Source organism: Pseudomonas sp. Leaf15 (genome assembly GCF_001421425.1).
GTDB classification, from domain to species: domain Bacteria; phylum Pseudomonadota; class Gammaproteobacteria; order Pseudomonadales; family Pseudomonadaceae; genus Aquipseudomonas; species Aquipseudomonas salomonii.
The window spans coordinates 1-111274 of the sequence record NZ_LMKI01000002.1; the positions used below are offsets into that span (position 1 = coordinate 1).

The following is a 111274-nucleotide window of genomic DNA, read 5'->3' on the forward strand; positions in this document are numbered from 1 at the left end:
GTTCGGCAATTTCCCGCAAGCGCATTACAGCGGAGGGCTTTGGTGGGTCAGTGACAGATGAATTGACTGACCCACCGCATTCGCGAGCAAGCCCGCTCCCACAGTTGACCGCATGCGGTTTTGAACATGAGGTCGGCTGCGGATTTGCATGCGCTGAAGAGCTGTTTTTCTGTGGGAGCCAGCTCCCACACAAGCCTGTTTCCACATTACTTATTGCGTCAGGCTGGAGGTGCTCTGGCCGACCGCCAAGCCGGCGCGAATCGCGGCCAGCGCCGCCTTGTAATACGACCGACCTTCAGGCGACTCCGCAAACGTAGCGAATTCCTCCAGCTCCGGGTCGGATAAATCTCGGTAGACGTACAGCAGCGTGTTGTTCAGGTCATTGCCGATCTGCTGCATCAGCCGCTCACGTTGGCCGTTCAACATGCCTTGCGCCTGACCGCCGCCCAACAGGCCGGGAATCATCTGGCTCAAGCTGTCGGCCGCCACGCCGGCAATCGCCAGGCTGACTTCCGCACCGGCTTCACGGGCCGGCAGCGCCTGGGCCAGGTGGCCGATGATCAGGCTACGGGTGGCGTCGGCTTCAATGTGCGGCAGGCCCTTGGCATTTTTCGCCAGTTGGTCGCGGCGTGTGGCCAGCAGTTCGGCGGCGACGATTTTGCGGCCCAATGGCGACTGGAAAAACGCCAGGGCCGGTTTCGGGTCCATCAGGTTTTTGCGCAATTGCGCCTCGGCCCGCTGATCCATGGCCTGGGCGGCGAAGCGTTTATTGCTGTTGTCCACCAGCGCCTGGTACACCGCCGGCGGCAGGCTATTGCGGTAGCGTTGCTGGGCGGCACTGAGGGCGTCATTGAAATGCGCACGTTGTTCGGCCCAGCCGGCGACCTTGTACAACTGGTCGTGGCCGTCTGCCCAAGCGGGCAAAACGCAGAACATCAGCAAGGAAAAAAACAAACGACGCATAGGGACTCCTGTCAGTCGGCCACTATTGTCCGTGTCGGGCGTAGGATTTGTCGAGAAATCCTATCAGTCACCTGACTAAAGTGTGTTCAGACGCTCGGCGGCTCTGTCGGATTCATAGGCGTATGGATACTATGCGCGCCATGCAAATATCCCTCGAACACCCGCTGCTGCAACGCATCGTCGACGACCTGGCCGAAAAAGGTTGGTCGCAGCAGAACGGCTTCCTGCCCCAGGCTCTGACCCTGGAGTTGGCGGCTGAGTGCCGTAAACGTGCGGCTGAGGGTGAATTGGCTCCGGCGGCTGTAGGACGCGGACCCGCGCAGGAGATACGCGAGGGCATTCGGGGTGACCATATCCAGTGGCTGGAGGAGGGCGACGCTGCCGTATGCGAGACCTACATGAGCGTGATGGACAACCTGCGCCTGGCCATGAACCGCAGCCTGTTCCTGGGCCTGGAAGATTTCGAAAGCCACTTCGCGATGTACCCGCCAGGGGCGTTTTACCTCAAGCACCTGGACCGTTTTCGCGACGATGACCGGCGCATGGTCTCGGCGGTGGTCTATTTGAATGACGCCTGGTTGCCTGAGCATGGCGGCCAGTTGCGCATGTACCTCAAGGGCGGCGTGGAATACGATGTGGTGCCCACCGGCGGTAGCCTGGTGGTGTTCCTGTCGGGGGAGGTGCCCCACGAAGTCCTGCCCGCCACGCGTGAACGCCTGTCCCTGACCGGCTGGTTTCGCCGACGCGGTAACGAGCCGTTTTAAACATGGAAAAGATTCTGATCAGCCGCTGCCTGCTCGGGCACAAGGTGCGCTACGACGGTGGCGCCAGCGGCCCCTTCGATCAATTGGCGGCCTGGCAGGCCGAAGGCCGGGTGGTTGCGATCTGCCCGGAAGTGTCAGGCGGTTTACCGACCCCGCGGCCTCCCGCTGAGATCCCCGGCGGGCAGGGTATAGATGTGTGGGAAGGGCGTGCGCAAGTGCTGACGGCCGAGGGCGAAGACTTCAGCGCCGCTTTCCTCGACGGCGCCCGCCAGGCGCTGGCGTTGGCGCAGCGGCATAACATCCGCATCGCGATTCTCAAGGCCAATAGCCCGTCCTGCGGCAACCTGCTGACCTATGACGGCACCTTCAGCGGTGTAAAGGTCAGCGGCGAAGGCGTGACGGCGGCGCTGCTCAAGCGCCATGGCGTGCGGGTGTTCAGTGAGCTGGAGTTGCCTGAGGCGGCAATTGCCCTGGCACAACTTTGAGGTTCAACCCAGATCAAATGTGGGAGCTGGCTTGCCTGCGATAGCGGTGTCGACTGGCATGCCGCCATCGCAGGCAAGCCAGCTCCCACATCGACTGTGTTTCACTCAGGTGCAAACCACTTCTGCGTCAGCGCCTTCAAGCGGCCATCGGCCTTCACCCGCTGCAATGCATTGTCCAGGCTGCTTTTGAAGGCCGGGTTGCCCTTTTGGAATGGAATGGCCAGCTCAGGTGTTTGCTTATAGGCCTGACTGAAATCGAACCGATCCTGCAGCGCGGCAGTCATAGCGATATGGTTGATGGCCACGTCGAACTTGCCGCTTTCGACGCCCGGCAACAGGTCGGCGTCATCGACGGTGATGAACGAGGGGCGAACCTCCATTTCCTTGGCTAATTGTTCACCCAGCTCCACTTCAAAACCGGTTAGCTTGTCACCGTCCTTGAAGTTGTAAGGCGGGGTGTTGGCCTCCAGGGCAATGCGCAGTTCGCCGCGATCAAACACGTCATCGATCAGTTCGGCGTGAGCCAGTGGGCTCAACAGGGGCAGTAAAAGTACAAGGCCAGGCACAAAGCGCATGGTCGCTCCTAAAGAATTTGTGCGTGCGAGGCGCCATTGAGCATCGCTTGCTATGGTGTTGAGTGCCTTGGACAGCAATTTGTCGCGAAGTTGTCATAACCCTACAGATTTCACCGTAAAACTGGAGAAGCGAATGAAAGCCCTTTTGTCCCGTGCAACCCTGGCCAGCCTCTTGCTGGGTGCTTCGATGTTGGCTACAGCTGCCGACGGTATCCCGCGCAGCGCGCCACCGGAAGGCGCCAAAGTCTTTATCGTGTCGCCCAAAGACGGCGCCACTGTCGATAAAACCTTCACTGTGAAGTTCGGCATGGAAGGCCTGAAACTGGCGCCAGCGACCAGCCAGGACCCAGGCACCGGCCACCACCACCTGCTGATCGACCAGAAAGAGCTGCCGGACGCCAGCGTGCCGATCCCGGCCACCGACACCGTGATCCACTACGGCAAGGCCCAGACCGAAACCGAGCTGACCCTCACCCCAGGCAAGCACACCTTGCAACTGGTAGCCGGCGACAAACTGCACATGCAGTTCAACCCGACTGTAGCCTCCAAAGTCATCACGGTTAACGTCAAGTAAGATTTGTTCAGACAAAAAAAGGGAGCCCCGAAAGGCTCCCTTTTTTGTGCAGCGTTCAAAGCGTTAGAACAACACGCGGCTACGAATAGTGCCGTTGATGTGCTGCAGCTTCTCTTGCGCCAGGTCCGAGTACTCGGCGTCGACGTCGATCACCACGTAGCCAACCTTCTCGTTGGTCTGCAGGAACTGACCGGAGATGTTGATGCCGTTTTCCGCGAAGACCTTGTTGATCTCCATCATCACCCCAGGAATGTTCTGGTGGATGTGCAGCAGACGGTGCTTGCCAGGGTGAGCCGGCAGCGCCACTTCGGGGAAGTTGACCGAAGACACCGAGGTACCGTTGTCGCTGTACTTGACCAGCTTTTCCGATACTTCCAGGCCGATGTTGGCTTGGGCTTCAGCGGTGGAGCCGCCGATGTGCGGCGTCAGGATCACGTTGTCCAGGCCACGCAGCGGGCTTTCGAAGATGTCGTCGTTAGAGCGTGGCTCTACCGGGAACACGTCGATAGCGGCGCCGATCAGGTGCTTGTCCTTGATCGCGTCGGCCAGGGCGTCCAACTCAACCACAGTGCCGCGTGCCGCGTTGATCAGGATGCCGCCCTTTTTGATGGCGCGGATTTCCTTCTCGCCGATCATCCACTGGGTCTCAGCGGTTTCCGGTACGTGCAGGGTCACGATGTCGGACATGCCCAGCAGCTCGGTCAGGCTCGACACTTGCGTGGCGTTGCCCAATGGCAGCTTGGTCAGGGTGTCGTAGAAGAACACCTGCATCCCTAAGCCTTCAGCCAGCACCGACAGCTGCGTGCCGATCGAACCGTAACCGACGATACCCAGCTTTTTGCCACGGATTTCGAAGGAGTTCGCCGCGCTTTTGATCCAGCCGCCACGGTGGCAGGAAGCGTTTTTCTCAGGAATGCCGCGCAGCAACAGGATCGCCTCGGCCAATACCAGCTCCGCAACGGAACGGGTGTTGGAGTACGGTGCGTTGAACACCGCAATGCCGCGCTCGCGCGCAGCGTTTAGGTCGACCTGGTTGGTGCCGATGCAGAAACAGCCGACGGCCACGAGTTTCTTGGCGTGGTCGAAGATCTCTTCGGTCAGCTGAGTGCGGGAGCGAATGCCGATAAAGTGCGCGTCGGCGATCTTTTCCTTTAACTGGGCTTCCGGCAGAGAACTGGTGATGTACTCAATGCTGGAGTACCCAGCGGCTTTCAGTACGTCGACAGCCGATGGGTGGACGCCTTCCAGAAGAAGGAACTTGATCTTGCTCTTATCGAGAGAAGTCTTGCTCATCTGCGTAAACCTGTATCCCGGAGAAAAATGGCAGGGAATCGAGCAGTTAGTGCCTTGAATCAGTGCACAAGAGCTGACCCGGACGGCAGGAAAGCCGTCACCGCAGAAACGCCCTTGGGCTCTGTCCTGCGGGGGCGGTATGCTAGCATACGTGCCCCGCTAAACACCCATTCCTGCGACGTGAAGCGTTCTCAGGATGACCATGAATTGTTCGAGAGTTCCGTCGATGACCCATCCTGCCCTGATTGATGAGCTAAAGACCCTGGTTGAGCCCGGCAAAGTGCTGACCGATGCAGACTCCCTGGAGGCTTACGGCAAGGATTGGACCAAGCACTTCGCCCCTGCGCCGACCGCTATCGTGTTCCCCAAGACCATCGAGCAGGTGCAGGCCATCGTCCGTTGGGCCAATGAACACAAGGTGGCGCTGGTGCCATCGGGCGGGCGTACCGGCCTGTCGGCCGCTGCGGTGGCGGCCAATGGTGAAGTGGTCGTCTCGTTCGACTACATGAACCAGATCCTCGACGTGAACCTCACCGACCGCACCGCCGTGTGCCAGCCGGGCGTGGTCACCAAGCAACTGCAGAACGTCGCCGAAGAAAAAGGCCTGTACTACCCGGTGGACTTCGCTTCGTCGGGTTCGAGCCAGATTGGCGGCAACATCGGCACCAATGCCGGCGGGATCAAGGTGATTCGCTACGGCATGACCCGCAACTGGGTGGCCGGCATGAAAGTGGTCACCGGCAAGGGTGACGTGCTGGAACTGAACCGCGACCTGATCAAGAACGCCACCGGCTACGACATGCGCCAGCTGTTTATAGGCGCCGAAGGTACGTTGGGCTTTGTGGTCGAAGCCACCATGCGCCTTGACCGTGCGCCGAAAAACCTCACCGCCATGGTGCTCGGCACCACCGATTTCGACTCGATCATGCCGGTATTGCACGCGTTCCAGAGCAAACTGGACCTGACTGCCTTTGAATTCTTCTCCGACAAAGCCCTGGCCAAGGTCATGGGCCGTGGCGACGTGCCGGCGCCGTTTGAAACCGAGTGCCCGTTCTACGCGCTGCTGGAATTCGAAGCCACCACCGAAGAAGTCGCCAACCACGCCCTGGAAACCTTCGAGCACTGCGTAGAGCAGGGCTGGGTGCTGGACGGCGTGATGAGCCAGAGCGAAACCCAGCTGCACAACCTGTGGAAACTGCGCGAGTACATCTCCGAGACCATTTCCCACTGGACGCCGTACAAGAACGACATTTCGGTCACTGTCTCGAAAGTGCCAGCGTTCTTGAAAGAAATTGATGCGATCGTCGGCGAACACTATCCGGACTTCGAAATCGTCTGGTTCGGCCACATCGGTGACGGCAACCTGCACCTGAACATCCTCAAGCCGGAAAACCTGAGCAAGGACGAGTTCTTCGCCAAGTGCGCCACCGTCAACAAGTGGGTGTTCGAGACCGTCCAGAAGTACAACGGCTCGATCTCCGCCGAACACGGCGTGGGCATGACCAAGCGCGATTACCTGACTTACAGCCGTTCCCCGGTTGAAATCGAATACATGAAAGCAGTGAAAGCGGTGTTCGACCCGAACGGGATCATGAACCCTGGCAAGATCTTCGCTGTTTAACCGCCCTGAAGGAGTCGTTTCATGAGCTACCAGCACAAGTATGTCGACGGCACCAACATCCACTTTCCCCTGGGCAAAGTGGTGTGCATCGGGCGTAACTACGCCGAACACGCCAAGGAACTGGACAACCCGGTGCCGACCGAGCCGTTGCTGTTCATCAAGCCGGGCAGTTGCGTGGTTGCGCTGGAAGGCGGTTTCGCCATTCCGACCGAACGCGGTTCGGTGCACTACGAAGCGGAAATCGCGGTGCTGATCGGCAAACCGTTGTCGACCAAGCCCAGCCGTGAAGAAGTGCTGGACGCCATTTCCGGCTTTGCCCCGGCGCTGGATTTGACCCTGCGCGACAAGCAGGCGGAGCTGAAAGCCAAGGGTTTGCCGTGGGAAATTGCCAAGTCCTTCGATGGCGCCGCCGTGATTGCCCCCTTTGTGGTCAGCAGCACCTTTGCCGACGTGACCGATATCGGCATTCGCCTGACCATCAATGGCGAAGTGCGCCAGGACGGCAACAGCTCGCAGATGCTCAACCCGATTGTCCCGATGATCCAGCACATGGCCGGCTGCTTCTCGCTGCAGGCGGGTGATGTGATCCTCACTGGCACCCCGGCGGGTGTAGGTCCGTTGAATGTGGGCGATGAGTTGGTGCTGGAATTGGGTGGCGGTAGCCGCTTCGAAAGCGTCGTTCGCTAACAGATCGTTCCCACGCTCTGCGTGGGAATGCAGCCCTGGACGCTCTGCGTCTGCTCTTGAGGTCGTGACGCGGCGCGTCACGAGAGGCATTCCCACGCGGAGCGTGGGAACGATCATTTGACAGCTGTGGTTTTGCATTTTTTTCACACGCCATCCGGATAATCCCAGTCTCCTGCGCGCGGGCTTGTTGATCCTGTGCTATCACCTAAAGCTGACTCTGCGGAAAAGCGCTCAATGGCCGTGTCCCTGCCTACCCTCACTTCCAAGCCCCGTTCGCGTTTTGCCCTGCGTTGGTATTCCTGGCTGTTTCTGGTCGGGGCCATTGTTTACGGCATTGCCTGGGCGATGCACTGGGACGACCGTGGGGTGCTGTGGCTCGCTGAGCGCTTCGAAACCCCGGCCGAACGCCAGGCCAGCGTCTGGCTGCCGGATTACCATGCGGTGATCGATGGCAAATTGCTGCCGGGCATGGAAAAGGATGAGGCTTCGGACCTGTCCTACAACCCGCAGACCAAAACCCTGTTTTCCGTGATGGGCAAAAACCCTTTCCTGGTTGAGCTGAACCTGCAAGGCGACGTGCTGCGCAAGATGCCGCTCAACGGCTGGAGCAACCCGGAAGGCGTGACAGTGATGGAAAACGGCCTGATGGCCATTGTCGACGAGCGCATGCACACCCTGAGCGTGGTGAACGTCGACGCCAGCACTCAGCAACTGAACTATGCCGACTTCAAGCACTATGACCTGGGCCCCTCCAAGGACCAGAACAAGGCATTTGAAGGCGTGACCTGGGATAAGCGCAACCAGCAGATCGTGCTCGGCGAAGAGCGCCCACCGGCGCTGTTCACCTGGAAAAGCGATGGCGCCACGCTGACCGGCGATAAGCAGAAGATCGCCAGCACCGAGCTGGACATGCGCAACCTCTCGGCCCTGGCCGTCGACCCGCGCACCGGGCATTTGCTGGTGTTGTCGGCCGATTCCCACCTGCTGCTTGAGCTGGACGAGCACGGCGAGCAAGTCAGCTTCATGACCCTGCTCGGCGGCTTCAATGGCCTGAAAAACACCATCCCGCGTGCCGAAGGCGTGACCATGGACGAAGCCGGCACCTTGTACATGGTCAGTGAGCCGAACCTGTTCTATCGTTTCGAGAAGCAGAAATAGCCGACGATTACGTCGGATACTTCGCTATCAGCGGCATTCGCCAGACAGTCGACTGCGTTTAAGTTTAAATTCAGACGGGCGTGATACTTATTCGCCACTTTTTGACTTTGAGCTTGCCTGATGCGTCGACTCGCCCGCCCCAAACCCGCGTTTTTTATCCTGTTGCTGCTCGCCCTGGTGATTGCCGGGGCGGTCGCGCAGAACTTTCGCTTGTTCGAGCGGGCCTGGTTCAACCTTCAAAACTGGCGTCATCCTGCCGATGAGCGCTCCATTGGCTTGAATGATTACCGGGTCAGCCTGGAAGCCAAGGTCATCGAAGGGCTCGACGATGATGTCTCGGCCCTCACGTACGACCCGATACGCAAAAGCCTGTTTACGGTGACCAACAAAAACGCCGAGCTGATCGAGCTGTCGCTGGATGGCAGGATCCTGCGGCGGATCCCGTTGGTGGGCTTTGGCGATGCCGAGGCGGTTGAGTTCATCAGTGACAACATTTATGTGATCAGCGATGAAGCCCAGCAGCGGCTGATCAAGGTGCACGTGAATGACGACACCCAATTTCTCGACGCCGCCGATGCGGAGCAGATGACCCTGGGCGTACACCTTGGCGGCAATAAGGGTTTCGAGGGGCTGGCTTACGACTCGGTGGGCAAGCGCCTGTTCGTGGCCAAGGAGCGCGACCCGATGCTGATTTACGAGGTGCACGGGTTTCCCCATTTCAAACCGGAAAAAACCTACTCGGTGCATGTGATCAACAACCCCAAGCGCGATGCCGGGTTGTTTGTGCGTGATCTGTCGAGCCTGCAATACGACGAGCGCAGCGGGCATTTGCTGGCGCTGTCGGATGAGTCGTTCCTGGTGTTGGAGCTGGACATCGATGGTCGCCCGTTAAGCAGTCTTTCCCTGCTCAACGGGCGCCATGGCCTGAAAAAACGTGTGCCTCAGGCTGAGGGGATCGCCATGGATGACGAGGGCTCGCTGTACCTGGTCAGCGAGCCGAACCTGTTTTACGTGTTCAAAAAGCCCTGATCAAAACATCCATTGCACGCCCAGGGAGTAGCCGGTCTGGCTGCCCTCGGCATGCCCAAGGCGGCTGTTGACCTCGGCGTAAACACCCAACTGCGGGGTAATCGCCAACTGGCTGCCGACTTGTGCGCGGCCGAAGCTCTTGTCCACGGAACCCAGCTTGGCGGTGCGTGCCTGGCCATCGGCGCTGGCAGTCAATTGCAGGTCATCGAGGCGCCCGTCAGCCAGTTCCTTGACCCAGGCGACGTCGCCGTAAGGCAGCAGGCTCAAGCCATAGGGCAGCGCGACGGCACCGCGCACGCGCCAGCCGAGGCTGGCTTCCAGGGAATCGAAAGACTGTTCTTCGTACTCCAGTGCCGTGCGCAGGTTCTGTTTCTCGTGGAACTTGTCGATGCGCGAATGGCTGTAATCCAGCCCGGCGAACGGCCCGCTCTTGATCGCGCCGAAGTCGAAGTCATAACCGCCGAGTACGCGCGCGCCCAGGGACAGCGCGTCGGTATTGCCGCTCAGTTGCTGATTGAGCAGCACCGGACCGCCATTGGCCTGGATCAGCAGGTTGCGCTTGGCCTCAAAGCGCGTATGGCCGACGCTCAAGTCGCCCGCCAACCAGCTTGGCCCGCCATCGTTGAGCAAGGCATAGACCGCGGCCTGCCAGGTGTCGCTGTCGAGTTTGCCGCGTTGCTCGAGCTTGTCACGACCATTGAGGTAGCTGAGGCTGGCGCCGATGTTCAGGCTTGAGGTGAGCTGATAGTCGCCCAAGGCGTGCACGCCCAGGCGTCGGGCATCGCGGTTGAGCGGGCTGTCGAAGCCGCTGTCCGGGGTGTATTCGCCGTCCATGCCGATTTCGCCGTCGAAGCTTCCGACCTCACGGCTGGCCGCTTGCAAGGTCAACCAACGGCGATCATGCAGGCGCACCATGGCCTGATGCTGGCGTTGCAGGTTGTCCTGCATGTTGCGCGCAACGGCGCCACCCGAGGCGGTCGAGGCCAGCAGGTCGGCGTTGGTCAGCTCCAACACCAGGCGGCTAAGCAGGCGCGAATAGTCGCGCAGGCGCTGGTCGATGCGTGCCTGGCCGAAGGCATTGGTCAGCACGGTTTTGTTGTCTTCTGCCGGGTCGTGCCAGGTGGAGCCGCCGGGGATTTTCGGGTTGTTGGTCTGGGTGTAGCCGTCCAGATCGCCCAGCTCCCAGTTGGTGGCTTCGATGTACAAAATCGGGATCTTCAGCGGTTCGAACGGCTCGCCATCACTGCAGCAGCCCGTGCCCTTGGGGTATTGCGGGTCCAGGCCGGGGTTGGTGAACAACGGGATGTTCAATTCCCTGGCGATCTGGAAGGTGTGTTCGCGCAGCGATGCCAGCGCGGGGTTGGCGGTGCTGTTCTGGCCGGCGTGGGCGTACATCATGTCGCCGGTGATCAGGCTGTCGAGGTTGATCATCGCCAGCATGTTCGCGCGCTGGCTGGCGCTGAGTGAATCGACAAAGGCCTTGGAGCCGCGCAGGCCTTCTTCTTCGGCGCCGAAGGCGACCACTTGCAGGCCGTTTTCCAGCTGCAAACCGCCAAGGTTCTTCGCCACTTCGGTCAGCACGCTGGCGCCGGAGCCGTTGTCGTCCAGGCCTTGTAAGGTCGGGCGGCCGAAGTAGGTGTCAAAGTGCGCGCCGATCACCACGTATTGCGGTTTAGTGCCGGCAGCATAGGCCACCACGTTTTGCGAGGCCCGGGTGCCGTTGTTCCAGGTGAAGTTCTGGCGACTGAGGTTGTAGGCCGAACCCATCTGGCTTTGCATCCAATCCGCCGCGCCGGCGAAATTGGCCGTGCCGCGATACCGGCCGGGGTAATCGTTGATCAGCTTTTCCAGGGTGGTATTGGCGTGCTGGCCGTAATCATAGGCCTGGGTTTGCGCCGACAGCAGGCTGCCGACCACGCTGATCGCGAGGGCTAGGGGCTTTATCACAAGGTCTTCCTTGAGGTGATTGAGGTTTTCCAGCCCAGACCCTTTGCACAATGCGCGCCTCATTCCCTGGGCGAGCGCGAAGTGGCGCATTGTTAAACGCGTGGGTCGCCTGACTGTAATTTGTAACGGATTTGATACCAATAAAGGCGTGGGATGCCGTGACGTGGCGCACGGTTTTGGCGAGGGGTGCTGCGAAAAGTAGCGGTTTTGTTACATTGAGTCCGAGTCGAGCACAAATCAAAATGTGGGAGCGGGCTTGCTCGCGAATGCGGTGTGTCAGCCAACTGATCTGGCACTGATACACCGCATTCGCGAGCAAGCCCGCTCCCACACAAGCCCTGTCTTCACAGGAAATTAGCGCTGAGCTTTAGGCTTTAAGGGTTTTCACGCCTTCAGAAGTGCCCAACAGCAACACATCCGCCGGGCGCGCCGCGAACAGGCCATTGGTCACCACGCCAACGATCGCATTGATCTGCGTCTCCAGCTCCACCGGGTTGGTGATCTGCATGTTGAACACATCAATGATGATATTGCCGTTGTCGGTCAACACGCCTTCGCGGTACACCGGGTCGCCGCCCAGTTTCACCAGCTCGCGGGCCACGTGGCTGCGGGCCATCGGGATCACTTCCACCGGCAGCGGGAAGGCGCCGAGCACCGGCACCAGCTTGCTGGCGTCGGCGATGCAGATAAAGGTCTTGGCCACGGCCGCAACAATCTTCTCGCGGGTCAGGGCTGCGCCGCCGCCCTTGATCAGGTTCAGGTGCTCATCGCTTTCATCGGCGCCGTCGACGTAGAACTCCAGGTCGCTCACGGTATTGAGCTCGTACACTGGAATGCCATGGCCTTTGAGGCGCGCGGCGGTGGCTTCGGAGCTGGCCACGGCGCCGTCGAATGCGCCCTTGTGCTGGGCCAGCGCGTCGATAAAGCAGTTGGCGGTGGAGCCGGTGCCGACACCGACGATGCTTTTATCGTCGAGTTTAGGAAGGATTAAATCGACAGCGGCTTGGGCCACTGCCTGTTTGAGTTGATCCTGGGTCATGCGGGCTCCGGAACGGGCGGGGAGTTATCGAGGGCGGCGAGTATAACCCAACAAAACCTCGGGATTCGTGTGGTCGCCCGGCCAAAAGCCGGGTTAGACTCCTTGGCCCTGCCCAACTCGCCCAGTGATTCCCGCCGATGCTTGAACAGTACGTCAAAAAGATCCTTACCTCGCGCGTTTACGACGTTGCCGTAGAAACCCCCTTGCAGACCGCTCGCCAGCTCTCCGAGCGGCTGGGCAACAAGGTCTGGCTCAAGCGTGAAGACTTGCAGCCGGTGTTCTCGTTCAAGATTCGCGGTGCCTACAACAAACTCACGCAACTGAGTGCTGAAGAACGCGCGCGCGGTGTGGTCACCGCCTCGGCGGGCAACCACGCCCAGGGCCTGGCTCTGGCGGCCAAGGTGCTGGGGGTGAAAGCCACCATCGTGATGCCCAAGACCACCCCGGAAATCAAGGTTGAAGGCGTGCGCTCGCGTGGCGGCAAAGTGGTGCTGCACGGTGATTCCTTCCCGGAAGCCCTGGCCTACTCGCTCAAACTGGTCGACGAAAAAGGCTACGTCTACATTCACCCCTACGATGATCCGCACACCATTGCCGGGCAGGGCACCGTGGCGATGGAGATTCTGCGCCAGCACCCTGGGCCTCTGGACGCGATTTTTGTACCCGTGGGCGGCGGCGGCCTGATCGCCGGGATTGCGGCGTATGTGAAATACCTGCGCCCGGAAATCAAGATCATCGGCGTCGAGCCGGACGACTCCAACTGCCTGCAAGCCGCCATGGCCGCAGGCGAGCGCGTAGTGCTACCGACCGTCGGCATCTTTGCCGACGGTGTGGCGGTAGCGCAGATCGGCCAGCACACCTTTGATATCTGCAAAGACTATGTAGACGAAGTGATCACCGTCAGCACCGACGAAATCTGCGCGGCCATCAAGGACATCTACGACGACACCCGCTCCATCACCGAGCCTGCGGGCGCGCTGGGCGTAGCGGGTATCAAGAAATACGTGGAAACCCGTGGTGTGACCGGGCAGACCCTGGTGGCCATCGACTCCGGCGCCAACGTCAACTTCGACCGCCTGCGCCATGTGGCCGAGCGCGCCGAGTTGGGTGAAGGCCGCGAAGCCATCATCGCCGTGACCATCCCCGAGCAGCCGGGCAGCTTCAAGGCGTTCTGCGAGGCCGTGGGCAAGCGCCAGATCACCGAATTCAACTACCGCTACCACTCCGGCCGCGAGGCGCACATTTTCGTGGGTGTGCAGACTCATCCGGAAAACGACCCGCGCAGCGCGTTGATCGCCAGCCTCACCAGTCAGGGTTTCCCGGTGCTGGACCTGACCGAAAACGAGCTGGCCAAGTTGCACATTCGCCATATGGTGGGCGGGCATGCGGCCAAAGTCAGTGACGAGCTGGTGTTTCGCTTCGAATTCCCCGAGCGTCCCGGCGCACTGTTCAACTTTCTTAACAAATTAGGCGGGCGCTGGAACATCTCGATGTTCCACTATCGCAACCACGGCGCGGCTGACGGCCGTGTGGTTGCAGGCCTGCAAGTGCCGGCGGACGAGCGCCACCTGGTGCCGGCCGCGTTGGCTGAAATCGGCTACCCGTATTGGGATGAGAGCGAAAACCCGGCTTACCAGCTGTTCCTCGGTTGAGCGACTACGCTGACTGGGCGGCCTTTAAGGAATCAAGACCATGGAAACGCTGACCACCCTCAAGGTTATTCACATCACCGCCACCGTGTTGCTGTTGCTCAGCGGCCTCGGGCTGGCGGTACTGGCCTGGCGCAAACGCAGCGCCGGCCCGACGGTTACCGTGCAGCGCCCCTGGGCGTTCGTGTGGTTGCTGATGGGGGTTTGCGTGGTCAGCATGCCGTTCACTGGCTGGTGGCTGGTGCATCTGCTCGGCTGGCCGCTGGGGCAAACCTGGATTTTGGGTTCCAGCATTCTCTACACCGTGGCCGCACTGGCGTGGTTCTGGCTGGTGGCGCGGCTTAATCGCCTGCGTAAGGGCGAGGGCGGTAGTCTGAATTTCACCCTGGTGCTGGCGGTGGTCAGCCTGGTGGGGTTTGTGGCGATTGCCGGGTTGATGGGTGCCAAGCCGGTTTAACGGGATGAATATTCTGCTTGTCGGCGCCACCGGCTTTGTCGGTGGCCACTTGCTGCGCGCCCTGCAGCAGGCTGGGCACAGTGTGATCGCGACGTGTCGCAAGCCTGTCAGTCAGGGCTGGCCAGGGGTGCAATGGCAGGCGCTGGATTTGGGCCGGTTGGCTGCCGACCCAGGTTGCTGGGTGTTTCCTGAGTCGGTCGATTTAGTCATCAATGCGGCGGGGTTGCTGAGCGTGGATGCGGCCGAGCTGAGCCGCGTCCAGGATCAGGGCGCCCGCGCGCTGTTTGATCTGGCCGCCCGTCACGGTGTGCGAGTGTTGCAGATCTCTGCCCTCGGCGCCTCAGCGCAATCGGATGTGCCATTTCTGGCCAGCAAAGGCGCTGCTGACGACTATCTGCTGAGCCTTGGCGTACCCGCCGTGGTGCTGCGGCCTTCGCTGGTGGTGGGCGAGGGGGGCGCCAGCAGCGCCTGGTTGGCGGGGCTGTCGCCCTGGCCGCTGATTCCATTGCTGGACCTCAACGCTCAACTGCAGCCGGTGCATATCGACGACCTGGTCGGCGCGGTGCTGGCCGTGTTGCGCCAGTGGCCTGCCGAATCATTGGTACTGCCGGTGGTGGGGCCCGCGCCGATGCGGCTCGCTCAAGTCATTGATCACCTGCGCGTCGCTCAAGGCTGGCGCGCAGGCCGATACCTGCAAGCGCCATTGCTGGGTTTGGGCGGCTGGCTGGGTGATCGCCTGGGCTGGCGCGCCTTGAACTCACAAAGCATTGCCCTGGCTCAGCGGGATAACGTCGCCGACCCCGAGGTGCTGGCGTCGGTCTGCGGCTACACCGCCGCGCCGTTAGCCTCACGCCTGCAAGGCTGGCCCACGGCGGCCCAAAGCAGCCAGCGCACCATTCGCCCGCTGATGCTGGCGGTATTGGTGCTGATCTGGCTGGGTACGGCGGCGGTCTGCGTTGGGCCGGGTTACGCCTGGGGTCTACGCATCATGGCCGAGGCCGGTGTGCAGGGCACTTGGGCGACAGTGGCCGTGATCGCCGGGGCGGTGTGTGATGGCCTGCTGGGCCTGGGGTTGTTGGTTGCGCGCTGGCGCAGGTCGGCGCTGATCCTGCAATTACTGTTGATGGGCGGCTATACCGTGATTATCAGCATAGTCCTGCCCCATTACTGGTTTGATCCTTACGCGGCAGTCGCCAAAAATCTGGTACTCATGGTGGCGGCCCTTTGGCTCCTCTGGACTGAACCTTTTTCGACCGAGCCCCGCCGATGAACGCTTACCTGCTGTTGAAAACCCTGCATATCCTGTCCTCGACCATCCTGTTTGGCCTGGGTGCGGGCTCGGCGTATTACGCCTTGCGCGCCTGGCGCAGCGGCAAGGTGGAAGTGATCGCGGTCACCTTCAAACACTTGGTGTTCGCGGATTGGGCATTTACCACGACCACGGCGGTTTTTCAGCCGTTGAGTGGCATCGGCTTGATGTACTTGGCGGGCTGGTCGATGCAGCAGAGCTGGTTGCAGTGGACGTTCGCGTTGTATGTGCTGGCGGGTGTCTGCTGGCTGCCGGTGGTGTGGCTGCAGATTCGTGTGCACAAGATGGCGGAGCAGGCGCTGCGCGATGGCACGGCGATGCCGATCAAGGCCGCGACCTATATGCGCTGGTGGTTTGGCCTGGGCTGGCCGGCGTTTCTGGCGTTTCTGGTGATTTTCTATTTGATGGTGGCCAAGCCGATGTAGGGCTTGGTACCGAGGTGACTTCATCGCAGGCAAGCCAGCTCCCACATTTGACCGAGTTCCAACATGAGAATGTGGTCAACATGTGGGAGCTGGCTTGCCTGCGATGGCGTCATCAGCCGCGCAGGGTAATCACCGGCCAGCCACGCTTCTCGGCTTCAGCGCGCAAATTCGGGTCCGGATCCACCGCCACCGCATGCGTCACCTGTTCCAGCAACGGCAAATCATTCATCGAATCGCTATAGAAGTAGCTGTCTTCCAGGCTGTACCCGGTCTCTTCCAGCCAACGATTCAAGCGCGTCACTTTGCCTTCGCGGAAGCACGGGATATCCGTGCTGCGCCCGGTATACCGGCCATTTTCCATCTCGCACTCGGTGGCGATCAGGGTTTCAACCCCCAGCAACTCGGCAATCGGCGCGGTCACGAAGCGGTTGGTGGCGGTGATGATTACCAGTTTGTCACCGGCAGCGCGGTGCTTGGCCAGCAGCTCGGCGGCGAGCGGCAGCATCAGTGGGGTGATGCAGTCGCGCATGAAGTCGCGGTGCCATTCGTCCAGTTGGGCCATCTCGGTGCGGCCGAGGATTTCCAGGCTGAAGTTCAGGTAGGCGGCGTTGTCGAGTTTGCCGGCCAGGTAATCCTGGTAGAACTCGTCGTTGCGGGCTTTGTAGGCCACCGGGTCAAGAATCCCCCGCTCACACAGGTAATCGCCCCACGCGTGATCGCTGTCACCGCCGAGAAGCGTGTTGTCCAAGTCGAATAAAGCCAGGCGCATTGCAGTTACTCGCTGAAAAGTCTGTAAAAAGGCGTCCAGAATACGGTCTTTTCACAAGAGTGCACATAAGGTAAGAAGCCTCGTTGCCGCTGGAACAACCTTTGTGGAACAATGCGGCGACATGCGTTTGCGAGGTTGTTGCCGTGATCGACCCCGATGGTTTCCGTCCTAATGTCGGGATTATTCTTACGAATGATGCCGGACAGGTGCTATGGGCTCGCCGAATCAACCAAGATGCCTGGCAGTTTCCTCAAGGTGGAATCAACCCCGACGAAACCCCTGAAGACGCCTTGTACCGTGAGTTGAATGAAGAAGTCGGCCTTGAGCGCGAAGATGTGCAAATTCTGGCCTGTACCCGTGGCTGGTTGCGCTATCGTTTGCCGCAACGCCTGGTGCGTACCCACAGCCAACCGCTGTGCATCGGCCAGAAGCAGAAATGGTTTCTTTTGCGCCTGATCTCCAACGAGCAGCGGGTGCGGATGGATTTGACCGGTAAACCGGAGTTCGATGGCTGGCGTTGGGTCAGCTATTGGTACCCGTTGGGCCAGGTGGTGACATTCAAGCGCGAGGTTTATCGTCGCGCTCTCAAAGAGCTTGCCCCGCGCCTTTTAGCGCGCGACTGACGACGGAGTTCGACCCCGAGCCATGCTCAATACGCTGCGCAAGATCGTCCAGGAAGTTAACTCCGCCAAGGATCTCAAGGCGGCGTTGGGGATTATTGTGTTGCGCGTCAAGGAAGCCATGGGCAGCCAGGTCTGCTCGGTTTACCTGCTGGACCCAGAGACCAATCGTTTTGTGCTGATGGCCACCGAGGGCTTGAACAAGCGCTCCATCGGCAAGGTCAGCATGGCGCCCAATGAAGGTCTGGTTGGCCTGGTGGGGACGCGTGAAGAACCCCTGAACCTTGAAAACGCGGCCGATCACCCGCGTTATCGCTACTTTGCCGAAACCGGTGAAGAGCGCTACGCCTCGTTCCTCGGCGCGCCGATTATTCACCACCGCCGCGTTGTCGGCGTGTTGGTCATCCAGCAAAAAGAGCGTCGCCAGTTCGACGAAGGTGAAGAAGCCTTCCTCGTGACCATGAGCGCGCAGCTTGCCGGGGTTATTGCCCACGCCGAGGCGACCGGTTCGATCCGTGGCCTGGGCCGTCAGGGCAAGGGCATCCAGGAAGCCAAGTTTGTCGGCGTGCCAGGTTCGCCGGGCGCTGCGGTCGGTACGGCGGTGGTCATGCTGCCACCTGCCGACCTCGATGTGGTGCCGGACAAGACGGTCCACGACATCGACGCCGAAATCAAACTGTTCAAGACCGCCCTGGAAGGCGTGCGCGCCGACATGCGCAACCTGTCGACCAAGCTGGCCACGCAACTGCGCCCCGAAGAGCGCGCGCTGTTCGACGTGTACCAGATGATGCTCGACGACGCGTCCCTGGGCAACGAAGTCAAAACCGTGATCAAGACCGGCCAGTGGGCACAGGGCGCGCTGCGCCAGGTGGTCACCGATCACGTCAACCGTTTCGAACTGATGGACGACGCCTACCTGCGTGAGCGCGCCTCGGATGTGCGCGACCTCGGCCGCCGTCTGCTGGCCTACCTGCAGGAAGACCGCACCACCAACCTGGTCTACCCCGACAACACCATCCTGATCAGCGAAGAACTGACCGCCACCATGCTCGGTGAAGTGCCGGAAGGCAAACTGGTGGGTTTGGTGTCGGTACTGGGTTCGGGTAACTCCCACGTCGCGATCCTGGCTCGGGCCATGGGTATTCCGACGGTGATGGGCCTGGTGGACCTGCCGTATTCCAAGGTCGACGGCATCGACATGATCGTCGACGGCCATCGTGGTGAAGTCTTTACCAACCCCAGCGAGCTGCTGCGCAAGCAATACGCCGAGGTGGTGGAAGAAGAGAAACAACTGGCGCTGGGCCTCGACTCGCTGCGCGAGCTGCCGTGCGTAACCCTCGATGGCCACCGCGTGCCGCTGCTGGTCAACACCGGCTTGCTGGCCGATGTGGCCCGGGCGCAACAGCGCGGCGCTGAAGGCGTGGGGCTGTACCGCACCGAAGTGCCGTTCATGATCAACCAACGGTTCCCGAGCGAGAAGGAGCAGCTGGCGATTTATCGCGAGCAATTGTCCGCCTTCCACCCGTTGCCGGTGACGATGCGCAGCCTGGACATCGGCGGCGACAAGTCACTGTCGTATTTCCCGATCAAGGAAGACAACCCCTTCCTTGGCTGGCGCGGTATTCGTGTAACCCTCGACCATCCTGAAATTTTCCTCGTCCAGACCCGCGCCATGCTCAAGGCCAGCGAAGGTCTGAACAACCTGCGCATCCTGCTGCCGATGATCTCCGGCACGCACGAGCTGGAAGAGGCGCTGCATCTTATCCACCGCGCCTGGGGCGAAGTACGCGACGAAGGCGCCGACGTACCGATGCCGCCGATTGGCGTGATGATCGAAATTCCGGCGGCGGTGTACCAGGCCAAAGAACTGGCGCGGCAGGTGGACTTCCTGTCGGTCGGCTCCAATGACTTGACCCAGTACCTGCTGGCCGTGGACCGCAACAACCCACGGGTGGCCGACCTCTACGATTACCTGCACCCGGCGGTGCTGCAAGCCTTGCAACATGTGGTGCGTGACGCCCATGCCGAAGGCAAGCCGGTGAGTATCTGCGGCGAAATGGCCGGCGACCCGGCGGCAGCGGTGCTGTTGATGGCGATGGGCTTTGACAGCTTGTCGATGAACGCCACCAACTTGCCGAAGGTGAAGTGGATGCTGCGCCAGGTTGAACTGAGCATGGCCAAGGACTTGCTGGCGGAGTTGATGACCATCGACAACCCGCAAGTGATCCACAGCTCACTGCAGCTGGCGCTGAAGAACCTGGGGCTGACGCGGATGATCAATCCGGCATCTGCAAAAACCCTCTAGACCGCTATCGCAGGCAAGCCAGCTCCCACATTTGACTGTGTTCACAGTTCAAAATGTGGGAGCTGGCTTGCCTGCGATGACGGCAGCCCAAGCGCCATCAAATGTTCAGTTCGACCTCTCCCAGTCGTCCACCCAGTGGCCCAAAACTACGCTCCACCATCTGCCGCGACCCATCGGCATTCACAATCAGCGCCGTACTCGCCCGCGTCCCATAACTGGGGCTGGCGATAAACACGCTGGAGAGCAGGCTTTCGGTCGCCAAGCCCACGCCAGTGTCCGGCAAGTCGGCAAACGGCGCAGTCTGCGGGTCGCTCAAAATATCCAGCAAGGCCTGCGGCTGCGGGTTCTCCAGCAGCTCACTCAACGCCGCCCTGGCCTTGAGCAATTTGGGCCATGGCGTATTCAGCCCGGCATTCGACAGCCCATAAACCCCAGCCTCCAGCCGCGTAGGCTCGGTCTCATTGGCGTTGTAATGCCACAACTCATCCCGGGTGCCTACCAGCAGGTTAAAGCCGGAATATTCAATCGAACGGCCATTAACATCGGCCAGATATTCGTCAATTGGCAGCGATCCACTGAGAAAGCGCGCCACCAACTCCCCGCGGGACTTTCGCGCAGGTGGTTGGTGCGGGTCACGAATATTGGTCAGCGCAGCAAAACGACCGTCGGTGTTTACGCCAAGCCAGGTGCCACCGGCTTCCTGGTCGCGACCGGCGTAGACGTGCGGCGCATCCGGCCACTGAGCCAGCGGCAGGCTGGGGCGGGCGTAGAACTCATCGCGGTTGGCCGCGACGATCAGCGGCTGGGCGTGGCCCGGCCGCCAGGCGAAAACAATCAGGCACATAGGCGTTCCCTTTGTGTTTTGCTCACTCTACCCATACAACGGATGGCTATCCATCGTATCGAAGTTGGGCCGAGCGCCTTCCATCCGTTAACATGCCGGGCTATTGGGCGCGTGCTGACTTTTAATTTTGAAACGGCGGCTTAATTTGAAATTGCGGCTGTAACGCAGGCTTAATCCCACACCGGCATGGTCCGGTGCGCCATGACTAATGATTTAACGAGGAGTCGCAATGCTGCCTTACCCGCAGATCAACCCGGTGGCCGTGGCCATCGGTCCGCTGCAAATCCATTGGTACGGGTTGATGTACCTGATCGGCATCGGCGGTGCCTGGCTGCTGGCTTCCCGGCGCCTGAACCGTTTTGACCCGACCTGGACCAAGGAGAAGCTCTCCGACATGGTGTTCTGGATGTCGATGGGCGTCATCGTCGGCGGACGCCTCGGGTATGTGTTGTTCTACGATCTTCCGGCCTATATCGCCAACCCGACACTGATTTTCGAGGTGTGGAAAGGCGGCATGGCGTTCCACGGCGGCTTTGTCGGCGTGATGATCGCTGCGTGGTGGTTCGGCCGCCGCAACGGCAAGTCGTTCTTCCAACTGATGGACTTCGTCGCACCGTTCGTGCCGATCGGCCTGGGTGCCGGGCGCATCGGTAACTTCATCAATGCCGAGTTGTGGGGCAAGCCGACCGACGTGCCGTGGGCCATGGTGTTTCCACCCTTCAGCGACCCGGCCCAACTGCCGCGCCATCCGTCGCAGCTCTACCAGTTCGCCCTGGAAGGTGTGGCGCTGTTCCTGATTCTTTACATCTTCTCGCGCAAGCCACGCCCAACCATGGCGGTTTCCGGCATGTTTGCGTTGTTCTACGGGATCTTCCGCTTCATCGTCGAGTTCGTCCGCGTGCCGGATGCACAGCTGGGCTACCTGGCGTGGGGTTGGCTGACCATGGGTCAGATCCTCAGCATGCCGATGATCCTGGCGGGCCTTGGCCTGCTGTGGTGGGCGTACAATCGCCCGCAAGGCATCAAGAACGCCGCGCTTTAAATTCGAATGCCGAGGCTTTTGCGAGCCTCGGCTTCTTTGATACGGGTAAAAACATGAAGCAATATCTCGAACTACTGAACGACGTCGTGACCAATGGATTGACCAAGGGCGATCGCACCGGCACCGGCACCAAAGCCGTGTTTGCTCGTCAGTATCGGCATAACTTGGCCGACGGCTTCCCGCTGCTGACCACCAAGAAGCTTCATTTCAAAAGCATCGCCAACGAATTGATCTGGATGTTGAGTGGTAATACCAACATCAAGTGGCTGAACGAAAACGGCGTGAAAATCTGGGACGAATGGGCCACCGAAGACGGCGACCTTGGCCCGGTGTACGGCGAGCAGTGGACCGCCTGGCCCACCAAGGACGGCGGCACCATCAACCAGATCGACTACATGGTCGACACGTTGAAGAACAACCCCAACAGCCGTCGCATCCTGTTCCACGGCTGGAACGTCGAATACCTGCCGGACGAAACCAAGAGCCCGCAGGAAAACGCGCGCAACGGCAAGCAAGCCCTGCCGCCGTGCCACCTGCTGTACCAGGCGTTTGTGCATGACGGCCATCTGTCGATGCAGTTGTACATCCGCAGCTCCGATGTATTCCTCGGCCTGCCGTACAACACCGCCGCGCTGGCGTTGCTGACCCATATGCTGGCCCAGCAATGCGACCTGATCCCGCACGAGATCATCGTCACCACTGGCGACACCCACGCCTATAGCAACCATATGGAACAGATCCGCACCCAGTTGGCGCGCACGCCGAAGAAGCTGCCGGAACTGGTAATCAAGCGTAAGCCGGCGTCGATTTACGACTACAAGTTCGAAGATTTCGAGATTGTGGGCTACGACGCCGATCCGAGCATCAAGGCTGACGTCGCCATCTAAAGCCTGTCTCGGTTAAAAATGTGGCAACTGGCTTATGTGGGAGCTGGCTTGCCTGCGATAGCGGAGTGTCAGGCGATACAAATGCCTCTGATCCACCGCTATCGCAGGCAAGCCAGCTCCCACAGTTGTTCTGTGTGCACCTTAATGCCCGTGGCTTCTGCCCACATGTGAAGGCTCCGCCTCGCTGGCCGCCACACTGCCGCTGACTTCCAGCCGCTGCAAAATCCCGCACTGGTCCAGATCAGGCCCACCGCCGCAGCGTTGGCGCAGGTCGAGCAATTGCACCTGCAGCGCCAACAGCCCATCGATCCGCGCTTTTACATGGTGGATATGCTCGTCGATCAACGCATTCACACTCTCGCACTGGTCCTGAGGGCTGTCGCGCAGCCCCAGCAGGCTGCGGATTTCTTCAAGTGTCATGTCCAGGCTGCGGCAGTTGCGGATAAAGATCAGCCGCTCGGTGTGCGCCTGGGTGTACACACGATAATTGGCATCGGTGCGGGCCGGGGGCGGCAGCAGGCCTTCTTTCTCGTAATAACGGATGGTTTCTACCTGACAATCGGTCAGTTTGGCCAATTCGCCGATCTTCATCGCAGCAATCTCCAAATGGTTGCTTGACCCTATAGTGGCTACAGGGTCTTTACTTGGCAACAGGCACCTCTACGGACGCGACAGAATGAGCGATTCCATCCACACCCCGAAAAAACATGATCACCCGCACGACCATGCTCATGATCATAGCCATGACCACAGCCACGACCACGGCGCCAAGCTGACGCCGGTCAAACAGCATGAGCATGGCGGTCCTGGCGATTCCTGCTGTTCCAGCAAGGCAGCGCCTGCAGTGGTTACGCTGAGCGAAGCGCCGACAGCCGGCTCGCGCCTGAGCACTTTCCGCATCGAAGCCATGGATTGCCCCACCGAACAGACGCTGATCCAGAACAAACTGGGCAAGCTCGCCGGTGTGCAGCAGCTGGAATTCAACCTGATCAATCGCATCCTCGGCGTCACCCATGACCTGCCGAGCACTGCGCCGATCATCGCGGCGATCAAATCCATCGGCATGCAGGCCGACCCTATCGAAGAGGGCACACCTGCTGCCGCGCCGCCTGCCAAGAAGCATTGGTGGCCGTTGGCGGTGTCCGGCGTAGGCGCGTTGGGCGCCGAAGTGCTGCATTTCACCGGCGTGGCGCCGACCTGGGTGATTGCCCTGGTGGCACTGGTATCGATCCTCAGCGGCGGCCTCACCACCTATAAAAAGGGCTGGATCGCCCTGAAAAACCTCAACCTGAACATCAACGCGCTGATGAGCATCGCGGTGACTGGCGCGATCCTGATCGGCCAGTGGCCGGAAGCGGCCATGGTGATGTTCCTGTTCACGGTGGCCGAGCTGATCGAAGCCAAGTCCCTGGACCGTGCGCGTAATGCCATCAGCGGCTTGATGCAAATGACGCCGGAACAGGCCACGGTGCAGCAGGCCGACGGCTCATGGCTTGAACAGGAAGTAAAAAGCATTGAATTGGGCGCCATCGTGCGGGTAAAACCCGGCGAGCGCATCGGCCTGGACGGTGAAGTCACCGCCGGCCAATCCACCATTGATCAGGCGCCGATCACCGGCGAAAGCCTGCCGATTGAAAAAACCGTGGGCGATAAGGTCTTCGCCGGCACCATCAACCAGGCCGGTTCCCTTGAGTACAAGGTCACCGCAGCCGCCAACAACTCCACCCTGGCGCGAATCATCCACGCGGTGGAACAGGCCCAGGGCGCACGGGCGCCGACCCAGCGCTTTGTCGACAGCTTCTCGAAGGTCTACACCCCGGCAGTCTTCCTGTTTGCCCTGGGTGTGGCGATTATCCCGCCGCTGTTCATGGCCGGTGTGTGGTTCGACTGGATCTACCGTGCCCTCGTATTGCTGGTGGTCGCTTGCCCTTGTGCCTTGGTGATTTCCACCCCGGTGACCATCGTCAGCGGCCTGGCGGCAGCGGCACGCAAAGGCATCCTGATCAAGGGCGGCGTGTACCTGGAAGGTGGTTACAAGCTCGACTACCTGGCCCTCGACAAGACCGGCACTATCACCCACGGCAAACCGGTGCAAACCGATTACCTGGCACTGTTCCCCAACGTCGAAGACAGCGCGCCCGCCCTGGCGGCCAGCTTGGCCGGGCGCTCCGACCACCCGGTGTCGCTGGCTATCGCCAAGGCAGCTGTGGATAAAAACCTGCCAAGCCACGTTGTGGATAACTTCGAGGCGCTGCCAGGTCGCGGTGTGCGTGGCGACATCAACGGCGAAACCTACCACCTGGGCAACCACCGTCTGGTGGAGGACCTGGGCCTGTGCTCGCCGGCGCTGGAAGAAAAGCTGTTCGCCCTGGAAAAACAAGGCAAGTCCGTGGTGCTGCTGCTCGACAAGTCCGGCCCGTTGGCGCTGTTCGCCGTGGCCGACACGGTAAAAGACAGCAGCCGCGAAGCCATCCAGCAACTGCACGAACTGGGCATCAAGACCCTGATGCTCACCGGCGACAACACCCACACCGCCCAGGCGATTGCGGCGCAGGTTGGCATCGATCAGGCCCAGGGCGACCTGCTGCCCACCGACAAACTGCAAGCGATCGAAACCCTCTACGGCCAAGGCCGCCGGGTGGGCATGGTCGGCGACGGCATCAACGACGCTCCGGCCCTGGCCCGCGCCGAAATCGGCTTTGCCATGGCTGCAGCCGGCACCGACACGGCAATCGAGACCGCCGACGTGGCGTTGATGGACGATGACCTGCGCAAGATTCCGGCATTCATTCGTCTGTCGCGGCAAACGTCGAGTATCCTCAAGCAGAACATCGCCCTGGCATTGGTGATCAAGGCGATCTTCCTGGCAGTTACTTTCCTGGGCATGGCGACCATGTGGATGGCGGTGTTCGCGGACATGGGCGTGAGCCTGCTGGTGGTGTTCAATGGTCTGCGCCTGTTGCGCAAATAGACGATGAGAGGGCGGTGTGCTGAGTGCTGAGTTAAAGGCGTTTTTTATGGTCGCCCGCCTGGGCAGCATTACCCAGGCGGCGAAAAAACTCGGCTTGAGCCAGCCCACCGTCACCACCCAGATTCGCAACCTCGAAAGCCAATACGGTGTTGAGCTGTTCTACCGCGGCGGGCGCCGCCTCACCGTCAGCGACGACGGCGCGCGCTTGCTGCCGATGGTCAAGGTGCTGTTGCAGCAGGAAGCCGATATCGAGTTTTTCCTGCGCAATACTGGCCAGGTCCAGGGCGCCTTGAGGATTGCCGCCACGGCGCCGTATTACATCCTCGATCTGGTCAAAGCCTTTCGCGAACGCCTGCCCCATGTGGACGTCTCGGTGGAAATCGGCAATTCCCAACAGGTGCTCGAAGCACTGGACGATTACCGCGTCGATGTCGCGGCCTCCTCGCAGCTGCTCGAAGACCCACGCCTGATCCGCCGCGTGCTGGGCACCGACCCGCTGGTGCTGGCGGTGCATCGCAATCATCCCCTGGCCAAGCTAGAACATGTGCCGCTGAGCGCGCTGGCCGGGCATACCTTACTGATGCGCGAAGCCGGTTCCACCACGCGGCGGTTGACTGAAGAGATGTTGCAGGGCGCCGGCGTGAGTTACGGGCCGTTGCTGGAAATCGGCAGCCGTGAGTCGATTCGCGAGGCGGTGCTGCGCAATATCGGTATCAGCATCATTGCCCGCCAGGAAGTGCCCCATGATCCGCAATTGCGGGTGCTGACCATCGAGAATGCACCGCAGATTCCCGAGTATTTGTACTGCCTCAAAGAGCGCAAAGGCGCGCGGTTGCCGGCGGCGTTTCTGGGGTTGGCGCAAGAAATGTCGCCACTCTGATCGTTCCCACGCTCCGCGTGGGAATGCCGCCCTGGACGCTCCGCGTCTGCGCTTGATCGGGTTACACCAAAATCCACCAATACCACTATCACTGCCTTTTGCCTTTCTGCCACAAGAGGGACGCATTGCCCGCCTAGCATGGCCTTCATCAGTTTGATGAGGTGCCTTGCATGAACACAGCCCTGACCCAACCCGGCGCGCCAATGAAGGTGCGTGGTATCCAGAAACGCTTCGGCGCCTTCACCGCGCTGGACAACGTGTCCCTGGAAGTCGCTGCCGGCGAGCTGGTGTGCCTGCTAGGCCCGTCCGGTTGCGGCAAGACCACCTTGCTGCGCTGCATCGCCGGCCTGGAGCGCCAGGACAGCGGTGAGCTTTACCTGGGCAACCGTGATGTGTCCCTGCTGCCGCCGCAGGCGCGGGACTACGGCATTCTGTTCCAGTCCTACGCGCTGTTTCCCAACCTGACCGTCGAAGCGAACATCGGCTACGGCCTCACCGGCAGTGGCCGCGACGAAGTACGCAAGCGTGTCGGGCAGATGCTTGAACTGGTCGGCCTGGTCGGCAGCGAAAAAAAGTACCCCGGCCAACTCTCCGGCGGCCAGCAACAGCGCGTGGCCCTGGCCCGTGCCCTGGCGCCGGCGCCGTCATTGCTGCTGCTGGACGAACCCATGTCGGCCCTCGACGCCCGTGTGCGTGAGCATCTGTGCACCGAGCTGCGTCAACTGCAACGGCGCCTGGGCATCACCACGCTGATGGTCACCCACAACCAGGACGAGGCCATGCTGATGGCCGACCGCATCGCCGTGATGAACAACGGCAAGGTCGAGCAGTACGCCACGCCCCAGGAAATCTACGACCGCCCGGCCACGCCGTTTGTGGCGGAGTTTGTCGGCCAGGGCAACTGGCTGCCGTTCAGCCGCAGCAGCGACAGCCATGCCCAGGTCGGCGGCCTGCACATGCGCCTGGATGACAGCGCCAGCAAGGCCAAGTCCGGCCGCTTGTTCTGCCGCCCGGAAGCCATCAGCGTCAACCCGCTGGTGCATGAAGAAAACCTGTTTCCGGCCAAGGTCCGCGAGATCACCTTCCTCGGCAACCGTTGCCGCATGAGCTTTGAGCTGGAGCAATTGCCCGGCCACCCGCTGTTGGCCGAACTGGCCCCCGAAGCCATGCCGCGCCTGGGCGCGCAGGATATCTGGGTGGCTTTGCCGCCGCGCAGCCTGCAGGTGTTTGCCTGAGATGGCTGCCGATATGAGTCTGCCGATACCCGACCACGTGGCTCGCCAGGTTTCCCGCGCTGAGCTTGGCGACCGCATTTTTGTGGTCGGCGGCAAACTGCTTTGGTTACTCCTGCTGGGCATTGCGGTGTTGTTGCCGTTGCTGGCGATTTTCTGGCGCGGCTTCAGCAGCGAAGCTGGGCAGGGCGGCGGCCTGGTCGCGGCGCGGGAGCTGGTAACCAGCGAAAACTTCCATTGGCTGTTGGGCAATAGCCTGAAAGTGTCCCTCAGCGTGGCGGCTATTGTCGTACCGCTGGCCTACCTGTTTGCCTACGCACTGCAACGCACACTGATCCCCGGCAAGCCGATCTGGCGCGGCCTGTCACTGCTGCCATTGATGGCCCCGTCGATGTTGCCGGGTATTGCGCTGGTCTATCTGTTCGGCAACCAGGGGATGTTGCGTGGTTTGCTCTCGGACAATATCTACGGCTTTTGGGGCATTGTGCTGGGCGAAGTCATCTACACCTTCCCACATGCCCTGATGATTCTGCTGTCGGCGCTGTCCCTGGCGGATGCGCGCCTGTTTGATGCCGCATCGAGCATGGGCGCAAGCTCCGCCCGGGCGTTTCGCAGCATTACCTGGCCGGCCACGCGTCAGGCGGTATTCGCGGCGTTTTGCCTGGTGTTCACCCTGACCATCACCGACTTCGGCGTGCCCGTGGTGGTGGGTGGCGATTATCAGGTGTTGGCGCTGGAAGCCTATAAGGCGGTGGTTGGCCAGCAACAGTTCGGTCGCGGCGCCTTGATCGGCATGGTGTTGCTGTTGCCGGCGCTGTTCAGCTTTGCTGTGGATGCCTGGCTGCGCCGCCGGCATGGTGACGCCATGAGCGGCCGCGCCCAGGTGTTCCAGCCGGCGCCATCGCGCTTACGAGATGGCTGCTACCTGGCGATTGTGTTGTTGATCTGCGCCGTGTTACTGCTGGTGTTCGGCATGGCGGTGTACTCCTCGCTGGTGAAGTTCTGGCCGTACAACCTGTCTTTATCGCTTAATCACTACCAATTTGAAGACACGGCCGGCGGCGGCTGGCTGGCCTATCGCAACAGCCTGACCATGGCCCTGTGCACAGCGCTGATCGGCAGTGTGCTGATCTTCACCGGCGCCTATCTGATGGAAAAGACCAAGGGCCAGAAAGGCCTGAACCTGGCGCTGCGCATGCTCAGCTTTGTGCCGATGGCTGTGCCGGGCTTGGTGCTGGGCCTGGGTTACGTGTTCTTCTTCAACCTCAACGGCAACCCGCTGCATGTGTTCTACGGCACCATGACGTTGCTGGTGGTGTGCACCATTGCGCACTACCTTACCACCGCGCAAATGACCGCAACCACCGCGCTGCGCCAGTTGGATGCCGAGTTCGAAGCCGCTGCGCTGTCCCTCAAGGCGCCGCTGTACCGCCACTATCTGCGTGTCACCGTGCCGATCTGCCTGCCCGCGTTGCTGGACATTGTGCGCTACCTGTTTGTGTCGGCGATGACCACCGTGTCCGCCGCGATCTTCCTCTACAGCCCCGACACCATCCTCGCCGCCGTCGCCGTGCTGAACATGGACGACGCCGGCAATGTGGGCGGCGCTGCGGCCATGTCGACCCTGATCCTGTTCACGTCGGCCGGCGTCTCGCTGCTGCTGGCGTGGGCCTCACGTGGCGCCTTGCGCCGCTCCCAAGCCTGGCGCCAAACCGCGCCCGGCCAATAAAAATCCCTGAAGGAGGTGCTCCATGTTCAAGCCCTTGGCCCTGGCCGCTGCTCTGCTCAGCGCATTCAGCCTGAATGCCTTTGCCGCCAAAACCGAGTTGACGGTGTACACGGCCCTCGAAGCCGAGCAGTTGAAGACCTACAAACAGGCCTTCGAAAAAGCCAACCCGGATATCGACATCAAGTGGGTACGTGACTCCACCGGCATCATCACCGCCAAGCTGCTGGCCGAAAAAGCCCGCCCGCAGGCGGATGTGGTGTGGGGGCTGGCCGCGTCCAGCCTGGCGATCCTCGACCAGCAAGGCATGCTGGATAACTATGCGCCCAAGGACTTGGACAAGATCGGCAAAAACTACCGCGACGCCGCCAACCCGCCGGCCTGGGTCGGCATGGACGTGTGGGCTGCGACCATCTGCTTCAACACCGTCGAAGCCGAGAAACAGGGCCTGACCAAGCCGGTGAGCTGGCAAGACCTGACCAAGCCTGAGTACAAGGGCAAGATCGTGATGCCTAACCCGGCGTCGTCCGGCACCGGCTTCCTGGATGTGAGCGCCTGGCTGCAGACCTTCGGCGAGAAGCAGGGCTGGCAGTACATGGACGACCTGCACCAGAACATCGGCCAGTACGTTCACTCCGGTTCCAAGCCTTGCAAACTGGCGGCTTCCGGGGAGTTCCCGATCGGTATTTCGTTTGAATACCCGGCCGTGCAGCTCAAACGCCAAGGCGCGCCGCTGGACATTATCCTGCCCAAGGAAGGCCTGGGCTGGGACATCGAAGCGACTGCCGTGATCAAGGGCACCAGCCACGCCGATGCGGCGAAGAAACTGGCCGACTTCTCCGCCAGCCCCGCGGCGATGGAGCTGTACAAAGACAACTTCGCCGTTCTCGCCCAGCCGGGTATCGCCAAGCCGCAGACCGAATTGCCGGCTGACTACGAGCAGCGTCTGATCAAGAACGACTTCGCCTGGGCCTCGAAAAACCGCGACAGCATCCTGACCGAATGGCGCAAGCGTTATGACGGCAAGTCCGAGAAGCAGTAACTGATGATGATCGTTCCCACGCTCCGCGTGGGAATGCCGCCCTGGACGCTCCGCGTCCGCTCTTGGAAGTCGTGACGCAAAGCGTCACTGGATGCATTCCCACGCAGAGCGTGGGAACGAGAGGAATATCTTCATGACACAACACAGCGACCTGCTGATCATCGGCGCCGGCATCCTCGGCCTGTCCCACGCCTACGCCGCCGCCAAACGCGGCCTCAAGGTCAAGGTCTTCGAGCGCAGCGCCACACCGCTGGGCGCCTCCGTGCGCAACTTCGGCCAGGCACTGGTCACCGGCCAACCCCCTGGGCCGATGCTCGATCTGTCGCTGGAAAGCCGCGATATCTGGGCGCACTGGGCACAGGTGGCCGGTATCCAGCTCAAGCGCAACGGCTCGTACCTGTTCGCCCGCACCGAAGCCGAAGAGCATCTGCTGGAAGCCTTCTGCGCCGGCCGGGCGCAGGAGCACGGCTACAACGTCGAGCTGCTGCAAGGCGCGGCGCTGAAAGACCTGTATGGCGGCCAGTTCCGCCATCACCGCGCGGCGCTGCATGGCAAGGATGATCAGCAACTGTATTCGCGCGAGGCGATCCCGGCGCTGATCAATTATCTGGCCCAGGAACTGAACGTGCAGTTTTACTTCTCCACCCTGGTGCGTGATGTTGAGCCTGGCCAAGTGCACACCACCGCAGGCAGTTTTCGCGGCGAGCAGGTGGTCGTGTGCTCCGGCCATGACTACCAGACCTTGCTGGCGGAACCCATGGCCGAACTCAACCCGAGCATCTGCCGCCTGCAAATGCTGCGGGCCCGGCCTGCGCTCAACCTGAACCTTCAACACGCATTGCTCACGGGCCTTAGTTGCCTGCATTACGGCGCGTTTGCCGACTTGCCGGAAGCAGCGCCAGTGCAGGCGCAGATCCTGCGCGAAGCGCCGCATTTGCAAGCGCACGGCATTCACTTGTTGATCAGCCCGACGCCCCATGGCGAGCTGATCATCGGCGACTCCCATGACTACGGCAGCGATGCATCACCGTTCAATGCCGAGCAAGTCGATGACTGGCTGATCGAGCTGGCGGAGCAGACGCTGGGCTGCAAAATCCAGGTGGTCGAACGCTGGCAGGGTGTTTATGGCTCACGCGGCCCGGCACCGTTTTCCTTCCTGCGTGCGGCGCCGGGCGTGAGCGCGGCGTTGATGCACTCCGGCGTGGGCATGAGCGTGGGACCGGCGATGGCCGAGCGAAATATCACAGCATTGTGGGGAAGCGCATGAAGAACCCGGAACAGGCCATCGCCGACATCTTCGGCTTGTACGAACAGCACGGCGCGGCCGACTACATCGGCGAGCCGGTGTCGCAGATCGAGCACATGTCCCAGGCCGCGCAGTTGGCCATGGCCGAAGGCTTCGACGATGAGGTGGTACTGGCCGCGTTTTTCCACGACATCGGGCATCTCTGCGGGCAGGGCGGTGAGAACATGGGCGGCTATGGCGTGGTCAGCCACGAGCGCCTGGGTGCGGATTATCTGCGCCGCGCAGGCTTCAGTGAACGCATGGCCAAGCTGGTGGAGTATCACGTGCAAGCCAAGCGCTACCTGACGTTCAGCCAGCCGGTCTACTACGCACGCTTGAGTGAAGCCAGCCGCCGCACTCTGGGTTATCAGGGCGGCGTGATGACGGCAGAAGAGGCGCGGGCCTTTGAGCAAGACCCGTTGTGCCACGTCAGCCTGCGCATGCGCCACTGGGATGAGCAGGCCAAGCAAATACACGTGCCGGTGCTCGACCTTGAAGTGCTCAAGGTCAAGGCGCGGCAGTTGCTGGCGGCTTAGGTTTCGTCCAGGCGCTGGGCAAGGGCTTCAACCTGTTCCTGGCGCTCGGCCTGGCTGAGTTTGGCATGAGGGTTGAGCGACGACCATTGCGGGTGGGCACGGGCTTTGTGCAGCGCCTCCGGCAACTTGCCTTCGCGCCAGGTTTTGTCCTGCGGCGTGTCGACTTTGATGCTGTGCATCGCCGCATGGCCGCGCAGGTTCAGAGCCTTGAGCAGTTGGCGTTGGCGCAGGGCAAGCAGGCGTAAAACGCTGTCGTCGACGGTCAGTTCGCGCTGGCCTTTGATCTTGCCCAGCAGGCGGCTGCCGTAGCTGCGTGCAGTTTGCAGCGCACCACCGGCAATCGCACCGGCGAGAGCCGCCGCGCCCAGGGTCAGGCCGCCGACCAATAGGTCCACACCCGCCCCGGCGGCGGCACCTGCGGCGATCCCGCCGCCGACGCGCACGCCAAGTTGCTTGAGGGTTTCCGGGTTGAACAAATCATCGCCCCAGCGCCCGTCCAGCAGCGGCAAGTCGCTGGCGGCGGCGTCCTGCGGGCGGAAGCCGAACAGGTTGAGCAACGCCTCCACACACTTTTGCTCGCGCTGGCGCACAGCCTTGCGCAAGTCGCTGATGGCTTGCTGCTCATCTTCGGTGATCACACTGCGCCGGCACGCGGCGCAGTCGATCAACAACTCGGCGATCAAGCGTGCGGCGCTTTGCTGACGGGCCTGGCGTTGGGCTTGCTGATCGAGGATCAGGCGTTCCAATTGCGGCCGTGAGTTTTCCAGCAGCAGGGCCAGGCTTTCATACAAGCGGCGCTCGCCGTCTTCCGGCGGCGCCACGCTGTCGAAGCGCACCAGCGCATGCAGGCCGAGGCGGGCCAGGGCTTCGCGCCAGTCCGGCTCGCGGTGGTCGCTGCTGCTGACGAAGTTGAGCACCGGCAGCAATGGTTTACCGCAACTGGCCAGCACTTGCAGTTCGTCGCGGTACTTGGCCAGCACCGGTTCGCGGGCGTCGATCACGTACAAACCGGCGTCCGAGGCCAGCAGTTGGCGCAGTACTTTGGCTTCCTGTTCGAAACGCTGGCGGGCTTCGCTGCCTTCCAGGAACCGCGCCAGGCGAGCCGGGCCATCGAGGCGCTCGCCGGGGCGGTCCAGGCGTTCGAGGTAATCGAGCAACGCGATGGCATCTTCCAGGCCGGGCGTGTCGTACAGCTCCAGCAAGGCTTCGCCGTCTACCGACAAGCGCGCGCCTTCGACATGCCGCGTGGTGCTGGGGCGATGGGAGACTTCGCCAAAGCCCACATCACGGGTCAGCGTGCGCAGCAGCGAGGTTTTGCCGACATTGGTGTGGCCGACCACGGCGAGCTTCAGTGGTTTAGTCATGACCGGTCTCCAGCCAGTTCAGCGGCGCACAGTCGGCGAAAGGCAGCTCCAGCTGTTGCAACGCGGCGTGCCAGTCGCCCAGGCGCTCGGCGTCCAGCGCCTGCCCGGGTGGCGCTTGCAACAGCCATACGCGGCTGGCGGTGGCGCTGCGGGCCAGCTCGGCGATCAGCGCCAGGCTGCCACGATCCGGCGAGCGACGCGGGTCACAGGCGATGGCCAGGCGGGCGGGCGGGAAGCGCGTGAGTTGTTCCAGCAGTTTGTTGCGCGATTCACGACTGTCGAGGATGCCGGCGTTTTTGATGCTGCTCGGCAGCTTGGGCGGCCAGGGGTGCTGATCGTCGAGTTCGATGGCCACCAGCAGGGCGCCGTCGCTTTCCAGTTCGCTGATGCCGCCGGTGACGTGATGCAGCTGTTCAGGCGCGGCGTCATTCACGCCGAGTCGCTCGCTGCTCGGCATCAGGCGTTCGCGCAGTTGGCTGTAGCCAGGCAGGTTGAGGTCCAGGCGCAACGCAGCGCGCCCGCGTTTCCAGCGCCACAGGCACAGCAACGCGAGGAGCAATCGGGGCAGCAGGCCGTACACCAGCAGCACGCCGACCAGCCACGCGGCCCAGGCCTGGCGGGCGCTTTCGATATTCAAGGCGGAGTCGCCGCTGGCGCGGATCATCTCCACCGTCGGCACATTAAAGCCCAGCAAGGCGGGCAAGCTGCCGAGGGCTTGGGTCACGGCAACAAAGGTATCGGCGCCGAGGATGGTGGTTTCCCACACAAAACCGTAGCGCCGCGTGGCCAGCAGTGTCAGCAGAATCACCAGGGCGCTGAGCAATGCCAGCAGCCACAGGCTGTTGACCAGCACTCCCACTGCCCAACGGTTGAGTTTCTGGCGCTGCAACAACAACAGCAGCGCGGGGGCTAATTGTGCGGCCTTGGCATCGCGGGCAAGTTTTTCGCTGAGCCACAACCACAGCCGCCCGAGGCTGGCGCTGTGTTCACCGGCAAACAGCAAGCCCAAGGCCCAACTGATTAACAGGATCAGGTTCAAGCCGAGCAGGCTGCCCAGGGCCCAGAACACATTCACCGGCGTCAGGCCATTACCCAAGGCGGCAAAGGCCAGACCGGCACCACTGATCACGGCGACTACCGCCAGCAGCACCAACGCCAAACGCGCGCCTTGCAGCCAGCGGGTGAGGGCGGCAGTCAGCCCATCGCGCTCGGCCAGGTGCAGGGCGCGCTGTTGGATGCGCGTGGGCAAATCGCCACCGGCCGTGCGGGCCAAGCGGTTGGCTTCCAGGTCTTCCAAGGGGCCTGCGTGTTCTTCGCGCAGGCGCACGGTTTCGGTCAGCCAAAGTGTATGCAGCGGGTTCAGAGCAGTCACGCGCCGTCCTGTTGAGCAAGTGAGCTTGGAGCATAACCGCAGAGTCGCGGCTCTGGTATTCTCGTCGGCATGAAAAAAACTCTCCCTTTAAGCCTGATCGCAGCCCTCGGTGAAAACCGCGTGATCGGCGTCGACAACAGCATGCCCTGGCATTTGCCGGGGGATTTCAAATATTTCAAGGCCACCACGCTCGGCAAGCCGATCATCATGGGGCGCAAGACCTGGGATTCCCTGGGCCGACCGTTGCCGGGGCGCCTGAACATTGTGGTCAGCCGTCAGACCGGCTTGGCGCTGGAAGGTGCGGAAGTTTTTCCGTCACTGGACGCGGCGGTTGAGCGCGCTGAAGCCTGGGCGCTGGAACGGGGCGTGGATGAGCTGATGCTGATCGGCGGTGCGCAGTTGTATGCGCAAGGGCTGGAGCAGGCGGATCGCCTGTATTTGACGCGGGTGGCGTTGAGCCCGGAAGGCGATGCGTGGTTTCCGGAGTTTGACTTGAACCAGTGGAAGCTGGTTTCAAACCTGGAGAATCCAGCTGAAGGTGATAAGCCGGCGTACAGCTTCGAAGTCTGGGAAAAAGCTTAAAAGCATCGCAGGCAAGCCAGCTCCCACACTTGAATCGGTTTCCTCAGGAGAACTCGGTCAACTGTGGGAGCTGGCTTGCCTGCGATAGCGGTCTATCAGACCTGCGCTAATTCCGCATGCTCATCAGCATCCAGCAGCGCTTTATCCGTCTGCCCCATGATCTGGCTGGTAATCGCTCCGGCGGTCATCGAACCATTCACGTTCAACGCCGTGCGGCCCATGTCGATCAGCGGCTCCACGGAAATCAGCAGCGCCACCAGTGACACCGGCAAGCCCATCGCCGGCAGCACGATCAGCGCGGCGAAGGTTGCACCGCCGCCCACGCCTGCCACGCCGGCCGAACTCAAGGTCACAATCGCCACCAATGTTGCGATCCACAGTGGGTCCAGCGGGTTGATGCCGACGGTCGGTGCAACCATCACCGCCAGCATGGCCGGATAGAGACCGGCGCAACCGTTCTGGCCGATGGTGGCGCCAAACGAGGCGGCAAACCCGGCGATGGATTGCGGAATGCCCAGGCGACGGGTCTGCGCTTCAATGCTCAGCGGAATGGCGGCTGCGCTGGAGCGGCTGGTGAACGCAAATGTCAGCACCGGCCACACCTTGCGGAAGAACCGCAGCGGGTTGATCCCGGCCAGCGACAGCAGCAGGCCGTGCACCACAAACATCAGGCCCAGTGCCAGGTACGAGACCACCACAAAGCTGCCGAGCTTGATGATGTCTTGCAGGTTGGAGCCGGCGACTACCTTGGTCATCAGCGCCAATACGCCGTAGGGCGTCAGCTTCATCACCAGGCGCACCAGGCGCATGACCCAGGCTTGCAGGGTGTCGATGGCGTTGAGCACTTTCTGGCCCTTTTCCACGTCATCCTTGAGCAGTTGCAGCGCGGCAACCCCCAGGAATGCAGCGAAAATCACCACGCTGATGATCGACGTCGGCTTGGCGCGCGCCAGGTCGGCAAACGGGTTGGCCGGCACGAACGACAGCAGCAACTGCGGGATATTCAGGTCGGCCACCTTGCCCGCGTAATCACTCTGGATCACTTGCAGGCGTGCCATTTCCTGGGTGCCGGCCACCAAGCCTTCGGCGGTGAGGCCGAACAGGTTGGTCAGGCCGATACCGATCAGCGCCGCAATCGCGGTGGTGAACAGCAGCGTGCCGATGGTCAGGAAGCTGATCTTGCCCAGGGACGAAGCGTTGTGCAGGCGCGCCACGGCACTGAGGATCGAGGCGAATACCAGCGGGATCACGATCATTTGCAGCAGTTGCACGTAGCCATTGCCGACCAGATCAAACCAACTGATCGAGGCTTTGAGCACGGGGTTGCCGTCGCCGTAAATGGTGTGCAACACCGTGCCGAACACCACGCCCAATACGAGGGCAAACAGCACCTTCTTGGCGAGGCTCCAGTTAGTGCGACGGGTTTGTGCCAGGCCCAGCAACAGGGCCACGAACACCAGTAAGTTGAGAATCAGGGGCAGATTCATTGAAGCTCCGTTGAGAAGGCAGCCAATCGCGCGAGCCTGCGATTGCGAACCGGGAAGCCTAACAGTTTGAAATATATTGATTTAATACCAATATGGAATGGTCACTGTCGTTTTTGGAATAAGCATTTGGCGCTCAGGCACATGCCCTTGGCGTTATCACGACGCAAGCGGTCGTGCTCGGGCGATAACTGTCATACAGATTTGTTAGCGTCGATGTCTTTCACTCAGGGATAAAACGCTTATGAAGCTCGCGCCAAAACTACTTGCCGCTGCCTTCTGCCTCGGCCTCGTCGGCCAGGCATTTGCCGCCACCGAGTTGAAACACTGGCCGGCGCCCGCCGCCGAGCAACTGAACAAGATGATCGCCGCGAATGCCAACAAGGGTAACTTCGCGGTGTTCGACATGGACAACACCAGTTACCGCTACGACCTCGAAGAGTCCTTGCTGCCCTACATGGAAAACAAGGGCCTGATCACCCGCGAGAGCATGGACCCGTCCCTGAAGCTGATGCCATTCAAGGACACCGCCGACCACAAGGAAAGCCTGTTCAGCTACTACTATCGCCTCTGCGAAGTCGACGACATGGTTTGCTACCCGTGGGTTGCGCAGATTTTCTCGGGCTTCACCCTCAAGGAACTCAAGGTCCAGGTGGACGAGCTGATGGCTTCCGGCAAGCCGGTGCCGGTCACCTACTTTGAAGGTGACGTGGTGAAGAAATCCGAGGTGCAGCCGCCGAAAGTCTTCACCGGCCAGGCCGAGCTGTACAACAAGCTGATGGAAAACGGCATCGAAGTGTATGTGATGACCGCCGCGTCCGAGGAATTGGTGCGGATGGTCGCCGTCGATCCGAAGTACGGCTACAACGTCAAACCCGAGAACGTGATTGGCGTGAGCACCTTGCTCAAAGACCGCAAGACTGGCGAGCTGACCACGGCGCGTAAGCAGATCACTGCGGGCAAATATGACGAGAAAGCCAACCTTGGCCTCGAACTCACCCCGTACCTGTGGACGCCGGCAACCTGGATGGCCGGTAAACACGCGGCAATCCTGACCTACATCGACGAGTGGAAAAAGCCGGTGATCGTCGGCGGTGACACACCGACCAGCGACGGCTACATGCTGTTCCACGATGTGGACGTGGCCAAGGGCGGTGTTCACTTGTGGATCAACCGCAAGGACAAATACATGACCCAGCTCAACGGCATGATGGCCAAGCATGCAGCGGCCCAGGCCAAGGAAGGGCTGCCGGTGACGGCGGATAAAAACTGGGTGATCGTGAAACCTGACGAGATTCAGTAATACCGAGGCGCCTGCTTCGCGAGCAAGCCCGCTCCCACATTCGACCGCATGCTCATGTTGGAACTCGGTCAAGTGTGGGAGCGGGCTTGCTCGCGAAAGCAGTGTGCCAGGCCATACATGAGTCGGCTGGCCCACCGCCATCGCAGGCAAGCCAGCCCCCACAGTAGATCTCTGTTGTCTGGGGGACTTTCTTCAGGCAAAAAAATGCCCCGCACGTGGCGGGGCATATTTTATGGGCGGGGCTTACAGGCCGTCGAGCATCGCCTTGTTACGTACAGCACCCTTGTCGGCACTGGTGGCCAGCAGGGCATAGGCTTTCAGCGCGGTGGTGACTTTGCGCGGACGCTTCTCCACCGGCTTCCAGCCTTTCTTGTCCTGCTCGACGCGGCGTGCAGCCAGCTCTTCGTCGCTGATCAACAGGTTGATCGAGCGGTTCGGAATGTCGATCAGCACCTTGTCGCCATCCTGTACCAGGCCAATCGCACCACCGGCAGCAGCTTCCGGCGAGGCGTGGCCGATGGACAGCCCCGAAGTACCCCCGGAGAAACGGCCGTCGGTGAGCAGGGCGCAGGCTTTGCCCAGGCCCTTGGACTTCAGGTAGGACGTCGGGTAGAGCATCTCCTGCATACCCGGGCCGCCTTTCGGGCCTTCATAGCGGATGATCACGATGTCGCCTTCTTTCACTTCGTCGGCGAGGATGCCGCGCACCGAGCTGTCCTGGCTTTCGTAGATCTTGGCGCGGCCTTCGAACACGTGGATGGATTCATCCACACCGGCGGTTTTCACCACGCAGCCGTCGAGGGCGATGTTGCCGTACAGCACGGCCAGGCCGCCTTCTTGCGAGTAGGCGTGCTCGACACTGCGGATGCAGCCGTTTTCACGGTCGTCGTCCAGAGTTTCCCAGCGGGTCGACTGGCTGAACGCGGTTTGCGTTGGGATGCCCGCCGGGCCGGCCTTGAAGAAGTGATGCACCGCTTCGTCGTCAGTCTGGGTGATGTCCCACTTGGCGATGCCTTCGGCCAGGGATTTGCTGTGCACGGTCGGCAGGTCGGTGTGCAACAGACCGCCACGGGCGAGCGAGCCGAGGATCGAAAAGATCCCGCCGGCGCGGTGCACGTCTTCCATGTGGTACTTCTGGATGTTCGGCGCGACTTTGCACAGTTGCGGCACGTGGCGGGACAGGCGGTCGATGTCGCGCAGGTCGAAATCGATCTCGGCTTCTTGCGCCGCGGCCAGCAAGTGCAGGATGGTGTTGGTGGAACCGCCCATGGCGATGTCCAGGGTCATGGCGTTTTCGAACGCCTTGAAGTTGGCGATATTGCGCGGCAGCACCGACTCATCGTTCTCGGTGTAGTAACGCTTGCACAGCTCGACGATGGTGCGGCCAGCCTGCAGGAACAGCTGTTCGCGGTCACTGTGGGTGGCGAGCGTGGAGCCGTTGCCCGGCAAGGCCAGGCCCAGGGCTTCCACCAGGCAGTTCATCGAGTTGGCGGTGAACATGCCGGAGCACGAACCGCAGGTCGGGCAGGCGCTGCGCTCGTATTCCGCGACCTTCTCGTCAGAAGCGCTGGAATCGGCGGCGATGACCATGGCGTCGACCAGGTCGAGGCCGTGGGACGCGAGCTTGGTCTTGCCGGCTTCCATCGGGCCGCCGGAGACGAAGATCACCGGGATGTTCAGGCGCAGGGCGGCCATCAACATGCCAGGGGTGATCTTGTCGCAGTTGGAAATGCACACGATGGCGTCGGCGCAGTGGGCGTTGACCATGTATTCCACGGAGTCGGCGATGATCTCGCGGCTCGGCAGGGAATACAGCATGCCGTCATGGCCCATGGCGATGCCGTCATCCACGGCGATGGTGTTGAATTCTTTGGCGACGCCACCGGCGCGTTCGATTTCGCGGGCGACCAGCTGGCCCAGGTCCTTGAGGTGGACGTGGCCCGGTACGAACTGGGTAAACGAGTTGGCAATCGCGATGATCGGCTTCTTGAAGTCGTCATCTTTCATCCCCGTGGCACGCCACAGTGCGCGCGCGCCGGCCATGTTGCGGCCGTGGGTGGATGTTTTCGAGCGGTAATCTGGCATGGAGCACTCCGGGCGGCTAATCAGGTAACTACTAATCAGGTACTACTGGGGAGTGAGCTTCTATTGACGTCTGGAACACTCAGAAATAGCCGTGTGTCCGGAAGTTGCCGCTCACGTCGCGGGATCGCCGCACGTGTGGGCCTTGAGCTCATAAACCCGCCGGGGGATGACTGGCGATGAATAGGCCGATTCTACACCGCTGGCGGCTGGAGGGAATGACCGAAACCGTGAAGATAGCGGCTACAGGACGTGTGGGCGGTGTTTGGCCCAGCCGTTCAACCCCAGGCCGAGCGTGCTCAACAGCAAAAAGCAGAGCCCGAGGGTGGTGCTCAGGTTGTGCGTCAAGGTACTGACCAAGGCACTGATCAGGCCGCCGGCAATGAAGATCACCACCGTCGTGGCCGAAGCGGCTGCACCGGCCGATTGGGGGAAGAGGTTCATGGCCCTGGAGTTTGAGATCGGCCGGGTGATGGTGGTGCCGGCCGTACAGATCAGCATGGGAATCAAAATGGTCCAGACGGATGTACCGTTGCCATTGTCCAGAAACAACATGACCACGCCGGATATCGCAATTAACCCCAAGCCCATCGCGATTTGGGTGTTGGCCAGCATCCGTCTGTTCAACCAGCCTGCAGCCAGCCCGCCGAATACATAAGCCGCGCCATACAGCAGCAAGACCAGCGAATACTGATAAGGCGACAGCCCTAGCTGATCCATGAAAATGATGGGAGAGATTACGATAAATGAAAAATGGCACGCGAAGGTGATGCCGGAAATCGTGGCGTAACTGACGAAATGGCGGTCTGAAAATATCTTCGCGTAACCTCTGAGAATGTTGTGATTCGTTGCGCGAGCCACAGGCTGGGTGTCGCTGAGCAGCCGATAGGTCATAAACATGAGCAATAAGGCGAAGGCGGTAAATACATAAAAACTGGTCTGCCAGCCCCCGTGCAATTGCAGCCATGCGCCCACCAACGGCGAGATCGAAATGAAAATGCCGCCAGCGGTCACAATGGCGATCCGCAGCCGTTCCTGCTCCTTGCCGACAAACAAATCCTGAACCAGCGCCTGGGACAGTACAAAGCCGCCGCACCCAATGGCTTGAATGACGCGAAAGAGCAGGAACTGCGAATAGTCATTGGCGGCTATGCAGCCGACGGCGCCGCCAATTGCCACGGTCATGCTGCCCAGTAGCAGTTTCTTGCGGCCTATCCTGTCGGATAACGGCCCTATCCACAGTAATGAGCAAGAAAAGCCAATCGCGAACAGGCTGACGGATCGAGCGATATCCACCGTTGTGGTTTGAAAGTGCTCGGCAAGTGCGGGAAAGGAAGGGAGAACGACATCGAGGGGAAATACGCCCAGCAGCGTCATGATCATCAGCAAAGCGACGAGAAACGGCTTTTGTACAGGCTTGGCGGCAGTGGGCATGTGCGTGGACTCTATTCCTTGAGAGGGTCGAGGATCGAGTCTGCAGCGAGTAAAGTCAAAGCAAGAGAGGGGATGAAAGTTCCTGAATTCCTGTAGGAGCCTGCTGGCTCCTACAGTCATCTTCAGCATCAGCTATTGGGCAACAACCGGCACGTAATGCTCTTGATATAACGCGTCTCGGCAATCGCCGGGTGCACCGGATGGTCCGGGCCCTGGCCGCCGCGTTCGAGCATCTGGATATTGCGGTCCAGGTGGCGGGCGCTGGTCAGCAGGATGTTTTGCAGGTCGTCTTCCGGCAGGTGCATCGAGCAAGAGGCGCTGACCAGGATGCCGTCCTTGCTGAGCAGGCGCATGGCTTGCTCGTTCAGGCGGCGGTAGGCGCCTTCGCCGTTTTTCATGTCTTTTTTGCGTTTGATGAAGGCCGGTGGGTCGGCGACGATCACGTCGAAGCGTTCTTCGCTGGCTTTCAGTTCTTTGAGGGCTTCGAACACGTCGCCTTCGATGCAGGTCATCTTCTCGGCAACACCGTTCAGCGCAGCGTTGCGCTCTACGCCGTCGAGGGCGAAGGCCGAGGCGTCGACGCAGAACACTTCACTGGCACCAAAGGCCGCAGCTTGCACGCCCCAGCCGCCGATGTAGCTGTAAAGGTCGAGTACGCGTTTGCCTTTGGCATACGGGGCCAGGCGGGCGCGGTTCATGCGGTGGTCGTAGAACCAGCCGGTTTTCTGGCCCTGGATCACCGGGGCTTCGAATTTCACGCCGTTTTCTTCCAGCGCGACCCACTCCGGCACCAGGCCGAACACGGTCTCGACGTAGCGGTTGAGGCCTTCGGCGTCGCGCGCGGCGGAGTCGTTTTTGAACAGGATGCCGCTTGGCTTGAGCACTTGGGTCAACGCGGCGATCACGTCTTCCTTATGGGCTTCCATGGTCGCCGAGGCGATCTGCACCACCAGGATGTCGCCGAAACGGTCGACCACCAGGCCCGGCAACAGGTCGGAATCACCGTAGACCAGACGGTAGAACGGCTTGTCGAACAGGCGGTCACGCAGGGACAGCGCGACGTTGATGCGGTGCACCAGCAGCGACTTGTCCAGCGGCAACTTGATGTCGCGCGACAGCAGACGGGCGCAGATCAGGTTGTTCGGGCTCATGGCCACGATGCCCAACGTCTTGCCGCCGGCCGCTTCCAGGATAGCCTGGTCGCCTGCCTGGAAGCCGTGAAGTGGGGTGGCGGCCACGTCGATTTCGTTGCTGTAGACCCACAGGTGGCCGTTGCGCAAACGACGATCGGCGTTGGCTTTGAGACGCAGGCTTGGCAGGGACATGACGTCGCTCCGGAAAAAAGAGCGGGAGTATACCCTGTTGTGCGGCTGTTCTGTGGGAGCTGGCTTGCCTGCGATGCGGACGGCGCGGTGTATCTGACGTACGGCGGTGATGCTATCGCAGCGGTGCGGCGACCCGACAAGCCAGCTCCCACATTTGATCTCATTTCAAACCGGTTTTTGAGGTGTCGGTGAGCTTCCCATAGAGGTTAGAATTCACGCCTAGTCCAGAGTGTGTATTTATGTCCCCAGAGCTTTCCGCCGAGCAGATCCAACAGGCCCTGCAAGGCATCAGCGTGCCGCCTCAACCGCAAATCATGGTGGATTTGCAGATGGAGCAGTACATGCCCGACCCGGACCTGGAAGTGATCGCGCGGTTGATCTCCCAGGACCCGGGCCTGTCCGGCGCGCTGCTGAAGATCGTCAACTCGCCGTATTACGGCCTGAGCAACAAGATCGCCTCGATCCAGCGGGCGGTGAACCTGCTGGGCAGTCGCTCGGTCATCAACCTGATCAACGCGCAGTCGATCAAAGGCGAGATGAGTGACGACACCATCGTTACGCTCAACCGCTTCTGGGACACCGCCCAGGACGTGGCCATGACCTGCCTGACCCTGGCCAAGCGCACCGGCTCGCAAACGGTCGACGAGGCCTACGCCTTGGGCTTGTTCCACGATTGCGGCGTGCCGCTGATGCTCAAGCGCTTCCCCAATTACATGACGGTGCTGGAGCAGGCCTACGCCAATGCCGGCCCGGATTGCCGGGTGGTCGACACCGAGAACCACGCGTTCAACACCAACCATGCCGTGGTGGGTTACTACACCGCCAAATCCTGGCGCCTGCCGGAGCATGTGACCGACGCGATCGCCAACCACCACAATGCCCTGGCGATTTTCAGCGATGAGTCATCGCGCAACCCGCAACTTAAGAACCTGCTGGCGATCCTCAAGATGGCCGAGCACATCTGCTCGTCCTGCCGCGTGCTGGGTAACCAGTCGGCGGACCATGAGTGGGATGCCATCGGCCATCTGGTGCTGGATTATGTGGGCCTGTCGGACTACGACTTTGAAAGCCTGAAGCTGTCCATTCGCGAACTGGGCGCCCACTGATCCTTTAATCAAGAGGTACACATGCCCGAGTTACCCGAAGTCGAAACTACCCGTCGCGGGATTGCGCCGCATTTGGAAGGCCAACGCGTCAGCCGTGTGGTGGTGCGCGAACGGCGCTTGCGCTGGCCGATCCCGGAAGACCTGGATGTGCGCCTCTCGGGGCAGCGCATCGTGCTGGTGGAGCGGCGGGCCAAGTACCTGTTGATCAACGCCGAAGTGGGCACGTTGATCAGCCATTTGGGGATGTCGGGCAATTTGCGTTTGGTGGAAGTCGGCTTGCCGGCGCTCAAGCATGAGCATGTGGACATCGAGCTCGAATCTGGCCTGGCGCTGCGCTATACCGACCCTCGGCGTTTCGGTGCGATGCTCTGGAGCCAGGACCCGCACAACCACGAACTGCTGCTGCGGCTGGGGCCGGAGCCGCTGACCGACCTGTTCGATGGCGAGCGTCTGTTTCAGCTGTCGCGTGGCAAGTCGATGGCGGTGAAGCCGTTCATCATGGACAACGCGGTGGTGGTGGGCGTGGGCAATATCTATGCGACGGAAGCGTTGTTTGCGGCGGGGATCGATCCGCGTCGGGCTGCGGGCGGTATCTCACGCGGGCGCTACTTGAAGCTGGCGATCGAGATCAAGCGCGTGCTGGCGGCGGCCATCGAGCGGGGCGGCACTACGTTGCGGGACTTTATCGGCGGCGACGGGCAACCGGGGTATTTCCAGCAGGAACTGTACGTCTACGGCCGGGGCGGCGAGGCGTGCAAGGTCTGCGGGAGCGAGTTGCGCAATGTGGTGCTGGGGCAACGGGCGAGTGTGTTTTGCCCCAAGTGCCAGAGCTGAGTGCCGGGTGATGGCTGATGTCGCCATCGCAGGCAAGCCAGCTCCCACATTTGAATGTATTCACCACTCTAAATGTGGGAGCTGGATTGCCTGCGATGAGGCCTTTACTGGCAATAAATAACTTCAGGCCTTGCCGGTAATCAACCGGTACTTCTCCATCAACTGCTCTTCCGTTTCCGGATGGGCTTCATCCAGCGGAATGCAATCCACCGGGCACACTTGCTGGCACTGAGGTTCGTCGTAGTGGCCGACGCACTGGGTGCACAGGTTGGGGTCGATCACGTAGATCTCTTCGCCCTGGGAAATCGCAGCGTTCGGGCACTCGGGTTCGCAGACGTCGCAGTTGATGCAATCGTCGGTGATGATCAGGGACATGGAAACTCCTGCCAGGGCTGTCAGCCAGGGCATCTGAAAACTAATGCGCGCAATTGTGCCGCATTGGCGCCCGCAGTGCGAGCCGGTCTGACTTGCGGCCTTTGATTTTGTGGCGAGCGGGCTTGCCCCGCGTTGGGGCGCGTAGCGGCCCCAAAACCAGGCGCCATGGTTCTTGCTGAAACTACGTGGTGTCTTTATATCAGGGCTGCTTCGCAGCCCAACGCGGGGCAAGCCCGCTCGCCACAACAAGCCCGCTCGGCGCAAAACACGCTACTTTTACTTCTTGAAGCGCAGGGTCAGCGCATCGGCCACGGCGGGGTGCACAAACTTGGTGATATCTCCGCCCAAAGCGGCAATTTCACGCACCAACGTCGAGGAAATGAACGAGTAGCGCTCCGATGGCGTGAGGAACAGGCTTTCCACGTCCGGCGCCAGTTGGCGGTTCATGTTGGCCAGCTGGAATTCGTATTCGAAATCCGACACCGCGCGCAGGCCACGCAGGAACACATTGGCGTTCTGCTCTTTGGCGAAGTGCGCGAGCAACGTGGAAAAGCCCACCACTTCCACGTTGGGCAGGTGCTTGGTGACCTCCTGCGCCAGCTCCACGCGCTGTTCCAGGGGAAACAGCGGGTTTTTCTTGGGGCTGGCCGCGACCGCGATGATCACATGGTCGAACAAGCGAGACGCACGTTCGACCAGATCGCCATGGCCTTTGGTAATCGGGTCGAAGGTTCCTGGGTACAACACTCGGTTCATCGCGTCGTCCTGGCGGAGTCCGTTGGGGAACCGGATGGTATCGCAGCATGCCCGGTGGGCCAAGTCGACTTATGTAGATAGATACCGTGAATACCCGGTTTTTTCATGCCGTTTTCAGACGTTCGGCCAATGCCGTCGCCAGTTGCGCAGTCAGCCCGTACACCGATAATTGCGGGTTGGCGCCAATGCTGGTGGGGAACAGCGAGCCGTCGTGGATCGACAGGTTACGCAATTGATGATGGCGACCGAGGCTGTCGGCCACCGCGTTTTTCGGGTCTTCGCCCATGGCGCAACCGCCCATCACATGGGCGCTGCCCAGCGTGGTGCGGTGCAGTTCCAGGCTCAACCCGTCGATCAGGCTGCGTGCCTCGGCCAGGGTATTTACGTAGCGTGCATCGTGATGCAACGGCTTGACCGACTTGGCGCCCGCCGCGAACTGAATCTCGGCCATGGTATGAAACGCACGGCGCAGGCCATCCCAGGCGTAATCGGAGACCTGATAGTCGAGCACCGGCGTGCCGTCGCCACGTAATTCCACCGTGCCGCCGGGGCTGTCGGGGTGGAAACCGTCGCGCAGCAGGGCGAGCATGGCGTGGGTGTGGGGCAACTGGCTCATGTCCAGCGCGTTTGCGGTGCCATAGCCACCGAACAGGGTGCTGGCCAGGCCGGGATGCAGCGGCGGCGCCTCCAGCTTGTAGGACATTTTGCCGGTGGTGCCGTCCTGCCACTGGAAGTGGTCGGAATAGATCGACTGCGGCGCGCCATAGAACGGATTGATCACCTCGTCGAACTGCCCGGCGGAGAAATTCACCAGGTGCAGGAAGGTACGCTTGCCCAGCCGCGAATGCGGGTCGGGCGCGCTCGAGCGCATCAACAGCGCCGGGCTGTTGATGCCGCCGCCCGCCAGCACGTAATGCTTGGCCTTGACCGTGATTTTGCGCCCGGTAGGCGCCACGCAACGCTCATCCATGGCCACACATTCAAGGCTGCTGATGGTGTCGCCGCTGTATTTCAGGTGCTCGGCGCGGGCCAGGTAGAGCAGTTCGCCGCCGTTTTCCAGGGTGGAGGGAATGGTGGTTACCAGCATCGATTGCTTGGCGTTGACCGGGCACCCCATGCCGCAATAGCCCAGGTTGAAGCAGCCGCGCACGTTGCGTGGGATCACGTGCCAGCTATAGCCGAGCTTTTCGCAGCCTTTGCGGATCACATCATTGTTGGCATTCGGTGGAATGGCCCAGGGGGCGATGCCCAGGCGTTGTTCCATCTTTTCGAACCATGGCGCCATCTCGGCGCTGCTGTGGCCTTTGACCGCGTATTCACTGGCCCAGTGGGCGAGGGTGGCGTCGGGCGTGCGAAAGCTCGAGGTCCAGTTGATCAGCGTGGTGCCGCCGACGGCACGGCCCTGCAGGATAGTAATCGCGCCGTCCTTGCTCATGCGGCCGATGCCTTCCTGATAGAGGCTGGCGTAGGCTTCGTCTTCGAGCAGCTTGAAGTCGCTGCTGGTCTTGAGCGGGCCTTCTTCGATCAGCAGCACTTTGTAGCCCGCAGCACTGAGGATCTCGGCGGTGGTGCCGCCACCCGCGCCACTGCCGATGATGGCCACGTCGGCTTCCAGGGTCAGGTCATTGCTGAGGGCCGCGCCATTGTGGGTTTTCCAGCCACGGGCCAGGCCATCGCGGAACAGATCGGGTACGGGCATAGAAGTGCACTCTTATTTTTATACGAAGTTGCATTCAGTGTGGGAGCTGGCAAGCCAGCTCCCACATTGGGTCAGGTTGTCAGGTTTAGATCTTCGGTGGGCCGGGGTAGCCGCAATGCGCCCAGGACGCCGGTCGGAAGTACCAGGCCATGATCACCAGCTTGAGCAGCGAGCCCTGGCCCATGCGCAGCAGGTTCAGGTAGCTGTTTTCCCAGCGGTGCAGGAAGTTGCGGATCTGATCGCTGCTGGCGTTTTCCCAACTGCCCCAAATGCCGGTCAGCGGGCCACGGGTGATGCCCATGCTCAGCACGTCGAACAGTTGCTGGGTGAGCTTGAACATCTCCGGCGACAGGTTTTGCAGGCTGTAGTCGAGTTTTTTCAGGGTGTCTTCGATGCCGGCGACCACGTCCTGGGCGCTGGCCGCGCCTTCGAGCAGCACCGGGATGATTGCGCGCAAAAACGGCAAGTCACTGCTGCGCAGCATGGCAAAGCCACTGGCCGGGGTACTGCTGGAACAGCCGCTGAGGCTGGCCCCCAAGCCGGCGGTGGCCAGGAACGCACTGGCGCACAGGCCGATTTTCAGGACGCCGCGCCGTGACAGCGCAGGTGTTTCAGTCAGGCTAGGGTTCATTCTTATTGTTATCCCGAGGGTGGCGGAATCAGCGGATAAACAGCTTCTGGATCAACTTCTGGATGGCTTTGCCGTAAGGCGGATAGATCAGTTTCGCCGCGTTCAGGCGCTGTTTGACCAACACGCCTTTGGCCTTGCTGAACGTGAGAAAACCTTCATGGCCGTGGTAATGGCCCATGCCCGACGGGCCGATGCCGCCAAAGGGCATGTCGTCCTGCGCCACATGCAGCAGCGTGTCGTTGAGGCAAACACCGCCGGAATGGGTTTCGTGGAGCACGCGGTTCTGTTCGCCCTTGTTGTAGCCGAAGTAATAAAGGGCCAGTGGGCGAGGGCGCTGGTTGATGTAGGCAAACGCCTGGTCGAGTCCTCGATAAGGCACGATCGGCAGTAGAGGACCGAAGATTTCGTCCTGCATCACCGTCATCTCGTCGCTGACATTCAGCAACAGGCTATGGGCCATACGCCGTGCCTGGTCTTGGTCATACAGCGCAATCACGGTGGCGCCCTTGTCGGTGGCGTCTTTGACGTAGGCATTGAGCCGGGCCTGTTGCCGCTCATTGATGATGGCGGTGTAGTCCGGGTTGTCGGCCAGGGTCGGATAGAACCCGCGAACAGCATTGCTGTAGGCTTCGACGAAACCGTCAACGCGGTCTTCCGGCACCAGCACGTAGTCGGGTGCCACGCAGGTTTGCCCGGCATTCAGGCATTTGCCGAAGGCGATGCGCTCGGCGGCGTCCTTGAGTGGCACATCGGCGGAAACAATAGCCGGCGACTTGCCACCCAGTTCCAGAGTGACCGGTGTCAGGTGCTCGGCGGCAGCGCGCATCACATGCTTGCCGATGCTGGTGGCGCCAGTGAACAGCAGGTGATCGAAGCGCAGTTTGGAAAATGCCATGCCCACTTCGGCTTCGCCCAGCACCACGCACACCAGGTCTTCGGGGAAAATCTTCGCCAGCAGCGCCTTAAGCAGTTCGCCCGTGGCGGGCGTGGATTCGCTAAGTTTGAGCATCACCCGGTTTCCCGCCGCCAACGCCCCGACCAACGGGCCAATGGCCAGGTACAACGGGTAATTCCAGGGCACAATCACCCCGACTACACCCAGCGGCTGGTAGATGACTTTGGCTGAGGCCGGTTGGAAGGCAATGCCTACCGCGCGCCGGGAAGGTTTCATCCAGCCTTTGAGGTGTTTGCTGGCGTAGTGAATGCCATGCAGGCTGGGCATCAATTCGGCGAACAGCGTTTCGTCTGCGCTGCGGTGGCTGAAGTCCTGGCTGATGGCATTGATCAATGCCTGGCGTTCGTCGCTGAGCACATCGCGTAAGGCCTTTAGCCATTGCTGGCGCTGTGCAGCGGGCGGCATCGGGTTGGCCGCGTAGGCGCGACGTTGGGCGTCGAACAGGTCCTGGAGTTGATCCAGCGCCTGGGAATCTTGCAGGTAGGCAACGTTGGCAGACATGGCGCAGTTCCCGATTGTTATAGGTCTGCCTGGATTTTTAGAGTCATTGCTCTAAATTGTCAAATGTCATTGCAGTAACATGCGGATTTATCCTGACAAGGATAGGCCGTAAGATGCCCCATCCCGTGTTCAGAAGCTGATCCCCTATGGCACCACGAGTAAAGACCAGCGAGCGCATTGTGCAAACCAGCCTGGAGCTTTTTAACCAGCAGGGTGAGCGCAGCGTCAGTACCAACCATATCGCCGCCCATATGGAAATTTCCCCGGGCAACCTGTACTACCACTTCCCCAACAAGCAGGCGATCATCGCCGTGCTGTTTCGTGAGTACGAAGCGTTGGTGGACAGTTTTCTGCGCCCGCCCCAGGGCCGTGCCGTCACCGTCGAAGACAAGCGCTTTTACCTGCAGGCCGTGCTGGCTGGCATGTGGCGTTATCGCTTCCTGCATCGGGACCTCGAACACCTGCTGGAAAGCGACCCGGAACTGGCCACTGGCTACCGGCGGTTCTCCCAACGCTGCCTGATCCAGGGTGGGGCGATTTACCAAGGGTTTGTCGACGCCGGCATCCTCAATATGGACCCGGTGCAAACCGAGGCCCTGACCCTCAATGCCTGGATCATCCTCACCTCGTGGGTGCGGTTTCTGTGCACCACCAATGAGAACTCCGCGCACTTGAGTGCCGAAGCGATCAAACGCGGTGTGTATCAGGTGCTGGTGCTGGAGGCGGGGTTTGTCACGCCGCAGGCGAAAGAGGCGGTGGATGCGCTGTTCAAAGAGTTTTACGTGCCGTTGAACCAGGCACTGGAAGAAGTGAAGTAGGACCTATCCCGAATCTGTTTACAGGAGCCCGTCATGCCGCTTGCCCAACTGATCAGCCCCCAGCAATTGGCCGAACGCCAGAAGGCCGCAGGGCTGGTGATCCTGGATTGTCGTTTTGCCCTTGAAGACCCGGACTACGGGCTGTGCAGCTATGCCGAAGGGCATATCGAAGGCGCGCAATATGCCGACCTGGAGCGCCACCTCAGTGGCCCGGTGACCAAAGGCGTGACGGGTCGCCACCCGTTACCGGCGGCGGACAGCTTGGTTGCGCAACTGCGGGCCTGGGGCATCCATGCCAGCACCGACATCGTCCTGTACGACGACGGCCCCGGCGCCTATGCCGCCCGCGCCTGGTGGTTGCTGGCCTGGCTGGGTAAGCGCGACGGGGTGTTTATCCTGGACGGTGGCCTCAAGACCTGGCACGCCGCCGGTTTCCCGTTAAGCCTCGATGCGCCGGTGGTTGAGCCGGGAACGTTTGCCGGTAAGCCGGACAACGGCCTGCTGCTGGATGCCGAGCATTTGCAAAAACGCTTGGGCGAACCAGGCCTGACCTTGATCGACGCCCGCGCCCAGGCGCGTTTTCGCGGCGAAGTGGAGCCGATTGACCCGATTGCCGGTCACATTCCCGGTGCGCAATGTGCGGCGTTCAACGAAAACCTGGGCAGTGACGGCCGCTTCCTGCCGGCCGATCAGCTTAAACAGCGCTTCGCCGCGCAGTTGCAGGGCCGCTCACCGGATGAACTGGTGGCGTATTGCGGTTCGGGCGTGACGGCGTGCCACAACTTGTTTGCCTTGAGTTTGGCGGGTTACCCGTTGGGCAAGTTGTATGCGGGGTCGTGGAGTGAGTGGATTACCGATCCCACACGGCAGATTGCTACCGGCGACTGATTGAATAGCCATGTAAACCCAATAAAACTGTGGGAACTGGCTTGTGTGGGAGCTGGCTTGCCTGCGATGAGGGAGTGTCAGTCAGTTAATTATTGGCTGACACACCGCTATCGCAGGCAAGCCAGCTCCCACACAAACCAGCTCCCACATTGTTTAACCGTGTTGTGTCAGTAACCACTGCGGAATGCGACGTTCCAGATAGTAGCTCGGGCGTTTCAACGTGCCATCCACAAACCCCACATGCCCACCCTTGGCCAACAACTCAAACTCGGTGCAATCCGACAGTTCACTGGCCTCGGGCAGGCTATGAGCAAACACGAACGGGTCGTCGGCGGCCTGGATAATCAGGGTTGGCGTGCGGATTTCGCCCAGGTAGTAACGGCTTGAGGCGCGGCGGTAATAGTCCTCGGCACTTAGGAACCCGTGCAGCGGCGCGGTCACCCGGCCGTCGAAGTCCCAGAACGTGCGCATTTTCTCCAATGAGCCCAGGGCTTCCAGGGTTTTCAGCCCTTCGGCCCGGCCATCCTGTACAAAGCGGCTTTGCTTGACGCGGATGTACGCCAACATCTCGCGCATGAAATGCTTTTGATACACCCGCGAAAAACCCAGCCCGATGCGATCGGCGCACTGGTCCAGTCGAAACGGCACCGACACTGCCGCTGCGCCTTGCAGTCCGGATGCCTCGCCGGTTTCGCCCAAGTGCTTGAGCAGCACATTGCCGCCCAACGAATAACCCACCGCATACAGCGGCGCCAAGGGGCGCTTGGCCCGCAGATGGGCAATCGCCGCCGCCAGGTCTTCACTGGCGCCGGAGTGATAGCTGCGTGCCAACAGGTTTGGCTCGCCCGAGCACCCACGCCAATTCAAGGCGGCGCTGGCCCAGCCTTGGGCGGCGAGGGCTTTTTGCAGCCCGGCCACGTAAGGCGAGTTGGACGAGCCGGTCAGCCCGTGCAGCACCAGCACCAATGGCGCTTGCGCGTCATGTGGGCCGTGCCAGTCGAGGTCGAGAAAGTCGCCGTCATCCAGCCACAGGCGTTCGCGTTGGCGTTCGATATGGGTGGTGGGGCGCCACAGCGGACCCCACAGGGTTTGCAAGTGAGGGTTGCCGAGGCCGAAGGCGGGTTTGAACAGTTCAGAGGACGGGATCATGAAACTCTCGGTAACAAGCGGACCCACTGTGGCAATCGAGCTTGTTGTGGCAAGCCCGCTCACTACAACATTTACCTAAGGTTAAGCGGCGCTTTCAACCAACCGATGCCACAACGCGTAGTACACCCGCCCGGACTTCTGCTCCCGGTGCAGGCGCCAGCTGCCCGGCAGGCCGAGGGTAGACGGCGCGGTCTCGCTTTCAGTGTAGATCCACGCATCGGGTGCCAGCCACTGGCGTTCTTCCAGCAACGCACACACCGTCGGCAACAGGTTCTGGTTGAACGGCGGGTCGAGGAACACCACGTCGTATTCGCTGGCCGCCTGGGTTTCCAGGTAGCGCAGCGCGTCGGCGGTCTGCACCTGGCCGGTGGTGCAGCGCAGTGTGCCCAGGTGTTCCTTGAGGCTGGACACCGCCACATTGCTGGCATCCAGCGCCTGGCCCTGGGCCGCGCCACGGGACAGCGCCTCCAGGAACAGCGCGCCACTGCCGGCGAACGGGTCCAGTACCTTGGCGCCGCCGATATACGGCGCGAGCCAGTTGAACAGGGTTTCACGCACGCGGTCCGGCGTTGGGCGCAGGCCCACGACGTCGGGGAAACTCAGCTTGCGGCTGCCCCATTCACCGCCAATGATGCGCAGTTGGCCCACACCGTTATGCACGTTGTGGACAGGTTTTTTCGGGCGAGATGAACTGGCCATTAATGCTCCGGAACCCCGAGCGGCTGCTCGGCGGGTTTATCAGTGGGGGGCGGTAGTGGCTTTTGCGCAATCGTCGGGCCGGCGGTCACGATGACCATCTTGTCGGCGCTCAAGTGTTTATTCATTGCAGCCTTGACCTGCTCTACGGTCAGGGCCTGGGATTGTTTCATGAAATCCTCAAGATAGCTCAGCGGCAGGTTATAGAAACCCATGGCGCCCAGCTGCCCGACGATATCGGCGTTGCTTGCGGTGGACAGCGGGAAGCTGCCGGCCAGCTCACGCTTGGCGTCGTCCAGTTCCTTTTGCGTCGGGCCGGTCTTGAGGTAGTCGGCCAGCACGTCTTCAACCAGGCGCAGGGTGCCGCCGCTCATTTCGGCGCGGGTCTGCAGGTTGATCATGAACGGGCCACGCACCTGCATCGGCGAGAAACCGGAATAAACGCCGTAGGTCAGGCCGCGCTTCTCACGCACTTCGCTCATCAAGCGGGTGCCGAAACCGCCGCCGCCGAGGATCTGGTTGCCCAGGGACAAGGCGGCGTAGTCCGGGTCGGCGCGGTCGATGCCCAGTTGCGCGAACAGCAAATGGGTTTGCTTGGACGGGAACTCGATATGGCTCAGGCCCGCTTTCGGCTCGGTCGGCTGGGCGATCTTGGCCAGGGCCGGGCCTTTGGGCAGCGATGCGGAGACCTTGGCTGTCATGGCCTCAGCTTCGGCGCGAGTCAGATCGCCCACCACGGCAATCACCGCATTGCCCGCTGCGTAAGCCTTGGTGTGGAACGCCTGCAACTGCGCCAGGGTAATCGCCGGAATGCTTTCGGGCGTGCCTTCGCTCGGGTGCGCGTAAGGGTGGTCGCCGTACAAACGCTTGAACAACTCAAGGCTGGCCAGCTTGCCGGGGTTCTGTTTCTGATATTCAAAACCGGCAAGAATCTGGTTCTTGATGCGCGCCAGGGAGTCGGCCGGGAAAGTCGGCTTGCCGATCACTTGGTCAAACAGCGTCAGGGCTGCGTCGCGCTTGTCGCTATCACTCAGGCTGCGCAGGGACACCAACGCCATGTCGCGGTAAGCGCCGTTGCCGAAGTCGGCGCCCAGGCCTTCAAAGCCGCTGGCGATCTGGCTGACATCCTTGCCCGGTATGCCTTCGTTGAGCATGGCGTTGGTCAGCAGCGCCACGCCGGGCGTGTTGCCGTCCTGGCTGCTGCCGGCGGCGAACAGGATGCGCATGTCGAACATCGGCAGTTCGTGAGCTTCGACGAACAGCACCTTGGCGCCCTCGGCGGTGGTCCAGGTTTGCACGTCGAGCTTGCGGTTGGTCGGCGCCTTGCCGTCCAGTTCCGCCAAAGATTGCAGTTTGTTGGCCGATTGCGCCTTGTCCAGCGCCTGGCTGGCCACCGATTCACTCGGGCGCAGGAAGTACACGGCGCTGGCGGCGATCAGGGTGACGACGACCAGGCCGGGGAAGATCAGGCGGCTGCTTTTACGATTACTCATGAGCGGTCTCCTCGGGCAAAACATGGGCGACGCTCAAACGTTCGCGGGTGAAATAAGTACGTGCGGCTTTCTGGATATCTTCCGGGGTGACGCTTTGCAGGTCGGCAAGCTCGGTGTCCATGAGTTTCCAGGACAGGCCGACGGTTTCCAGCGAGCCGATGGCCGTGGCCTGGCTGGTGATGGAATCACGTTGGTAAACCACGCCGGCAATTACTTGGGCGCGGATACGCTCCAGTTCTTCGGTGGTCGGCGGCTTGGCTTTCAGCTCGTCGAGCAAACGCCACAGGCCTGCTTCGGCCTGGGCAATGGTCTTTTTCTTCTGTTGGTTCGGCGTGGCGCTCAATGTGAACAGGCTGTCACCACGGGTATAGGCGTCGTAGCTGGTGGACGCGCCGGAGACCAGTTCTTCACCGCGCTCCAGCTGTTCCGAGATACGCGCGCTGTAGCCGCCATCGAGCAGGGCCGAGAGCAGGCGCAGGGCTTGCACCGAGCGTTTGTCTTCGGCGGTCGCCAGGCCCGGCACGTTGAAACCGAGGATCACGCTCGGCAGTTGGGTCTGCACGTGCAGGGTCAGCAAGCGCTCGCCAGGCTCGGCCAGCTCCAGCGGGATCTTGGCCGGTGGCACGTCACGCTTGGGGATCGGGCCGAAGTAGCGCTGGGCGAGTTTCTTGACCTCGTCCGGCGTCACGTCGCCGACCACCACCAGCGTGGCGTTGTTCGGCACATACCAGGACTGGTACCAGTGGCGCAGTTCTTCCACCTTCATGCGCTCAAGGTCGGCCATCCAGCCGATGGTCGGCGTGTGGTAGCCGCTGGCCGGGTAGGCCATCGCCTTGAAGCGTTCATAGGCCTTGGACATCGGGTTGTCGTCGGTACGCAGGCGGCGTTCTTCCTTGATCACCTCTATTTCGCGGCTGAACTCATCGGCCGGCAGGCGCAGGCTGGCCATGCGGTCGGCTTCCAGCTCGAAAGCCACGCCCAGGCGGTCACGCGCCAGTACCTGGTAGTACGCGGTGTAGTCGTCGCTGGTGAAGGCGTTTTCTTCGGCGCCGAGGTCGCGCAGGATCAGCGAGGCTTCGCCGGGACCGACCTTGGCGCTGCCCTTGAACATCATGTGTTCCAGGGCGTGGGACAAACCGGTCTGGCCCGGGGTTTCGTAGCTCGAGCCGACCTTGTACCAGACCTGGGAAACCACCACTGGCGCACGATGGTCTTCGCGCACGACCACTTTAAGGCCGTTATCGAGGGTGAATTCATGGGTGGGTTGTGGGTCGGCAGCCAAGGCTGAAAGAGGCAGACAAACTGTGCTGAGCAGCAGGCCTGCGGCGCGGCGGGCTAGAGCATTCATTCGTGTTTTAACCTGTTGGGCTACCCGCTTGGTCTTAGCGTCGGCGGGCGAGGAGGTGCTAGGATACTGATCCCGTTTGGACAGGGCCACTATGGCGGTCATCTTGTCCTGGTTTCAGTCGTAGGAATGTAGGAGTTGGCGCTGGGTTTCCCCGACGATCTTCTACTTTTCGCCGATTTTGTCGCTTCAGTCCTTTATTGAAACGATTTGTTGAGGCCTTTATTTACGCCTTACAAAATGTTGCGCATGAACAAGCGAGCGATAACGCAGTCTGTTCTGCATCGAATTTATTTACCGAGGCGCCCTGGCGCATCGCTACTTTGAGATAGCCGTCCTCCATGTTTGGTTCCAACGACGACAAGAAGAGCCCAGCTGCGGCTGGCGAGAAAAAAGGCCTGTTCGGATGGCTGCGCAAAAAGCCGCAGGAAACCGTCGTCGAACAGCCACAGGTTCAGCCTGAGCCGATTCCAGAACCCGTCATAGACGCTGAGCCGCCCGCGCCGGTGGTGTTGCCGATGGCCGAGCCGGTATTGCAACCGGTGGTCGAGGCAGAACCTGCGCCTGAGCCCGAGCACACGCCGTGGCTGGAACTGCCGGTGGCTGAAGAGCCTGTGGCACTGGTTGAAGATGTACAGGCTGAGCACGTCACGCCGCCGATTCCTGCGGTTGTTGAGCCGGTTGCAGTGGTAGTCGAAGCGCCTGCGCCCGTCACTGTTGAGCCTGCGCCTGCGCCAACGCCTATTGTGGTTGCCGCTCCCGCCATTATCGAGGCGCCGGTCGCCACGGAGCCTGTTGTGGCTCCCGTTGAAGCCAGCAAAACCGGGTTCTTCGCCCGCCTCAAGCAAGGCCTGAGCAAAACCAGCGCCAGCATCGGCGAAGGCATGGCCAGCCTGTTCCTGGGCAAGAAGGTTATCGATGACGAACTGCTGGAAGACATCGAAACCCGCCTGCTCACCGCCGACGTGGGCGTTGAAGCCACTGCCGTGATCATCCAGAGCCTGACCCAGAAGGTTGCGCGCAAGCAGCTGACCGACGCCGATGCGCTCTACAAGTCCCTGCAGGCCGAACTGGCTGCGATGCTTAAACCTGTAGAAGCTCCGCTGGTGATCACGCCGAACAAGCCGTTCGTGATTCTGGTCGTTGGCGTCAACGGCGCCGGCAAAACCACCACCATCGGCAAGCTCGCCAAGAAGCTGCAGTCCGAAGGCAAGAAAGTTATGCTCGCCGCCGGCGACACCTTCCGCGCCGCTGCCGTGGAGCAGTTGCAGGTTTGGGGTGAGCGCAACAAGATCCCGGTGATCGCCCAGCACACGGGCGCCGATTCCGCCTCGGTGATCTTCGATGCCGTGCAAGCCGCCAAGGCCCGTAACATCGACGTGTTGATCGCCGATACCGCCGGTCGCCTGCACACCAAAGACAACTTGATGGAAGAGCTGAAGAAAGTGCGCCGCGTGATCGGCAAACTCGACGCCGACGCCCCGCACGAAGTGCTGCTGGTGCTTGACGCCGGTACCGGCCAGAACGCCATCAGCCAGGCCAAACAATTCAACCAGACGGTGCAACTGACCGGCTTGGCATTGACTAAGCTCGACGGCACGGCCAAGGGCGGCGTGATCTTCGCCCTGGCCAAACAGTTCGGGTTGCCGATTCGTTATATCGGTGTCGGTGAAGGTATCGACGACCTGCGCACCTTTGAAGCCGAACCCTTTGTACAGGCACTTTTCGCCGAGCGGGAGCGTTCATGATTCGATTCGAACAGGTCGGTAAACGCTACGCCAACGGGCATGTGGGCTTGCATGAGCTGAGCTTTCGAGTACGGCGTGGCGAGTTTCTGTTTGTAACCGGCCACTCGGGCGCCGGTAAAAGTACGCTGCTGCGGCTGTTGCTGGCGATGGAACGCCCGACCACCGGCAAGTTGCTGCTGGCCGGCCAGGATCTGGCGACCATCAGCAATGCACAGATCCCGTTCCTGCGCCGCCAGATCGGCGTGGTGTTCCAGAACCACCAGTTGCTGTTCGATCGCACGGTGTTCAACAACATTGCCTTGCCGTTGCAGATTCTTGGCTTGTCCAAGGCTGAAATCGTCAAGCGCGTGGATTCGGCCCTGGAGCGCGTGGCGCTGTCGGACAAGACCGACCTGTACCCGGGCGACCTGTCCACCGGCCAGCAACAGCGTGTCGGCATCGCCCGCGCCATTGTCCACCGCCCGGCCTTGCTGCTGGCGGACGAACCTACCGGTAACCTCGACCCGCGTCTGGCGGCTGAGATCATGGGCGTGTTCGAAGACATCAACCGCCTGGGTACCAGCGTATTGATCGCCAGTCACGACCTGGCACTGATCGCCCGTATGCGCCACCGCATGCTGACCCTGCAACGCGGCCGCCTGATTGGCGACGGGGAGGCTGGCGTATGAGTGCGACTCGCAGCCCCAAGGTTTCCGAGCGTGTGGCGCCAAAAGCCGCCGACCCGCAACCGCCGAACAAAAAACGCGACGAAGATGATGGCCCGGATTTCGCCACGCTGCTGCGCGCCTGGATCGAAAGCCATCGCGCCAGCTTGCTCGACAGCCTGCGCCGCCTGGGCAAACAGCCGATCGGCAGCTTTTTCACCTGCCTGGTAATGGCCGTGGCACTGAGCCTGCCGATGGGTTTGTCGCTGCTGCTTAATAATGTGGAGCGCCTGGGCGGTTCCTGGCAGCGCGCGGCGCAGATTTCGCTGTACCTGGAACTCGACACCAGCGCCAAAGATGGCGAGAGCTTGCGCGACGACATCAAGAACCTGCCGGGTGTGGCGGAGGCCGAATACATCAGCCGCGATCAGGCCCTTGAGGAGTTCCAGCAGCAATCCGGCCTGGGTGAGGCGCTTAAAGAGTTGCCGCAGAACCCGCTGCCGGGCGTGGTGCTGGTGACGCCGAACGAAGTCGACAAGCCGGCGCTTGAGGCCCTGCGACAAAAACTCGCAGAGATGCCCAAGGTGCAACAGGCACAACTTGATCTAGTCTGGGTAGAGCGCCTGGCGGCGATTCTCAAGCTGGGCGACCGCTTTGTGTTCGGTCTGACGGTACTGTTGGTGTCTGCATTACTTTTGGTGATAGGTAATACCATTCGTCTTCATATTGAAAACCGCCGCACCGAGATAGAAGTGATTAAACTGGTCGGCGGCACAGACAGCTATGTGCGTAGGCCCTTTCTTTACATGGGCGCGCTTTATGGCTTTGGTGCCGGGATTTTGTCCTGGGGCGTGCTGGCTTTTGGCTTGAACTGGCTGAACGACGCGGTTGTCGGGTTGGCCGGCTTGTACGGCAGCGATTTTGCCCTGGCCGGCGTGCCGGTCGCCGACGGTCTGAGTCTCTTGCTTGGCGCCGTCTTGTTGGGGTATATCGGTGCTTGGATTGCGGTCGCTCGTCATTTACGTGAGCTGGCACCGAAGTAGTTAATGTCAGATTAATGTGGTTTCGTTTGTATTGACCGTATTGGTGGTTTAGGGAACTTGTCCTACGGTTCCCGGTCAATTTTCGCAGTGCTGAACTGCACGAGTTATGTGAGTCGGAGGTTTTTTCGTATGACCACTTCTTTGCAACCTGCTTATGCTCTGGTCCCGGGTGCGAACCTGGAGGCCTATGTGCACACGGTCAACAGCATTCCATTGCTGACGCCCGAGCAGGAGCGTGAACTGGCCGAGAGTCTCTACTATGAGCAGGATTTGGGGGCGGCTCGGCAGATGGTGCTCGCCCACCTGCGTTTTGTCGTACATATCGCCCGTAGCTATAGCGGCTACGGCCTGGCCCAGGCTGACCTGATTCAGGAAGGCAACGTCGGCCTGATGAAGGCTGTAAAGCGCTTCAACCCTGAGATGGGCGTGCGCCTGGTGTCGTTTGCTGTGCACTGGATCAAGGCGGAAATCCACGAGTTCATCCTGCGCAACTGGCGCATCGTGAAAGTCGCGACCACCAAGGCCCAGCGCAAACTGTTCTTTAACCTGCGCAGCCAGAAAAAACGCCTGGCGTGGCTGAACAACGAGGAAGTCCACCGTGTGGCCGAAAGCCTCGGCGTGGAACCGCGTGAAGTGCGCGAGATGGAAAGTCGCCTGACCGGCCATGACATGGCCTTCGACCCGGCCGCTGAAGCGGACGACGACAGCGCCTTCCAATCGCCGGCCAACTACCTGGAAGACCACCGGTACGACCCGGCGCGTCAACTGGAAGACGCCGACTGGAGCGACAACTCCAACCAGAACCTGCACGAAGCGCTGGAGGTGCTGGACGACCGCAGCCGTGACATTCTCTATCAGCGCTGGTTGGCTGAAGAAAAAGCCACGCTGCACGACCTAGCGCAGAAGTACAACGTGTCGGCCGAGCGGATTCGTCAGCTTGAGAAAAGCGCGATGAACAAGCTGAAGTTGTCGATCGCCGCTTAAGACGTTGCGATAAGACAAAAAAATGCCCCGATCGAAAGATTGGGGCATTTTTGTTTGCAGATCGAAAATCTCAAGCTCAACTCGGTCCACTGTGGGAGCTGGCTTGCCTGCGATGAGGTGGTCTCAGCCAGTACATGTGTGGATTGACCCACCGCTATCGCAGGCAAGCCAGCTCCCACATGGGTAGTGCAGTGTGTCAGTCAGCCCAGGGGGCTTTACGGGCGTTGTTCAACTCCACCACTGCAACATTGGAAAGACGGGGGCATTTTTGTTTGCAGTCGAAAATCTCAAGCTCAACTCGGTCCACTGTGGGAGCTGGCTTGCCTGCGATGAGTCAGTCTCAGCCAGCACATGTGTGGATTGACCCACCGCTATCGCAGGCAAGCCAGCTCCCACATAGGTAGTGCAGTGTGTCAGTCAGCCCAGGGGGCTTTACGGGCGTTGTTCAACTCCACCAGGTAACCATCCCCGCCCAGCTGGCTCATCTGCTGCCGAATCCACGCCGCCCGCCGTGCCACATACGCCGTCGGATGGCTGGCACTCCACACCCGTGGATTAGGCAAAACCGCCGCCAGATAGCTGGCCTGCTGGCGGGACAGCGCCTTGGCACTCACGCCAAAGTGATGTCGCGCGGCTGCCTCTGCACCAAACACGCCTTCATCCCACTCCACGCTATTGAGGTACACCTCAAGAATCCGCTGCTTGGGCCACAACACTTCGGTCAGCGCGGTAAACCAGGCTTCCAGGCCTTTGCGCAGATAACTGCGGCCGGTCCACAAAAACAGGTTCTTCGATACTTGCTGGCTCAAGGTACTGGCGCCGCGAATCGAACCGCCGCGCTCGTTATGCGCCAGCGCCGCCTGGATCGCGCCGAAGTCAAAACCCCAGTGCTGCGGGAAACGCTGGTCTTCACCGGCCATTACCGCGACTTTCAGTTCATCGGATATCTCATCCCACGGCACCCACGTGCGCTGCACATCGATCGGCTCGCCGTCGACCCAGGATTCGATCTTGCGCTCCACCATCAGCGCAGTGAACGGCGGCGGCACCACACGAAACAGCAGCACCAGCAGCACGCTGCCGATAGCAAACCATTTAATGACATTAAGAAAGCGCTTGAAGAGGAGACGCAGCATAGAGATGGCTTGGCCGAACCCGTTGAGCGGGCCATTATACAGACCCTGCCCCTCGAGTCTGACTGGAGTTCCTCATGCTGCGTAGCTTTCTGATGCTGGCTGCCTTTTTCGGCTTTACCGGCGTCGCCCTGGGCGCCTTTGCCGCCCACGGCCTGAAAAACCGCCTGAGCGCCGAGTACCTGGCGATCTTCCATACGGGCGTCACCTATCAGTTGGTGCACGCCCTGGCGCTGTTCGGCGTGGCGCTGCTGGCCGCGCATATTCCTGGCCGACTGGTCAGTTGGGCGGGCATCTCCTTTACCGTCGGCATCCTGCTGTTCTCGGGCAGTCTGTATGCTCTGACCCTGACGGGCATCAGCAAGCTGGGCATCATCACGCCGTTTGGGGGGCTGGCCTTCCTGCTCGGCTGGTTCTTCCTCGGTTTGACTGCGTGGCGTCTACAGGTCGCCTGACCAAGGGACTTGGGTCAGCCACGCTGATCGGGCTAGAATGCTGGCCCCTAAAAACGATGGCGGCCCGTGGCATGCGCATTCAGTTGAACGGCGAATCCTTTGAACTGCCCGACGGTGAAACCGTTGCGGCCCTGCTGACCCGTCTGGACCTGACCGGACGCCGTGTCGCAGTAGAGCTCAACCTGGATATCGTCCCGCGTAGCCTGCATGCCGAAACCGCGCTCACCGAAGGTGATCAGGTCGAAGTGGTCCACGCCATCGGCGGCGGCTAGCCGCCCGGCGCTCAAGGGCGCCAACCCGCATTCTGCAGAACCTCACCCCAATTCGAGGATTTCCCATGAGCATCGTTCGTAGCGACAAGCCTTTCGTCCTGGCCGGTCGTACCTACCAGTCCCGCCTGCTGGTCGGCACCGGCAAGTACCGCGACATGGAAGAAACGCGCCTGGCCATCGAAGCCTCGGGTGCCGAGATCGTGACGTTTGCCGTGCGCCGCACCAACCTCGGCCAGATCGAGGGCGAGCCGAACCTGCTCGAAGTGTTGTCGCCGGATCGCTACACCTTCCTGCCGAACACTGCCGGTTGCTACGACGCCATCGAAGCCGTGCGCACCTGTCGCCTGGCCCGTGAGCTGCTCGACGGCCACAACCTGGTGAAACTGGAAGTGCTGGCCGACCAGAAAACCCTGTTTCCCAACGTGATCGAAACCCTCAAGGCCGCCGAAACCCTGGTCAAGGAAGGCTTCGACGTGATGGTTTACACCAGTGATGACCCGATCATCGCGCGCCAATTGGCCGAAATCGGCTGCATCGCCGTGATGCCGCTGGCCGGCCTTATCGGTTCCGGCCTGGGCATCTGCAACCCGTACAACCTGCAAATCATCCTCGAAGAAGCCAGGATTCCGGTACTGGTGGATGCGGGCGTGGGCACTGCCTCCGACGCCACCATCGCCATGGAGCTGGGGTGTGACGCGGTGCTGATGAACTCGGCCATCGCCCATGCCCAGCAGCCGGTCATGATGGCCCAAGCCATGCAACACGCAATCGTCGCGGGCCGCCTGGCGTACCTCGCCGGTCGCATGCCGAAAAAACTGTACGCCAGCGCCTCCTCGCCGCTGGATGGTCTGATCAAGTAAGAGCCATTGATGACTGAATCAAACGAAACGCCGAACCCCGTGGAAGAAGGCGACGAGTCCAAGCACCGCCGCATCAAGAGTTTTGTGATGCGCGCCGGCCGCATGACCGAAGGCCAGCAAAAGGGCCTGGAGCAAGGTACGCCGTTGTTCGTGTTGCCATTGGCCGACGCGCCGGTGGACTACGACCAGGTGTTCGGCCGTTCGGCCCCGCGTTCCCTGGAAATCGGTTTCGGCATGGGTCACTCCCTGCTGGAAATGGCCGCGGCCGCGCCGGACCAGGACTTTATCGGGGTGGAAGTGCACCGCCCAGGTGTCGGCGCGCTGCTTAACGGCGTGCTGACCCAAGGCCTGACCAACCTGCGCGTCTACGACTGCGATGCGATTGAAGTACTCAACCGCTGCATCGCCGACAACAGCCTCGACCGCCTGATGCTGTTCTTCCCGGACCCTTGGCACAAGAGCCGTCACCACAAGCGCCGCATCGTTCAGGCTTCCTTCGCGGAGCTGGTGCGCAGCAAGCTGAAAGTCGGTGGCATTCTGCACATGGCCACCGACTGGGAGCCGTACGCCGAGTACATGCTGGAAGTGATGGACGTAGCGCCTGGCTACCGCAACCTGGCCGAAGACGGCAAATGCGTGCCACGCCCGGCCGAGCGCCCGATCACCAAGTTCGAACGCCGTGGCGAGCGACTGGGGCATGGGGTTTGGGATTTGAAGTTCGAGAAGGTCGACTGACAAGCCAATAGCCGGCTTGGAATGCAATCAACTGTGGGAGCTGGCTTGCCTGCGATAGCATCACCTCAGTATCACAGATACACCGAGGTGCCTGCATCGCAGGCAAGCCAGCTCCCACAGTTGTTTTGCAGTGCGCTCTAAATCAGCGGCGGTCGGCTACTACGCCAATCAACACCAGCACCACCACCAGCACCGGCGCTAGGCTGTAGTTATTGAACTGGCTCAGCCCCCGCACAATCCATGGCGTGGCATACAGCAGCGCCGCGCCGCTGCCGATCATGCATACCAGCGCCATCAAGGGTACGCGCAAGGCCCCGGCAAGGCTGCCCAAGCGGCCTTCGATCCAGCCTTTGATATCCGCGCCAAACAACACCAGTAGGCAGCCGACAAGGGCCAGGGAGATTTCCGACAGGTTGCTACGGCTCCAGCGGGACACGGTGGCGAGCAGGTCGAGTACCAAATCCATGTGATTTCCTTAGAGCGATCAGCTCAAAAACTTCTGCAACAGGTCATTGAGAAACAGTTGCCCACGGTCGGTGGCCGCCAGGCGTGACGGTTCGACCTGCATTAGGCCACTTTGTTCTGCCTCCCGGCGGCCTTCGTCGAGGCTGGCCAGGTCGAGGCCGGTGCGTTCGGTGTACAGCCTGGATTCAACGCCTGCGGTGAGGCGCAAAGCGTTCATCAGGAACTCGAATGGCAGCTCTTCGTTGGTCAGCTCTTTCGCGCCGGCCTGGAAGCTTTTGGCCGGGTTGAGGTAGTCCTTGGGCGCCCGGGTTTTCCAGGTGCGCACGATGCGCCCGTCCGGGTGGCTGAGCTTGCCGTGGGCACCGGCGCCGATGCCGATAAAGTCGCCGAAGCTCCAGTAGTTCAGGTTGTGTCGCGCCGGGCGGCCCAGCTGGGCATAGGCCGAGACTTCATATTGTGCGTAACCGTGTTCGGCCAGCAGTGCCTGGCCAGCTTCCTGAATGTCCCACAGCGTGTCGTCTTCCGGCAGTGCGGGCGGCTGGTTCCAGAACACGGTGTTGGGTTCCAGCGTCAGCTGATACCAGGACAAGTGCGTGGGTTTCAGCGCGATGGCCTGGCGCAAGTCGCTCAGGGCATCGTCCAGGGACTGATCGGGCAAGCCGTGCATCAAGTCCAGGTTGAAGTTATCGAACCCGGCCTGGCGCGCCATGCCGGCCGCGCGCACGGCTTCATCGCCGTTATGGATGCGGCCCAACGCCTCAAGTTTTTGCTGCTGGAAGCTCTGGATGCCGATGGACAGGCGATTTATCCCCAGCTTGCGGTACGCCACGAACTTCTCTTGTTCGAAGGTGCCGGGGTTGGCTTCCAGGGTGATTTCGATGTCGCCGGCAAACGGGATACGGGCTTCGACGCCCTTGAGCAGGCGACCCAGCGCGGCGGCGCTGAACAGGCTTGGCGTGCCGCCACCGAAGAAGATCGAGCTCAGTTCGCGGCCGTAAACCGCGTGCAGGTCTTGATCAAGGTCGGAAAGCAGTGCGTCCACATACTCTTCTTCCGGCAGCACTTTGCTCGCGGTGTGGGAGTTGAAGTCGCAATACGGGCATTTGCGCACGCACCACGGAATGTGGATGTACAGCGCCAGAGGCGGCAGCACCGGCAGGGCGGCCCGAGGTGTTTGCGCGCCGCCGTGGATCAGCGGCTGCGCAGAGGTGTTTTGGGTCATTTCAGGCTCAGGCGTTGGCGCAGCAAATCCATTGCGCGAGCGCGGTGGCTGATCTGGTTTTTGTCGGCCGGGCTCAGTTCGGCGCTGGAGACGTTGCGCTCCGGCACCCAGAACAACGGGTCATAGCCAAAGCCATGCTCGCCGCTGGCCGCATGCAGGATGCGCCCGTGCCACAGGCCTTCGCACAGAATCGGCAACGGGTCATCAGCGTGGCGTACCAGCGCCAGCACGCAGACGAACTGTGCACCGCGCTCGGCGTCCGGCACGTCCTTGAGCGCGTCCAGCAACTTGGCGTTGTTGGCCGCATCACCCTTGCCGTCGGCATACCGCGCCGAGTAGATGCCCGGCGCGCCGCCGAGGAAATCCACGGCCAGGCCCGAGTCATCCGCGAGCGCCGGCAGGCCGGAGATGCGTGCGGCATTGCGGGCCTTGAGGATGGCGTTTTCGACAAACGACAGGCCGGTCTCTTCGGGTTCGACCTGGCTGAACTCGCCGATCGAGCGCAGTTGCACGGAGTCGCCGAGCATGGCCTGGAGTTCTTTGAGTTTGCCGGCGTTATGGCTGGCCAGTACGAGTTGGGTGAGGTTCATCATTCGGCCGGGAAAAGTTCTTGGACAAAACTGAAACCGTGGGCCTTGCCGCCAGTTTCAACGTTGATAGTGAAGGTCTTGAATTCCTGTTGCGGCACTGAGTAAGGGGCCAGGTAATTGGTCACGCCTTTCTCGGTGATTTGCTTGAACGTCAGCACTTCGCTCTTGCCGCTCAAGTCCTTGATGGTGCCGGTCACTTGCGCCACCACAGGCGTCACACCTTTAAACACCGACACATTGATCAACCCTTTGTTCTTGCTGCGTACAACGCCCACCGCTTGAGCGGTTTCGGGTTGCAGGAAGCTGGAGGTAAAGGTGTTGTAACGAACGGTGATATCACCAAATTCCTTGGTGCGATTAGGGTCGATAACATCGGCGGCCATAGCGTTGGCGCCCAGCAATGCGGTCAATAAAAAAACAGCCAAACGACTCATGATCGTGCCTCTTGATAATGATTAGACGGCAATCTTGTGGTCGGTCAGGCCAGGGCTGCTGACCCGGTAAATACCAATTTCGCCCAACAGGTTGGGCCATAGTTTACTCGCCCAGCCGTGGCGGTGCTGTTGATCGACGGCAAGGCGGTTGATCACCTTGGCTTCACGCTCGCCACACAGGGCTTCAAAGTCTTCAAAGGTGCAGAAGTGGATGTTCGGCGTGTTGTACCAGGTGTACGGCAGGAAGTCCGAGACCGGCATCCGGCCCTTGGTGGCCAGGTACCAGCGGCAGCGCCAGTGTCCAAAGTTGGGGAAAGTGATGATGCACTGGCGGCCCACGCGCAGCATCTCGTCGAGGATGCGGTCCGGGTAGTGCACCGCTTGCAGGGCTTGGGTCATCACCACGATATCGAAACTGTTGCTGGCAAAGTTGCCCAGGCCCTTGTCCAGGTCCTGCTCGATCACGTTGATGCCCTTGGCCACGCACTGGGCGATGTTGTCCGGGTCGTTTTCCAGGCCATAACCGGTGACTTGCTTGTTGTCGCGCAGCCAGCTCAGCAGTTCGCCATCGCCGCAGCCCAGGTCGAGCACGCGGCTGCCGGCGGGGATCCAGTCTTGGATGATTTCCAGGTCGGCTCTCATGGCGTTCTCACAGTGCTATTCGGTTCATGTAGTTACTGAAGGCCTGCAGGTAGCGTGGGATCGGAATCAGGAAGGCGTCATGGCCTTGCGGAGCATCGATCTCGAGGTAGCAGACGTCTTTGCGGGCGGCCATCAAAGCATCCACCAGCTCACGCGAACGCGCCGGCGAGAAGCGCCAGTCGGTGGTGAACGACATCACGCAGAACTTGGCCGTGGCGTGCTCGAAGGTTTTCGCCAGGTCGTCGTCGTGGTTGGCGGCCGGGTCGAAGTAGTCCAGCGCCTTGGTCATCAGCAGGTAGGTGTTGGCGTCGAAACGCCCCGAGAACTCCTCGCCCTGATAACGCAGGTAGCTTTCCACCTGGAACTCGACGCTGTGAAAGTCGTAGTTGAGCTTTTCGCTCTTGAGCCCGCGGCCGAATTTCTCGCCCATGGAGTCATCGGACAGGTAGGTGATATGCCCGACCATCCGCGCCAGCATCAAGCCGCGCTTGGGGATCACACCCGCTTCCTGGAACGAACCGCCGTGGAACTCGGGGTCGGTGAGGATGGCCTGGCGTGCCACTTCGTTGAAGGCAATGTTCTGCGCCGACAGTTTTGGCGCCGAGGCGATGGCCAGGCAATGGCGCACGCGATCCGGGTAGGAGATGGTCCATTGCAGCGCCTGCATGCCGCCCAGGCTGCCGCCGATCACGGCGGCCCATTGGTTGATGCCCAGCAAGTCGGCAAGGCGCGCCTGGCTGTGCACCCAGTCTTCCACGGTCAGCACCGGGAAGTCGGCGCCGAACGGCTTGCCGGTTTCCGGGTTGAGGCTGCTCGGGCCGGTGGAACCGTTGCAGCCGCCAAGGTTGTTCAGGCTGACCACAAAGAATTTGCTGGTGTCGATGGGCTTGCCGGGGCCGATGCAGCTGTCCCACCAGCCGGGCTTGCGCTCGTCGGCATTGTGAAAGCCGGCGGCGTGATGATGGCCGGACAGGGCGTGGCAGATCAGCACGGCGTTGCTCGCCGTGGCGTTCAGTTGGCCATAGGTTTCATAGATCAGGTCGTAGGCAGGCAGCGAACGACCGCAGGCCAGGGCCAGCGGTTCGCTGAAGTGCGCCACTTGGGGCACGACCAGTCCAACAGAATCGGGGGGGAAGGCAGCTGGCATCGACCCTGCTCTCGTTTAAATGAGGCGTAAGTCTAAAGAGCGGTGACCCCAGCGGCAAGCAAACCCTGAGCCAGACGATCGTTCCCACGCTCCGCGTGGGAATGCAGCCGGTGACGCTACGCGTCGCACCCAGCATGAGGGGACGCAGAGCGTCCCAAGAGGCATTCCCACGCAGAGCGTGGGAACGATCATGCGGTCAGATCAGGCCGAACAGTTCTTTAGGCATGAACGCGTAGTAGGCCAGGCGCGGAATCACCCAGCTTTGCAGCAGCTGGATCGCGATAAACGCGAAGATCGGCGAGATATCCAGGCCGCCCAGGTTCGGGATCAGGCGACGGAACGGCGCCAGCACCGGCTCGGTGATCTGGGCCACCAACTCGGCACCCGGGCTGCGGCTGCCGGGTGCGACCCACGACAGAATCACGCTGATGATCATCGACCAGAAAATGATCTTCAAAAACAGCGAGAAGATCCCGATCAAACCCCATGGCAACAGCAGCACGGTGAACGCCTGGTAGCCGTTGAGCATCAGGATCACCACAAACAGCAGGATTTGCAGGAGCAGCGCCAGCACCAGCGAGGACATGTCCAGGCCGAACATGCTCGGCACTACCCGGCGCAGTGGCTTGAGCAGTGGCTGGGTGGCCTTGACCACGAACTGGCACAGCGGGTTGTAGAAATTCGCCCGCACCAGTTGCAGGATAAAACGCATCAGCACGATCAGCAGGTACAGGCTGCCCAGGGTCTGGATGATGAAAATGGCAGCGTCATTGATTCCGAGCATGTTTGATTACCTTGGTAAGGGATGACTATTTGCCCAGTTGCTCAGCCATCTCGGCTGAACGGTGTGCCGCAGCACCCAGTGCTTTTTCCACCAGGGCTTCAAAACCCCCGGCCTGGAACGATTCGATGGCAGCCTGCGTGGTGCCGCCTGGCGAGGTCACGCGACGGCGCAACTCGGCGGCGTCCACATCGCTTTCTACCGCCATGTTCGCGGCGCCCAAAGCAGTTTGCTCGGCCAGTTGCTCGGCGACTTCATGTGACAGGCCCAGTTTCACGCCGGCGGCGGTCATGGCTTCGATCAGCAGGAAGAAGTAAGCCGGGCCGCTACCGGACACGGCGGTGACCGCGTCCAATTGCTGCTCCTGTTCCAGCCACACGGCCAGGCCCACGGCAGACAGCAGTTCCTGAGCCTGGTCGCGCTGCTCGGCAGTCACCTCGGCGGTGGCGTACAAACCGCTGACGCCCTTGCGCAGCAGTGCCGGCGTATTGGGCATGCAACGCACGATCGGCTGGGCACCGAGCCAGGTGTTCATGCTCGCGCAAGTGATACCGGCGGCGATCGACACCACCAGTTGGTGCGGTTGCAGGCTCGGGCGCAGGCTTTCGCACACGGCCTTCATGGCTTGCGGTTTTACCGCCAGCACGATCACGTCGACGCCGTGGATGGCCTCGGCGTTATCGGCAAAGGTTTCGATACCGTGCTCGGCGCTGACGCGGGCGCGGGTCTCGGCGCCGGGGTCGCTGGCGCGGATCTGCGTGGTTTCCAGGCCCTTGGCCCGCAGGCCGCCGATCAGGCTGGCCGCCATGTTGCCGGCGCCGATAAAGGCAATACGCGTGTTGCTCATGACAAGTCCTTACTTAGAGGGATGTCAGCCATTTACCGGCTGGCCGTAGTCGCGGGCGCCAAACAGGGCGGTACCGATCCGCACCCAGGTGGCCCCTTGGGCGATAGCCGACTCAAGGTCGTGGCTCATGCCCATGGAAAGTGTGTCCAGCGGCAGGTTCAGGCTGGCTTGCAGAGCGCTGACCGCTGCGAAGGCTGCATCTTGTGCGGCGCGATCTTCAGTCGGCTCGGGGATCGCCATCAAGCCACGCAGCTTCAAACGCGGCAGGGCGCTGATTGCAGCGGCCAGGGCCGGCAGGTCGGCGGGTGTACAGCCGGACTTGCTGGCTTCGCCACTCACGTTGACCTGAATGCAGATGTTCAGCGGCGGCAGGTCGGCCGGGCGTTGTTCGGACAGGCGTTGAGCAATTTTCAAGCGGTCCACGGAATGTACCCAAGCGAAGTTTTCGGCGATCGCACGCGTCTTGTTCGATTGAATGGGGCCGATGAAGTGCCAACTCAAGGGCAGGTCGGTTAATTCAGCCTGTTTGCCCAGGGCTTCCTGCAGGTAGTTCTCGCCAAAGTCGCGCATGCCGGCGGCATAGGCTTCGCGTACGGCCTGGGCAGGTTTGGTCTTGCTCACGGCCAGCAGGTGGATGCTGCTTTCGTCACGTTGCACGGCGTGGGCCGCGGCGCGGATGCGCTGGCTAACCTGGCCAATGTTGTCTGCTATCGTCGACATTCAAGATGCACCCGTGGATATGGAGTCCGCGGCATTCTACTGGAAATGGAAAGCCCTATGGATATCACTGAACTGCTGACGGCCAGCGTGCGCCGTGGCGCCTCCGACCTGCATTTGTCGGCTGGCCTGGCGCCGATGCTGCGTGTCGATGGCGAAATCTGGCCATTGGATGGCCCGGTGCTTTCGCCTACGCAAGTTGCGGACTTGTTAAGCCCTTTGCTCAATCAGCACCAGCAAAAGGATTTCGAAACATCTCTTGAAACGGATTTTGCCTTCGCGCTGCCGGGCCTGGCGCGGTTCCGCGCGAATGTGTTCCGCCAGGATCGCGGCATGGGCGCGGTGTTTCGCACCATTGCGACCGAAGTGCAGAGCCTGGAAGACCTCGGATTAGGCGAGGTCTTCCGCCGTATCGCGCAGTTGCCGCGCGGCCTGGTGCTGGTGACCGGGGCGACCGGCTCCGGCAAGTCGACAACGCTGGCGGCGATGATCGACCACCTCAACCAGCACCGACGCCAGCACATCCTCACGCTGGAAGACCCGATCGAATTTATCCACAGGCCGAAAATGGCCCTGATCAACCAGCGCCAGGTACACCGCGATACCCATAGCTTTTCGGCGGCGCTGCGCTCGGCCCTGCGTGAGGACCCGGATGTGATTCTGGTGGGCGAGTTGCGTGACCTCGAAACCATCCGCCTGGCGTTGACGGCCGCAGAGACCGGGCACTTGGTATTGGGCACGCTGCACACCTCTTCAGCGGCAAAGAGCGTGGATCGGCTGGTGGACGTGTTCCCGGCGGGGGAAAAAGCCATGGTGCGCGCCATGTTGTCGGAGTCGCTGCAGGCCGTGGTGTCCCAGGTGCTGGTCAAGAAACTCGGCGGCGGCCGGGTGGCGGCGCACGAGATTATGCTGGGCACGCCAGCCATCCGTAACCTGATCCGCGAGGACAAAGTGGCGCAGATGGTCTCGGCGATTCAAACCGGCGGGGCGTTGGGGATGAAAACGCTGGATATGAGCTTGAAGGCGTTGGTCAGCGAAGGGCTGATCAGCCGGGAGGAGGCGCGGGGGCTGGCGCGGGTGCCTGGGGATATATAGGTCTGAAGATCGACGCAAAACAAATGTGGGAGCGGGCTTGCTCGCGAATGCTGAGTGTCAGTCAATATCTTAGGTGACTGAACCACCGCATTCGCGAGCAAGCCCGCTCCCACATTTTGTATCGCGTTATAGCTCTAATCAGCGCTGAACAACCCGCAGGTTATTCTGCTCTTTAGGCAGAACACGCTTGGCAATCACGTAGTTCTTGTCCCAGAACGGCTTTTTCAGCGTGTCGATGCTCACCGACTTGCCACGACGCGGCGCGTGGATAAAGCGGTCGTTGCCCAGGTAGATGGCAACGTGGTTGACCTGGCGGCTCTTCAGTTTGAAGAACAACAGGTCGCCCGGTTTCAAGTCCTTGCGGTCAACCTTCAAGCCGTGGCCGGCAGCCATGGCGTTGGAGGTGCGGGGCAAATCCACCGCTTTTACATCATTAAACGCATATTTCACCAAACCGCTGCAGTCGAACCCTTTACTTGGGCTGCTGCCGCCCCAACGATAAGGAGTACCGAGCACGTTAACGGCGCGGCTGAGGACATTGCTGCTTTGTTTGGTGTTGACGGCCAGTTGGGTGTGGATTGCTTTACCGTGGGCCTTGCTCACTTGAGTCGGGCGGTTGACGGTCAGCTTTACCGACTTGGCAGTGCTGGGTGTGCTGTGAACTTTAGGGGTGAAACCGTTAACGTTAGGAAGACGTTGCTCACGATTGGTGGCGTGGGCGGCCAGTGGCATTAATAGGCAGATGGTTAGCCATGTCTTGAAAAATGGTCGCATTAGGCGTGGCTCTTTTAGGTTTGCGCGCAACTTTATAACAGCTTTTTGTGTCGTTCTCAGGCCGTTTGTCGACTGAACTCTGGGGTCAACCTCAGGAAAAACGCGACGAATTGCCGCAATTGTCCTACAGAGGTCAGGTGGCATAAGGCTTTGCGGGAGGGAAGATACCATTTGCCGTGCGTCGGGCGCCCGTAAAAAAGTCACAAAGAAAATGAAAATATTTATCTATCGAGGCAAAAGAGGTACTCCATGAACACCTATCGACAGGATGTTACGCAGCAAGACACCCACAGCAAGGTGATCGGTTACCTGCTTTGGATTTTCGGTTTTACCGGGGCACATCGCTTCTATTACGGCAAACCCGTGACCGGGACGATCTGGTTTTTCACCTTCGGCCTGTTCGGTATTGGTTGGCTGATCGACCTGTTCCTGATCCCTGCCATGGACCGTGAAGCGGACCTGCGTTTTACCGCCGGGCCGATCGAATACAACGTGGCCTGGATTCTGTTGGCGTTCCTGGGCGTATTCGGCTTGCACCGCATGTACCAGGGCAAATGGATCACCGGCCTGATCTACCTGCTGACCGGCGGTTTGTTCCTGATCGGTGTGCTGTATGACTTCTGGACGTTGAATACGCAGGTTTCGATCCGCAATGCCGAGCGCAACAGCGGCCGCTAAGTCTCTCAAGCCTGTTAGAGAGCCCAATGTGGGAGCGGGCTTGCTCGCGAAAGCGGTGTATCAGTCAGCATATTTGCCGGCTGATACACCGCTTTCGCGAGCAAGCCCGCTCCCACATTTACTGTGGCCACTCCAGACTGGAGTCAGGCCTGATAGGTAATCCGCCCATCCACCAAGGTGTAACGCACCGTCGCCGGCAGGCTATGGCCGATGAACGGGCAGTTTTCACCTTTGGACAGCCAGTGTTCCCCGGCAACCGTTGAGCTGGCGGGGTCAAACAACACCAGATCCGCCGGCGAACCCACCGCCAACTTGCCCGCCGGCAGGCGCAATGCCTCGGCCGGGCCAGCGCTCAGGCGGGCGAGCAGGGTTGGCAAGTCCAGCAAACCGTCTTCCACCAGCGTCATCGCCAGTGGCAACAACAGCTCTACGCTGCTGATGCCTGGCTCTGTCGCGCCAAACGGTGCCAGCTTGGCATCCCGTTCGTGGGGCTGGTGATGGCTGGAAATCGCCGAAACCACACCCGACTTCACCGCCGCCCGCAAACCCTCACGGTCGGCCAGGGTGCGCAGTGGCGGCTGCACGTGATACAGGCTGGAGAAGTCGATCAGCGCCTCATCGGTCAAAATCAGCTGATACAACGCCACATCCGCCGTTACCGGCAGGCCGCGCGCCTGGGCCTGGGCGATCAAGGCCACACCGCGTGCGCTGGTGAGCTGGCTGAAGTGCGCGCGCACGCCGCTTTGCTCCACCAACAACAGGTCACGGGCCAGGGCCACGGTCTCGGCAGTTTCCGGAATGCCCGGCAGGCCGAGGAAGCTGGCCACGGCGCCTTCATGGGCCAGGCCACCTTCGGCCAGGTCGCGGTCCTGGGAGTGGAAGATCACGGTCAGATCGAACGTAGCCGCATATTCCAGTGCGCGGCACAGCGTGCGGGTGCTGCGAAAACTCTCCAGGCCGTTGCCGAACGCCACGCAACCGGCATCGCGCAGGGCGATCAGCTCGGCAAGTTGTTCGCCTTCCAGGCCTTTGCTCAGGGCGCCGATGGGGAACACTTTGCAATTACCGGCTTCACGGGCGCGGTCGAGGATCAGCTCGGTCACCGCCGAAGTATCCAGGATCGGCTTGGTGTGCGGCGGGCAGCACAGGCTGGTGACGCCACCGGCCGCAGCCGCGCGGGTTTCGCTGGCGATGCTGCCTTTGCGGCTGTAACCCGGCTCGCGCAGGGCGACGTTCAGGTCCACCAGGCCAGGTGCGGCCACCAGGCCCTTGGCATCGATGCTCTGGCTGGCGCTGAAGCCGGCGGGCGCGGCGCCAATGGCGATGAGCTTGCCGGCTTCCAGGTGTAGATCGGTGACTTGATCCAGGCCACTGGCCGGATCGATAACGCGAGCGCCAAGAATGCTGAGCTTCACTGGGCGTTCTCCTGCTCGAATTGACGTTGCGCGGTTTGCCCGCTCATGGCCATGGACAGCACGGCCATGCGGATGGCGATGCCGTAAGTCACCTGGTTGAGGATCACTGACTGCGGGCCATCGGCCACCGCCGATTCAATCTCCACGCCACGGTTGATCGGGCCTGGGTGCATCACGATGGCATCCGGCTTGGCACCCGCCAAACGTGCGGTAGTCAGGCCGAACAAGCGGTAGAACTCGCCTTCGCTCGGCAACAGGCCTCCGGACATGCGCTCGCGCTGCAGGCGCAGCATGATCACCACGTCCACGTCCTTGAGGCCTTCGGTCATGTCGGTGTAGACCTTCACGCCGTATTGCTCGATGCCGATCGGCAGCAGGGTTTTCGGCGCGATCACGCGGATATCCGGGCAACCCAGGGTTTTCAGGGCCAGCATGTTCGAACGCGCCACCCGCGAGTGCAGGATGTCGCCGACGATGGCCACCGAGAGGTTTTCAAAGCTGCCCTTGTGCCGACGGATGGTGAGCATGTCGAGCATGCCCTGGGTCGGGTGGGCGTGGCGGCCGTCGCCACCGTTGATGATTGCCACCTGCGGGCACACATGCTCGGCGATGAAATGTGCGGCGCCGGAGTCGCCGTGGCGTACCACGAACATGTCGGCGGCCATGGCTTCCAGGTTGCGCAGGGTGTCGAGCAGGGTTTCGCCCTTGCTCGCCGACGAGGTGGACACGTTCAGCGTGATCACGTCAGCCGACAGCCGCTGGGCTGCCAGTTCAAAGGTGGTGCGGGTGCGCGTGGAGTTCTCGAAGAACACATTGCAGATGGTTTTGCCGCGCAGCAGCGGGACTTTCTTCACCGCCCGGCCACCGACTTCGAGGAACGAGTCGGCGGTGTCGAGGATTTCGGTGAGCAGTTCGCGGGGCAAACCGTCGAGGGACAAGAAGTGTTGCAACTGGCCCTGAGCATTGAGCTGCAGCGGGCGCTTGGCATCTAGAGGCGTCATCGCGGGGACTCTGTACAAGGCGGTTTAAAGGGCAAGATCTTGCAGTTCGAGTTCGAGCGGCGTGGGACCGGACAATTTTACCCGCTGGTGGGCTTCAAGGGACAGTGTGGCGCCGACCACGTCCGGGCTGATCGGCAATTCGCCAGCATCCAGGTCCAGCAGGCACACCAGGGTTACGCTGGCGGGGCGGCCGTAGTCGAACAGCTCGTTGAGGGCGGCGCGGATGGTGCGGCCGCTCATCAGCACGTCGTCGATCAGCACCAGATGCTGGCCTTCGACCTCGAATGGCAGCGCCGAGGGCTGCACTTGCGGGTGCAGGCCATTCTGGCTGAAGTCGTCGCGGTAAAAGGACACATCCAGGGTGCCCAACGGTGAATCGCTGCCCAGTTCTTCCAGCAGCGCCTGGGCCACCCACACACCGCCGGTGCGGATGCCAATAAAACGCGGCTCGCTGATGGCGCGGTGTTGCAGATGGGCGCTGAGGCTCGTCGCCATCTGGCTGATCAGTTCGGTGGGATTGGGCAGGCTCATGGTGGCTCCTTCTAGGCCTTGTGCAGCGTGGGCGCGGCAAGGTCCGGGCTCAAACGTAAAAAGACGCGGCAAGCCGCGTCAGTCAGGATTCAAATAAAGCGGTGTTTTCGTCCAGCCAACCCTGTAACAACAGGGCGGCGGCGATGGCGTCCACCGGGTTGTCGCGGTAGCTGCCTTTTTGCCCGCCACGGTCGCGGCGCTCACCCTTGGCTTCGAAGGTGGTCAGGCGTTCGTCGTGGGTATAGAAGGGCAGGTTGTAACGGCCATTGAGGCGGCGGGCGAATTTTTCCGCGCGCAGGCACATCTCGCTGGGGGTGCCGTCCATGTTCAACGGCAGGCCGACTACCACGGCGTCGGGCTTCCACTCTTTAATCAGGGCTTCGACCTGGTTCCAGTCCGGCACGCCGTTCTGGGCTTTCAAGGTACACAGCTCGCGGGCCTGGCCGGTAATCACCTGGCCGACCGCTACGCCGATCTGTTTGGTGCCGTAGTCAAATCCGAGGATCAAGCGCAAAGCCATCAGGCGTGCCCCGCCTGGCTGGTCAGCAGGCTGAGGTTGACCCGCAGCTTGGCGGCAGCCGCTTCCAGGCGCAGCTCACTGGCGGTGTTGAACAGGATGTCGGCGTCAAACGGGCAGGTCAGCCAGGCGTTGCTGGCCAGTTCCGCTTCCAGTTGCCCGGCTTCCCAACCGGCGTAGCCGAGGGTGATCACGCTTTGCTCGGGGCCGACGCCGTCGGCGATGGCGAACAACACGTCCTGGGAGGTGGACAGCGACACGCCTTCAAGGTCTACCGTGGCCTGAAACTTGGGCCCGGTGGGGTGCAGCACAAAACCACGATCGGTCTGCACCGGCCCGCCAATGTAGATCGGTACGCCCTGGCAGCGCGCCGGCGGGTCGATCTCGGGGCGCAGTTGCTCAAGGATATCGGCCAGGTTCAGCTCTTGCGGGCGGTTGACCACCAACCCCATGGCACCATTGGCCGTGTGCTCGACGATGTAGGTCAAGGTCTGCGCAAAGTTCGGGTCGGCCATATGGGGCATGGCGATCAGGAATTGGTGCTTGAGGTAGGTCGGGCTGACATTTTTCATGTCCACTAGTGTGGCGTTGGAGGGGCGAACTGACAAGCTGGAGTTAGTGATCGCTCCCACGCTTCGGGTGGGAGTGTCGCCTGTGACGCTCCGCGTCACACTCTTAAAAGCGGACGCGGAGCATCCTGAGATGCATTCCCACGCAGAGCGTGGGAGCGATCCATTGTCATCAGTTGCTGGACAGCCGATCGCCCCTGGCAAACTTCCAGGTGCGGATGATTTCCAGGCGGTCGATGTCGTTCAAATCCCCGGTAAACGGCGCGAAAGGCGCAGCCAGGCGCACGATGCGCTGGGCGGCCTGGTCCAGCAGTGGCTGGCCGGACGACTCCAGCACCTGCACTTCATACAACGAACCGTCGCGGTTGATCGACACCAGAAGACGCAAATTGCCATAGATTTGCTGGCGCCGCGCCTCATCCGGGTAGTTGAGGTTGCCGATGCGCTCGACTTTCTTGCGCCACTCGTCCTTATACCAGGCGCCTTTGTCGCGCATGGTCGACGCGGCATTCAGGCGGTAGATGCGCGGGCGCTTGGCATACAGCTGTTGCTCATTGGCCAGTTCGGCTTCGAGGCTGGAAATCTGGTCGGAAAGTTGTGAGCTGTCGAAGGTCGGCGCCGGTTTGACGGGCTCAGGCGTCGGCTCGGTCTTGGTTTTCTCGCGCTGGGTCGCAGCTTTTTGCGGTTTCGGCGCGACGGTGGTCACGGCAGCCTTGGGCGCCGCCTGCTTGACCTCGGGCTTGGGGGCGGGTGGCGGCGTGACTTTATTGACCTTGTTGTCCTGGAAGGGCGCCACTTCGGTGGTCTTGGGCACGGCCTTCTTGTCGAGGGTGCCACTGCCTTGCTGGTTGTCCTGGGCGAGAAAGTCGGCCTTTTCGGGCTTTTTTTCGCTCTTGAACGTGGCGAGGGTGATTTCCAGGGTTTTGCTGATCTGCTTGGGTTCGACGTAGGTGAAGCCCAGGCCGAGGAGTAGGGCGAGGTGGATCAGGGCGGCCAGGAACAGGGTAAATCCGAGCCGATCAGCCGGGCGCACGCCGCTGGGGGAGAGTTCGGGGGGCAGATCGGACGGGAGTGTCATGACAAAAAAACCAACATCGCGCGTTTCACAGGTGGCGCATGATAACGCAATGTTGGTGTGTGTCCGGCTGTTCTATGTCACTTGGCTTGTAGCTTGCGCTCAATGGCTGCCATCAGCATTTCGCCGATGTTCGTGCCAAATGCGTTGTCGATCTCGCGAATACAGGTCGGGCTGGTGACGTTGATTTCGGTGAGGTTTTCACCAATTACGTCTAGTCCTACAAACAGCAGGCCTTTTTCCCGCAGGGTCGGGCCAACCTGAGAGGCGATCCAACGGTCTTTGTCCGACAATGGGCGTGCCTCACCACGACCACCGGCCGCCAGGTTGCCACGGGTCTCGCCTGCCGCCGGAATACGCGCCAGGCAGTAATCCACCGGTTCGCCGTCGATCATCAGGATGCGTTTGTCGCCGTCCTTGATCGCCGGGATATAAGCCTGGCCCATGATCTGCTGGGTGCCCAGCGCGGTCAGGGTTTCCAGGATCACCGACAGGTTCGGGTCGCCGGCGCGGTGACGGAAGATCGACGTGCCGCCCATGCCATCCAGCGGCTTGAGGATCACATCACCGTGTTTGGCGGCGAATTCACGCAGCACGTCGGCGCGGCGGCTGACCACGGTCGGCGGCGTGCACTGCGGAAACAGCGTGGCGAACAGCTTTTCATTGCAGTCGCGCAGGCTCTGCGGCTTGTTGACGATCAGCACACCGGCGCGCTCGGCCTGCTCGAGCAGGTAAGTGGAGTAGACGAACTCCATGTCGAACGGCGGGTCCTTGCGCATCAGGATCACGTCCAGATCGCTCAACGGGCTGTCGATTTCGTCCGACAGCTCAAACCACTTCTCCGGGTTGGCAAACACCTGCAACGGGCGCATGCGTGCGCGGGCTTCGCCGTCGCCCTGGTAAAGATCACGCTGCTCCATATAGAACAACGTCCAGCCGCGGGCCTGGGCGGCCAGAAGCATGGCCAGCGAGCTGTCCTTTTTATAGGAAATGCTGGCGATAGGGTCCATGACAATGCCGACGCGAACGCTCATGGGGGATTTCCTCTAGCAAATTAGGGCGCATAAAAGTGGCGTCAGAGTGGCGCTGCGGCTGTTGTGGGTCAAGGAAAAACCACCTGGCCGGTTGCTCGATAGATTGCGCCCGGAGACTGTGCTAAAAAGACTGCCACGGCGCAGCAGCCCTTGAATTCCAAGGCTTGCGGCGCTCATCCTGTGCAACATCAGGCAGTACACACCGAAAACCGATTCGCTGTGGCGATGGTAGAGCAGATATGGAACAGCATTCCAACGCCTTGAGAGTGATGGTGATCGACGATTCGAAAACGATCCGCCGCACGGCCGAGACGCTGTTGAAGAACGTGGGCTGCGATGTGATCACGGCCATCGACGGTTTCGATGCCCTGGCCCGGATTGTTGATCATCACCCGCACATTATCTTTGTCGACATCATGATGCCGCGCCTGGATGGCTACCAGACCTGCGCCCTGGTGAAGAACAACCCGGCGTTCAAGTCGATACCGGTGATCATGCTGTCGTCCAAAGACGGCCTGTTCGACAAGGCCAAGGGGCGCATCGTGGGTGTCGATCAGTTTTTGACCAAGCCTTTCAGCAAGGAAGAACTGCTGGGCGCAATCAAGGCTTACGTGCCGGGGTTCGCCGCAGTAGAACAAGCACACTGACGCCGCCTCACAAGGGCCGGCGCCGACCAATGTAGTGGGGAAAACCATGGCACGCGTTCTGATCGTCGACGATTCGCCGACTGAAATGTACAAACTCACCGGCATGCTGGAAAAGCACGGCCACGTGGTGCTCAAGGCCGAAAACGGCGCGGACGGCGTGGCCCTGGCCCGTCAGGAAAAACCCGACGCCGTGCTGATGGACATCGTGATGCCGGGCCTCAACGGCTTCCAGGCTACCCGCCAGCTGTCCAAGGAGCCGGAAACCAACGGCATTCCGATCATCATCATCACCACCAAGGATCAGGAAACCGACAAGATCTGGGGCGCGCGCCAGGGCGCCAAGGATTACCTGACCAAGCCGGTGGACGAAGACACCCTGATCGCCACCCTGAACAAGGTACTGGCCGGCTAAAGGCTCGCGATCATGACCGAGTCGCAAACCGCCTTCGAGCTGCTGCTGGACATCGACCGCCGCTGCCGCCTGCTGGCCGCCGACCTGCCGTCCCAGGAAGCCCGCCTGCAACGCTGGAGCGGGATCGGCTTTCGCCTGGGGCCCCACTGGTACGTGGCGCCGATGGGCGAGGTCGCCGAAGTGCTGCATGAGCCGCGTTGCACCTTGATGCCCGGCGTCAAGCCGTGGGTCAAGGGCGTGGCCAACCTGCGCGGGCGTTTGCTGCCGGTGATGGACCTGGGCGGTTTTCTCGGCCTGGAACTGTCCAAGGCACGCAAGCAGCGGCGGGTGCTGGTGGTCGAGTACAACGACCTGTTTGTCGGGCTGCTGGTAGACGAGGTAGTGGGCATGCAGCATTTCGCACAAGACGCATTGTTGGTGAGTACTGCCCCAGCCGCGCCGTTTATCCAGGGCGAGTTCGACAGCGATCAGTCGTGGCAAGTCTTCAGCCCCTTCGCTCTGGCCCAGGCCCCGGGCTTTATGGATGTTGCCGCATGACCACCGTCACCACGCCCAAACCCCAGGCCGCGTCGCGCAGCCGCTCACAGATCATCGTGCTGTTTATCGCACTGATCGTGTTCATCATGCTGCTGTTTGCCAACTTCGCGTACCTCAACACCCAGTCCACATACGACAAGCAGTACATCGGCCACGCCGGTGAGCTGCGTGTGCTGTCCCAACGCATCGCCAAAAACGCCACCGAAGCCGCCGCCGGCAAGGCCGCCGCGTTTAAATTGCTGGGCGATGCGCGCAACGACTTTGCCCAGCGCTGGGGCTACCTGAAAAAGGGTGATACCGACACCGGCCTGCCCGCCGCGCCCAGTGCGGTTCGTGCGGAAATGCGTGCGGTGCAGACCGACTGGGAAGCGCTGCTGAAAAACACCGACGCGATCCTCGCCAGCGAGCAAACCGTGCTGTCCCTGCATCAAGTGGCCGCGACCCTCGCCGAAACCGTGCCGCAATTGCAGATGGAATCGGAAAAGGTCGTGGATATCCTGCTGCAACGTGGCGCACCGGCCAGCCAGGTAGCGTTGGCGCAACGCCAGTCGCTGTTGGCCGAGCGCATTTTAGGCGCCGTCAACACGGTGCTGGCGGGCGACGAAACCGCCGTGCAGGCAGCCGATGCCTTTGGCCGCGATGCCAGCCGCTTCGGTGTGGTGCTCAACGGCATGCTCAATGGCAACCCGGGCTTGCGCATTACCCAGGTCGAAGACTATGACGCGCGTGCGCGGCTGGCGGAAATTTCAGAGCTGTTCGAGTTTGTCTCCGGCTCCGTGGATGAAATCCTCGAGACCTCGCCGCAACTGTTCCAGGTACGGGCCTCGGCGAGCAATATCTTCAACCTGTCGCAAACCCTGCTCGATGAAGCCTCGCACTTGGCCACCGGGTTTGAAAACCTCGCCAGCGGGCGCAGTTTCGACACCATTGGCGGTTATGTACTGGGTTTGCTGGCGCTGGCCTCGATTATTCTGATCGGCCTGGTGATGGTGCGCGAAACCAACCGCCAACTGCATGAAACCGCCGAGAAGAACGAGCGCAATCAGAACGCGATCATGCGCCTGCTGGATGAAATCGAAGACCTGGCCGACGGCGACCTCACCGTGACCGCCTCGGTCACCGAGGACTTCACCGGCACCATCGCCGACTCCATCAACTACTCCGTGGACCAGCTGCGCGATCTGGTCGCCACCATCAACCTCACCGCCGGGCAAGTGGCCGGTGCGGTGCAGGACACCCAGGCCACCGCCATGCACCTGGCCCAGGCTTCTGAGCACCAAGCCCAGCAGATCGCCGAAGCCTCTACGGCGATCAACCAGATGGCGCAGTCCATCGATCAAGTGTCGGCCAACGCCGCCGAATCTTCGGCCGTGGCGGAGCGCTCGGTGGAAATCGCCAACAAGGGCAACGAGGTGGTGCACAACACCATCCATGGCATGGACAACATCCGCGAACAGATCCAGGACACCGCTAAGCGCATCAAGCGGCTGGGCGAGTCTTCCCAGGAGATTGGCGACATCGTCAGCCTGATCGACGACATTGCCGACCAGACCAACATCCTCGCCCTCAACGCCGCCATCCAGGCGAGCATGGCCGGTGACGCCGGGCGCGGTTTTGCGGTGGTGGCCGATGAGGTGCAAAGGCTGGCCGAGCGTTCATCCGCCGCCACCCGGCAAATCGAAACCCTGGTGCGGGCGATTCAGGCCGACACCAACGAAGCGGTTATCTCCATGGAGCAGACCACCACCGAAGTGGTACGCGGTGCGCGGCTGGCCCAGGACGCGGGCGTGGCGCTGGAAGAGATCGAAGGCGTGTCGAAGACCCTGGCGGCGCTGATTCAGAGCATCTCCAATGCGGCGCAGCAACAGACCTCATCGGCGGGGCAGATTTCGCTGACGATGAATGTGATTCAGCAGATCACCACGCAGACGTCGTCGGGTTCTACGGCCACGGCGGAAAGCATCGGCAACCTGGCAAAAATGGCCAGCCAGTTGCGCCGGTCGGTGTCGGGTTTCACCCTGCCGCCGCCTAAACAGGCCGATGATTGAAATGCTATCTGATGTGGGAGCTGGCTTGCCTGCGATAGCGGTGGGTCAGTTGCGCAGGTATCAACTGACAGTCCGCTATCGCAGGCAAGCCAGCTCCCACAGGTGATCTCCATTGTTCTTGGCAACACCAGCAACTCATAAATTTTAAGCGGAGCAGTTATGGTTGATCGGCACGACTACGTGGCCCTCGAATGGGTCAAGGGCGACATTGCCGAAACCCTGAAACAGGCCCGTTCGGCGCTGGATGCGTTTGTCGAAACCCACGACAGCGACGCCATCGCCGAGTGCCTGGCCGCCATCCACCAAGTGCATGGCGCGCTGCAGATGGTCGAGTTTTACGGCGCAGCCCTGCTCGCTGAAGAGATCGAAGAACTCACCCTGGCCCTGCAAGCCGAGCGCGTCGGCCAGCGCGATGAAAGCATCCGCCTGCTGCAACAAGCCCTCAGCCAATTGCCGTTGTATCTGGACCGCGTACACAGCGCCCGCCGCGACCTGCCGCTGGTGGTGTTGCCGCTGCTTAACGACCTGCGCAGCGCGCGCGGCGAAAGCCTGTTGTCGGAAACCAGCCTGTTCAGCCCGCAACTGCTGTCGATTTCAGCGTTGCCCGACGAAGCCCTGGCCCAGCGCGCAGTGCCAGAACTGCACGAACAACTGCGCCAGTGGCACCACCTTTTGCAACAAGCCTTGGCCGGCCTGCTGCGCGAAGACCATGGCCCGAGCAACCTCGAAGACATGGCGCGGGTGTTCGCGCGCCTCGAAGCGCTGTGCCAGGGCGCGCCGCTGTTGCCGTTGTGGCAAGTCACCTCGGCGCTGGTCGAAGGCATGCTCACTGGCGTGATCGCCAACAGCCCGGCGCTGCGCAGCCTGCTCAAGGCCAGTGACAAGCAACTCAAGCGTTTGCTGGCTCAGGGCATCGGCGGTATCAACCAGCCGGCGCCCGACGAACTGCTCAAGAGCCTGCTGTTTTATGTGGCCAAGGTCACCCGGCCGACGCCGCGCATGCAAAGCCTGAAAGAGCGCTACGGCCTGGACGAGGCCTTGCCCGACAGTGCCGTGGTCGACGCCGAGCGGGCGCGCCTGGCCGGGCCGGACCGCAATGCGATGGGCTCGGTGCTTGGCGCATTGTGTGAGGAACTGGTGCGGGTCAAGGAACGCCTCGACTTGTTCGTGCGCAGCGACCGCCAGCACACCGACGACCTGGATGCGCTGCTGGCGCCATTGCGGCAGATCGCTGATACCTTGGCCGTGCTGGGCTTCGGCCAGCCGCGCAAGGTGATCATCGACCAGCTCGCCGTGGTGTTGAGCCTGGTGCAAGGTCACCGCGAACCCAACGACGCCGTACTGATGGACGTCGCCGGCGCCTTGCTCTATGTCGAGGCCACACTGGCCGGCATGGTCGGCACCGTCGAACCGGAAAGCCGCGAAGAAAGCCGCCTGCCCACCACCGACCTGACGCAGATTCATCAACTGGTGATCCGCGAGTCCTGCCAATGCCTGCGCCAGGCTAAAGAACTGGTGATCGACTGCATCGAAGCCGACTGGGACCGCCAACGCCTGGAATCGCTGCCGGAGCTGCTCAGCCAGGTGCGCGGCGCCTTGGCGATGATTCCACTGCCACGCGCAGCGAGCCTGATGCGGGGTTGCACCGATTACGTCGACGAACAGTTGATGGTCAACGACGCGCCGCCGACCCAGGCGCAGTTGGCGCATTTTGCCGAGGTGATCAGCAGCCTTGAGTACTACCTGGAACGCATGCTCCAGGACGCTGACGCCGCGGGCGAACGCGTGCTGGAACTGGCCACCCAAGGCTTGGCCGCGCTGGGTTACCTGCCCGTCGAGAAGCCCTGGCGTCAGGCGCTGGTTGCGCCAGAGGGTGCATTGTCGGCCGACAGCACGCCGAGCCAGTCCCAGTTCGATGCCTTGGCCAGCCCGATCACGCGCCTGAACCCGCCGGCGCTGCATCGCCCCGGCAGTTTGCTGCCGCCGCCGGCCGATGAAGAACCCATCGACGATGAACTGCGTGAAGTCTTCCTCGAAGAAACCGACGAAGTCCTCGACGTGCTGCACCGCCACCTGCCCAACAGCGCCGACAAAACCGCCCAGGGCGAAATGCGCCGGGCTTTTCACACGCTCAAAGGCAGTGGCCGCATGGTCCGCGCCCTGGTGCTGGCCGAGCTGGCCTGGGCGGTGGAAAACCTGCTCAATCGCGTGCTCGAACGCAGCGTGGCCCTCGACCCCGACGTGCAACACGTTCTGGATGAAGCGGTGGCCCTGCTGCCCGAATTGATCGCCGACTTCGCTACCGACGACCAACACCAGCGCGATGAAGTTGACGCCCTGGCCGCCCGTGCCCATGCCCTGGCCAGTGGCAGTGCAACAGAGACCAGTGGCAGTGCTAAGGCCGAGCCCCACGACCCGATGCTGCTGGAGATCTTCCGCAACGAAGCCCAGAGCCACCTGGAGAGCATCAACCACTTCCTGCAACAGGCCGCCGAGCATGTGCCGCTGCAAGTCAGCGATGAGCTGCAACGCGCCCTGCACACCCTCAAAGGCAGTGCCTACATGGCCGGCGTATTGCCGATTGCCGAACTGGCGCGGCCGTTGGATCACCTGACCCGTGAGTACAAGGCCCACCGCCTGCCGCTGGACCTGGACGAAGTGGAACTGCTGCTGGAAGCCGAAGGCTTGCTCCAGCGCGGCCTGCGTCAACTGGACAGCGACCCGCTGGTGCCGATCAAAGGCGCGCCGGACTTGATCAGCCGCACCCAACGCCTGCTCGACCAACAACTGCAAGCCTTGCTCGACGCGCCGAACACAGGCCTGCGCATCAAACGCGACCCGCAGTTGATCGCTGATTTCCTGGCCCAAGGCATGGACATCCTGCTCGACGCCGAAAGCCTGTTGCGCCGCTGGCAGCAGCACCCCGGCGAACGTCAGGAACTCACCGCGCTGCTGGACGAGTTGACCACCTTGGGCGAGGGCGCGCATATCGCCGACCTGCACAGCATCGACGAGCTCTGCGAAGCCTTGCTTGACCTCTACGGCGCGGTGGAGGAGAGCAGCCTGGCGGTCAGCGAGCGGTTTTTCCACGAGGCTGAACAGGCCCATGACGCGCTGATCAACATGCTCGACCAGTTGGCGGCGGGTCAGGAAATCAGCCCGGCGCCGGCGCGGGTGCAGGCCCTGCGCGAATTGCTCGACGAAGCCCTCGACCCGTCGGCCACCGGCCTGATCAAAAGCGACGGCAGCCGTACACTCAGCATCGCTGAATTGGGTGCGGCCACGGCGCAATTGAACCAGGACACGGCGATGGACGATGAGATCGTCGAGATCTTCCTCGAAGAAGCCGTGGACATCCTCGACAGCGCCGGGCAGTCGCTCAAGCGTTGGCTGCTGGAGCCCGACAGCGCCGCGCCGTTGTCTTCATTGCAGCGAGACTTGCACACCCTCAAGGGTGGCGCGCGCATGGCCGAAATCGGCCCGGTCGGCGACCTCGCCCATGAGCTGGAAGGCCTCTACGAAGGTTTGGTGGACCGCCGTTACAGCTACTCCACCGAGTTGTCCCAAGTGTTGATGGCCAGTCACGAGCGGCTGGCCTTGCAGCTCGATCAACTGCAAGACCAACAACCCCTCAGCGACTCCAGCGACTTGATCGCGCAACTGCGCGAGTTGCGCCACAGCAGCATGCCCGCGGCCCCGGTTGCAGCGCCCGAAGTGGCGACCGCCGACCCCGAGTTGCTGGAAATTTTCCTGGAAGAAGCCGCCGATATTCTCGACAGCTCCGGCAGCGCGCTGGTGCGTTGGCAGGCTGAGCCGAACAATCGTCAGGAAGTGGAAACCCTGCTGCGTGACCTGCACACCCTCAAGGGCGGCGCGCGCATGGTCGAGATCGGGCCGATTGGCGATCTGGCCCATGAGCTGGAATTTCTCTACGAAGGGTTGTCGGCCGGTTTGCTGGCGCCGTCGCCGGAACTGTTTTCGCTGCTGCAAGGTTGCCACGACCGCCTGGCGCAGATGATCGATGCCGTGGCGGACGGTTTACCGGTGGGCTCGGTGGACAAGCTGATCGAGCGGATCAAGAGCCTGGTGCACCCGAGCGATGAGCCGCTGGCGCCGGTTGCACTGCCCGCCGGCAAGGCCGAAGCGGTTGTCGACCCGGCTGCGGACATGGTGAAAATCTCCGCCGATTTGCTCGATGATCTGGTCAACCTGGCCGGTGAAACCTCGATCTTCCGGGGGCGCATCGAGCAGCAGGTCAATGATGCGCGCACGGCCCTCAACGAGGTCGAAACCACCATTGAGCGCATGCGCGACCAACTGCGCCGCCTCGACAGCGAAACCCAGGGCCGTATCCTCAGCCGTCAGCAGGCCGAGGCCGAGCGCTTGGGTTATGAAGAATTCGACCCGCTGGAAATGGACCGCCATTCGCAGTTGCAGCAACTGTCCCGTGCGCTGTCCGAATCCGCTTCCGACCTGCTGGACCTCAAGGAAACCCTCGACCGCCGCAACCAGGATGCCCACAACCTGTTGCAGCAACAGGCGCGTATCAACACCGAGTTGCAAGAAGGCCTGATGCGCACCCGCATGGTGCCGTTTGAACGCATGCTGCCGCGCCTCAAGCGCATCGTGCGGCAGGTGGCGCAGGAGTTGGGCAAGGACGTGGAGTTCGTGGTCGGTAATGCCGAAGGCGAGATGGACCGCAACGTGCTGGAACGTATGGCCGCGCCGCTGGAACACATGCTGCGCAACGCCGTCGACCATGGCCTGGAGTCCCGCGAAGCACGTGTGCTGGCGGGCAAGCCGGAGAAGGGTCGTATCACCCTGGACCTGACCCACGAAGGCGGCGATATCGTGTTCGACATGCGTGACGACGGCGCCGGTGTGCCGCTGGACGCGGTGCGGCGCAAGGCGATCAAGCGCGGCCTGCTCGGCCCTCATCAAGAGATCAGCGACCGTGACGTGTTGCAGTTCATCCTGCAACCGGGCTTCTCGACGGCGGAAAAGATCACCCAGATTTCCGGGCGCGGCGTGGGCATGGACGTGGTGCACGAAGAAGTGCGCCAGCTTGGCGGCTCCATGGTGATTGACTCCACGCCCGGTGCGGGCGTGCACTTTCGCATTCGCCTGCCATTTACCGTGTCGGTCAACCGGGCGTTGATGGTGCAGTGCGCGGATGATCAATATGCGATCCCGCTCAACACCATCGAAGGCCTGGTGCGTGTGCTGCCCCACGAGCTGGCCGGGCACTATCAGCAAGACCCGCCGCGTTATGAATATGGCGGCCAGCGTTACGAATTGTTCTACCTTGGCGACTTGCTGCATACCGTCAGCCGCCCGAAATTGCTCGGCCAATACCAGCCGGTGCCGATGCTGCTGGTGCAATACAACGAACGGCGCGTGGCGGTGCATGTGGATGCCATGGTCGGTACGCGGGAGATAGTGGTGAAGGGCCTGGGGCCGCAGTTTGCGGGCGTGCAGGGCTTGTCCGGCGCGACCATCCTGGGTGATGGCCGCGTGGTGCTGATCATTGATCTGCTCGCGCACATCCGCGCACGCCAACCGGCCTTGCCGGCCCAGGCGATCGACGCGCCGCTGATCCTCAACGACCCGCTGAAAAAGCGCCCGCTGCTGGTGCTGGTGGTGGACGATTCGGTCACCGTGCGCAAAGTCACCAGCCGGCTGCTGGAACGCAACGGCATGAACGTGCTCACCGCCAAAGACGGCATCGACGCTATTGCCTTGCTCGAAGAACACACCCCGGACCTGATGCTGCTCGACATCGAAATGCCGCGCATGGACGGCTTCGAAGTGGCGATCCAGGTGCGCAACGACCCGCGCCTGATGCGCCTGCCGATCATCATGATCACCTCGCGCACCGGCCAGAAACACCGCGACCGCGCCATGGCCATCGGCGTCAACGACTACCTCGGCAAGCCGTACCAGGAGTCGGTGCTGCTGGAAAGCATCGCCTACTGGAGCAAGTCCCATGCTTGACCACCGCACCAGCCAACTCACCGGCCTGCTGCTGCCCTTGGCTGACCGCCACTTGGTGCTGCCCAATGTGGCCATCGCCGAATTGATCGACTTCCAGCGCGGCGAACCGGCCAGCGATGCGCCGCCGTGGTACTTGCGGCAAGTGACCTGGCGCGACCGGCAAATACCCCTGATCAGCTTTGAAGCCGTTTGCGGCGAAGCGATCTTGACCGCCGAGCGCTCGCGCATCGTGGTGCTGAACGCACTGGGCGGGCGGCCGACATTGAAGTTTATTGCGCTGGTGATCCAGGGCATTCCCCGCTCGTACAAGCTCGACAGCGAGTTGAGCTACGTAGACGTGCCACTGTGCCCGCTGGAGCTGGCGGCGGTGCAGGTGGGCGAGCACGTGGCGAAGGTGCCGGATTTGATGGGGTTGGAAGCGTTGTTGGTCGAGTCTGGCCTGGCCTGACTGCAATGATCGTTCCCACGCTCCGCGTGGGAATGCATCCCGTGACGCTCCGCGTCACCCTTGCGCTGGTCTTGAGCCTTGCACTGCCTGGCGGGACGCGGAGCTTCCCAGGCAGCATTCCCACGCAGAGCGTGGGAACGATCGAAACTGAGGTTTTATCGTTTTCAACGCGAATAGTGTATTTATTATCAAATTCAAGTGAGTTTTAGCGTTTTAAGAGGTCACGAAATTATCGTTTTCGCCTACTATCCCCTGATAGTTATCATTTTTTAGCGTTCGTTAGAGGATTCGATAATGTCAGTAGGCTTCCAGGCGCTCGCCGACCGCCACAGTATCGCGCTTGCACAACCGCTGCGCGTCGAGTCGGTAATCGGTACGACACGCATGAGCCGTGAGAGCGATGGACATGTCGAACGCAGGTATCCCGCCAGTTACCAGCCGACTGACGACTTCGCGGGACATTTCGAATTTGGGCTGAAGTACGAAGAAATTCATCTCGAATTTTTTGCCCGTCTGTTTGCGGCTATCGGCCCTGAGCCTATCGAAGCCTGGTGCCGGCAAGCCCCCTTTGGTCAATACGCCCGCCGCACTGGGTTTCTATACGAGTGGCTGACCGGACAGCGCCTGGATGTGCCAGATGTCACCAATGGTGGTTACGTCGATGCCATATCCGCACAGCAATACCTGACCCGTGTTGAGCCAATGCGGGTGCGGCGCTGGCGCATCAACAATAATCTTCCCGGTGTCGCAGCGTTCTGCCCTGTTGTCCGTCGTACCGAGTTCGTTCAAGAGGCGCTGCAATTTGACTTGGGTGCGGCCCTGCGCGAGCTGAACCAAACCTTTGGTATCGACATCCTGATGCGCACGGCCAGTTGGCTGACTCTCAAGGAGTCGCGTGCCAGCTTTTTGATCGAGAAGGAAGCGGACAAAGTCGACAGGATCCAGCGCTTTGCCCATGTGATCGCCAAGTATTGCGGCCATATCGAGGAGCCGTTGAGCAGCGACAGCTTGCACACGTTACAAGCCGGTATTTTGGGGGATGAGGCACTGGGGCTTGGCCTGCGACACTCTCCAGTCTTCGTCGGGCAGGCGACCATGCGCGAGGACATCGTGCACTACATCGCGCCGCCATTTGAGGTGCTACCGCAACTGCTTGATGGCCTGAAAGCATTTGAGCTGGCTACACGCGGTGCCGAGCCACTGGCCAGGGCTGCAGCCATTGCCTTCGCATTTGTATATATCCACCCCATGCGGGACGGCAACGGACGGATCCATCGCTTCCTGATCAACGACACCTTGATCCGTGACAAGGCAGTGCCAGCCGGCGTAATCCTGCCGGTATCGGCCACTATCACGAGTTCGATTGAATTCCGGGCGCGATACGATCAAACGCTGGAGGTGTTTTCGCGGCCATTTATGCAACGCTACGCAGCGTCCTATCGTTTTGGAAAAGTTGCTGTCTACGAAGACGGCACCTCAAGCAACCTGGTCTTCGATGACTACGCCGACGCGCAGTTCGCATGGCGCTATCCCGATTTGACCGAGCACGTCCTGTACATGGCGCAGGTCGTGACGCATACGGTACGCACCGAGATGGCAGATGAGGCGCGTGTGCTGGTCATCTTTCAGTGTGCCCAGGAGCGTCTCAAAGAAGTGCTGGAAATGCCTGATCAGGACGCGAGCCGAATCATTCGCTCTCTGAAGGAAAATGGCTGGCAGGTATCAGGGAAATTGAAGAAAACGTATCCCCAGTTGGACGATGCAGACCGCGCAGATCGTGTTGTGGAAGCCGTACGATCCGCATTTGAAGAGCGAGAAGAGGGGAGCAGCGAGGACTGATCGAGGTAGATGAGCCTTCGGAATTTTCTTGCAAGATTTCGAGCTGTGCATGAACTTGTTGTGGGTAGTCATGGCGGCTGTGGGAGGCGATAGCGGACTGTCAATCGACAACTTCTAGCTGATCCACCGCCATCGCAGGCAAGCCAGCTCCCACACTGGATGTGTTCGGCTCAAGACCTCAATCAATCCGCGCAAACCGCTCAATCACCGGCTGCTCCCGATGCTCGGCTTGCCACAAATCGTAGCACTTTGCATCGACAACCATAGCTGCGCTGTACTTACACCGGCCCGCTCCAACCTCACGGCAAGGTCTGGGCTGACAGGCGCATGCCCATGCAAGATCCTTGAAAATGTCTCGCGGGCAAAGCCCAGGCGTCGTGCCATTTCGGTGATGGTAATGCCCAAGGCCGGGATCACATCTTCAAGCAGGATTTCACCTGGGTGAGGTGGGTTGTGCATGCCTATATTGGGTTTGATGGTCGGGTTCATAATGTTCGCCCGTGGTGATGTTCGGTGGAGAAAAAAGACTAGAGGGCCGGGTTCCAAGCAACAACCTGAAAACCTTGTCGGAATATTCTCTGTGGCGAGCGGGCTTGCCCCGCGTTGGGCTGCGCAGCAGCCCCCAAACCTGCCGACTCGGTTTGCCTGATACACCGCGTTTACCTTGCTGGGGCCGCTTCGCAACCCAACGCGGGGCAAGCCCGCTCGCCACAGGAAGCGTTTTTGCCGTGAGCGTTGTGCCCAGCCTTCGGAATTTTCCTGCAAGATTTCGGGCTGTGCATGAACTTGTTGTGGGTAGTCATGGCAGCTAGTCTTCGTCCCGTCATCGAAAAACGGTGACACGGACGTGCAAGTCCGACGAAACTGTTTAGGCGTACAAACGCCCAGCCAACCACGGGCGTTTTTTGTGCTCGCTGCTTTATGGCGGCTGCGCGCAGGAGGTCTTCGGACCTGCTGGGTGTCCTAAACAGGCCCGGTCTTGCACACCTGCGCACGGTCGCCACCCTCATTCGCGTGCAAGCGAACGGTGGCGCTCCTTACTGACTGTTTAGGAGCTTCATCATGATCAAACCTACCCCTAATCCGCCCCTCTTCACCGTAAACCCCCACCAAAACACCGAAGCTCTACTGGCCAACGCCAGCGAAACCCTGTGCTCCCTCAACGCACTAACCTCCAACTTGGCCTTCGACCTGGATCCCGCCCAGCGCGCGAGTATGTTGGCGATTCAGCAAATGGCAGAGCTGAGTCAGCTGTTGGTCGATAGAGCACTGGAACAAGTCAGCCCTGGCTAAGCAGTCCCAAAAAGGGACCGCTATCTAACAAGCACCTCGAGCAAATATGGGAGCTGGCTCTGTGCGGCAGCCTGAATGTAGCCGTAGGTCACGGATTACTTGATCGTTCCCAAAAAGGGACCTATCGTTCCCTTTTTGGGACTCTTTGGCCGCAGCCATGCAAACCTTGCCGCTCAGCACCGCACTCTTCACCAACACCCAGCAAAAAGTGCTGGGCCTGCTTTTCGGCAAGCCCGATCAAAGTTTCTACACCAATGAAATCGCACGCTCGGCTCAAGTGGGCAAAGGCAGCCTCACCCGCGAGCTGGAGCGTTTGCAACTGGCGGGCATCTTGAGCATGACGCGCCAAGGCAATCAGACCCACTACCAAGCCAACCCCCAATGCCCGATTTACTCGGAGTTGTTGGCCATCGTGCGCAAGACCCTGAGCCTGGACGAACCCTTGCGCAATGCATTGGCACCATTCGCCGAGCAGATAACCTGGGCCTTTATCTACGGCTCCATCGCCAAGGGCGAGGCGCACTCATCCAGTGACATAGATCTGATGCTGATCGGCCAAAGCCTCAACTACAGTGAAGTCATGGAGCAGCTCATGCCGCTGGAAGAGCAGCTGGGCCGCACCATCAACCCGACGCTTTACACCCCTGAAGACTGGACCAGCAAATGGAGTGCCGGGAACAGTTTTGTGCAGCGGGTCGTGCAGCAGGACAAGATCAATCTGATGGGGGGCAACCCTCAGGAGTCCATGGATGGACAGCAAGGCAAACCTGGAAAACCTGCAACGTAGTGGTGGCTTGAAGGCTGAGCCGCCGGATCGCAAAGAGTGTGATGGGCTGATGCGCTCGGCGCGTGATCGGTGGAGGGATGCAGGTAACCCGCAATTAGCATTCGCCAGTCGTTTCGACTTGGCATACAACGCCGCCCACGCTATCGCGCTCACACCGCTGCGCCTGCGCGGGTATCGCTCCGACAAACGCTATTTGGTTTTTCAATGCCTGATTCATACCGTCGACGCCAAGAAGGTGCAGGTGAGGTTATTGGCGCTGTGTCATGAGCGCCGCAACCTGGCGGAATATGAAGGATATATGGATGAGGATGAGGCGTTGCTTGGGCAGTTGATGGAAGGCGCGACAATGCTGCTTCGCAAAGTGGAAGAAGTGTTGGCTATTCATCGGTGGGAATGACGCGAGTCCTCGCGACACCGTCAATCCAATGTGGGAGCTGGCTTGCCTGCGATAGCGGGCTGTCAGTTGACCTATCCACAGCTGACCCACCGCCATCGCAGGCAAGCCAGCTCCCACCTTTTGATTTTCATTTGGCTTGAATCCCGCATTCACTGATGTTCCGTTACTCCAGCCGTAACGATCCGCCGCCGGGCTTGATTGATGCCCCCCACATTCACTCCTAAGGTACAGCCCACGATAGCAAACCCCGTGGAGCGACCATGACAACAACCATCACCCCCGATTCGCGCTGGACGCGGCGGCGCGACGAGAAGCAGCGGCGGCTCGGGCTGGTTAAAAAATACGCAGACGGGGCGGTGTTGCCCAGTGACAAAATCGTCGAGGCGCTGGAAGCGCTGATCCTGCCCGGCGACCGTGTGGTGCTGGAAGGCAACAACCAGAAGCAAGCCGATTTTCTCTCGCGCTCCCTGGCCAAGGCCGACCCGGCCAAGCTCCACGATTTGCACATGATCATGCCCAGTGTCGGGCGTTCCGAGCACCTGGACCTGTTTGAAAAAGGCATCGCGCGCAAGCTGGATTTCTCTTTTGCCGGCACCCAATCCCTGCGCATCAGCCAGTTGCTCGAAGACGGCCTGCTGGAAATCGGTGCGATCCACACCTACATCGAACTCTACGCACGGCTGGTGGTGGACCTGATCCCCAACGTGGTGCTTTCGGCCGGTTTTATGGCTGATCGTGCCGGCAATATCTACACCGGCGCCAGCACCGAAGACACGCCGGCACTCATCGAACCCGCCGCGTTCAGTGACGGCATCGTCATCGTGCAGGTCAACCAGTTGGTGGACGACGTCACTGACTTGCCCCGCGTCGACATCCCGGCGAGCTGGGTGGATTTTGTGGTGGTGGCCGACAAGCCGTTCTATATCGAACCGCTGTTCACCCGCGACCCGCGTCATATCAAGCCGGTGCATGTGCTGATGGCGATGATGGCGATCCGTGGCATCTACGAAAAACACAATGTGCAGTCGCTCAACCACGGCATCGGTTTCAACACTGCCGCCATTGAGTTGATCCTGCCGACCTACGGCGAGTCCCTGGGCCTCAAGGGCAAAATCTGCCGCAACTGGACCCTCAACCCGCACCCCACCCTGATCCCCGCGATTGAAAGCGGCTGGGTGGAAAGCGTGCATTGCTTCGGCACCGAACTGGGCATGGAGAACTACATCGCCGCACGCCCGGATGTGTTCTTCACCGGCCGCGACGGTTCGATGCGTTCCAACCGGATGTTCTGCCAACTGGCCGGCCAATACGCGGTGGACCTGTTTATCGGCGCTACCCTGCAAGTGGATGGCGACGGGCATTCCAGCACCGTTACCCGTGGCCGTCTCGCCGGTTTTGGTGGTGCGCCGAACATGGGCCACGACCCACGCGGCCGCCGCCACGGCACGCCAGCCTGGCTCGATATGCGCCACGATGACGCGCCGGAGGCTTTACTGGAACGCGGCAAAAAGCTCGTGGTGCAAATGGTTGAGACCTTCCAGGAAGGCGGCAAACCCACCTTCGTCGAAACCCTCGACGCCGTGGAAGTGGCGCGCAAAAGCGGCATGCCGCTGGCGCCGATCATGATCTACGGTGACGACGTTACTCACCTGCTTACCGAAGAAGGCATCGCCTATCTGTATAAGGCGCGCTCGCTGGAAGAGCGCCAGGCGATGATCGCCGCCGTTGCAGGCGTTACCGCCATCGGCATGCGCCACAACCCCAAGGACACCGCGCGCATGCGCCGCGAAGGCTTGATTGCCTTGCCCGAAGACCTCGGCATTCGTCGCACCGACGCCACCCGCGAGCTGCTCGCCGCCAAGAGCGTAGCCGACCTGGTGGACTGGTCCGGTGGCCTGTACAACCCGCCCGCCAAGTTCAGGAGCTGGTAAATGCGCGCCCTCAAACTGCATGAACTGAGCCTCGCCGATCGCCTGGCGGATATGGCCGTGGATGCCTTGATTGATGAGGCTGACCTGTCGCCCAAACCCGCATTGGTAGACCGTCGCGGCAATGGCGCCCATAGCGATTTGCACCTGGGCCTGATGCACGCCTCCGCGCTGTCGTTGTGGCCGATGTTCAAGGAAATGGCCGAAGCGGCGCTTGAGTTCGGTGAAGTCGGCTTGCCCTTGCGCGAAGCCCTCGGGCGCATTGGTCGCGAAGGTGAGCAAGCCATGCTCGCCACCACCCAAGGCGTGAATACCCATCGCGGCGCGATTTGGGCCCTCGGTTTGCTCACTGCCGCAGCGGCTCTGCAACCACGCGCCGTCACGCTCACCGCCGCCAAACTGGCCTTGCTCACTGACCGCTACGCCCCGCAACCGCTGAGCCATGGCGCGCAAGTCGCGCAGCGCTACGGCGCACGCGGCGCCCGTGAAGAAGCGCAATTGGGCTTCCCTGCCGTGGTGCAACGCGGCCTGCCGCAGTTGCACAAAAGCCGCCGGCAAAACGCCGGTGAACAGAATGCGCGCCTGGATGCCTTGCTCGCGATCATGACCGACCTGGCCGATACCTGCGTGCTCTACCGCGCCGGCACCGAAGGCCTGTACGCCATGCAGCACGGCGCCCAGGCGGTGCTGGATGCAGGCGGCAGCGCGAGCCTCGCCGGGCGCCGCCAACTGCACGAACTCGACCAGCAACTCCTGGCCCTGAATGCCTCCCCCGGCGGCGCCGCCGACCTGTTGGCCGCCTGCCTGTTTATCGACCGCCTCGACGGAGCGTTTTGATGGAAACCTTATCCTTTGAATTCCCCGCCGGGCAGCCGCCCAAAGGCCGTGCGCTGGTGGGTTGCGTCGGCTCCGGCGACCTGGAAGTGCTGCTGGAACCGGGCACGCCCGGCACGCTGACCATCCAAGTGCAGACCTCCGTGAATGGCGCCGAGCAACGCTGGCAGCACCTGTTCGAACGGATCTTCCAGGAACACACGCCGCCGGCCTTGAAGATTGATATCCACGACTTCGGCGCCACCCCCGGCGTGGTGCGTTTGCGCCTGGAGCAGGGTTTTGAGGAGATCGGCCATGACTGATTTACTCAACAAGCACAGCTTCGTCGAACTCGGTGCCCGGCAGCGGGCCAAGGCGCTGCTGGACAGCGGCACTTACCGTGAACTGATCGACCCGTTCCAGCGCGTGATGTCGCCGTGGCTCAGCCGCCAAGGCGTGGTGCCGCAAGCGGATGACGGCGTGGTGATCGCCAAGGGCAGCATCGCCGGGTTGCCGGTGGTGATTGCTGCCATTGAGGGCAATTTCCAGGGCGGTAGCCTCGGTGAAGTGGGCGGCGCGAAAATCGCTGGTGCCCTCGAACTGGCGGCTGAAGATAACCGCAACGGTGTTCCGACCCGTGCCGTGCTGCTGCTGGAAACCGGCGGTGTGCGCTTGCAGGAAGCCAACCTTGGGCTGGCGGCGATTGCCGATATCCATGCGGCGATTGTCGACCTGCGCCAGTACCAGCCGGTCGTCGGTGTGGTGGCGGGCAGTGTGGGTTGTTTTGGTGGCATGTCCATCGCCGCCGGGTTGTGCAGTTATCTGGTGGTCACCCGCGAAGCACGCCTGGGCTTGAATGGCCCACAAGTGATCGAGCAGGAAGCGGGCCTGGAAGAGTACGACTCCCGCGACCGGCCGTTTATCTGGAGCCTTACCGGCGGCGAGCAACGCTTCAACAGCGGCCTGGCCGACCGTTATGTGGCCGACGATGTGGCGCAGATCCAACAGACCGTCAGCGCCTTGCTGCAACAGGGTTTGCCCGAGCAGCAGCGCAGCCGTCAGATCGACTTCTACCTGGCGCGCCTTACCGAGCTGGACGCAACGCCGCAAATAGACCCCGCGACGGTGCGCGACCTGTATCAAGGAGATCGCCCATGAGAGGCTTGCAGTGGTTCAACGCATTGAGCGCCGGTGCAACGCCTGTCGAAGGGTTGCCCGACTCATTGAAGGTTGCAGACGGCGTAGTGGGTGAGCAGGCCGTGCGCTTTATTGCCGTGGTCACCGACGCGCAAAATCGTTTCCCGCGTGCGCGCAACGGCGAAGTCGGTTTACTGGAGGGTTGGGGCCTTGCCAAGGCTGTCGACGACGTCATCGAGAAGGGCGACAAACGCCCGATCATCGCCATCGTCGATGTGCCGAGCCAAGCCTATGGCCGTCGCGAAGAAGCCCTCGGCATCCATCAGGCCCTGGCCGCCGCCGCCGACAGCTATGCCCGCGCTCGCTTGGCCGGGCACCCGGTGATTGCGCTGCTGGTGGGCAAAGCCATGTCCGGTGCGTTTCTCGCTCACGGCTATCAGGCCAACCGCATGATCGCCCTGCGTGACCCTGGCGTGATGGTGCACGCCATGGGCAAAGCTTCCGCGGCGCGGGTGACCTTGCGCAGTGTGGAAGAACTCGAAGCCCTGGCTGCCAGCGTGCCGCCCATGGCCTACGACATCGACAGCTATGCCAGCCTCGGTTTGCTTTGGAAAACCCTGGAGGTCAGCCAGATTGAGCAGCCCACGGCGGACGACGTGACGCGGGTCAGCGATTGCCTGTTGCAGGCCATTGAAGATATCCACAGCCCGGATCTGAAAGGGCGCCTCGGTGCGAGCAATCGCGCCGCCTCAAGCCACGTGCGCCAACTGCTGCGGGAGCAATGGTGAACGCTCACGACTTGCTCTGGGGCATGACCCCGGCGCATCTGCCCGCTGACGCACCAGCCTGGGTGCGGGACGTGATCAGCGGCGGTCACCCGGTGGTGGTGCGTCGCGCCACGGCCGAGCCGGGTTACGTGGCCGTCGGTGTGCGCGGGCGCTTGCGTGAGCAGCGTTTTGCGACGGTGATGCCCCTTTTGGCGGTGCAACGGCGTGTGAAGCCGCAAGACTTGCGCAGTGTGAGCTCGTCACGGGATTTGCCGGCACTGCGCGCACTGGATCAATTGCGCCCGGTGCTGGCGCAACAAGACTGGGGCGTCACCGGCAGTGCAGGTTTCGAGCTGGCCAGCGGCATTGAAGCACTGCATGCCAAGAGCGATCTGGATTTGATGCTGTGCACGCCCGAGCCACTTGAGCGCATCGCTGCACGCAATCTGCTGGCGTTGTTGGACGCGGCCGAATGCGCCGTCGACCTGCAACTGCAAACCCCATTCGGTGCTGTCGCTTTGCGCGAGTGGGCAGGTGAATCACGCCGTGTGCTGCTTAAAACCACCCACGGCGCGCACCTTGTACTCGACCCCTGGCAGGCCGTGGCATGAGCAGCCTTCTGGTATTTCCAGGGCAGGGCGCCCAGCGCACGGGCATGCTGCAAGGGTTGCCTGCCCACGTCCTGGAAGAAGCCAGTGATGCACTGGGCGAAGACGCAAGCCTGCTCGATTCGGCCCAAGCCCTGGCCAGCACGCGTGCCGTGCAACTCTGCCTGTTGATCACCGGCGTGGCTCATGCCCGCCAATTGCAACACACGCCTGATTACGTGGCGGGCCTGTCCATCGGCGCTTATCCGGCAGCCGTCATTGCCGGTGCGCTGGCGTTTGCCGATGCGGTAAAGCTGGTGAGCCTGCGCGGCGAACTGATGCAAAACGCTTATCCACAAGGCTACGGCATGACTGCGATCATCGGCCCGCAGTTATCCACAGTCGAAACGCTGCTGGCCGAAATCCACAGCCCACAAACCCCGGTGTACCTGGCCAATATCAACACCGACAACCAGACCGTCATCGCCGGCAGTGACGACGCCATGCAGCGTGTCGCGCAACGCATCAAAGGCAACGGCGTGGCCAAACGCCTGGCCGTGAGCGTGCCATCCCACTGCGTGCTGCTGAATGAACCCGCCGAGGCATTGGCGCAGGCGTTTGTAACGCTCAAGACGCCACGCATCACCTACCTGAGCAGCACCCGCGCGCGACCTATCCACAACCCCGAGCAACTGCGCGACGACCTGGCCTTCAACATGTGCCGCATCGTCGACTGGCGCGGCACCGTGCAAAGCGCTTACGAGCGCGGTGTGCGCCTGCAAATCGAGCTGCCGCCTGGCGCGGTACTTACCGGCCTGTCCCGGCGTGTCTTCGAGCAAGGCAGCGCAATCGCCTATGAAGGCGCACGCCTGGACACCTTGCAGGCCCTGCTGCAAGAGGAGGAGCGCCGCCACCGATAAAGCAGCACCCAAGGCTTTCGAAGCACAAAAACAACAATTTCGATGAAGCACTTTGAGGACTACAACAATGATTATCTACGGTGTGGCGTTTCTGGCGCTGTGTACGTTGATCGGCCTGTTTATCGGTGAGTTGCTGGGCAAGTGGATGGGTATCCCGGCCAACGTCGGCGGGGTAGGTATCGCCATGTTGCTGTTGATCGGCCTGGGCAGTTACCTCAGTAAACGTGGGCTGTTTACCGGCAAGTCGGAGCAGGGCGTGAGCTTCTGGGCGGCGGTGTATATCCCTATTGTGGTAGCGATGGCGGCCCAACAAAACGTGTATGGCGCAATCAAGGGCGGGCCGATGGCGATTCTGGCCGGCACGCTCGCTGTAGTGCTGGGTTTTGCCCTGGTACCGGTGTTAGTGCGCATCGGCAACCGCAAGCCTGTTGCGGTTGTTCCCACTAAAGAAGCCGGGTGATCGCCATGTACGAATCCATGATGAAAGTGATCACCGGTTACGGCCTGATCAGTGGTTTTGCCGTGATCGGCTTGACCATGTGGGTGTCCTATTGGATCTCCGACACCTTCACCAAAGGCCGACTGCACGGTTCGGCCATCGCCATTTTGCTCGGGCTGGTGCTGTCGTATGTGGGCGGCGCGTTTACCGGCGGCGCCAAGGGTGTTGTGGATATTCCGTTGCTGTCGGGCATCGGCCTGCTGGGTGGTGCGATGCTGCGCGACTTTGCCATTGTTGCCACGGCGTTTGGCGTGAGTGTGGATGAACTCAAGCGCGCCGGTTATGTGGGCGTGCTGGCGCTGTTTGTCGGCGTGGGTTCCTCGTTCGTGGCTGGCGTTGGAGTGGCGATGGCGTTTGGTTATACCGATGCCGTGAGCCTCACCACCATTGGTGCGGGCGCCGTGACCTACATCGTTGGCCCGGTGACGGGCGCGGCGATTGGTGCCAGCTCCGAGGTCATGGCGCTGTCGATTGCCGCCGGGTTGATCAAGGCCATCCTGGTGATGGTGATGACGCCATTTGTGGCGCCGTTGATCGGGCTGAATAACCCACGCAGTGCGGTGATCTTCGGCGGGCTGATGGGCACTTCGAGCGGTGTGGCAGGTGGCTTGGCGGCAACTGATCCGAAGCTGGTGCCATATGGTTGCCTGACGGCGGCGTTTTACACGGCGCTGGGCTGTCTGCTGGGACCGTCGTTGCTGTTTTTGCTGATGCGCGGGTTGGTGGGCTGACCTGAGCCGGCCTCATTAATGATCGTTCCCACGCTCCGCGTGGGAATGCCTCATGTGACGCTCCGCGTCACGCCTTTAAGAGCAGACGCGGAGCGTCCAGGGCTGCATTCCCACGCAGAGCGTGGGAACGATCGGTGTCAGGTTTGGCGGTTGGCGTACATCCGACACTCCGCCAGCAACGCCAGCAAATTCGGATCACGCTCCTTGGCCTTCAAGAACACCACGCCAATATGCTGCTGCAACCGATACCGCGGCTGCAGCGGTATGAGCTTCACGCGGTTCTCATACACCGCTGCAATCCGCCCTGGCAGCAACGCATAACCCACGCCTGAACTGACCATGCTCAACAGCGTGAAGATGTCGTTCACCTGCATCGCCACCTTCGGCTCAAACCCCGCCTGCTTGAACACCCGGTTGCCGTCCTGATGGGTGGCGAAGCCTTGGGTGAGGGTGATGAAGGTCGCGTCGCGCACATCCGCCAGGTCGATCTGCTGCTCGCGGTCGAAGGGTGAATCGGCCGGTGTGGCGAGGAAGATGTCGTCGGAAAACAGCGCGATCTGTTCGCAGTCGGGGTCGTTGGCGTGGTCGTCGAGGGAGATCAGGATCGCGTCCACCTCCATGTTCTTGAGCTTGTACAGCAGGTCGAAGTTGGAGCCCAGAATCAGGTCGATATTGAGTTCGCTGCGCCTGATTTTCAGGCCCATGATCAGTTGCGGCACAGTTTTGACCGTCAGCGAATACAGCGAGCCCAGCTTGAAGCGCTCGGCGGAAAAGCCGGCGGCTTCGCGGGTCAGGCGCACGCTGTCGACCACGTCGGCTACCAGCTTTTGGGCGCGTTCCTCCAGCACATAAGCACTTTCCAGCGGGGTGAGGTTGCGCCCTTCGTGTTTGAACAACGGGCAGCGCAGCGCATTTTCCAGCGAGTGGATAGCGCGGTGCACGCTGACGTTGCTGGTTTGCAACTCGGCAGCGGCGCGGGCGAGGTTGCCGGTGCGCATGAACGCCAGGAAGATTTCCAGCTTCTTGAGGGTGAATTCTTCGTCGATCAGCATGGCCGTGGCTCGGGTTCGAATGCCATCGATTGTGCCCCTAAAACCCGTTCACTCCCAGCCATGCGCTGCACAGGCCCAGCACCGGGCGGGTGTACCGAAGGGAACAGGTACAGCCCGCGCACGGTCACAACCGCACCCGGCAAGCCAGCTCCCACAGGATGACGTGAATGAGCTATCGGCGTGTGTGTTTGGGCAAATGAAGAAATGCGTGTTACCTGCAACAGTGCCTGTAGCGTCAGAATGGTCCTGGCACAACCATGTGGTAACGGTTATTCGAGGTGAGTGACACATGTATCACGGGGAACGATTCAACGCCTGGAGCCATTTGGCCGGGGCGGTTGCCGCTTTTGTCGGCGCAGTGTGGATGTTGGTGGTGGCGAGCCTGGACGGCAGCCCCTGGAAGATCGTCAGTGTCGCGATTTATGGTTTTACCCTGCTGGTGCTGTACAGCGCGTCCACCGTGTACCACAGCGTGCAGGGGCGGCGAAAAGAGATCATGCAGAAGGTTGATCACTTTTCGATCTACCTGCTGATTGCCGGCAGCTACACACCCTTTTGCCTGGTGACGCTGCGCGGGCCGTGGGGTTGGACGCTGTTTGGAATCGTGTGGGGGCTGGCGGTGATCGGCATTTTGCAGGAGATCAAGCCAAGGTCTGAGGCGCGGATTCTGTCGATTGTGATCTATGCGGTGATGGGCTGGATTGTGCTGGTGGCGGTCAAGCCATTGCTTGCCGCGCTGGGCACGGCGGGGTTTATCTGGCTGGCGTCGGGCGGGGTGTTGTACACCGTCGGCATCATCTTTTTCGCCCTGGAGGATCGCCTGCGCCATTCCCATGGGATCTGGCATTTGTTTGTGATCGGCGGCAGTTTGCTGCACTTTGTGGCGATAATGCACTACGTGCTCTGACCTGTGGGAGCTGGTATTTTTGGGAGCTGGCTTGTGTGGGAGCTGGCTTGCCTGCGATAGCGTCGGCACATTCAATACCGCTATCGCAGGCAAGCCAGCTCCCACATTGGATAGGTGGTGTCCTTAGAGGCGTTCGAGCAATTCGCGGGCGCGCTTGCCGAAGATCTGCAGCAAGTTCGCCAACATATGCGGCGGCGGCTCATCCGCGCGGGTCAGGGCGTACAGGGTGATCGGCAATGGCGGCGTCAGCGGGCGAATGCAGGTGGTCGCCGTCGACGCGCCGAGGGCGGTGAACGGGTCGATCACCGTCAACCCGGCACCGGATTCCACCATCGCCCGCGCCAGAGAATAAGTCTGCACGGCAATACTCACCCGTGGCGGCGGGTCGACGTTTTCCAGGTAGCTGTCGAGCTTGGCGGCCAATGGGTCGGCACTGGACAAGCCAACCAGTGGCGCACCCGCCAGGTCAGCCAAGGGCAGTGGTTTGCTCAGCTCGGCATCCGACCAATAGCCCTTGGACGCCAACGCCACCAACACGCCGCTGGCCAGCACCTGCGTGGTCAGCCCGGGATGGCCGGAGAAGTTCAGCGTCAGCGCCAGGTCAATCTCACGCATCAACAGCTTCTGCACCAGCTCGCGGCTATGGTCGCTGGACAGTTCACAGGCAATGTCCGGGTAGTCGCGCTTCCATTCCAGAATGGCCGGCGGCAGCAGCGACAGGGCCAGGGCCGGAATCGCGCCAATGCGCACACTTTGGCCCGGCTTGCGGCGCAGGCTCTTGGCCAGGCGCCGCACGCCTTGCAGGCTTTCGGTGACTTTCTCGACTTCGCTTTCCAGCGCCAACGCTTCCGGTGTGGGCTGCAGTTTGCCGCGCACCCGTAAAAACAGCGGAAAGCCCAACTGCAACTCGGCGTGCTGCAGCACCTTGGTCACCGCCGGTTGCGAAACGTGCAACAGCTGCGCGGCGGCGCTGACGGAGCCGGTCTGGCGGATGGCCTGGAAGATTTCGATATGACGCAGGCGCATGGCAAGTCCATAACCTTTGTTTATAGGTGACCCATCTTTATTCATTGTCGGCTGCCTGTCACCTGGCCCTAGGCTTGGGGCCAGTCAATTCAACAGCGGGTGGCAGCAATGGCCAAGCGGGTTTGCATCATCGGTGGTGGCGTTATCGGCTTGGCGAGTGCCTACGCCCTGGTGCGTGCAGGCCATGAAGTGACAGTGATCGAAGCGCGGGACAGCCTGGGCAGCGAGACCAGTTTCGCCAACGGCGGGCAACTGTCCTACCGTTATGTCGCGCCGTTGGCCGACAAAGGTGTGCCGCTGCAAGCCATCGGCTGGTTGCTGCGCGGTGATTCGCCGTTAAAGTTTCGCCCTCAACTCGACCCGCAGCAATGGCGCTGGATGGCGGCCTTTATCGGCGCCTGCCGTGGCTCGGTGAACAAACGCAATGCTGCGCACCTGCTGCGCCTGGCCTCCTTGAGCCAGGCCACGCTGGAACAATGGCGCGAAGGCGATCGCCTGGAGGGCTTCGATTGGCGCCGCAACGGCAAACTGGTGACGTTTCGTAACGCCGCGTCCTTTGAGCATGCGCGCAGCAAGGTCATCAATAGCGTGCAGCAGCAGGTGATGTCTGCGGCCGATTGTGCGCAGGTGGAGCCAGCGTTAATGGGCGCTGATTTCCTCGGTGGCATCTACACGCCGAACGAGGAGGTGGCTGACTGTCACGCCTTCTGCCAACGGCTGGCGGCCCGGCTCCAAGCCTCGGGGCGCTGCAGGTTTTTGCTGGGCCGCAAGGTCACTCGCATACGCCACGCCGACGGCGCGGTGCAGGCCATCGAGTTGGGTGACGAGGTGATGGCGGTGGATCAACTGGTGCTGGCGGCCGGGCATCGCAGCGCGCAATTGGGTTTGCCTGGGGTGTCATTGCCACTGTATCCGCTCAAGGGCTATAGCCTGAACGTGCCGATTGGCGCGCATCACCAGGCGCCGAACGTGAGTGTCACCGACTATGACCGCAAGATCGTGTATGCGCGCATCGGCGAGCAACTGCGGGTCGCGGCCATGGTGGATATCGTCGGCTTTGATGCAGGCCTTGAGCCCAAGCGCCTGGCGCTGATGAAACGCCAGGCCATGGAGACATTCCCAACGGCCGGCGATTACACCCACGCGGTCGAGTGGGCCGGCATGCGCCCGGCAACGCCTACCGGCGTGCCGCTGATCGGCGCCAGTGCCTATCGCAACCTGTGGTTGAACCTGGGCCACGGAGCCCTGGGTTTTACCCTGGCCTGCGGCAGCGGCCAATTGCTGGCCGAACTGATCAGTGAACACGCGCCTTCCATCGATATGCAGGGCCTCACGCCCCGCGCCGCTTAAGGATACAGCCATGACCATCACTCGAATCAGCAGCAACGAACGCCTCTCTGGCGCCGTCACCTTCAAGGACTTGGTGTTCCTCTCGGGCCAGGTGCCGGGCGACGGCCAGGATGTGGCCACGCAAACCCGCGAAGTACTGGCCAGGATCGACGCACTGCTGGCTCAAGCCGGCAGCGACAAGGATCACGTGCTCAACGCCACGATTTACCTCAAAGACATCGGCAGCGGGTTTGCACCCATGAATGAAGTGTGGTCCGCGTGGTTGTCGCCGGGCATGGCGCCGACACGCACCACCTTGCAGGCCGAACTGGCGCGCCCGACGGTGCTGGTGGAAATCAGCGTGATTGCTGTACGTAAATAACCAAAAGACCAACGGAGAATAACAATGAAAAAAATCCTGTTGACCGGCTGCACCCTGGGGCTGTTGTTTGGCGCACAGGTTCAGGCCAACCAAGCCCCGCTGGACGGCACCTTGAGCAAGATCGCGAATGCCAAGTCGATCACCTTGGGGTATCGCGATGCCTCGGTGCCGTTTTCCTATGTGGGCGATAGCAGCGGTACGCCCATGGGCTATTCGGTGGAGTTGGCGAACAAGATCGTTGAGCGCATCCAGCAGAAAGTCGGGGTGGCCAAGCTGAATGTGAAGTACAACCTGGTGACCTCTCAAACCCGTATTCCGCTGGTGCAAAACGGCACCGTCGACCTGGAATGCGGTTCCACCGGTGTGACCGCCGAGCGGCAGAAGCAGGTAGCGTTTTCCTACGGGTTTATCTATGTGAAGGGCCAACTGCTGACCGCCAAGGACAGCGGCATCCAGGGCTTTGAAGACCTCGCGGGCAAGAACGTGGTGACCACGGCCGGCACCACCAATGAACGCTTTCTCAAGAGCTACAACGCTGACCACAAGGCCAATATGTTTGTGATCAGCGCCAAGGACCATGGCGAAGCGTTCAAAATGCTCGAGACCGGCCGCGCCGTGGCGTTCTACATGGATGATGCGCTGCTCTACGGCGAGCGTGCCAAGGCCCGTGACCCGCACCATTGGGTGGTGGTGGGCAAGGAACAGTCGCGGGAGATCTACAGCTGCATGGTGCGCAAGGACGACCCGCAGTTTCTCGCCGTGGTCAACGAAACGCTCGCCGATCTGTACCGCTCCGGCGAGATCAACGGGATTTATCGGCGCTGGTTTGAACAACCGATTCCGCCCAAGGGCCTGAACCTGGAGTTTCCAATGACCAGCGAGTTGAAGGCGATTATTGCCAAGCCGGTGAGTGATCCGGTGGAGTGATAGACGCAATGATCGTTCCCACGCTCCGCGTGGGAATGCAGCCTTGGACGCTCTGCGTCCCAATTTGAGGTCGTGACGCAGAGCGTCACAGGAGGCTTTCCCACGCAGAGCGTGGGAACGATCGGGCGAGGTTAGAAGTCGCCCCAGAGTTGTTGGGCCACAGCCAGCGCCACGACTGGCGCGGTTTCGGTGCGCAGCACCCGCGGGCCGAGGCGGGCGGCGTGGAAGCCGGCAGTTTGGGCGGTTGCGACTTCTGCGTCGGTCAACCCGCCTTCCGGTCCGATCAGGAACGCCAGGCTCGATGGCTTGGCGTGGCTGATCATCGGCTCGGCCACCGGGTGCAGCACCAGCTTCAAATCCGCCTCGGCTTGCTTCAACCAGTCGGCCAGTAACAGCGGCGGGTGAATCACCGGCACTGTGGAACGCCCGCATTGCTCGCAGGCGCTGATCGCCACCTGGCGCCAGTGCAACAAGCGTTTGTCGGCGCGTTCATCCTTCAGGCGTACTTCGCAGCGGTCGCTGAAGATCGGCGTGATTGCATTCACACCCAATTCGGTGGCTTTCTGAATTGCCCAATCCATGCGCTCGCCCCGCGACAGGCCTTGGCCGAGGTGGATGTGCAGCGGTGATTCGGCCTGGCCCGCAAAGCGTTCCGTGAGTTGCACGGTGACGCGTTTTTTACCGACCTCCAGCAAGGTGCCGAGAAACTCCTGGCCGGAGCCGTCGAACAGCTGCACGGCATCGCCTTCGCCCATGCGCAATACGCGGCTGATGTAGTGCGCCTGGGCTTCGGGCAATTCATGCTCGCCGATGCTGAGCGGGGTGTCGGTGAAAAAGCGGGACAGTCTCATTTCTGTTCTCTGGAAGTGGTGTGCAGAGCGGACGCGGAGCGTCCAGGGCTGCATTCCCACGCGGAGCGTGGGAACGATCATGCGAAACCTGTGGGAGTGAACTCAATTAACCCGGATCACGAAAGCCTGGGTGGAAGTCCTTCGGCACGGCAACACTCACGTTGCTGTTGGTGGCGATATCGATGCCTTCACTGGCCACTTCAGCCAAAAAGTCGATCTGCTCCGGCGTAATCACATACGGCGGCAGGAAATACACCACGCTGCCCAACGGCCGTAACAATGCACCGCGTTCCAGCGCATGCTCGAACACCTTCAAGCCACGGCGTTCCTGCCACGGGTAGGCGGTTTTGGTGGCTTTGTCCTGAACCATCTCGATGGCCAGCACCATGCCGGTCTGGCGTACTTCCGACACGTGCGGGTGGTCCACCAGGTGCGCGGTGGCGGTGGCCATGCGCTGGGCCAGGGCCTTGTTGTTTTCGATGACGTTGTCTTCTTCGAAGATATCCAGAGTCGCCAAGGCTGCCGCGCACGCCAGCGGGTTGCCGGTGTAGCTGTGGGAATGCAGGAAGGCGCGCAGCGTCGGGTAGTCGTCGTAGAAGGCGTCGTACACATCGTCGGTGGTGACGACCGCCGCCAATGGCAAGTAACCGCCGGTGAGGGCTTTGGACAGGCACAAAAAGTCCGGGCGGATACCGGCTTGCTCACAGGCGAACATGCTGCCGGTGCGGCCGAAGCCCACGGCGATTTCGTCGTGGATCAGGTGCACGCCATATTTGTCGCAGGCTTCGCGCAGCAGCTTGAGGTACACCGGGTGGTACATGCGCATGCCGCCGGCGCCCTGGATCAGCGGCTCGACGATCACGGCGGCAACGCTGTCGTGGTTTTCGGCCAAGGTGTGTTCCATGGCCAGGAACATGTTGCGCGAGTGCTCTTCCCAGCTCATGCCCTCGGGGCGCAGGTAGCAATCCGGGCTCGGCACCTTGATGGTGTCCAGCAACAGGGCTTTATAAGTCTCGGTAAACAACGGCACATCGCCCACCGACATCGCGGCAATGGTTTCGCCGTGGTAGCTGTTGGTCAGGGTGACGAAGCGCTTCTTGTTCGGCAGGCCACGGTTGAGCCAGTAGTGAAAGCTCATCTTCAGCGCGACTTCGATGCACGACGAGCCGTTGTCGGCGTAGAAGCAGCGCGTCAGGCCCTCGGGCGTCATCGCCACCAGGCGCTCCGACAACTCGATCACCGGCTGGTGGCTGAAACCAGCGAGGATCACGTGCTCCAGCTGATCCACCTGGTCCTTGATGCGCTGGTTGATGCGCGGGTTGGCGTGGCCGAACACATTGACCCACCAGGAACTGACGGCATCGAGGTAGCGCTTGCCTTCGAAGTCTTCCAGCCATACGCCTTCACCGCGCTTGATCGGGATCAGCGGCAGTTGCTGGTGGTCTTTCATCTGGGTGCAGGGATGCCACAGCACCGCGAGGTCGCGTTGCATCCACTGGTTATTCAAGCCCATCGGTTATCTCCTCGAAGCGGCCCTGCGCCCGGCGCAGGCGAAACAATCGCGCAAGCCTATGCAATGCCAGGCGGCGTCACAACCCATTACGGATGAATTGGCAGTAAAGGCAGGACGATCTGTCACGTTTCTTGGGAATAGTCCTTAATCCATTGTTAACGTACTGTGCATACTCTCTTGATCGTATTTCTCGATATTTCAAAGCGAAATTTTCCGCTTTAATTCGATAGGTAAATCGCTAGTCTTGGGCACAGTTCTTACGGGATTTGGGACATGCAGCTACGTAATTCATCGGCCCGTTATGGTTGGGTCAGCATGGTTTTGCACTGGGGCGTAGCCCTGGTGGTGTTCGGTTTGTTCGCGCTGGGCCTGTGGATGGTCGGCCTCGACTACTACAGTGCCTGGCGCAAAGACGCGCCCGACCTGCACAAGAGCATTGGCATTACGCTGTTCGCCATCATGCTGGTGCGTATCGTCTGGCGCCTTGTCAGCCCGCCGCCACCACCGTTGGCCAGCTACAGCCGAATGACGCGTATGGGCGCTGCGTTCGGCCACGCGTTCCTGTATCTGGGGCTGTTTGCCGTGATGATCGCCGGTTACCTGATTTCCACCGCAGACGGTGTCGGTATCCCGGTGTTTGGTCTGTTTGAGATTCCTGCCGTGGTTTCCGGGCTACCGGACCAGGCAGATAACGCCGGCTTGGTGCATCTGTACCTGGCCTGGGTATTGGTGGTCTTCGCCGGTTTGCATGGCGTGGCTGCGTTTAAACACCACTTTATCGATCGTGATGCGACCCTGACGCGAATGCTGGGACGCAAAGCCTGATGTTCAACCTCGACTCACAAGGAATAGAAAGCATGTTGAAAAAGACTCTCGCCGCTCTGGCAATCGGTTCCGCTCTGCTGTCCGCAGGTTCGGCGATGGCCGCTGACTATGTTGTCGACAAGGAAGGCCAGCACGCCTTCGTTGACTTCAAGATCAGCCACTTGGGCTACAGCTTCATCACCGGTACGTTCAAGGACCTGGACGGCAAGTTCAGCTTTGACGCAGCCAAGCCTGAAGACAGCAAAATCGAGTTCAACGTCCGTACCGCCAGCGTATTCACCAACCACGCCGAACGTGACAAGCACATCGCCAGCAAAGACTTCCTGGACGTTGGCAAGTTTGCCGATGCCAAGTTCGTCTCCACCAGTGTCAAAACCACCGGTAAAAATGCTGCAGGCCAAGTCACTGCCGACGTGACCGGCGACCTGACCTTCCACGGCGTGACCAAGCCGATCGTGGTCAAGGCCACGTTCCTGGGCGAAGGCAAGGATCCATGGGGCGGCTACCGTGCCGGCTTTGAAGGCACCACCAGCTTCAACCGTCAGGACTTCGGCAAGCAGATGGACCTGGGCCCAGCGTCCAACACTGTTGAGCTGTACGTGACTTTTGAAGGTGTGAAAGCGAAGTAATTATTTCGCTGCTTCAAACGCCAAGCGCCGACCTCAGGGTCGGCGTTTTGCTGTGCGCTGTTCAAAGGCTTTCTTGATACGTCTTCACTTGGTCCTTGAGCCAGTTATGCAACAACGTCAGTTGCGCCGAAGGCTTGCTGCCGGCGGGCCAGACCAGGTAGTAGCGTGAAGTGTGCGCCGGCTCAATGTCGGTGAGCCGGACCAGTTCCCCGCGTTGAATCAGCGCATGGGCAATGGAGCGGCGGGTCAATGCGACGCCGTGCCCCAGCCGTACGGCTTCGAGCATCAATGTGGAATCGGTGAACTCCAGTGGCGCTTGCGGACGTTGCCCTTCG

At 61.2% G+C, this 111274-nt stretch carries 109 protein-coding genes and 1 pseudogene (1 of these 110 cut by a window edge); 63 read left to right on the plus strand and 47 right to left on the minus strand.

The annotated features are described in order from the left end of the window. Positions 1–210 precede the first annotated feature (210 nt). Positions 211–963 (minus strand): DUF2059 domain-containing protein, encoded by a 753-nt coding sequence (locus ASE80_RS03265; protein ID WP_056857651.1) that lies wholly within the window; start codon positions 961–963, stop codon positions 211–213. Between the two features lie 131 nt (positions 964–1094). Here ASE80_RS03265 and ASE80_RS03270 point away from each other — a divergent pair, with 131 nt between their 5' ends. Then, entirely contained in the window at positions 1095–1727 is a 633-nt protein-coding gene (locus tag ASE80_RS03270) for a 2OG-Fe(II) oxygenase (RefSeq protein ID WP_056857652.1), read from the plus strand. A 2-nt stretch (positions 1728–1729) separates the two neighbouring features. Next, positions 1730–2212, plus strand: coding sequence for a DUF523 domain-containing protein (locus tag ASE80_RS03275; RefSeq protein WP_056857653.1), 483 nt, complete (start codon positions 1730–1732; stop codon positions 2210–2212). A 101-nt stretch (positions 2213–2313) separates the two neighbouring features. Here ASE80_RS03275 and ASE80_RS03280 read toward each other — a convergent pair whose 3' ends face one another. Further along, positions 2314–2787 (minus strand): transporter substrate-binding domain-containing protein, encoded by a 474-nt coding sequence (locus ASE80_RS03280; protein WP_056857654.1) that lies wholly within the window; start codon positions 2785–2787, stop codon positions 2314–2316. A 133-nt stretch (positions 2788–2920) separates the two neighbouring features. On the opposite strand from ASE80_RS03280, the gene ASE80_RS03285 reads away from it, so the two are divergent. Beyond that, positions 2921–3361: a DUF4399 domain-containing protein gene (locus ASE80_RS03285; protein WP_017139512.1), complete on the plus strand. Its 441-nt coding sequence runs from the start codon at positions 2921–2923 to the stop codon at positions 3359–3361. Positions 3362–3424: 63 nt separating this feature from the next. Here ASE80_RS03285 and serA read toward each other — a convergent pair whose 3' ends face one another. Then, a complete protein-coding gene (gene serA, locus ASE80_RS03290) occupies positions 3425–4654 on the minus strand; it encodes a phosphoglycerate dehydrogenase (RefSeq protein WP_010167810.1) in 1230 nt (409 codons plus the stop codon). Positions 4655–4880: 226 nt separating this feature from the next. On the opposite strand from serA, the gene ASE80_RS03295 reads away from it, so the two are divergent. The 4 genes from ASE80_RS03295 (at position 4881) to ASE80_RS03310 (ending at position 9149) form a co-directional block, all read left to right on the plus strand. Then, the gene (locus ASE80_RS03295; protein WP_017139510.1) at positions 4881–6275 is read left to right on the plus strand and encodes an FAD-binding oxidoreductase; all 1395 of its coding nucleotides are present in this window, start codon (positions 4881–4883) and stop codon (positions 6273–6275) included. 21 nt (positions 6276–6296) lie between these two features. Then, positions 6297–6962 (plus strand): fumarylacetoacetate hydrolase family protein, encoded by a 666-nt coding sequence (locus ASE80_RS03300; protein WP_017139509.1) that lies wholly within the window; start codon positions 6297–6299, stop codon positions 6960–6962. A gap of 234 nt (positions 6963–7196) precedes the next feature. Then, a complete protein-coding gene (locus ASE80_RS03305; protein ID WP_056857655.1) occupies positions 7197–8120 on the plus strand; it encodes an SdiA-regulated domain-containing protein in 924 nt (307 codons plus the stop codon). Between the two features lie 120 nt (positions 8121–8240). Continuing rightward, positions 8241–9149 carry an SdiA-regulated domain-containing protein gene (locus tag ASE80_RS03310; protein WP_056857656.1) on the plus strand — a complete coding sequence of 303 codons (909 nt, stop codon included), beginning with the start codon at positions 8241–8243 and terminating at the stop codon, positions 9147–9149. On the opposite strand, the gene ASE80_RS03315 is transcribed toward ASE80_RS03310, so the two are convergent. Next, positions 9150–11096, minus strand: a complete 1947-nt coding sequence (locus ASE80_RS03315) for an autotransporter domain-containing protein (protein WP_056857768.1) — start codon at positions 11094–11096, stop codon at positions 9150–9152. Positions 11097–11463: 367 nt separating this feature from the next. After that, entirely contained in the window at positions 11464–12135 is a 672-nt protein-coding gene (rpiA, locus tag ASE80_RS03320; protein ID WP_005792336.1) for a ribose-5-phosphate isomerase RpiA, read from the minus strand. Between the two features lie 137 nt (positions 12136–12272). Between rpiA and ilvA the strand changes: the two genes are divergently transcribed. Genes ilvA through ASE80_RS03340 form a run of 4 tightly spaced genes read left to right on the plus strand, consistent with a single transcriptional unit; the run spans position 12273 to position 15975 of the window. Next, positions 12273–13787: a threonine ammonia-lyase, biosynthetic gene (gene ilvA / locus ASE80_RS03325; RefSeq protein WP_056857657.1), complete on the plus strand. Its 1515-nt coding sequence runs from the start codon at positions 12273–12275 to the stop codon at positions 13785–13787. Positions 13788–13827: 40 nt separating this feature from the next. Beyond that, the gene (locus ASE80_RS03330; RefSeq protein WP_056857658.1) at positions 13828–14241 is read left to right on the plus strand and encodes a DUF2269 family protein; all 414 of its coding nucleotides are present in this window, start codon (positions 13828–13830) and stop codon (positions 14239–14241) included. 4 nt (positions 14242–14245) lie between these two features. After that, the gene (locus ASE80_RS03335; protein WP_056857659.1) at positions 14246–15511 is read left to right on the plus strand and encodes an SDR family oxidoreductase; all 1266 of its coding nucleotides are present in this window, start codon (positions 14246–14248) and stop codon (positions 15509–15511) included. Next, a complete protein-coding gene (locus tag ASE80_RS03340; RefSeq protein ID WP_056857660.1) occupies positions 15508–15975 on the plus strand; it encodes a DUF2269 family protein in 468 nt (155 codons plus the stop codon). Before ASE80_RS03335 ends, ASE80_RS03340 begins: the two co-directional genes overlap by 4 nt. Positions 15976–16087: 112 nt before the next feature. Here the strand turns inward: ASE80_RS03340 and ASE80_RS03345 are convergent, their stop codons facing one another. Next, positions 16088–16744, minus strand: coding sequence for an HAD family hydrolase (locus tag ASE80_RS03345; protein WP_056857661.1), 657 nt, complete (start codon positions 16742–16744; stop codon positions 16088–16090). A 143-nt stretch (positions 16745–16887) separates the two neighbouring features. Here ASE80_RS03345 and ASE80_RS03350 point away from each other — a divergent pair, with 143 nt between their 5' ends. After that, a complete protein-coding gene (locus ASE80_RS03350; RefSeq protein ID WP_003176750.1) occupies positions 16888–17367 on the plus strand; it encodes an RNA pyrophosphohydrolase in 480 nt (159 codons plus the stop codon). Positions 17368–17389: 22 nt separating this feature from the next. After that, positions 17390–19669 carry a phosphoenolpyruvate--protein phosphotransferase gene (gene ptsP / locus ASE80_RS03355; RefSeq protein ID WP_056857662.1) on the plus strand — a complete coding sequence of 760 codons (2280 nt, stop codon included), beginning with the start codon at positions 17390–17392 and terminating at the stop codon, positions 19667–19669. A gap of 97 nt (positions 19670–19766) precedes the next feature. Here the strand turns inward: ptsP and ASE80_RS03360 are convergent, their stop codons facing one another. Further along, the gene (locus ASE80_RS03360; protein ID WP_056857663.1) at positions 19767–20513 is read right to left on the minus strand and encodes an NRDE family protein; all 747 of its coding nucleotides are present in this window, start codon (positions 20511–20513) and stop codon (positions 19767–19769) included. Positions 20514–20742: 229 nt separating this feature from the next. On the opposite strand from ASE80_RS03360, the gene lgt reads away from it, so the two are divergent. Both lgt and ASE80_RS03370 read left to right on the plus strand, forming a co-directional pair. After that, positions 20743–21555, plus strand: a complete 813-nt coding sequence (gene lgt, locus ASE80_RS03365; RefSeq protein ID WP_056857664.1) for a prolipoprotein diacylglyceryl transferase — start codon at positions 20743–20745, stop codon at positions 21553–21555. Between the two features lie 53 nt (positions 21556–21608). After that, positions 21609–22442, plus strand: coding sequence for a thymidylate synthase (locus ASE80_RS03370; protein WP_017139496.1), 834 nt, complete (start codon positions 21609–21611; stop codon positions 22440–22442). Positions 22443–22583: 141 nt separating this feature from the next. Here ASE80_RS03370 and cadR read toward each other — a convergent pair whose 3' ends face one another. Next, the gene (gene cadR / locus ASE80_RS03375; protein ID WP_053258516.1) at positions 22584–23033 is read right to left on the minus strand and encodes a Cd(II)/Pb(II)-responsive transcriptional regulator; all 450 of its coding nucleotides are present in this window, start codon (positions 23031–23033) and stop codon (positions 22584–22586) included. Between the two features lie 85 nt (positions 23034–23118). Here cadR and ASE80_RS03380 point away from each other — a divergent pair, with 85 nt between their 5' ends. The 7 genes from ASE80_RS03380 to ASE80_RS03410 all read left to right on the plus strand — a co-directional run bounded on the left by ASE80_RS03380 (position 23119) and on the right by ASE80_RS03410 (position 32114). Then, positions 23119–25413, plus strand: coding sequence for a heavy metal translocating P-type ATPase (locus tag ASE80_RS03380; protein ID WP_056857665.1), 2295 nt, complete (start codon positions 23119–23121; stop codon positions 25411–25413). Between the two features lie 16 nt (positions 25414–25429). Further along, positions 25430–26293 carry a LysR family transcriptional regulator gene (locus ASE80_RS03385; protein WP_056857666.1) on the plus strand — a complete coding sequence of 288 codons (864 nt, stop codon included), beginning with the start codon at positions 25430–25432 and terminating at the stop codon, positions 26291–26293. A 170-nt stretch (positions 26294–26463) separates the two neighbouring features. Then, positions 26464–27528, plus strand: a complete 1065-nt coding sequence (locus ASE80_RS03390; RefSeq protein ID WP_017139492.1) for a putative 2-aminoethylphosphonate ABC transporter ATP-binding protein — start codon at positions 26464–26466, stop codon at positions 27526–27528. Position 27529: 1 nt separating this feature from the next. Then, entirely contained in the window at positions 27530–29254 is a 1725-nt protein-coding gene (locus tag ASE80_RS03395; protein WP_056857667.1) for a putative 2-aminoethylphosphonate ABC transporter permease subunit, read from the plus strand. A gap of 22 nt (positions 29255–29276) precedes the next feature. Next, a complete protein-coding gene (locus tag ASE80_RS03400) occupies positions 29277–30293 on the plus strand; it encodes a putative 2-aminoethylphosphonate ABC transporter substrate-binding protein (RefSeq protein ID WP_056857668.1) in 1017 nt (338 codons plus the stop codon). Between the two features lie 133 nt (positions 30294–30426). After that, entirely contained in the window at positions 30427–31560 is a 1134-nt protein-coding gene (locus ASE80_RS03405) for a TIGR03364 family FAD-dependent oxidoreductase (protein ID WP_056857669.1), read from the plus strand. Then, positions 31557–32114 (plus strand): phosphonate degradation HD-domain oxygenase, encoded by a 558-nt coding sequence (locus tag ASE80_RS03410; RefSeq protein ID WP_056857670.1) that lies wholly within the window; start codon positions 31557–31559, stop codon positions 32112–32114. The genes ASE80_RS03405 and ASE80_RS03410 overlap by 4 nt, the downstream gene beginning before the upstream one ends. Here ASE80_RS03410 and ASE80_RS03415 read toward each other — a convergent pair. Beyond that, complete coding sequence (locus ASE80_RS03415) at positions 32111–33478, minus strand: DUF3482 domain-containing protein (protein WP_056857671.1); 1368 nt, start codon at positions 33476–33478, stop codon at positions 32111–32113. The two genes, ASE80_RS03410 and ASE80_RS03415, sit on opposite strands and share 4 nt — an antisense overlap. Beyond that, entirely contained in the window at positions 33471–34850 is a 1380-nt protein-coding gene (locus tag ASE80_RS03420) for a DUF2868 domain-containing protein (RefSeq protein ID WP_056857672.1), read from the minus strand. Before ASE80_RS03420 ends, ASE80_RS03415 begins: the two co-directional genes overlap by 8 nt. A 69-nt stretch (positions 34851–34919) precedes the next feature. Between ASE80_RS03420 and ASE80_RS03425 the strand changes: the two genes are divergently transcribed. Then, positions 34920–35432 (plus strand): dihydrofolate reductase, encoded by a 513-nt coding sequence (locus ASE80_RS03425; protein ID WP_056857673.1) that lies wholly within the window; start codon positions 34920–34922, stop codon positions 35430–35432. A gap of 95 nt (positions 35433–35527) precedes the next feature. On the opposite strand, the gene ASE80_RS03430 is transcribed toward ASE80_RS03425, so the two are convergent. After that, complete coding sequence (locus tag ASE80_RS03430) at positions 35528–36919, minus strand: L-cystine transporter (protein ID WP_017139481.1); 1392 nt, start codon at positions 36917–36919, stop codon at positions 35528–35530. Between the two features lie 241 nt (positions 36920–37160). Between ASE80_RS03430 and ASE80_RS03435 the strand changes: the two genes are divergently transcribed. After that, positions 37161–38219 carry a hypothetical protein gene (locus ASE80_RS03435; RefSeq protein ID WP_056857674.1) on the plus strand — a complete coding sequence of 353 codons (1059 nt, stop codon included), beginning with the start codon at positions 37161–37163 and terminating at the stop codon, positions 38217–38219. A 243-nt stretch (positions 38220–38462) separates the two neighbouring features. Here ASE80_RS03435 and ilvD read toward each other — a convergent pair whose 3' ends face one another. The 3 genes from ilvD to ASE80_RS03450 form a co-directional block, all read right to left on the minus strand. Further along, the gene (gene ilvD, locus ASE80_RS03440; protein ID WP_017139479.1) at positions 38463–40304 is read right to left on the minus strand and encodes a dihydroxy-acid dehydratase; all 1842 of its coding nucleotides are present in this window, start codon (positions 40302–40304) and stop codon (positions 38463–38465) included. 240 nt (positions 40305–40544) lie between these two features. After that, positions 40545–41735: a Bcr/CflA family efflux MFS transporter gene (locus ASE80_RS03445; protein WP_056857675.1), complete on the minus strand. Its 1191-nt coding sequence runs from the start codon at positions 41733–41735 to the stop codon at positions 40545–40547. Positions 41736–41863: 128 nt separating this feature from the next. Then, positions 41864–43060, minus strand: coding sequence for a class I SAM-dependent rRNA methyltransferase (locus ASE80_RS03450; protein WP_003213799.1), 1197 nt, complete (start codon positions 43058–43060; stop codon positions 41864–41866). 293 nt (positions 43061–43353) lie between these two features. Here ASE80_RS03450 and ASE80_RS03455 point away from each other — a divergent pair, with 293 nt between their 5' ends. Next, positions 43354–44166, plus strand: coding sequence for an HDOD domain-containing protein (locus ASE80_RS03455; protein WP_177336504.1), 813 nt, complete (start codon positions 43354–43356; stop codon positions 44164–44166). 21 nt (positions 44167–44187) lie between these two features. Then, on the plus strand, positions 44188–45000 hold the full coding sequence (mutM, locus tag ASE80_RS03460) for a bifunctional DNA-formamidopyrimidine glycosylase/DNA-(apurinic or apyrimidinic site) lyase (protein ID WP_017139476.1): 813 nt from the start codon (positions 44188–44190) through the stop codon (positions 44998–45000). Positions 45001–45123: 123 nt separating this feature from the next. Here the strand turns inward: mutM and ASE80_RS03465 are convergent, their stop codons facing one another. From ASE80_RS03465 to ASE80_RS03485, 5 genes are all read right to left on the minus strand, one after another. Beyond that, positions 45124–45375: a YfhL family 4Fe-4S dicluster ferredoxin gene (locus ASE80_RS03465; RefSeq protein WP_003213796.1), complete on the minus strand. Its 252-nt coding sequence runs from the start codon at positions 45373–45375 to the stop codon at positions 45124–45126. A 276-nt stretch (positions 45376–45651) separates the two neighbouring features. Beyond that, positions 45652–46131 carry a pantetheine-phosphate adenylyltransferase gene (gene coaD / locus ASE80_RS03470; RefSeq protein WP_003195136.1) on the minus strand — a complete coding sequence of 160 codons (480 nt, stop codon included), beginning with the start codon at positions 46129–46131 and terminating at the stop codon, positions 45652–45654. 103 nt (positions 46132–46234) lie between these two features. Next, the gene (locus ASE80_RS03475) at positions 46235–47830 is read right to left on the minus strand and encodes a GMC family oxidoreductase (protein WP_056857677.1); all 1596 of its coding nucleotides are present in this window, start codon (positions 47828–47830) and stop codon (positions 46235–46237) included. A gap of 85 nt (positions 47831–47915) precedes the next feature. Beyond that, entirely contained in the window at positions 47916–48461 is a 546-nt protein-coding gene (locus ASE80_RS03480; RefSeq protein WP_056857678.1) for a hypothetical protein, read from the minus strand. Positions 48462–48489: 28 nt separating this feature from the next. Continuing rightward, positions 48490–49917, minus strand: a complete 1428-nt coding sequence (locus tag ASE80_RS03485) for a coniferyl aldehyde dehydrogenase (protein ID WP_056857679.1) — start codon at positions 49915–49917, stop codon at positions 48490–48492. Positions 49918–50063: 146 nt separating this feature from the next. Here ASE80_RS03485 and ASE80_RS03490 point away from each other — a divergent pair, with 146 nt between their 5' ends. Continuing rightward, positions 50064–50735, plus strand: a complete 672-nt coding sequence (locus ASE80_RS03490; protein WP_025859550.1) for a TetR/AcrR family transcriptional regulator — start codon at positions 50064–50066, stop codon at positions 50733–50735. A 33-nt stretch (positions 50736–50768) separates the two neighbouring features. Next, positions 50769–51623: a sulfurtransferase gene (locus ASE80_RS03495; RefSeq protein WP_056857680.1), complete on the plus strand. Its 855-nt coding sequence runs from the start codon at positions 50769–50771 to the stop codon at positions 51621–51623. Between the two features lie 153 nt (positions 51624–51776). Here ASE80_RS03495 and ASE80_RS03500 read toward each other — a convergent pair whose 3' ends face one another. From ASE80_RS03500 to ASE80_RS03515, 4 genes are all read right to left on the minus strand, one after another. Continuing rightward, entirely contained in the window at positions 51777–52772 is a 996-nt protein-coding gene (locus tag ASE80_RS03500; RefSeq protein ID WP_056857681.1) for a hydrolase, read from the minus strand. 81 nt (positions 52773–52853) lie between these two features. Continuing rightward, the gene (rsmD, locus tag ASE80_RS03505) at positions 52854–53471 is read right to left on the minus strand and encodes a 16S rRNA (guanine(966)-N(2))-methyltransferase RsmD (RefSeq protein ID WP_056857682.1); all 618 of its coding nucleotides are present in this window, start codon (positions 53469–53471) and stop codon (positions 52854–52856) included. After that, entirely contained in the window at positions 53471–54961 is a 1491-nt protein-coding gene (locus ASE80_RS03510; protein WP_056857683.1) for a M16 family metallopeptidase, read from the minus strand. The genes rsmD and ASE80_RS03510 overlap by 1 nt, the downstream gene beginning before the upstream one ends. Beyond that, entirely contained in the window at positions 54954–56309 is a 1356-nt protein-coding gene (locus tag ASE80_RS03515) for a M16 family metallopeptidase (protein ID WP_056857684.1), read from the minus strand. Before ASE80_RS03515 ends, ASE80_RS03510 begins: the two co-directional genes overlap by 8 nt. Positions 56310–56647: 338 nt before the next feature. On the opposite strand from ASE80_RS03515, the gene ftsY reads away from it, so the two are divergent. From ftsY to rpoH, 4 genes are all read left to right on the plus strand, one after another. Further along, positions 56648–58054, plus strand: coding sequence for a signal recognition particle-docking protein FtsY (gene ftsY / locus ASE80_RS03520; RefSeq protein ID WP_056857685.1), 1407 nt, complete (start codon positions 56648–56650; stop codon positions 58052–58054). Then, entirely contained in the window at positions 58051–58722 is a 672-nt protein-coding gene (ftsE, locus tag ASE80_RS03525) for a cell division ATP-binding protein FtsE (RefSeq protein WP_003213784.1), read from the plus strand. Before ftsY ends, ftsE begins: the two co-directional genes overlap by 4 nt. Beyond that, positions 58719–59741: a permease-like cell division protein FtsX gene (ftsX, locus tag ASE80_RS03530; protein WP_056857686.1), complete on the plus strand. Its 1023-nt coding sequence runs from the start codon at positions 58719–58721 to the stop codon at positions 59739–59741. Before ftsE ends, ftsX begins: the two co-directional genes overlap by 4 nt. Before the next feature lie 129 nt (positions 59742–59870). Further along, complete coding sequence (rpoH, locus tag ASE80_RS03535) at positions 59871–60725, plus strand: RNA polymerase sigma factor RpoH (protein ID WP_017139465.1); 855 nt, start codon at positions 59871–59873, stop codon at positions 60723–60725. A gap of 413 nt (positions 60726–61138) precedes the next feature. Here the strand turns inward: rpoH and mtgA are convergent, their stop codons facing one another. Further along, positions 61139–61861 (minus strand): monofunctional biosynthetic peptidoglycan transglycosylase, encoded by a 723-nt coding sequence (mtgA, locus tag ASE80_RS03540; protein ID WP_056857687.1) that lies wholly within the window; start codon positions 61859–61861, stop codon positions 61139–61141. Between the two features lie 74 nt (positions 61862–61935). On the opposite strand from mtgA, the gene ASE80_RS03545 reads away from it, so the two are divergent. The 4 genes from ASE80_RS03545 to trmB all read left to right on the plus strand — a co-directional run bounded on the left by ASE80_RS03545 (position 61936) and on the right by trmB (position 64180). Further along, positions 61936–62313, plus strand: coding sequence for a DUF423 domain-containing protein (locus ASE80_RS03545; RefSeq protein WP_056857688.1), 378 nt, complete (start codon positions 61936–61938; stop codon positions 62311–62313). A 71-nt stretch (positions 62314–62384) separates the two neighbouring features. Continuing rightward, a complete protein-coding gene (gene thiS, locus ASE80_RS03550; protein ID WP_015886354.1) occupies positions 62385–62585 on the plus strand; it encodes a sulfur carrier protein ThiS in 201 nt (66 codons plus the stop codon). Positions 62586–62650: 65 nt separating this feature from the next. Beyond that, a complete protein-coding gene (locus ASE80_RS03555; protein WP_017139461.1) occupies positions 62651–63445 on the plus strand; it encodes a thiazole synthase in 795 nt (264 codons plus the stop codon). Between the two features lie 9 nt (positions 63446–63454). Continuing rightward, positions 63455–64180 carry a tRNA (guanosine(46)-N7)-methyltransferase TrmB gene (gene trmB / locus ASE80_RS03560; RefSeq protein ID WP_056857689.1) on the plus strand — a complete coding sequence of 242 codons (726 nt, stop codon included), beginning with the start codon at positions 63455–63457 and terminating at the stop codon, positions 64178–64180. A 142-nt stretch (positions 64181–64322) separates the two neighbouring features. On the opposite strand, the gene ASE80_RS03565 is transcribed toward trmB, so the two are convergent. The 9 genes from ASE80_RS03565 to ASE80_RS03605 all read right to left on the minus strand — a co-directional run bounded on the left by ASE80_RS03565 (position 64323) and on the right by ASE80_RS03605 (position 71028). Further along, on the minus strand, positions 64323–64646 hold the full coding sequence (locus ASE80_RS03565; protein ID WP_056857690.1) for a DUF3392 domain-containing protein: 324 nt from the start codon (positions 64644–64646) through the stop codon (positions 64323–64325). An 18-nt stretch (positions 64647–64664) separates the two neighbouring features. Next, positions 64665–65867, minus strand: a complete 1203-nt coding sequence (hemW, locus tag ASE80_RS03570; RefSeq protein ID WP_056857691.1) for a radical SAM family heme chaperone HemW — start codon at positions 65865–65867, stop codon at positions 64665–64667. After that, entirely contained in the window at positions 65864–66460 is a 597-nt protein-coding gene (rdgB, locus tag ASE80_RS03575; RefSeq protein WP_025859581.1) for an RdgB/HAM1 family non-canonical purine NTP pyrophosphatase, read from the minus strand. The genes hemW and rdgB overlap by 4 nt, the downstream gene beginning before the upstream one ends. Next, positions 66457–66891 (minus strand): DUF4426 domain-containing protein, encoded by a 435-nt coding sequence (locus ASE80_RS03580; protein ID WP_056857692.1) that lies wholly within the window; start codon positions 66889–66891, stop codon positions 66457–66459. Before ASE80_RS03580 ends, rdgB begins: the two co-directional genes overlap by 4 nt. 21 nt (positions 66892–66912) lie before the next feature. Continuing rightward, positions 66913–67533, minus strand: a complete 621-nt coding sequence (gene metW, locus ASE80_RS03585; RefSeq protein WP_016972957.1) for a methionine biosynthesis protein MetW — start codon at positions 67531–67533, stop codon at positions 66913–66915. Between the two features lie 7 nt (positions 67534–67540). Continuing rightward, entirely contained in the window at positions 67541–68680 is a 1140-nt protein-coding gene (metX, locus tag ASE80_RS03590; RefSeq protein WP_056857693.1) for a homoserine O-succinyltransferase MetX, read from the minus strand. A 196-nt stretch (positions 68681–68876) separates the two neighbouring features. Then, complete coding sequence (locus tag ASE80_RS03595) at positions 68877–69464, minus strand: YggT family protein (RefSeq protein WP_017139454.1); 588 nt, start codon at positions 69462–69464, stop codon at positions 68877–68879. 25 nt (positions 69465–69489) lie between these two features. After that, positions 69490–70308: a pyrroline-5-carboxylate reductase gene (gene proC, locus ASE80_RS03600; RefSeq protein ID WP_056857694.1), complete on the minus strand. Its 819-nt coding sequence runs from the start codon at positions 70306–70308 to the stop codon at positions 69490–69492. 24 nt (positions 70309–70332) lie between these two features. Continuing rightward, entirely contained in the window at positions 70333–71028 is a 696-nt protein-coding gene (locus tag ASE80_RS03605) for a YggS family pyridoxal phosphate-dependent enzyme (protein WP_056857695.1), read from the minus strand. A 57-nt stretch (positions 71029–71085) separates the two neighbouring features. Here ASE80_RS03605 and ASE80_RS03610 point away from each other — a divergent pair, with 57 nt between their 5' ends. Beyond that, the gene (locus ASE80_RS03610) at positions 71086–72120 is read left to right on the plus strand and encodes a type IV pilus twitching motility protein PilT (RefSeq protein ID WP_056857696.1); all 1035 of its coding nucleotides are present in this window, start codon (positions 71086–71088) and stop codon (positions 72118–72120) included. Between the two features lie 138 nt (positions 72121–72258). Here ASE80_RS03610 and ASE80_RS03615 read toward each other — a convergent pair whose 3' ends face one another. Next, on the minus strand, positions 72259–72894 hold the full coding sequence (locus ASE80_RS03615; protein ID WP_017139450.1) for a C40 family peptidase: 636 nt from the start codon (positions 72892–72894) through the stop codon (positions 72259–72261). Between the two features lie 249 nt (positions 72895–73143). On the opposite strand from ASE80_RS03615, the gene ASE80_RS03620 reads away from it, so the two are divergent. After that, positions 73144–73572, plus strand: a complete 429-nt coding sequence (locus ASE80_RS03620) for an NINE protein (protein WP_056857697.1) — start codon at positions 73144–73146, stop codon at positions 73570–73572. Between the two features lie 143 nt (positions 73573–73715). Here ASE80_RS03620 and ASE80_RS03625 read toward each other — a convergent pair whose 3' ends face one another. The 7 genes from ASE80_RS03625 to gshB form a co-directional block, all read right to left on the minus strand. Beyond that, the gene (locus tag ASE80_RS03625) at positions 73716–74987 is read right to left on the minus strand and encodes a dihydroorotase (RefSeq protein WP_056857698.1); all 1272 of its coding nucleotides are present in this window, start codon (positions 74985–74987) and stop codon (positions 73716–73718) included. Next, positions 74984–75988: an aspartate carbamoyltransferase catalytic subunit gene (locus ASE80_RS03630; RefSeq protein ID WP_056857699.1), complete on the minus strand. Its 1005-nt coding sequence runs from the start codon at positions 75986–75988 to the stop codon at positions 74984–74986. The genes ASE80_RS03625 and ASE80_RS03630 overlap by 4 nt, the downstream gene beginning before the upstream one ends. 24 nt (positions 75989–76012) lie before the next feature. After that, positions 76013–76519: a bifunctional pyr operon transcriptional regulator/uracil phosphoribosyltransferase PyrR gene (gene pyrR, locus ASE80_RS03635; RefSeq protein ID WP_056857700.1), complete on the minus strand. Its 507-nt coding sequence runs from the start codon at positions 76517–76519 to the stop codon at positions 76013–76015. A gap of 82 nt (positions 76520–76601) precedes the next feature. Next, entirely contained in the window at positions 76602–77039 is a 438-nt protein-coding gene (ruvX, locus tag ASE80_RS03640; protein WP_003213744.1) for a Holliday junction resolvase RuvX, read from the minus strand. Then, positions 77039–77608 (minus strand): YqgE/AlgH family protein, encoded by a 570-nt coding sequence (locus ASE80_RS03645; protein ID WP_017139445.1) that lies wholly within the window; start codon positions 77606–77608, stop codon positions 77039–77041. Before ASE80_RS03645 ends, ruvX begins: the two co-directional genes overlap by 1 nt. Positions 77609–77777: 169 nt before the next feature. After that, a complete protein-coding gene (locus tag ASE80_RS03650) occupies positions 77778–78683 on the minus strand; it encodes an energy transducer TonB (protein WP_056857701.1) in 906 nt (301 codons plus the stop codon). Positions 78684–78760: 77 nt separating this feature from the next. Beyond that, entirely contained in the window at positions 78761–79714 is a 954-nt protein-coding gene (gene gshB / locus ASE80_RS03655; RefSeq protein ID WP_056857702.1) for a glutathione synthase, read from the minus strand. Between the two features lie 239 nt (positions 79715–79953). Between gshB and pilG the strand changes: the two genes are divergently transcribed. The 7 genes from pilG to ASE80_RS03690 all read left to right on the plus strand — a co-directional run bounded on the left by pilG (position 79954) and on the right by ASE80_RS03690 (position 91639). Further along, positions 79954–80361, plus strand: coding sequence for a twitching motility response regulator PilG (pilG, locus tag ASE80_RS03660; RefSeq protein ID WP_010564379.1), 408 nt, complete (start codon positions 79954–79956; stop codon positions 80359–80361). 46 nt (positions 80362–80407) lie between these two features. Beyond that, complete coding sequence (gene pilH / locus ASE80_RS03665; RefSeq protein ID WP_017139442.1) at positions 80408–80773, plus strand: twitching motility response regulator PilH; 366 nt, start codon at positions 80408–80410, stop codon at positions 80771–80773. A 12-nt stretch (positions 80774–80785) separates the two neighbouring features. Further along, complete coding sequence (locus ASE80_RS03670) at positions 80786–81310, plus strand: chemotaxis protein CheW (protein ID WP_056857703.1); 525 nt, start codon at positions 80786–80788, stop codon at positions 81308–81310. Continuing rightward, entirely contained in the window at positions 81307–83358 is a 2052-nt protein-coding gene (locus tag ASE80_RS03675; RefSeq protein WP_056857704.1) for a methyl-accepting chemotaxis protein, read from the plus strand. Before ASE80_RS03670 ends, ASE80_RS03675 begins: the two co-directional genes overlap by 4 nt. A 159-nt stretch (positions 83359–83517) precedes the next feature. Next, positions 83518–89352 (plus strand): Hpt domain-containing protein, encoded by a 5835-nt coding sequence (locus tag ASE80_RS03680; protein WP_056857705.1) that lies wholly within the window; start codon positions 83518–83520, stop codon positions 89350–89352. Further along, complete coding sequence (locus tag ASE80_RS03685) at positions 89345–89800, plus strand: chemotaxis protein CheW (RefSeq protein ID WP_056857706.1); 456 nt, start codon at positions 89345–89347, stop codon at positions 89798–89800. The genes ASE80_RS03680 and ASE80_RS03685 overlap by 8 nt, the downstream gene beginning before the upstream one ends. A gap of 294 nt (positions 89801–90094) precedes the next feature. Beyond that, complete coding sequence (locus tag ASE80_RS03690) at positions 90095–91639, plus strand: Fic family protein (RefSeq protein WP_056857707.1); 1545 nt, start codon at positions 90095–90097, stop codon at positions 91637–91639. 178 nt (positions 91640–91817) lie between these two features. Here ASE80_RS03690 and ASE80_RS29760 read toward each other — a convergent pair. Then, positions 91818–92104, minus strand: a pseudogene (locus ASE80_RS29760) (HigA family addiction module antitoxin). Positions 92105–92701: 597 nt separating this feature from the next. Here ASE80_RS29760 and ASE80_RS03695 point away from each other — a divergent pair. The 12 genes from ASE80_RS03695 (at position 92702) to madM (ending at position 101498) form a co-directional block, all read left to right on the plus strand. Then, positions 92702–92932 (plus strand): DUF6124 family protein, encoded by a 231-nt coding sequence (locus ASE80_RS03695; protein WP_056857708.1) that lies wholly within the window; start codon positions 92702–92704, stop codon positions 92930–92932. Between the two features lie 157 nt (positions 92933–93089). After that, the gene (locus ASE80_RS03700; RefSeq protein ID WP_056857709.1) at positions 93090–93719 is read left to right on the plus strand and encodes a nucleotidyltransferase domain-containing protein; all 630 of its coding nucleotides are present in this window, start codon (positions 93090–93092) and stop codon (positions 93717–93719) included. Next, entirely contained in the window at positions 93682–94116 is a 435-nt protein-coding gene (locus ASE80_RS03705; RefSeq protein WP_056857710.1) for a hypothetical protein, read from the plus strand. Before ASE80_RS03700 ends, ASE80_RS03705 begins: the two co-directional genes overlap by 38 nt. Before the next feature lie 260 nt (positions 94117–94376). Then, complete coding sequence (mdcA, locus tag ASE80_RS03710) at positions 94377–96047, plus strand: malonate decarboxylase subunit alpha (protein ID WP_056857711.1); 1671 nt, start codon at positions 94377–94379, stop codon at positions 96045–96047. Then, positions 96048–96881 (plus strand): triphosphoribosyl-dephospho-CoA synthase, encoded by an 834-nt coding sequence (locus tag ASE80_RS03715; RefSeq protein WP_056857712.1) that lies wholly within the window; start codon positions 96048–96050, stop codon positions 96879–96881. Next, positions 96881–97180, plus strand: coding sequence for a malonate decarboxylase subunit delta (locus ASE80_RS03720; protein WP_056857713.1), 300 nt, complete (start codon positions 96881–96883; stop codon positions 97178–97180). The genes ASE80_RS03715 and ASE80_RS03720 overlap by 1 nt, the downstream gene beginning before the upstream one ends. Next, positions 97173–98015 carry a biotin-independent malonate decarboxylase subunit beta gene (locus tag ASE80_RS03725; RefSeq protein WP_056857714.1) on the plus strand — a complete coding sequence of 281 codons (843 nt, stop codon included), beginning with the start codon at positions 97173–97175 and terminating at the stop codon, positions 98013–98015. The genes ASE80_RS03720 and ASE80_RS03725 overlap by 8 nt, the downstream gene beginning before the upstream one ends. Further along, complete coding sequence (gene mdcE, locus ASE80_RS03730; protein WP_056857715.1) at positions 98012–98782, plus strand: biotin-independent malonate decarboxylase subunit gamma; 771 nt, start codon at positions 98012–98014, stop codon at positions 98780–98782. The genes ASE80_RS03725 and mdcE overlap by 4 nt, the downstream gene beginning before the upstream one ends. After that, complete coding sequence (locus ASE80_RS03735) at positions 98776–99372, plus strand: malonate decarboxylase holo-ACP synthase (RefSeq protein ID WP_056857716.1); 597 nt, start codon at positions 98776–98778, stop codon at positions 99370–99372. The genes mdcE and ASE80_RS03735 overlap by 7 nt, the downstream gene beginning before the upstream one ends. Then, entirely contained in the window at positions 99369–100268 is a 900-nt protein-coding gene (gene mdcH, locus ASE80_RS03740; protein WP_056857717.1) for a malonate decarboxylase subunit epsilon, read from the plus strand. Before ASE80_RS03735 ends, mdcH begins: the two co-directional genes overlap by 4 nt. Positions 100269–100335: 67 nt before the next feature. Continuing rightward, positions 100336–100728, plus strand: coding sequence for a malonate transporter subunit MadL (gene madL, locus ASE80_RS03745; RefSeq protein WP_017139428.1), 393 nt, complete (start codon positions 100336–100338; stop codon positions 100726–100728). A 5-nt stretch (positions 100729–100733) separates the two neighbouring features. Beyond that, a complete protein-coding gene (madM, locus tag ASE80_RS03750) occupies positions 100734–101498 on the plus strand; it encodes a malonate transporter subunit MadM (RefSeq protein WP_056857769.1) in 765 nt (254 codons plus the stop codon). A gap of 137 nt (positions 101499–101635) precedes the next feature. Here the strand turns inward: madM and ASE80_RS03755 are convergent, their stop codons facing one another. Further along, positions 101636–102550, minus strand: a complete 915-nt coding sequence (locus ASE80_RS03755) for a LysR family transcriptional regulator (RefSeq protein WP_017139426.1) — start codon at positions 102548–102550, stop codon at positions 101636–101638. A gap of 289 nt (positions 102551–102839) precedes the next feature. Between ASE80_RS03755 and trhA the strand changes: the two genes are divergently transcribed. Then, positions 102840–103457, plus strand: a complete 618-nt coding sequence (trhA, locus tag ASE80_RS03760) for a PAQR family membrane homeostasis protein TrhA (RefSeq protein WP_056857718.1) — start codon at positions 102840–102842, stop codon at positions 103455–103457. Positions 103458–103580: 123 nt separating this feature from the next. Here trhA and ASE80_RS03765 read toward each other — a convergent pair whose 3' ends face one another. Further along, positions 103581–104483, minus strand: a complete 903-nt coding sequence (locus tag ASE80_RS03765; RefSeq protein ID WP_056857719.1) for a LysR family transcriptional regulator — start codon at positions 104481–104483, stop codon at positions 103581–103583. A 108-nt stretch (positions 104484–104591) separates the two neighbouring features. Here ASE80_RS03765 and ASE80_RS03770 point away from each other — a divergent pair, with 108 nt between their 5' ends. From ASE80_RS03770 to ASE80_RS03780, 3 genes are read left to right on the plus strand one after another with little or no spacing between them, the layout of a single operon-like run. Beyond that, entirely contained in the window at positions 104592–105833 is a 1242-nt protein-coding gene (locus tag ASE80_RS03770; protein WP_056857720.1) for a D-amino acid dehydrogenase, read from the plus strand. A 10-nt stretch (positions 105834–105843) separates the two neighbouring features. Further along, positions 105844–106194 carry a RidA family protein gene (locus ASE80_RS03775; RefSeq protein ID WP_017139422.1) on the plus strand — a complete coding sequence of 117 codons (351 nt, stop codon included), beginning with the start codon at positions 105844–105846 and terminating at the stop codon, positions 106192–106194. A 24-nt stretch (positions 106195–106218) separates the two neighbouring features. Beyond that, on the plus strand, positions 106219–107121 hold the full coding sequence (locus tag ASE80_RS03780; RefSeq protein ID WP_056857721.1) for a transporter substrate-binding domain-containing protein: 903 nt from the start codon (positions 106219–106221) through the stop codon (positions 107119–107121). A gap of 131 nt (positions 107122–107252) precedes the next feature. On the opposite strand, the gene ASE80_RS03785 is transcribed toward ASE80_RS03780, so the two are convergent. After that, positions 107253–107972 carry a 16S rRNA (uracil(1498)-N(3))-methyltransferase gene (locus ASE80_RS03785; protein ID WP_056857722.1) on the minus strand — a complete coding sequence of 240 codons (720 nt, stop codon included), beginning with the start codon at positions 107970–107972 and terminating at the stop codon, positions 107253–107255. A 106-nt stretch (positions 107973–108078) separates the two neighbouring features. Beyond that, a complete protein-coding gene (locus tag ASE80_RS03790) occupies positions 108079–109485 on the minus strand; it encodes an adenosylmethionine--8-amino-7-oxononanoate transaminase (protein WP_056857723.1) in 1407 nt (468 codons plus the stop codon). Between the two features lie 273 nt (positions 109486–109758). Here ASE80_RS03790 and ASE80_RS03795 point away from each other — a divergent pair, with 273 nt between their 5' ends. Both ASE80_RS03795 and ASE80_RS03800 read left to right on the plus strand, forming a co-directional pair. Beyond that, entirely contained in the window at positions 109759–110310 is a 552-nt protein-coding gene (locus ASE80_RS03795; RefSeq protein WP_056857724.1) for a cytochrome b, read from the plus strand. A gap of 32 nt (positions 110311–110342) precedes the next feature. Beyond that, complete coding sequence (locus ASE80_RS03800; protein ID WP_026013867.1) at positions 110343–110939, plus strand: YceI family protein; 597 nt, start codon at positions 110343–110345, stop codon at positions 110937–110939. A gap of 61 nt (positions 110940–111000) precedes the next feature. Here ASE80_RS03800 and ASE80_RS03805 read toward each other — a convergent pair whose 3' ends face one another. Continuing rightward, a protein-coding gene (locus ASE80_RS03805; protein WP_056857725.1) for a LysR substrate-binding domain-containing protein crosses the window boundary here: on the minus strand, positions 111001–111274 show its final stretch. Its footprint extends 611 nt past the window's final position; only the last 274 of its 885 coding nucleotides appear in the window; its start codon lies beyond the right edge, outside the window; it ends in the stop codon at positions 111001–111003.

What these genes read in the sequence shown, in the direction of transcription:
- ASE80_RS03265 (WP_056857651.1), bottom strand. Translation starts at nt 963, where the DNA reads ATGCGTCGTTTGTTTTTTTCCTTGCTGATGTTCTGCGTTTTGCCCGCT.
- ASE80_RS03270 (WP_056857652.1), top strand. Translation starts at nt 1,095, where the DNA reads ATGCGCGCCATGCAAATATCCCTCGAACACCCGCTGCTGCAACGCATC.
- ASE80_RS03275 (WP_056857653.1), top strand. Translation starts at nt 1,730, where the DNA reads ATGGAAAAGATTCTGATCAGCCGCTGCCTGCTCGGGCACAAGGTGCGC.
- ASE80_RS03280 (WP_056857654.1), bottom strand. Translation starts at nt 2,787, where the DNA reads ATGCGCTTTGTGCCTGGCCTTGTACTTTTACTGCCCCTGTTGAGCCCA.
- ASE80_RS03285 (WP_017139512.1), top strand. Translation starts at nt 2,921, where the DNA reads ATGAAAGCCCTTTTGTCCCGTGCAACCCTGGCCAGCCTCTTGCTGGGT.
- serA (WP_010167810.1), bottom strand. Translation starts at nt 4,654, where the DNA reads ATGAGCAAGACTTCTCTCGATAAGAGCAAGATCAAGTTCCTTCTTCTG.
- ASE80_RS03295 (WP_017139510.1), top strand. Translation starts at nt 4,881, where the DNA reads ATGACCCATCCTGCCCTGATTGATGAGCTAAAGACCCTGGTTGAGCCC.
- ASE80_RS03300 (WP_017139509.1), top strand. Translation starts at nt 6,297, where the DNA reads ATGAGCTACCAGCACAAGTATGTCGACGGCACCAACATCCACTTTCCC.
- ASE80_RS03305 (WP_056857655.1), top strand. Translation starts at nt 7,197, where the DNA reads ATGGCCGTGTCCCTGCCTACCCTCACTTCCAAGCCCCGTTCGCGTTTT.
- ASE80_RS03310 (WP_056857656.1), top strand. Translation starts at nt 8,241, where the DNA reads ATGCGTCGACTCGCCCGCCCCAAACCCGCGTTTTTTATCCTGTTGCTG.
- rpiA (WP_005792336.1), bottom strand. Translation starts at nt 12,135, where the DNA reads ATGACCCAGGATCAACTCAAACAGGCAGTGGCCCAAGCCGCTGTCGAT.
- ilvA (WP_056857657.1), top strand. Translation starts at nt 12,273, where the DNA reads ATGCTTGAACAGTACGTCAAAAAGATCCTTACCTCGCGCGTTTACGAC.
- ASE80_RS03330 (WP_056857658.1), top strand. Translation starts at nt 13,828, where the DNA reads ATGGAAACGCTGACCACCCTCAAGGTTATTCACATCACCGCCACCGTG.
- ASE80_RS03335 (WP_056857659.1), top strand. Translation starts at nt 14,246, where the DNA reads ATGAATATTCTGCTTGTCGGCGCCACCGGCTTTGTCGGTGGCCACTTG.
- ASE80_RS03340 (WP_056857660.1), top strand. Translation starts at nt 15,508, where the DNA reads ATGAACGCTTACCTGCTGTTGAAAACCCTGCATATCCTGTCCTCGACC.
- ASE80_RS03345 (WP_056857661.1), bottom strand. Translation starts at nt 16,744, where the DNA reads ATGCGCCTGGCTTTATTCGACTTGGACAACACGCTTCTCGGCGGTGAC.
- ptsP (WP_056857662.1), top strand. Translation starts at nt 17,390, where the DNA reads ATGCTCAATACGCTGCGCAAGATCGTCCAGGAAGTTAACTCCGCCAAG.
- ASE80_RS03360 (WP_056857663.1), bottom strand. Translation starts at nt 20,513, where the DNA reads ATGTGCCTGATTGTTTTCGCCTGGCGGCCGGGCCACGCCCAGCCGCTG.
- lgt (WP_056857664.1), top strand. Translation starts at nt 20,743, where the DNA reads ATGCTGCCTTACCCGCAGATCAACCCGGTGGCCGTGGCCATCGGTCCG.
- ASE80_RS03370 (WP_017139496.1), top strand. Translation starts at nt 21,609, where the DNA reads ATGAAGCAATATCTCGAACTACTGAACGACGTCGTGACCAATGGATTG.
- cadR (WP_053258516.1), bottom strand. Translation starts at nt 23,033, where the DNA reads ATGAAGATCGGCGAATTGGCCAAACTGACCGATTGTCAGGTAGAAACC.
- ASE80_RS03380 (WP_056857665.1), top strand. Translation starts at nt 23,119, where the DNA reads ATGAGCGATTCCATCCACACCCCGAAAAAACATGATCACCCGCACGAC.
- ASE80_RS03390 (WP_017139492.1), top strand. Translation starts at nt 26,464, where the DNA reads ATGAACACAGCCCTGACCCAACCCGGCGCGCCAATGAAGGTGCGTGGT.
- ASE80_RS03395 (WP_056857667.1), top strand. Translation starts at nt 27,530, where the DNA reads ATGGCTGCCGATATGAGTCTGCCGATACCCGACCACGTGGCTCGCCAG.
- ASE80_RS03400 (WP_056857668.1), top strand. Translation starts at nt 29,277, where the DNA reads ATGTTCAAGCCCTTGGCCCTGGCCGCTGCTCTGCTCAGCGCATTCAGC.
- ASE80_RS03405 (WP_056857669.1), top strand. Translation starts at nt 30,427, where the DNA reads ATGACACAACACAGCGACCTGCTGATCATCGGCGCCGGCATCCTCGGC.
- ASE80_RS03410 (WP_056857670.1), top strand. Translation starts at nt 31,557, where the DNA reads ATGAAGAACCCGGAACAGGCCATCGCCGACATCTTCGGCTTGTACGAA.
- ASE80_RS03415 (WP_056857671.1), bottom strand. Translation starts at nt 33,478, where the DNA reads ATGACTAAACCACTGAAGCTCGCCGTGGTCGGCCACACCAATGTCGGC.
- ASE80_RS03425 (WP_056857673.1), top strand. Translation starts at nt 34,920, where the DNA reads ATGAAAAAAACTCTCCCTTTAAGCCTGATCGCAGCCCTCGGTGAAAAC.
- ASE80_RS03430 (WP_017139481.1), bottom strand. Translation starts at nt 36,919, where the DNA reads ATGAATCTGCCCCTGATTCTCAACTTACTGGTGTTCGTGGCCCTGTTG.
- ASE80_RS03435 (WP_056857674.1), top strand. Translation starts at nt 37,161, where the DNA reads ATGAAGCTCGCGCCAAAACTACTTGCCGCTGCCTTCTGCCTCGGCCTC.
- ilvD (WP_017139479.1), bottom strand. Translation starts at nt 40,304, where the DNA reads ATGCCAGATTACCGCTCGAAAACATCCACCCACGGCCGCAACATGGCC.
- ASE80_RS03445 (WP_056857675.1), bottom strand. Translation starts at nt 41,735, where the DNA reads ATGCCCACTGCCGCCAAGCCTGTACAAAAGCCGTTTCTCGTCGCTTTG.
- ASE80_RS03450 (WP_003213799.1), bottom strand. Translation starts at nt 43,060, where the DNA reads ATGTCCCTGCCAAGCCTGCGTCTCAAAGCCAACGCCGATCGTCGTTTG.
- mutM (WP_017139476.1), top strand. Translation starts at nt 44,188, where the DNA reads ATGCCCGAGTTACCCGAAGTCGAAACTACCCGTCGCGGGATTGCGCCG.
- ASE80_RS03465 (WP_003213796.1), bottom strand. Translation starts at nt 45,375, where the DNA reads ATGTCCCTGATCATCACCGACGATTGCATCAACTGCGACGTCTGCGAA.
- coaD (WP_003195136.1), bottom strand. Translation starts at nt 46,131, where the DNA reads ATGAACCGAGTGTTGTACCCAGGAACCTTCGACCCGATTACCAAAGGC.
- ASE80_RS03475 (WP_056857677.1), bottom strand. Translation starts at nt 47,830, where the DNA reads ATGCCCGTACCCGATCTGTTCCGCGATGGCCTGGCCCGTGGCTGGAAA.
- ASE80_RS03480 (WP_056857678.1), bottom strand. Translation starts at nt 48,461, where the DNA reads ATGAACCCTAGCCTGACTGAAACACCTGCGCTGTCACGGCGCGGCGTC.
- ASE80_RS03485 (WP_056857679.1), bottom strand. Translation starts at nt 49,917, where the DNA reads ATGTCTGCCAACGTTGCCTACCTGCAAGATTCCCAGGCGCTGGATCAA.
- ASE80_RS03490 (WP_025859550.1), top strand. Translation starts at nt 50,064, where the DNA reads ATGGCACCACGAGTAAAGACCAGCGAGCGCATTGTGCAAACCAGCCTG.
- ASE80_RS03495 (WP_056857680.1), top strand. Translation starts at nt 50,769, where the DNA reads ATGCCGCTTGCCCAACTGATCAGCCCCCAGCAATTGGCCGAACGCCAG.
- ASE80_RS03500 (WP_056857681.1), bottom strand. Translation starts at nt 52,772, where the DNA reads ATGATCCCGTCCTCTGAACTGTTCAAACCCGCCTTCGGCCTCGGCAAC.
- rsmD (WP_056857682.1), bottom strand. Translation starts at nt 53,471, where the DNA reads ATGGCCAGTTCATCTCGCCCGAAAAAACCTGTCCACAACGTGCATAAC.
- ASE80_RS03510 (WP_056857683.1), bottom strand. Translation starts at nt 54,961, where the DNA reads ATGAGTAATCGTAAAAGCAGCCGCCTGATCTTCCCCGGCCTGGTCGTC.
- ASE80_RS03515 (WP_056857684.1), bottom strand. Translation starts at nt 56,309, where the DNA reads ATGAATGCTCTAGCCCGCCGCGCCGCAGGCCTGCTGCTCAGCACAGTT.
- ftsY (WP_056857685.1), top strand. Translation starts at nt 56,648, where the DNA reads ATGTTTGGTTCCAACGACGACAAGAAGAGCCCAGCTGCGGCTGGCGAG.
- ftsE (WP_003213784.1), top strand. Translation starts at nt 58,051, where the DNA reads ATGATTCGATTCGAACAGGTCGGTAAACGCTACGCCAACGGGCATGTG.
- ftsX (WP_056857686.1), top strand. Translation starts at nt 58,719, where the DNA reads ATGAGTGCGACTCGCAGCCCCAAGGTTTCCGAGCGTGTGGCGCCAAAA.
- rpoH (WP_017139465.1), top strand. Translation starts at nt 59,871, where the DNA reads ATGACCACTTCTTTGCAACCTGCTTATGCTCTGGTCCCGGGTGCGAAC.
- mtgA (WP_056857687.1), bottom strand. Translation starts at nt 61,861, where the DNA reads ATGCTGCGTCTCCTCTTCAAGCGCTTTCTTAATGTCATTAAATGGTTT.
- ASE80_RS03545 (WP_056857688.1), top strand. Translation starts at nt 61,936, where the DNA reads ATGCTGCGTAGCTTTCTGATGCTGGCTGCCTTTTTCGGCTTTACCGGC.
- thiS (WP_015886354.1), top strand. Translation starts at nt 62,385, where the DNA reads ATGCGCATTCAGTTGAACGGCGAATCCTTTGAACTGCCCGACGGTGAA.
- ASE80_RS03555 (WP_017139461.1), top strand. Translation starts at nt 62,651, where the DNA reads ATGAGCATCGTTCGTAGCGACAAGCCTTTCGTCCTGGCCGGTCGTACC.
- trmB (WP_056857689.1), top strand. Translation starts at nt 63,455, where the DNA reads ATGACTGAATCAAACGAAACGCCGAACCCCGTGGAAGAAGGCGACGAG.
- ASE80_RS03565 (WP_056857690.1), bottom strand. Translation starts at nt 64,646, where the DNA reads ATGGATTTGGTACTCGACCTGCTCGCCACCGTGTCCCGCTGGAGCCGT.
- hemW (WP_056857691.1), bottom strand. Translation starts at nt 65,867, where the DNA reads ATGACCCAAAACACCTCTGCGCAGCCGCTGATCCACGGCGGCGCGCAA.
- rdgB (WP_025859581.1), bottom strand. Translation starts at nt 66,460, where the DNA reads ATGATGAACCTCACCCAACTCGTACTGGCCAGCCATAACGCCGGCAAA.
- ASE80_RS03580 (WP_056857692.1), bottom strand. Translation starts at nt 66,891, where the DNA reads ATGAGTCGTTTGGCTGTTTTTTTATTGACCGCATTGCTGGGCGCCAAC.
- metW (WP_016972957.1), bottom strand. Translation starts at nt 67,533, where the DNA reads ATGAGAGCCGACCTGGAAATCATCCAAGACTGGATCCCCGCCGGCAGC.
- metX (WP_056857693.1), bottom strand. Translation starts at nt 68,680, where the DNA reads ATGCCAGCTGCCTTCCCCCCCGATTCTGTTGGACTGGTCGTGCCCCAA.
- ASE80_RS03595 (WP_017139454.1), bottom strand. Translation starts at nt 69,464, where the DNA reads ATGCTCGGAATCAATGACGCTGCCATTTTCATCATCCAGACCCTGGGC.
- proC (WP_056857694.1), bottom strand. Translation starts at nt 70,308, where the DNA reads ATGAGCAACACGCGTATTGCCTTTATCGGCGCCGGCAACATGGCGGCC.
- ASE80_RS03605 (WP_056857695.1), bottom strand. Translation starts at nt 71,028, where the DNA reads ATGTCGACGATAGCAGACAACATTGGCCAGGTTAGCCAGCGCATCCGC.
- ASE80_RS03610 (WP_056857696.1), top strand. Translation starts at nt 71,086, where the DNA reads ATGGATATCACTGAACTGCTGACGGCCAGCGTGCGCCGTGGCGCCTCC.
- ASE80_RS03615 (WP_017139450.1), bottom strand. Translation starts at nt 72,894, where the DNA reads ATGCGACCATTTTTCAAGACATGGCTAACCATCTGCCTATTAATGCCA.
- ASE80_RS03620 (WP_056857697.1), top strand. Translation starts at nt 73,144, where the DNA reads ATGAACACCTATCGACAGGATGTTACGCAGCAAGACACCCACAGCAAG.
- ASE80_RS03630 (WP_056857699.1), bottom strand. Translation starts at nt 75,988, where the DNA reads ATGACGCCTCTAGATGCCAAGCGCCCGCTGCAGCTCAATGCTCAGGGC.
- pyrR (WP_056857700.1), bottom strand. Translation starts at nt 76,519, where the DNA reads ATGAGCCTGCCCAATCCCACCGAACTGATCAGCCAGATGGCGACGAGC.
- ruvX (WP_003213744.1), bottom strand. Translation starts at nt 77,039, where the DNA reads ATGGCTTTGCGCTTGATCCTCGGATTTGACTACGGCACCAAACAGATC.
- ASE80_RS03645 (WP_017139445.1), bottom strand. Translation starts at nt 77,608, where the DNA reads ATGAAAAATGTCAGCCCGACCTACCTCAAGCACCAATTCCTGATCGCC.
- ASE80_RS03650 (WP_056857701.1), bottom strand. Translation starts at nt 78,683, where the DNA reads ATGACACTCCCGTCCGATCTGCCCCCCGAACTCTCCCCCAGCGGCGTG.
- gshB (WP_056857702.1), bottom strand. Translation starts at nt 79,714, where the DNA reads ATGAGCGTTCGCGTCGGCATTGTCATGGACCCTATCGCCAGCATTTCC.
- pilG (WP_010564379.1), top strand. Translation starts at nt 79,954, where the DNA reads ATGGAACAGCATTCCAACGCCTTGAGAGTGATGGTGATCGACGATTCG.
- pilH (WP_017139442.1), top strand. Translation starts at nt 80,408, where the DNA reads ATGGCACGCGTTCTGATCGTCGACGATTCGCCGACTGAAATGTACAAA.
- ASE80_RS03670 (WP_056857703.1), top strand. Translation starts at nt 80,786, where the DNA reads ATGACCGAGTCGCAAACCGCCTTCGAGCTGCTGCTGGACATCGACCGC.
- ASE80_RS03675 (WP_056857704.1), top strand. Translation starts at nt 81,307, where the DNA reads ATGACCACCGTCACCACGCCCAAACCCCAGGCCGCGTCGCGCAGCCGC.
- ASE80_RS03680 (WP_056857705.1), top strand. Translation starts at nt 83,518, where the DNA reads ATGGTTGATCGGCACGACTACGTGGCCCTCGAATGGGTCAAGGGCGAC.
- ASE80_RS03685 (WP_056857706.1), top strand. Translation starts at nt 89,345, where the DNA reads ATGCTTGACCACCGCACCAGCCAACTCACCGGCCTGCTGCTGCCCTTG.
- ASE80_RS03690 (WP_056857707.1), top strand. Translation starts at nt 90,095, where the DNA reads ATGTCAGTAGGCTTCCAGGCGCTCGCCGACCGCCACAGTATCGCGCTT.
- ASE80_RS03695 (WP_056857708.1), top strand. Translation starts at nt 92,702, where the DNA reads ATGATCAAACCTACCCCTAATCCGCCCCTCTTCACCGTAAACCCCCAC.
- ASE80_RS03700 (WP_056857709.1), top strand. Translation starts at nt 93,090, where the DNA reads ATGCAAACCTTGCCGCTCAGCACCGCACTCTTCACCAACACCCAGCAA.
- ASE80_RS03705 (WP_056857710.1), top strand. Translation starts at nt 93,682, where the DNA reads ATGGACAGCAAGGCAAACCTGGAAAACCTGCAACGTAGTGGTGGCTTG.
- mdcA (WP_056857711.1), top strand. Translation starts at nt 94,377, where the DNA reads ATGACAACAACCATCACCCCCGATTCGCGCTGGACGCGGCGGCGCGAC.
- ASE80_RS03715 (WP_056857712.1), top strand. Translation starts at nt 96,048, where the DNA reads ATGCGCGCCCTCAAACTGCATGAACTGAGCCTCGCCGATCGCCTGGCG.
- ASE80_RS03720 (WP_056857713.1), top strand. Translation starts at nt 96,881, where the DNA reads ATGGAAACCTTATCCTTTGAATTCCCCGCCGGGCAGCCGCCCAAAGGC.
- ASE80_RS03725 (WP_056857714.1), top strand. Translation starts at nt 97,173, where the DNA reads ATGACTGATTTACTCAACAAGCACAGCTTCGTCGAACTCGGTGCCCGG.
- mdcE (WP_056857715.1), top strand. Translation starts at nt 98,012, where the DNA reads ATGAGAGGCTTGCAGTGGTTCAACGCATTGAGCGCCGGTGCAACGCCT.
- ASE80_RS03735 (WP_056857716.1), top strand. Translation starts at nt 98,776, where the DNA reads ATGGTGAACGCTCACGACTTGCTCTGGGGCATGACCCCGGCGCATCTG.
- mdcH (WP_056857717.1), top strand. Translation starts at nt 99,369, where the DNA reads ATGAGCAGCCTTCTGGTATTTCCAGGGCAGGGCGCCCAGCGCACGGGC.
- madL (WP_017139428.1), top strand. Translation starts at nt 100,336, where the DNA reads ATGATTATCTACGGTGTGGCGTTTCTGGCGCTGTGTACGTTGATCGGC.
- madM (WP_056857769.1), top strand. Translation starts at nt 100,734, where the DNA reads ATGTACGAATCCATGATGAAAGTGATCACCGGTTACGGCCTGATCAGT.
- ASE80_RS03755 (WP_017139426.1), bottom strand. Translation starts at nt 102,550, where the DNA reads ATGCTGATCGACGAAGAATTCACCCTCAAGAAGCTGGAAATCTTCCTG.
- trhA (WP_056857718.1), top strand. Translation starts at nt 102,840, where the DNA reads ATGTATCACGGGGAACGATTCAACGCCTGGAGCCATTTGGCCGGGGCG.
- ASE80_RS03765 (WP_056857719.1), bottom strand. Translation starts at nt 104,483, where the DNA reads ATGCGCCTGCGTCATATCGAAATCTTCCAGGCCATCCGCCAGACCGGC.
- ASE80_RS03770 (WP_056857720.1), top strand. Translation starts at nt 104,592, where the DNA reads ATGGCCAAGCGGGTTTGCATCATCGGTGGTGGCGTTATCGGCTTGGCG.
- ASE80_RS03775 (WP_017139422.1), top strand. Translation starts at nt 105,844, where the DNA reads ATGACCATCACTCGAATCAGCAGCAACGAACGCCTCTCTGGCGCCGTC.
- ASE80_RS03780 (WP_056857721.1), top strand. Translation starts at nt 106,219, where the DNA reads ATGAAAAAAATCCTGTTGACCGGCTGCACCCTGGGGCTGTTGTTTGGC.
- ASE80_RS03785 (WP_056857722.1), bottom strand. Translation starts at nt 107,972, where the DNA reads ATGAGACTGTCCCGCTTTTTCACCGACACCCCGCTCAGCATCGGCGAG.
- ASE80_RS03790 (WP_056857723.1), bottom strand. Translation starts at nt 109,485, where the DNA reads ATGGGCTTGAATAACCAGTGGATGCAACGCGACCTCGCGGTGCTGTGG.
- ASE80_RS03795 (WP_056857724.1), top strand. Translation starts at nt 109,759, where the DNA reads ATGCAGCTACGTAATTCATCGGCCCGTTATGGTTGGGTCAGCATGGTT.
- ASE80_RS03800 (WP_026013867.1), top strand. Translation starts at nt 110,343, where the DNA reads ATGTTGAAAAAGACTCTCGCCGCTCTGGCAATCGGTTCCGCTCTGCTG.